The sequence below is a fragment of the Belliella baltica DSM 15883 genome, from assembly GCF_000265405.1.
GTDB lineage: Bacteria > Bacteroidota > Bacteroidia > Cytophagales > Cyclobacteriaceae > Belliella > Belliella baltica.
The window spans coordinates 2,182,683-2,298,025 of record NC_018010.1 but is presented as its reverse complement, the minus strand read 5'-3'; the positions used below and the strand labels follow the sequence as shown (position 1 = coordinate 2,298,025).

97 protein-coding genes, 1 tRNA gene and 2 pseudogenes (2 of these 100 cut by a window edge) are annotated in these 115,343 nt (G+C 35.4%); 49 read left to right on the top strand and 51 right to left on the bottom strand.

Features of this window, described 5'->3' with window-relative positions; translation table 11 throughout:
- The 3 genes from BELBA_RS10600 to BELBA_RS10590 form a co-directional block, all read right to left on the bottom strand.
- On the bottom strand, window positions 1–827 hold the 5' end (the start) of the coding sequence (locus BELBA_RS10600) for a RagB/SusD family nutrient uptake outer membrane protein (protein ID WP_014772688.1). 1,087 nt of this gene lie to the left of the window's left edge; 827 of the gene's 1,914 nt are visible here — the first part of the coding sequence; the start codon lies at window positions 825–827; the stop codon falls past the left edge of the window.
- Window positions 828–838: 11 nt separating this feature from the next.
- The gene (locus tag BELBA_RS10595; protein WP_014772687.1) at window positions 839–4,258 is read right to left on the bottom strand and encodes a SusC/RagA family TonB-linked outer membrane protein; all 3,420 of its coding nucleotides are present in this window, start codon (window positions 4,256–4,258) and stop codon (window positions 839–841) included.
- A 1,217-nt stretch (window positions 4,259–5,475) separates the two neighbouring features.
- A complete protein-coding gene (locus BELBA_RS10590) occupies window positions 5,476–7,428 on the bottom strand; it encodes a sialate O-acetylesterase (RefSeq protein WP_014772686.1) in 1,953 nt (650 codons plus the stop codon).
- Between the two features lie 546 nt (window positions 7,429–7,974).
- On the opposite strand from BELBA_RS10590, the gene BELBA_RS10585 reads away from it, so the two are divergent.
- The 12 genes from BELBA_RS10585 to BELBA_RS10530 all read left to right on the top strand — a co-directional run bounded on the left by BELBA_RS10585 (window position 7,975) and on the right by BELBA_RS10530 (window position 18,152).
- A complete protein-coding gene (locus BELBA_RS10585) occupies window positions 7,975–8,982 on the top strand; it encodes a glycoside hydrolase family 43 protein (protein ID WP_014772685.1) in 1,008 nt (335 codons plus the stop codon).
- A 103-nt stretch (window positions 8,983–9,085) separates the two neighbouring features.
- The gene (locus BELBA_RS10580; protein ID WP_014772684.1) at window positions 9,086–9,664 is read left to right on the top strand and encodes a YdeI/OmpD-associated family protein; all 579 of its coding nucleotides are present in this window, start codon (window positions 9,086–9,088) and stop codon (window positions 9,662–9,664) included.
- A 373-nt stretch (window positions 9,665–10,037) separates the two neighbouring features.
- Window positions 10,038–11,351: a site-specific integrase gene (locus tag BELBA_RS10575; protein ID WP_014772683.1), complete on the top strand. Its 1,314-nt coding sequence runs from the start codon at window positions 10,038–10,040 to the stop codon at window positions 11,349–11,351.
- Window positions 11,352–11,366: 15 nt separating this feature from the next.
- Complete coding sequence (locus BELBA_RS10570; RefSeq protein ID WP_014772682.1) at window positions 11,367–12,314, top strand: hypothetical protein; 948 nt, start codon at window positions 11,367–11,369, stop codon at window positions 12,312–12,314.
- A gap of 118 nt (window positions 12,315–12,432) precedes the next feature.
- Window positions 12,433–12,708 carry a helix-turn-helix domain-containing protein gene (locus BELBA_RS10565; protein WP_014772681.1) on the top strand — a complete coding sequence of 92 codons (276 nt, stop codon included), beginning with the start codon at window positions 12,433–12,435 and terminating at the stop codon, window positions 12,706–12,708.
- A 103-nt stretch (window positions 12,709–12,811) separates the two neighbouring features.
- Window positions 12,812–14,170, top strand: coding sequence for a DUF3987 domain-containing protein (locus BELBA_RS10560; RefSeq protein ID WP_014772680.1), 1,359 nt, complete (start codon window positions 12,812–12,814; stop codon window positions 14,168–14,170).
- A gap of 322 nt (window positions 14,171–14,492) precedes the next feature.
- The gene (locus BELBA_RS10555) at window positions 14,493–15,044 is read left to right on the top strand and encodes a hypothetical protein (protein ID WP_014772679.1); all 552 of its coding nucleotides are present in this window, start codon (window positions 14,493–14,495) and stop codon (window positions 15,042–15,044) included.
- Window positions 15,041–15,898 (top strand): DUF5712 family protein, encoded by an 858-nt coding sequence (locus BELBA_RS10550; protein ID WP_014772678.1) that lies wholly within the window; start codon window positions 15,041–15,043, stop codon window positions 15,896–15,898. The genes BELBA_RS10555 and BELBA_RS10550 overlap by 4 nt, the downstream gene beginning before the upstream one ends.
- Before the next feature lie 31 nt (window positions 15,899–15,929).
- Window positions 15,930–16,529: a hypothetical protein gene (locus tag BELBA_RS10545; protein WP_014772677.1), complete on the top strand. Its 600-nt coding sequence runs from the start codon at window positions 15,930–15,932 to the stop codon at window positions 16,527–16,529.
- Window positions 16,530–16,558: 29 nt separating this feature from the next.
- Window positions 16,559–16,852: a transposase gene (locus tag BELBA_RS10540; protein ID WP_014770860.1), complete on the top strand. Its 294-nt coding sequence runs from the start codon at window positions 16,559–16,561 to the stop codon at window positions 16,850–16,852.
- Window positions 16,849–17,685 (top strand): IS3 family transposase, encoded by an 837-nt coding sequence (locus BELBA_RS10535; protein ID WP_014771031.1) that lies wholly within the window; start codon window positions 16,849–16,851, stop codon window positions 17,683–17,685. The genes BELBA_RS10540 and BELBA_RS10535 overlap by 4 nt, the downstream gene beginning before the upstream one ends.
- A 149-nt stretch (window positions 17,686–17,834) precedes the next feature.
- Window positions 17,835–18,152: a hypothetical protein gene (locus BELBA_RS10530; RefSeq protein WP_041779320.1), complete on the top strand. Its 318-nt coding sequence runs from the start codon at window positions 17,835–17,837 to the stop codon at window positions 18,150–18,152.
- 183 nt (window positions 18,153–18,335) lie between these two features.
- On the opposite strand, the gene tnpC is transcribed toward BELBA_RS10530, so the two are convergent.
- The 3 genes from tnpC to BELBA_RS10515 form a co-directional block, all read right to left on the bottom strand.
- On the bottom strand, window positions 18,336–19,778 hold the full coding sequence (gene tnpC, locus BELBA_RS10525) for an IS66 family transposase (protein ID WP_245531052.1): 1,443 nt from the start codon (window positions 19,776–19,778) through the stop codon (window positions 18,336–18,338).
- Between the two features lie 246 nt (window positions 19,779–20,024).
- Complete coding sequence (locus BELBA_RS10520) at window positions 20,025–20,942, bottom strand: IS1595-like element ISBeba2 family transposase (protein WP_014771594.1); 918 nt, start codon at window positions 20,940–20,942, stop codon at window positions 20,025–20,027.
- A 115-nt stretch (window positions 20,943–21,057) separates the two neighbouring features.
- Complete coding sequence (locus BELBA_RS10515; protein ID WP_014772674.1) at window positions 21,058–21,303, bottom strand: hypothetical protein; 246 nt, start codon at window positions 21,301–21,303, stop codon at window positions 21,058–21,060.
- A gap of 446 nt (window positions 21,304–21,749) precedes the next feature.
- On the opposite strand from BELBA_RS10515, the gene BELBA_RS10510 reads away from it, so the two are divergent.
- The 8 genes from BELBA_RS10510 (at window position 21,750) to BELBA_RS10480 (ending at window position 32,708) form a co-directional block, all read left to right on the top strand.
- A complete protein-coding gene (locus BELBA_RS10510; protein ID WP_014772673.1) occupies window positions 21,750–23,312 on the top strand; it encodes a type I restriction-modification system subunit M in 1,563 nt (520 codons plus the stop codon).
- Window positions 23,296–24,444 (top strand): restriction endonuclease subunit S, encoded by a 1,149-nt coding sequence (locus tag BELBA_RS19320; RefSeq protein ID WP_014772672.1) that lies wholly within the window; start codon window positions 23,296–23,298, stop codon window positions 24,442–24,444. Before BELBA_RS10510 ends, BELBA_RS19320 begins: the two co-directional genes overlap by 17 nt.
- Before the next feature lie 14 nt (window positions 24,445–24,458).
- Window positions 24,459–24,587: a hypothetical protein gene (locus BELBA_RS20345; RefSeq protein ID WP_014772671.1), complete on the top strand. Its 129-nt coding sequence runs from the start codon at window positions 24,459–24,461 to the stop codon at window positions 24,585–24,587.
- A complete protein-coding gene (locus BELBA_RS10500; RefSeq protein ID WP_014772670.1) occupies window positions 24,584–25,756 on the top strand; it encodes an SIR2 family protein in 1,173 nt (390 codons plus the stop codon). Before BELBA_RS20345 ends, BELBA_RS10500 begins: the two co-directional genes overlap by 4 nt.
- Entirely contained in the window at window positions 25,746–27,674 is a 1,929-nt protein-coding gene (locus tag BELBA_RS10495; protein WP_014772669.1) for an ATP-binding protein, read from the top strand. The genes BELBA_RS10500 and BELBA_RS10495 overlap by 11 nt, the downstream gene beginning before the upstream one ends.
- 110 nt (window positions 27,675–27,784) lie before the next feature.
- Window positions 27,785–28,510 (top strand): type IV toxin-antitoxin system AbiEi family antitoxin domain-containing protein, encoded by a 726-nt coding sequence (locus BELBA_RS10490; protein WP_041779318.1) that lies wholly within the window; start codon window positions 27,785–27,787, stop codon window positions 28,508–28,510.
- Entirely contained in the window at window positions 28,507–29,496 is a 990-nt protein-coding gene (locus tag BELBA_RS10485) for a nucleotidyl transferase AbiEii/AbiGii toxin family protein (RefSeq protein ID WP_014772667.1), read from the top strand. The genes BELBA_RS10490 and BELBA_RS10485 overlap by 4 nt, the downstream gene beginning before the upstream one ends.
- Window positions 29,493–32,708, top strand: a complete 3,216-nt coding sequence (locus BELBA_RS10480; protein ID WP_014772666.1) for a type I restriction endonuclease subunit R — start codon at window positions 29,493–29,495, stop codon at window positions 32,706–32,708. The genes BELBA_RS10485 and BELBA_RS10480 overlap by 4 nt, the downstream gene beginning before the upstream one ends.
- A 394-nt stretch (window positions 32,709–33,102) precedes the next feature.
- Here the strand turns inward: BELBA_RS10480 and BELBA_RS10475 are convergent, their stop codons facing one another.
- Both BELBA_RS10475 and BELBA_RS10470 read right to left on the bottom strand, forming a co-directional pair.
- On the bottom strand, window positions 33,103–33,816 hold the full coding sequence (locus BELBA_RS10475) for a hypothetical protein (RefSeq protein WP_014772665.1): 714 nt from the start codon (window positions 33,814–33,816) through the stop codon (window positions 33,103–33,105).
- A 112-nt stretch (window positions 33,817–33,928) separates the two neighbouring features.
- Window positions 33,929–34,276: a hypothetical protein gene (locus BELBA_RS10470; protein ID WP_014772664.1), complete on the bottom strand. Its 348-nt coding sequence runs from the start codon at window positions 34,274–34,276 to the stop codon at window positions 33,929–33,931.
- Window positions 34,277–34,760: 484 nt separating this feature from the next.
- Here BELBA_RS10470 and BELBA_RS10465 point away from each other — a divergent pair, with 484 nt between their 5' ends.
- Window positions 34,761–37,925 carry an SIR2 family protein gene (locus BELBA_RS10465; RefSeq protein ID WP_014772663.1) on the top strand — a complete coding sequence of 1,055 codons (3,165 nt, stop codon included), beginning with the start codon at window positions 34,761–34,763 and terminating at the stop codon, window positions 37,923–37,925.
- Window positions 37,926–38,217: 292 nt separating this feature from the next.
- On the opposite strand, the gene BELBA_RS10460 is transcribed toward BELBA_RS10465, so the two are convergent.
- From BELBA_RS10460 to BELBA_RS10450, 3 genes are all read right to left on the bottom strand, one after another.
- A tRNA-Ser gene (locus BELBA_RS10460) sits at window positions 38,218–38,302 on the bottom strand.
- A 229-nt stretch (window positions 38,303–38,531) separates the two neighbouring features.
- The gene (locus BELBA_RS10455; protein ID WP_014772662.1) at window positions 38,532–38,744 is read right to left on the bottom strand and encodes a hypothetical protein; all 213 of its coding nucleotides are present in this window, start codon (window positions 38,742–38,744) and stop codon (window positions 38,532–38,534) included.
- Window positions 38,745–39,146: 402 nt separating this feature from the next.
- A complete protein-coding gene (locus BELBA_RS10450) occupies window positions 39,147–40,037 on the bottom strand; it encodes an ATP-grasp domain-containing protein (protein ID WP_014772661.1) in 891 nt (296 codons plus the stop codon).
- Window positions 40,038–40,139: 102 nt separating this feature from the next.
- Between BELBA_RS10450 and BELBA_RS10445 the strand changes: the two genes are divergently transcribed.
- The gene (locus BELBA_RS10445) at window positions 40,140–40,886 is read left to right on the top strand and encodes a polyprenol monophosphomannose synthase (protein ID WP_014772660.1); all 747 of its coding nucleotides are present in this window, start codon (window positions 40,140–40,142) and stop codon (window positions 40,884–40,886) included.
- Here the strand turns inward: BELBA_RS10445 and BELBA_RS10440 are convergent.
- Window positions 40,873–42,090: an ABC transporter permease gene (locus BELBA_RS10440; protein ID WP_014772659.1), complete on the bottom strand. Its 1,218-nt coding sequence runs from the start codon at window positions 42,088–42,090 to the stop codon at window positions 40,873–40,875. The two genes, BELBA_RS10445 and BELBA_RS10440, sit on opposite strands and share 14 nt — an antisense overlap.
- Window positions 42,091–42,130: 40 nt before the next feature.
- Between BELBA_RS10440 and BELBA_RS10435 the strand changes: the two genes are divergently transcribed.
- The 5 genes from BELBA_RS10435 (at window position 42,131) to BELBA_RS10415 (ending at window position 47,297) form a co-directional block, all read left to right on the top strand.
- Window positions 42,131–43,330 (top strand): exo-beta-N-acetylmuramidase NamZ family protein, encoded by a 1,200-nt coding sequence (locus BELBA_RS10435; RefSeq protein ID WP_041779317.1) that lies wholly within the window; start codon window positions 42,131–42,133, stop codon window positions 43,328–43,330.
- Window positions 43,331–43,513: 183 nt separating this feature from the next.
- Window positions 43,514–43,843, top strand: coding sequence for a helix-turn-helix domain-containing protein (locus BELBA_RS10430; RefSeq protein ID WP_014772657.1), 330 nt, complete (start codon window positions 43,514–43,516; stop codon window positions 43,841–43,843).
- A 3-nt stretch (window positions 43,844–43,846) separates the two neighbouring features.
- Window positions 43,847–45,199 (top strand): DNA cytosine methyltransferase, encoded by a 1,353-nt coding sequence (locus BELBA_RS10425; RefSeq protein ID WP_014772656.1) that lies wholly within the window; start codon window positions 43,847–43,849, stop codon window positions 45,197–45,199.
- Window positions 45,199–46,263 (top strand): hypothetical protein, encoded by a 1,065-nt coding sequence (locus tag BELBA_RS10420; RefSeq protein ID WP_014772655.1) that lies wholly within the window; start codon window positions 45,199–45,201, stop codon window positions 46,261–46,263. Before BELBA_RS10425 ends, BELBA_RS10420 begins: the two co-directional genes overlap by 1 nt.
- Before the next feature lie 299 nt (window positions 46,264–46,562).
- Window positions 46,563–47,297 (top strand): PA3715 family protein, encoded by a 735-nt coding sequence (locus BELBA_RS10415; protein ID WP_157466081.1) that lies wholly within the window; start codon window positions 46,563–46,565, stop codon window positions 47,295–47,297.
- 64 nt (window positions 47,298–47,361) lie between these two features.
- On the opposite strand, the gene BELBA_RS10410 is transcribed toward BELBA_RS10415, so the two are convergent.
- Window positions 47,362–49,626, bottom strand: coding sequence for an efflux RND transporter permease subunit (locus BELBA_RS10410; RefSeq protein WP_014772653.1), 2,265 nt, complete (start codon window positions 49,624–49,626; stop codon window positions 47,362–47,364).
- A 104-nt stretch (window positions 49,627–49,730) separates the two neighbouring features.
- On the opposite strand from BELBA_RS10410, the gene BELBA_RS10405 reads away from it, so the two are divergent.
- Window positions 49,731–50,525, top strand: a complete 795-nt coding sequence (locus BELBA_RS10405) for a thymidylate synthase (protein WP_014772652.1) — start codon at window positions 49,731–49,733, stop codon at window positions 50,523–50,525.
- A 151-nt stretch (window positions 50,526–50,676) separates the two neighbouring features.
- On the opposite strand, the gene BELBA_RS10400 is transcribed toward BELBA_RS10405, so the two are convergent.
- Window positions 50,677–51,507: an aminotransferase class IV gene (locus tag BELBA_RS10400; protein WP_041779611.1), complete on the bottom strand. Its 831-nt coding sequence runs from the start codon at window positions 51,505–51,507 to the stop codon at window positions 50,677–50,679.
- Between the two features lie 166 nt (window positions 51,508–51,673).
- On the opposite strand from BELBA_RS10400, the gene sdaAB reads away from it, so the two are divergent.
- From sdaAB to BELBA_RS19075, 4 genes are all read left to right on the top strand, one after another.
- Window positions 51,674–52,351 carry an L-serine ammonia-lyase, iron-sulfur-dependent subunit beta gene (sdaAB, locus tag BELBA_RS10395; protein WP_014772650.1) on the top strand — a complete coding sequence of 226 codons (678 nt, stop codon included), beginning with the start codon at window positions 51,674–51,676 and terminating at the stop codon, window positions 52,349–52,351.
- 4 nt (window positions 52,352–52,355) lie between these two features.
- Window positions 52,356–53,705: a TolC family protein gene (locus BELBA_RS10390; protein ID WP_014772649.1), complete on the top strand. Its 1,350-nt coding sequence runs from the start codon at window positions 52,356–52,358 to the stop codon at window positions 53,703–53,705.
- A gap of 8 nt (window positions 53,706–53,713) precedes the next feature.
- Entirely contained in the window at window positions 53,714–55,009 is a 1,296-nt protein-coding gene (locus tag BELBA_RS10385; RefSeq protein WP_014772648.1) for an efflux RND transporter periplasmic adaptor subunit, read from the top strand.
- A gap of 115 nt (window positions 55,010–55,124) precedes the next feature.
- Window positions 55,125–55,868: an energy transducer TonB gene (locus tag BELBA_RS19075; protein WP_014772647.1), complete on the top strand. Its 744-nt coding sequence runs from the start codon at window positions 55,125–55,127 to the stop codon at window positions 55,866–55,868.
- Here BELBA_RS19075 and BELBA_RS10375 read toward each other — a convergent pair.
- From BELBA_RS10375 to accC, 3 genes are read right to left on the bottom strand one after another with little or no spacing between them, the layout of a single operon-like run.
- Window positions 55,845–56,447, bottom strand: a complete 603-nt coding sequence (locus tag BELBA_RS10375; protein WP_014772646.1) for a Maf family nucleotide pyrophosphatase — start codon at window positions 56,445–56,447, stop codon at window positions 55,845–55,847. The two genes, BELBA_RS19075 and BELBA_RS10375, sit on opposite strands and share 24 nt — an antisense overlap.
- The gene (locus BELBA_RS10370) at window positions 56,444–57,745 is read right to left on the bottom strand and encodes a DUF1015 domain-containing protein (RefSeq protein ID WP_014772645.1); all 1,302 of its coding nucleotides are present in this window, start codon (window positions 57,743–57,745) and stop codon (window positions 56,444–56,446) included. Before BELBA_RS10370 ends, BELBA_RS10375 begins: the two co-directional genes overlap by 4 nt.
- A complete protein-coding gene (gene accC / locus BELBA_RS10365; RefSeq protein ID WP_014772644.1) occupies window positions 57,745–59,247 on the bottom strand; it encodes an acetyl-CoA carboxylase biotin carboxylase subunit in 1,503 nt (500 codons plus the stop codon). Before accC ends, BELBA_RS10370 begins: the two co-directional genes overlap by 1 nt.
- Before the next feature lie 183 nt (window positions 59,248–59,430).
- On the opposite strand from accC, the gene BELBA_RS10360 reads away from it, so the two are divergent.
- Together BELBA_RS10360 and BELBA_RS10355 are read left to right on the top strand one after the other, a co-directional pair.
- Entirely contained in the window at window positions 59,431–60,681 is a 1,251-nt protein-coding gene (locus tag BELBA_RS10360; protein WP_014772643.1) for an aminotransferase class I/II-fold pyridoxal phosphate-dependent enzyme, read from the top strand.
- A 104-nt stretch (window positions 60,682–60,785) separates the two neighbouring features.
- Window positions 60,786–60,962: a histone H1 gene (locus BELBA_RS10355; RefSeq protein WP_014772642.1), complete on the top strand. Its 177-nt coding sequence runs from the start codon at window positions 60,786–60,788 to the stop codon at window positions 60,960–60,962.
- Window positions 60,963–61,099: 137 nt separating this feature from the next.
- Here the strand turns inward: BELBA_RS10355 and BELBA_RS10350 are convergent, their stop codons facing one another.
- Window positions 61,100–62,962, bottom strand: coding sequence for a M1 family metallopeptidase (locus BELBA_RS10350; protein ID WP_014772641.1), 1,863 nt, complete (start codon window positions 62,960–62,962; stop codon window positions 61,100–61,102).
- A 257-nt stretch (window positions 62,963–63,219) separates the two neighbouring features.
- Here BELBA_RS10350 and BELBA_RS10345 point away from each other — a divergent pair, with 257 nt between their 5' ends.
- Window positions 63,220–66,402, top strand: coding sequence for a VPS10 domain-containing protein (locus BELBA_RS10345; protein WP_014772640.1), 3,183 nt, complete (start codon window positions 63,220–63,222; stop codon window positions 66,400–66,402).
- A 364-nt stretch (window positions 66,403–66,766) separates the two neighbouring features.
- On the opposite strand, the gene rfbB is transcribed toward BELBA_RS10345, so the two are convergent.
- From rfbB to BELBA_RS10325, 4 genes are all read right to left on the bottom strand, one after another.
- Window positions 66,767–67,819 (bottom strand): dTDP-glucose 4,6-dehydratase, encoded by a 1,053-nt coding sequence (gene rfbB, locus BELBA_RS10340; protein ID WP_014772639.1) that lies wholly within the window; start codon window positions 67,817–67,819, stop codon window positions 66,767–66,769.
- A 46-nt stretch (window positions 67,820–67,865) separates the two neighbouring features.
- The gene (locus BELBA_RS10335; RefSeq protein ID WP_014772638.1) at window positions 67,866–68,918 is read right to left on the bottom strand and encodes an NAD-dependent epimerase; all 1,053 of its coding nucleotides are present in this window, start codon (window positions 68,916–68,918) and stop codon (window positions 67,866–67,868) included.
- A 68-nt stretch (window positions 68,919–68,986) separates the two neighbouring features.
- The gene (locus BELBA_RS10330) at window positions 68,987–70,141 is read right to left on the bottom strand and encodes a glycosyltransferase family 4 protein (protein ID WP_014772637.1); all 1,155 of its coding nucleotides are present in this window, start codon (window positions 70,139–70,141) and stop codon (window positions 68,987–68,989) included.
- Window positions 70,142–70,351: 210 nt separating this feature from the next.
- Complete coding sequence (locus BELBA_RS10325; RefSeq protein ID WP_014772636.1) at window positions 70,352–72,040, bottom strand: potassium channel family protein; 1,689 nt, start codon at window positions 72,038–72,040, stop codon at window positions 70,352–70,354.
- A gap of 1,061 nt (window positions 72,041–73,101) precedes the next feature.
- On the opposite strand from BELBA_RS10325, the gene BELBA_RS10315 reads away from it, so the two are divergent.
- Window positions 73,102–73,515 carry a VOC family protein gene (locus BELBA_RS10315; RefSeq protein ID WP_014772634.1) on the top strand — a complete coding sequence of 138 codons (414 nt, stop codon included), beginning with the start codon at window positions 73,102–73,104 and terminating at the stop codon, window positions 73,513–73,515.
- A 70-nt stretch (window positions 73,516–73,585) separates the two neighbouring features.
- On the opposite strand, the pseudogene BELBA_RS19675 reads toward BELBA_RS10315, so the two are convergent.
- Window positions 73,586–73,729, bottom strand: a pseudogene (locus tag BELBA_RS19675) (glycoside hydrolase family 16 protein); the annotation flags it as partial.
- A gap of 3 nt (window positions 73,730–73,732) precedes the next feature.
- Between BELBA_RS19675 and BELBA_RS10310 the strand changes: the two are divergent.
- Window positions 73,733–75,682 carry a helix-turn-helix and ligand-binding sensor domain-containing protein gene (locus BELBA_RS10310; protein ID WP_014772633.1) on the top strand — a complete coding sequence of 650 codons (1,950 nt, stop codon included), beginning with the start codon at window positions 73,733–73,735 and terminating at the stop codon, window positions 75,680–75,682.
- A gap of 191 nt (window positions 75,683–75,873) precedes the next feature.
- Entirely contained in the window at window positions 75,874–76,725 is an 852-nt protein-coding gene (locus tag BELBA_RS10305; RefSeq protein WP_014772632.1) for an OmpA/MotB family protein, read from the top strand.
- Window positions 76,726–76,830: 105 nt separating this feature from the next.
- Here the strand turns inward: BELBA_RS10305 and BELBA_RS10300 are convergent, their stop codons facing one another.
- A complete protein-coding gene (locus BELBA_RS10300; RefSeq protein WP_014772631.1) occupies window positions 76,831–79,527 on the bottom strand; it encodes a M14 family metallopeptidase in 2,697 nt (898 codons plus the stop codon).
- 218 nt (window positions 79,528–79,745) lie between these two features.
- Window positions 79,746–80,324 (bottom strand): outer membrane beta-barrel protein, encoded by a 579-nt coding sequence (locus BELBA_RS10295; RefSeq protein ID WP_014772630.1) that lies wholly within the window; start codon window positions 80,322–80,324, stop codon window positions 79,746–79,748.
- A gap of 269 nt (window positions 80,325–80,593) precedes the next feature.
- On the opposite strand from BELBA_RS10295, the gene msrA reads away from it, so the two are divergent.
- On the top strand, window positions 80,594–81,682 hold the full coding sequence (msrA, locus tag BELBA_RS10290; protein ID WP_014772629.1) for a peptide-methionine (S)-S-oxide reductase MsrA: 1,089 nt from the start codon (window positions 80,594–80,596) through the stop codon (window positions 81,680–81,682).
- A gap of 54 nt (window positions 81,683–81,736) precedes the next feature.
- Window positions 81,737–82,348, top strand: coding sequence for an alpha-ketoglutarate-dependent dioxygenase AlkB family protein (locus BELBA_RS10285; protein ID WP_014772628.1), 612 nt, complete (start codon window positions 81,737–81,739; stop codon window positions 82,346–82,348).
- A gap of 16 nt (window positions 82,349–82,364) precedes the next feature.
- Here the strand turns inward: BELBA_RS10285 and BELBA_RS10280 are convergent, their stop codons facing one another.
- The 8 genes from BELBA_RS10280 to BELBA_RS10245 form a co-directional block, all read right to left on the bottom strand.
- A complete protein-coding gene (locus BELBA_RS10280) occupies window positions 82,365–82,766 on the bottom strand; it encodes a hypothetical protein (protein WP_014772627.1) in 402 nt (133 codons plus the stop codon).
- 104 nt (window positions 82,767–82,870) lie between these two features.
- Complete coding sequence (locus BELBA_RS10275) at window positions 82,871–84,781, bottom strand: polysaccharide biosynthesis protein (protein WP_014772626.1); 1,911 nt, start codon at window positions 84,779–84,781, stop codon at window positions 82,871–82,873.
- A gap of 126 nt (window positions 84,782–84,907) precedes the next feature.
- Window positions 84,908–85,504: a NeuD/PglB/VioB family sugar acetyltransferase gene (locus BELBA_RS10270; protein WP_014772625.1), complete on the bottom strand. Its 597-nt coding sequence runs from the start codon at window positions 85,502–85,504 to the stop codon at window positions 84,908–84,910.
- A 9-nt stretch (window positions 85,505–85,513) separates the two neighbouring features.
- The gene (locus BELBA_RS10265) at window positions 85,514–86,131 is read right to left on the bottom strand and encodes a sugar transferase (protein WP_014772624.1); all 618 of its coding nucleotides are present in this window, start codon (window positions 86,129–86,131) and stop codon (window positions 85,514–85,516) included.
- Window position 86,132: 1 nt separating this feature from the next.
- Window positions 86,133–87,272 (bottom strand): DegT/DnrJ/EryC1/StrS family aminotransferase, encoded by a 1,140-nt coding sequence (locus BELBA_RS10260; protein ID WP_014772623.1) that lies wholly within the window; start codon window positions 87,270–87,272, stop codon window positions 86,133–86,135.
- Window positions 87,273–87,388: 116 nt separating this feature from the next.
- Complete coding sequence (locus BELBA_RS10255; protein WP_342626350.1) at window positions 87,389–88,462, bottom strand: MraY family glycosyltransferase; 1,074 nt, start codon at window positions 88,460–88,462, stop codon at window positions 87,389–87,391.
- A gap of 300 nt (window positions 88,463–88,762) precedes the next feature.
- The gene (gene rfbA, locus BELBA_RS10250; protein ID WP_014772621.1) at window positions 88,763–89,656 is read right to left on the bottom strand and encodes a glucose-1-phosphate thymidylyltransferase RfbA; all 894 of its coding nucleotides are present in this window, start codon (window positions 89,654–89,656) and stop codon (window positions 88,763–88,765) included.
- Between the two features lie 786 nt (window positions 89,657–90,442).
- Window positions 90,443–93,163 (bottom strand): putative LPS assembly protein LptD, encoded by a 2,721-nt coding sequence (locus tag BELBA_RS10245; protein WP_245531051.1) that lies wholly within the window; start codon window positions 93,161–93,163, stop codon window positions 90,443–90,445.
- Between the two features lie 116 nt (window positions 93,164–93,279).
- Between BELBA_RS10245 and BELBA_RS10240 the strand changes: the two genes are divergently transcribed.
- From BELBA_RS10240 to BELBA_RS10230, 3 genes are all read left to right on the top strand, one after another.
- Window positions 93,280–94,080: an N-acetylmuramoyl-L-alanine amidase family protein gene (locus BELBA_RS10240; protein WP_041779314.1), complete on the top strand. Its 801-nt coding sequence runs from the start codon at window positions 93,280–93,282 to the stop codon at window positions 94,078–94,080.
- 158 nt (window positions 94,081–94,238) lie between these two features.
- Window positions 94,239–95,867 (top strand): acyl-CoA carboxylase subunit beta, encoded by a 1,629-nt coding sequence (locus BELBA_RS10235; protein WP_014772618.1) that lies wholly within the window; start codon window positions 94,239–94,241, stop codon window positions 95,865–95,867.
- 182 nt (window positions 95,868–96,049) lie between these two features.
- Window positions 96,050–96,892, top strand: a complete 843-nt coding sequence (locus BELBA_RS10230; RefSeq protein ID WP_014772617.1) for a transglutaminase-like domain-containing protein — start codon at window positions 96,050–96,052, stop codon at window positions 96,890–96,892.
- A 23-nt stretch (window positions 96,893–96,915) separates the two neighbouring features.
- Here the strand turns inward: BELBA_RS10230 and BELBA_RS10225 are convergent, their stop codons facing one another.
- Window positions 96,916–97,500, bottom strand: a complete 585-nt coding sequence (locus BELBA_RS10225; RefSeq protein ID WP_014772616.1) for a thioredoxin-like domain-containing protein — start codon at window positions 97,498–97,500, stop codon at window positions 96,916–96,918.
- A 46-nt stretch (window positions 97,501–97,546) separates the two neighbouring features.
- Entirely contained in the window at window positions 97,547–98,176 is a 630-nt protein-coding gene (locus tag BELBA_RS10220; protein ID WP_014772615.1) for a 4'-phosphopantetheinyl transferase family protein, read from the bottom strand.
- A 38-nt stretch (window positions 98,177–98,214) separates the two neighbouring features.
- Here BELBA_RS10220 and BELBA_RS10215 point away from each other — a divergent pair, with 38 nt between their 5' ends.
- From BELBA_RS10215 to BELBA_RS10195, 5 genes are read left to right on the top strand one after another with little or no spacing between them, the layout of a single operon-like run.
- Complete coding sequence (locus BELBA_RS10215; RefSeq protein WP_014772614.1) at window positions 98,215–99,123, top strand: WD40 repeat domain-containing protein; 909 nt, start codon at window positions 98,215–98,217, stop codon at window positions 99,121–99,123.
- 7 nt (window positions 99,124–99,130) lie between these two features.
- Window positions 99,131–99,988: a DivIVA domain-containing protein gene (locus BELBA_RS10210; RefSeq protein WP_014772613.1), complete on the top strand. Its 858-nt coding sequence runs from the start codon at window positions 99,131–99,133 to the stop codon at window positions 99,986–99,988.
- Entirely contained in the window at window positions 99,988–100,353 is a 366-nt protein-coding gene (folB, locus tag BELBA_RS10205) for a dihydroneopterin aldolase (protein WP_014772612.1), read from the top strand. Before BELBA_RS10210 ends, folB begins: the two co-directional genes overlap by 1 nt.
- Window positions 100,346–101,209: a ChaN family lipoprotein gene (locus tag BELBA_RS10200; RefSeq protein WP_014772611.1), complete on the top strand. Its 864-nt coding sequence runs from the start codon at window positions 100,346–100,348 to the stop codon at window positions 101,207–101,209. The genes folB and BELBA_RS10200 overlap by 8 nt, the downstream gene beginning before the upstream one ends.
- A 3-nt stretch (window positions 101,210–101,212) precedes the next feature.
- Window positions 101,213–101,671 carry a DUF4268 domain-containing protein gene (locus BELBA_RS10195; protein ID WP_014772610.1) on the top strand — a complete coding sequence of 153 codons (459 nt, stop codon included), beginning with the start codon at window positions 101,213–101,215 and terminating at the stop codon, window positions 101,669–101,671.
- Window positions 101,672–101,810: 139 nt separating this feature from the next.
- Here the strand turns inward: BELBA_RS10195 and BELBA_RS10190 are convergent, their stop codons facing one another.
- The 5 genes from BELBA_RS10190 to BELBA_RS10170 form a co-directional block, all read right to left on the bottom strand.
- Window positions 101,811–102,539 carry a DUF6503 family protein gene (locus BELBA_RS10190; protein ID WP_014772609.1) on the bottom strand — a complete coding sequence of 243 codons (729 nt, stop codon included), beginning with the start codon at window positions 102,537–102,539 and terminating at the stop codon, window positions 101,811–101,813.
- Between the two features lie 37 nt (window positions 102,540–102,576).
- The gene (locus tag BELBA_RS10185) at window positions 102,577–103,290 is read right to left on the bottom strand and encodes a hypothetical protein (protein ID WP_014772608.1); all 714 of its coding nucleotides are present in this window, start codon (window positions 103,288–103,290) and stop codon (window positions 102,577–102,579) included.
- Between the two features lie 230 nt (window positions 103,291–103,520).
- Window positions 103,521–104,297: an IS3 family transposase gene (locus BELBA_RS10180; protein WP_041779522.1), complete on the bottom strand. Its 777-nt coding sequence runs from the start codon at window positions 104,295–104,297 to the stop codon at window positions 103,521–103,523.
- 32 nt (window positions 104,298–104,329) lie between these two features.
- On the bottom strand, window positions 104,330–104,596 hold the full coding sequence (locus BELBA_RS10175; protein ID WP_014771625.1) for a transposase: 267 nt from the start codon (window positions 104,594–104,596) through the stop codon (window positions 104,330–104,332).
- 151 nt (window positions 104,597–104,747) lie between these two features.
- The gene (locus BELBA_RS10170) at window positions 104,748–106,058 is read right to left on the bottom strand and encodes an MptA/MptB family glycosyltransferase (protein WP_211208388.1); all 1,311 of its coding nucleotides are present in this window, start codon (window positions 106,056–106,058) and stop codon (window positions 104,748–104,750) included.
- Window positions 106,059–106,272: 214 nt separating this feature from the next.
- Here BELBA_RS10170 and BELBA_RS10165 point away from each other — a divergent pair, with 214 nt between their 5' ends.
- Window positions 106,273–107,478, top strand: a complete 1,206-nt coding sequence (locus BELBA_RS10165) for an IS256 family transposase (protein ID WP_014771736.1) — start codon at window positions 106,273–106,275, stop codon at window positions 107,476–107,478.
- Window positions 107,479–107,800: 322 nt separating this feature from the next.
- Here the strand turns inward: BELBA_RS10165 and BELBA_RS10160 are convergent, their stop codons facing one another.
- From BELBA_RS10160 to BELBA_RS10120, 11 genes and pseudogenes are all read right to left on the bottom strand, one after another.
- Window positions 107,801–108,694, bottom strand: coding sequence for a hypothetical protein (locus BELBA_RS10160; RefSeq protein ID WP_014772606.1), 894 nt, complete (start codon window positions 108,692–108,694; stop codon window positions 107,801–107,803).
- A 61-nt stretch (window positions 108,695–108,755) separates the two neighbouring features.
- Window positions 108,756–109,757 (bottom strand): nucleotidyl transferase AbiEii/AbiGii toxin family protein, encoded by a 1,002-nt coding sequence (locus BELBA_RS10155; RefSeq protein ID WP_014772605.1) that lies wholly within the window; start codon window positions 109,755–109,757, stop codon window positions 108,756–108,758.
- 13 nt (window positions 109,758–109,770) lie between these two features.
- On the bottom strand, window positions 109,771–110,379 hold the full coding sequence (locus BELBA_RS10150) for a DUF6088 family protein (RefSeq protein ID WP_014772604.1): 609 nt from the start codon (window positions 110,377–110,379) through the stop codon (window positions 109,771–109,773).
- Window positions 110,380–110,635: 256 nt separating this feature from the next.
- Window positions 110,636–111,361 carry a DUF6088 family protein gene (locus tag BELBA_RS10145; RefSeq protein WP_014772603.1) on the bottom strand — a complete coding sequence of 242 codons (726 nt, stop codon included), beginning with the start codon at window positions 111,359–111,361 and terminating at the stop codon, window positions 110,636–110,638.
- A gap of 351 nt (window positions 111,362–111,712) precedes the next feature.
- Entirely contained in the window at window positions 111,713–112,351 is a 639-nt protein-coding gene (locus BELBA_RS10140) for a hypothetical protein (RefSeq protein WP_014772602.1), read from the bottom strand.
- A 205-nt stretch (window positions 112,352–112,556) separates the two neighbouring features.
- Window positions 112,557–112,706 (bottom strand): annotated as a pseudogene (locus BELBA_RS20155) (glycosyltransferase family 2 protein); the annotation flags it as partial.
- A gap of 182 nt (window positions 112,707–112,888) precedes the next feature.
- Window positions 112,889–113,362 (bottom strand): ORF6N domain-containing protein, encoded by a 474-nt coding sequence (locus BELBA_RS10135; protein WP_052307624.1) that lies wholly within the window; start codon window positions 113,360–113,362, stop codon window positions 112,889–112,891.
- On the bottom strand, window positions 113,317–113,502 hold the full coding sequence (locus BELBA_RS20485; RefSeq protein WP_083833698.1) for an ORF6N domain-containing protein: 186 nt from the start codon (window positions 113,500–113,502) through the stop codon (window positions 113,317–113,319). The genes BELBA_RS10135 and BELBA_RS20485 overlap by 46 nt, the downstream gene beginning before the upstream one ends.
- Before the next feature lie 301 nt (window positions 113,503–113,803).
- Window positions 113,804–114,211, bottom strand: a complete 408-nt coding sequence (locus BELBA_RS10130; RefSeq protein ID WP_014772601.1) for a putative toxin-antitoxin system toxin component, PIN family — start codon at window positions 114,209–114,211, stop codon at window positions 113,804–113,806.
- Complete coding sequence (locus BELBA_RS10125) at window positions 114,201–114,416, bottom strand: hypothetical protein (protein ID WP_014772600.1); 216 nt, start codon at window positions 114,414–114,416, stop codon at window positions 114,201–114,203. The genes BELBA_RS10130 and BELBA_RS10125 overlap by 11 nt, the downstream gene beginning before the upstream one ends.
- A gap of 194 nt (window positions 114,417–114,610) precedes the next feature.
- Window positions 114,611–115,343, bottom strand: partial view of a hypothetical protein gene (locus BELBA_RS10120; RefSeq protein WP_014772599.1) — the 3' portion only. Its footprint extends 59 nt past the window's final position; 733 of the gene's 792 nt are visible here — the last part of the coding sequence; its start codon lies off the right edge, out of view; the stop codon is at window positions 114,611–114,613.

Sequence of the window (115,343 nt, the reverse complement as noted above, 5' to 3'; positions counted from 1 at the left end):
TATGTTCTGCTTCCAGTTGACTCCAGATTCATCAGAGGACTTCCTGCAAAAAGTAGGTTCTTCCCAAGATATCCTAGTGCCATGATCTTATTTATTCTTAGCTCATTTCTACCCGCTGTTCTTCTACCAGCTACAGTATTATCCCAGTTTACTGGCAAAAGATCAGCTGCTCTCCTTAGATCAGCTGCTGCCTTTTCAGCACTTTCATGATAAGAAAGTCTAGGTTCTCTAAGTACTTGATCTCCTGGAAGGACTCTATCTATGTAAGGTAAACCACCCACATACTGAATCAACATAAAATGAAACCATCCTCTAAAGAAAAGCAATTGACCTTCAATCAAGGCTCTTTCTTCATTTGTTGCCTCAGTCATTCTATCAAGATTTGCTAATCCTAAGTTAGCTTTACGAATTCCATACCATGCCAGTGGCCATAGACCTTTGGTGCGTGGGTTGTCATCGGTATTGGCAGACCACTTATCCATCCAGCTAACTTGTCCACCATATCCAGCATGCTCTACTTGCCATGCCCAGAAGTTACCTCTGTCAAAGGCAAATGTCACGTGAAAATTACCCGCGGCAGAGACCATCTCATCTTCACCCCAGTTCCAAGATGCAGTCCAATAACTTGTAGTAAAGTTTGGATAAGCCTGGTATAACTCTTCAGTGAATCCCTGGAAATTTTCAAAATTCAAAAAAGCTATTTCTTCAGAGACTACAGATTCTGGTGTCCTTTCCAAATAATCTTCACATGATGAGCCTATTACAAAAACCAAACAGATTGATAAAATCCGAGCAAGTTTTATTATTTTTTGATTATACTTTTTCATTTTAGGTAAATTTAAAATGTCATTGTTAGTCCTAAGTTAATACGTCTTACCATTGGGTATCCACCTTCAAAAGAAGCTCCTACACCAAAGTTTGACTCTCTGTCATCTGGCATTTTACTCCATACCAAAAGGTTGTTTCCATTAAGAAAGACTCTCATACCACCTAAGCCTATTTTGTTTGCTTGCTCAGGCTTTAGGGTATATGCCAATTCAGCATTTTTGATTCTGAGATATGACCCATCATACAAGTACCTCGTTCCATAGTAATATGATACTGGCGTCAACCAAACAGGTAAAGGAGTACCTGCTTCAGGATTGTCCTTGGACCAATAAGTACCTTCTTCATAGACGAGATTTCTCTGGCCATCAAGGTTAGTGAATGGAACATCTCTGGTTACATTATTCACTCCGTAGAGCTGCACAAAGAATGATACTCCCTTCCACTCCATACCAATATTGGCATTGTAGGTATTTTGAGGAACACCAGAAAAACCGTATGGTGCGCTATCAAATGCATCAATAATCCCATCTCCATTGAAATCTGCAATAAGATACCCTCCAGGCAACTTGCTAGCATTATTCGTATTGTATGGAGTACTTGCATACAATTCATCCCAAGAGTTATAATATCCCATATCTAAAAGAGATCTATATTGACCTAATTGATAACCTGCTTGCTTTTGATAATCAACCAAAAACTCAGGATCATCTCTATTGATCACTACATCGATTGCTCTTGTTACGGCAAGATCTGCCCAAACTCTTATTCCATTTCTTAAAACTCTATTGAATCCTAGCTCAACTTCGTAACCAGTGGTAGTTACTCTTCCTAGGTTAGCAGCTGGTGCATTGGCGCCAAAATAACTTGGAATTGATCGATCTCCGGCCATTAGAATGTCAACTCGATCATCTTTGAATATATCAAAACTACCATCTAGCATACCGTCAAAAAGACTGAACTCAGTTTTCAAATTGTATTTATAAACTGTTTCCCATCTTACACTTGGGTTTCCAATTACTTGCTCTCTATACCAAGTATATGGACTGTACCCATCTCTCCATCCGATCGTATTGAGTCGAGAGTTGCCTCCAAATGCCCATTGATTCATATATAAGAATCTACTTCCTATATTATCATCACCTACTTGACCATATGATGCAGCTACTTTCAAGAAATCTATCGCTGAGATTTGCTTCATGAAGTTTTCTTCTGAAACAACCCATCCTAAACCCCCGGACGAGAAAAATGCAAATCTGTAATCAACACCAAATTTTTCAGAGCCGTTGTAAGCACCATTATATTCTACAAGATACTTTCTCTTGTAATCATATACTGTTCTGAACACCCAATCCTCCCTGTAGCTAGGGATTATGTTACCAATAGCATCCTCTTGTCTACTGAACAAGCCCATCAAATTGATATTGTGGTCATCATTGATTGTTTTGACATAATTCAATTGACCTTGATAGAACATTCTTCTTTGAGCACCTTGAACATTTCCTCCTTGCGTTGTCCATGCTATAGGCTGAAAAAAGTCAAAATTGCTGTTATCAAAATTATTTTTGAAATTTTGTCTTCCAGTTACAGGGTCTATCCACATTTGTTCGGTATCATTAAAAAGGTCATTTACACCTCTTCCCACTTCTGTGAATGTATTATCCACTGCCATAGTCGCTCTGAAAGTCAAGCCTTCAGTGATCATTTTCAGATCCTGCTCAAGCACCAAATTAGTAGATAAACTGGTTGTAGTGATATTTTCTACCCCACCAATTGCTAACACTCTTGCTGAGTTGATCGCTCCATAATCATCTAATGGATAATATCCCCATAGACCATTGGAATATCTTGGAACAAATGCATCAGGTGGATTTCTGTAGGCTGCTCGCCAAAAATTAGCATCATTTCCTCCTTGCCATGGTGTCTTTCTAACACCATAGATACCACCCAAATTAATTTTGAGTTGTGTAGTTGAGGTTAATTGGAAATCTAAGTTATTTCTAAAATTTAGTCTGTTGTAATTATATCCAGGTTGGTAACCTCTATCATTTTCAATTTGCTTAAACAAATCACCTTCATTTTGAAAATCAAAAGAGGCAAAATATTTTGTGAGCTTCGTACCTCCGCTTATAGATACATTGGCATTATAAGCCATTGCATAATCTTTGAAGAGATAATCTTGCCAATCGATATTTGGATATCTTTCTGCTTCTGCGAGATTTGCTGGATTTCTGTATTTTTCTCTGATTCCTTGTGGTATCATTTGAGACCATGCTTGCGGACTAACAGAAAGTTCTCTTTCGATCGCTTGATTTCTAATTCCAATAGCATCATAAGCATCCATTTTTCCTGGCAATTTTGAAGGAGCTTTCACAGTAGCATTCACTCTTGCTACAATTTCTGCTTTACCTTCTTTACCTCTTTTGGTGGTTACTATGATTACTCCATTGGCTCCTCTAGAACCAAATACTGCTGTAGCCGAGGCATCTTTCAAGACTGAAATTGACTCCACTGACCCAATATCCATTTGATTGAAAAATTCTGGTCTTTCTACACCATCCACAAGAATAAATGGAGAATTACCATTCCAGCTGTTTTGCCCTCTAATGAAAATCTGTGGCGTTTCGTCTCCTGGCATACCCGAACTTGCGGTTGTAATCAATCCAGGCAAGTTACCAGTCAATGCAGCTCCTAAACTAGAAACCCCACCAGTTCTTTGTAATGTAGCACTATTGGTTTGTGAAACTGCTCCAATAAGCGTCTCTTTTCGCTGCTCACCATATCCAATGATGACAACTTCTTCTAAAGAAGTCTGATCTTCATTGAGTACGACGTTATAAACAGTTTTATTTTCACTGACTAAAACCTCTGAAGATTTGAATCCAATGAAGCTAAAAATCAAAACTTCACCAGGCTGAACATCTAAAGAATATTTACCATCTAAATCTGTAGCTACGCCTCTTGTGGTTCCTTTGACCAGTACTGTTACTCCAGGAATGGGTAACCCATCTCTTCCATCCGTCACTACACCTGTAATTTGAGCTAGTGATGCTTCGGAACTTACATTACTATTGGAATCAGATGAAAGGTTTTTACTTCCATTTTTGTTAAATAAAAACTTATTCTCCTCAGCTAATTCCTCAATTATTGATTGAGAACCTGAGACAGCTTTAACAGATGATTTCTCAAGCTTTTCATTTGAGATTTTTGAATCACTTTTTTCTTGAGTGACTTCTAACTTAGCTTCTTGTCTAAGTTCACCATGCACATAGTTCGAGCCTGTTGAAGATGAATCTAAGAATTCATCAGCGCCCATTCCTTTTGAATCTCTAGCATGTAATGGTAAGACAGAGCTAAATATCAGCTGAGCTACCAGAACATACGTCACGCTTCTTAATAAGAAAAAGAATCGCCTTAGTAAATGTATATCCATATAAAATTTTGATAAATAATATTTTAAGGTTTGAAAGATTGATTGTTGACGATTCATTAGCAAAATGAATATTCGCCAAATCAGAAGAAATTCTTCCGAAACTTATTACTAACTAGTATTTGATTTTTTAGTCATCATTGCTTTAGGTTTTGGGTTATGTATATATTATATAATTGCTATTATCAAATTCCCTTTTTAGATGTAAATTTGAGGTCAATGTCTGATCTTTTATCTTTCCGAAACTCTAAAAGAAAAGATCAAATTCTACTTCATCCTATCAGGAACCTAAGGGAGAGTAATTTTTATTAAAGAGCAAATGTGGATGAAACAAACAAAAGCTTTCCAACAATTCGATTCCAAATCTGGAAGAAAAACCTGTTGAAAAAGGTGCTTTACAAAAGAAGGATGAAATAAATTGAACTGGCATTTTACTTTGGGTTTTTTATGAAATTAACTTAATCAAATATATAAAGTGAGAATGATAAAAAGAATTTTTTAAAAAATATTTAAAATACTGATTTTCAATTACTTAAAATATTCATTGCGTTTTACAAAACCGCAAAAATTGACCAAAAAGGTTCCTGAGGCTGAATCAGTTAGGATTTTGAATATTTACTAAAAAAAATAGCATTTCGCTTAAGTCAACATATTGACTTTCAGTTATTTACGATACAAAAACAAGGAAATAAATTTTTAAAAATTCTATAATATTTGATAATATCAAATCAATTAAGATATAGAAGATCGATTATTGAAAATATTCTTGAATAGAATTAACTAAATTCCAGAATTACCTACTGTTTATGATAAATTCAGATTCAAAAAAGAAAATAATTAGATGAAAATTGCTTTTGAAACATCCTTTTTAATCTGATTTTAATGATCATTTTTTTAAAGTAAATAGAAAATAAAACAGATTCATATTTGATGTTTATAGATTTTTCAGCTTCAAGTATTTTCATACCCGATTTTATACCTGTAGTCACTTAAACAAACTAAACCTTAAATTTTTACTGCTGTTGAAATTTGTGTGCCGTAGCATAGTTGATGACAATTATCCGCAAAATCAATTGTAGTAAAAACACATTTTAGGCTTATTGCAGACAATCATTTTCAAGTGTCTGGAAATCATCAGTTTGAACTCACCTTAGGCTAAAAAAAATCAATTGAAAAGCTAAAAAGCAGTTACCAAATAAAAAGTCATTTTTCTGTTAGGATCAAAATAATTCAACTTCAAAAGGCGAAGCGGGTAATCCACTTGAATTGATCAAATTGGCCCATTCTGGGTTATTTGCCCAAGCATACCTTATCTTGAACGGTACAGTATATTCTTGAATATCTAAAATTATAGAGTGATCTAAAATTTCTGCATTCACCCAATTAAAATTGCCATTTTCATCAGAAATGGCAAATCCTGATAAAGATTCTCCATCTGAGGTTGACAAACCTTGACCAGTTTCTTTAAAAATCAATTTGACCTTTCCCTTTCTAATTTTTGCTTTTTCAAACAACGGTCCAGAAAACGGCCCCATTTTTTCATCATAAGCCAATTTTAATGCTTGCAATGCCAATCGGTCTCCAACACTTTTCTTATCTAAGGGATGAATATCATTTGCTTCTCCTACATCTATAGTAATCGCCATACCAGTTTGAGGTATTTTTAATGATTTTCTTTGTATTTCACGCATATCTGCCCAACCACTCTCTTGAGTTTCCGATGTAACCTCCATAAAATTAGATAATTGAACATACAGGAAAGGAAGATTAGGTGTATTCCACTCCTCTCTCCAACCTTTGATCAAGGATGAAAATTGTTTTTCATAAATTTCGGCAGCACCTACATTTGACTCTCCTTGATACCAAAGTATTCCTTTAATCTTGAATTTTTGCAGAGGAGAAATCATAGCATTATAAAGCCCCATTGGCTTGAAACGAATGGTTGTCTGACTTGGTGCTTGTGGCATTTTAGCACCCAACTTATATTCCCAGTTTTTACTGATATCAAAAATCTGATTACCAATTTGTAGTTGATATGGCTTCTCTGAAACAAATCCTCCTCGACCTCTTTCACTTACAATCCTTACTGTAAGAACATTTTCCCCTTTTTTCAAAACTCCCGTTGGGACTGAGTATCTTCTTGGAGGATATCTGTAGCCAGTGCTGCCAACAGATACTCCATTGATAAAAGCTTCGTCACTATCCACAAGCGTTCCCAAAAGTAACTTTGCAGCTCCCTGATCGACCGGATCAAAATCTAAATAAATTTCTTTTCTAAGCCAGTAAACTCCATTTATCGGTTGATCTTTTTCCGTTGGGAAAAAATCGAGATCTTTCATCTCGTCCCAATTTTCTGATTGATAATTATTTGAAAACCATGGAATTTCAGGGTTGGCAAGTCCAATATCCTTTGATCTTAATTCCTGTCTCCAATCATTAATTTTTTTTTGATCAGATTTTTCAATTTCTTCAATAAAACCCGGTTTTTGAAAATACAATGCTTCTTGATAATCCTTTGGAAACTGCTTCAAATCTTCCTCCCGAAGCCAAGATTGAATTGGTGAACCTCCTACACTTGCATTGATCATTCCGATAGGAACATCATATTTTTCATTGATGTTTTTTGCAAAAAAATAAGGAACAGCAGCATATGACCTGATAGTCTCTTCATTCAATTCAAGCCACTTTCCTCCTTTCAAATCCGATTTTACTTCTGTAAATGAATAATCATCAAGCACATCGAAATACCTGATTTTTGGATTTTTCACATTAACAAACTCTTTTGGAAACATCGGTTCTACTCGCTCCATGGTAGTTTCCATGTTTGATTGACCAGAACAAAGCCAAACATCTCCTATCCAAATATCATTAATTACTAAAAAATCTTCCGCACTAGAGATTTTCATTACAAAAGGACCGCCCCCATTCATGGAAGGTAAAGACAATTCCCAGGATCCATCTGATTTAATCTTTTGGGCTACACTAATTCCATTAAATTCTATTTTGATCAATTCATTTGCATCACCCCATCCCCAAATAGAAAGAGGAATATCTCTTTGCAATACCATGCCATCACTAATCAAGACGGGGAGTTTTATTCCACCAAAACATTCTTTTCCTAGCCCTAATGCTAGGATAAAAATAGTTAGAAAGAAATGACGAAATATGATCATTTTGGGTCATTTAGAATAGGCTACTAACTGAAAGATTTAATCTAACTTTTGATCTTTCAGGAAACAGTGCGATAAACTTGGTGAAAATAAATTAAAAATGCAACCGATTTCATTTTATTTTAAATCAATTGGTCTCAATTTCAATATAAGATAAATATTTTTGTAAGTAAGGGAAGAATAATTGATTCCAAAAGAAGAGGTTAAATTTAAGATTATACGGACAATTTTTTTGTTAAACCATATAACAGTTCAAATCCTTGAGCTAGATAGCCTGAAATCTCTTAAATTAAAACTTTGTAAACACATTACTGAAATCGGTTTCATTCATGAAGCGAATCCAAAATAAAAGCAAAAATTCACTCACTGATTTCTCAAAAATTTTCCCCTGTGATTTTATTTGATTCAGTATTAAAAAAAGCAACTTTAAATCAAGTTGAATAGCTTCACGTCAGTAAATTTTTCCATGCCATTTTTTAAATGTCAAAAATACACTAATTTTATCCAGTCACATTTAAAAACATTCCCTAATATCAAAGAAACATTACAATGAAAAACCTTATTCACTTTAGTCTAGTAACTCTATTGATCATTGGATTAAATATTCAAGCATTTTCTCAAGAATATACTTTTGACAACCCTATCGCAGAACAACGAGCAGATCCTTGGGTATATAAAGATTCGGATGGCACATATTACTTGATAGCAACAGTGCCAGAATATGACAAAATTGTAATTCGAAAAGCCCAAACCATCAATGGACTGAAGGAAGCTGAAGAAAAAGTAATCTGGGTAAAGCACGAAAAAGGAGTAATGGGTCATCACATTTGGGCTCCAGAGCTTCACAAATTCGATGGCAAATGGTATATATATTTTGCAGCAGGTGAAGCCGAAGACATCTGGAACATTAGAATGTGGGCTTTATCGAGCTCATCAGATGATCCTACACAAGCAAACTGGAAAGAAGAAGGTCAAATAAAATCTAAGATTGATTCATTTTCATTAGACGCAACTGCCTTCGAACACAATGGTAAACGGTATATGATATGGGCACAAAATGTCAAAGGCGGAGAACATGGAACTGCACTTGTCATGTCTGAAATGAAAAACCCTACTACACTAACAGGACCAGAAATAGTGCTTACAGAGCCTGAATTTGGATGGGAAAGAGTAAAATATAATGTAAATGAAGGCCCCGCAGTAATCAAGCGAAACGGAAAAATTTTTGTAACATATTCTGCAAGTGCAACAAATGAAAACTACTGTTTAGGTTTACTTTGGATAGATGAAAACAGTGATATTATGAATATATCGAATTGGAATAAATCACCTGGTCCTGTATTTTATACAAATGAAGAATTGGAAAGATACGGCCCAGGTCATAACTCTTTCACTTTAGCCGAAGATAATGAAACTGTTATCATGATTTATCACGCAAGAGATTATAAGGAAATTCAAGGTCATGAACTCTCAGATCCAAATCGTGCCACAAGAGCCAGGTCAATAAAATGGACTCCTAGCGGTTTTCCTGATTTTCGTCAAAAAGAAAGAGATTAATTTAAGCCAAATACTGAAACAAAATTTCGAATGGAGTTAAACAGTGCTGCCTTTAAGGATGTTTGATAACTGTTAAGTTAGAAAAATTGAAATAATTCCCTGAATGATCGAAACAGAAAATTTTGCTAAAGTAGAGGTAAAATCCAGTCTTGAATTGAGAGCCTGGTTGGAAAATCACCATTCACAAGAGGAAAGTGTTTGGTTGGTTACTTACAAGAAAGTTGAACAAGATAAATACCTCTCTACCTCTGCTGTATTAGATGAATTAATTTGCTTTGGGTGGATAGATGGTATACGAAGAAAATTAGATGATATCAAAACAATGCAGTTGATCTCACCTCGTAAAGTAACACATTGGGCAAAGACTTATAAAGATCGTGCAAGTAAGTTAATTAAGGAAGGAAAAATGCATCAAGCTGGATTTCAATCTATAGCCCTTTCTAAGCAGACTGGCTTATGGGATTTTATGGAGGATGTTGACAATTTGGTCATTCCAGAAGACCTGCAAAAAGCATTGGAGAAATATGAAGGAGCCTCTGAGTTTTTTTATAACATAAATGATTCCAGTAAAAGGTTTGTATTGAGATATATTAAACTTGCAAAAACTGAGAAAACTAGAATATCAAGAATCGAACAAATTGCAAAGCTGTCGGCAAAAAGAGAAAAACTGAAAGGGAGTTAGTACTTGTTATAATTGGAACGACCCGTTTCAAAGCCACTTTTGACAGAATGTTGGATATTCCAAAGAATGCTGCCCCCGTTCCAGACATATTGACCTCTCTAAAATAGTATTTGTTCCGTAATGACCCTAAACGAAAAAAACCCTAACGTCCTGTTTTACAGTCTGTTAGGGTTTTGTTTTGCAGAGGAGGAGGGAATGTAACCTATTGGTCAAATTAGAGTAAAACTGCAATTAAAATACATTCAATACGCTTTTTAAATGATGCTATTATTCATTTTTGTACAGTAATAATCAATATTGCTCAACTTTTTCACCCCTCTATTAGTCCCTTTAATTTATAATTATTATGTTTGAAAATTAAACAAAAGAAAAAATGCAGGCGACATTGAGTTTTATGCTCCGTAAGGATCTGATTAACAAAAAGGGGGAACAACCTTTAGTTCTAATTATTCATTTAAGGGGACAGAAAGTCAAGGTTTCTACTGGCATAAAACTGATTCCAGAACTTTGGTCACATGATAAACAAGAAATCATAGACCTTACAATTAAACAGAAAGCGATACTAGAAAAAAAATTTGGAGACCTAATTCCCAGAAAAATAACCTTGATCATGTATCAAGACATTCTGAATGAACTGAAATCAAAAATCAGACAAATAGAAATTGATTTTAGGGCAAAAGCTATAGTATATGATCTAGAGATGCTTGTTTCCAAAGTTAAAGAATCCAAAAAAGAGGTTACAAAAAAAGTTGAGCCTACTACTCTTGTATATGATTTCATAGATCAATACATAACTGAAAATGCACCTTCAAGAGTGAAAGGAAGTATGGTTGTATATAAATCACTCAAAAAACACCTCAAGAACTTCCAAGATTTTCGAAGAACGCCCATTAGATTCCAGGAAATGAATTATCAATTTTTTCAAGATTTTCAGAATTATTTAATTCAATGGGAAAAGAAGAACCCCAAAACAGGCCATGTTACCTTTTTAAATAATATCTCTATCGCCAAACAGCTGAGCACATTAAAAACATTCATAAACTATGCTAAAAGAAAAGGAATAGAAGTCAATGACGGATTCAAGGAATTCACCATAAAAAAAGAAAAGCTTGAGGTGATAGCGCTTACAGCAAAAGAATTCGAAAAACTGATTACTCACGATTTATCAAATAATAAAAGGCTAGACCAGATTAGGGACATATTCGTCTTCAGCTGTGCAACTGGCTATAGATATTCAGATCTAGAACAGCTGCAAAGACATCATATTAAAGAGGATGAAATTAAACTTGTTATAACAAAAACAAAGGAACCCTCAATAGTGCCTTTAAACCAATATTCTCGAGCAATTCTTGAAAAGTATGCAGAACATTTGAATCCACTTCCAATGATCTCCAATCAGAAATTTAACAAATATATCAAAGAGCTATGCAAATTAGCTGAGATCAACGATCCTGTAGAAATCATTCGCTTTCGGGGAGCAAAAAGAGAAGTGAAAATAGTCCCAAAACACGAAATGATCAGTGCTCATACAGGTAGAAAAACTTTTGTCACCTTATCCCTAGCATTTGGCATGGCCGCAGAGGTAGTAATGAAGGTTACAGGTCACTCAGACTATAAGTCTTTTAAGAGGTACATCGAAGTAGATGAAGACAGAAAGAAAAATGAAATGAATAAAGCTTGGAATTAATTACCCCTAAAAACTATGAAAAATATTAATCCTAACATGTCGACTTTTAGATTCCAACTATTGGAGTGGTTTAAATACTTTGACAATTCTAACAGAAACGATAGAATATCAGGTTACAGACTTGGACTTCATATATATAATAGGAACGGAAAAAAATTAAATGATTTAGAGCGTTTTTACATCTTAAAGGAAAAAATAATCTACTCAATCTTTTACGCTATTTTAGCTTTAGCATTCTTATATTTTATCATTAATATTTATCTAAATCCTGATCCTTTAAATCTTATTGCAATACTTACAGCATCAGCATTATTTACAGTGGGACTTATTTTTCTGTATGGCAAAGATCAATTAGATAATTTAAGAGATACTCAATTATTCTTTGATTTCATATCTTCTCCTGATAATTACAAAGCCTTCATAAACCTAGATTTAGTCGATGAAGAAAAAACCAAAAACTTTTCTAATCATTTTATTGATAGGACTTTGTTTCCAACTTCAATTAGTGATCTTGAAGAGGAGCAATCCATCAATAATAATTCAGACTTATTAAGTTTGACGAAAGAAGAAAAAAAAGAGCTCAGTTCAATAAAACAAAGTTCTGATACTGTATTCAAGCTCCTTTTTACTTTTGAAACTCTTTTTCGGAGTAGTATCCTTACGGACTCAATTACCAATAAAAAAATAGATAGCTTACAGAAATTTTTAGATCTAAAAATAACTACTGGTGACGATCAAATAAAATTTCTTGGCGGTGCCCTTGGAAAAGACCCATCAACAATTAGAGAATCATTAAAAAGAATTAATAACATTGATACAGAATTACATCGTAACGGTTTTTGGCATCAACAAAAAAAATTTATTATTCCAATATCTCAGGCCTCAGAAAATCTTTTAACATCAAAACTACTGGACCAGATTAAAGAAAAGAGAATAAATGAAATTGTGGATAAAGATTATTAAGATACCAAAAATGCCAAAATAAGGCAAATTAGTTACTTTTTGAATTTTTAGGGTCACCCTAAGGGTCCCTTTTTTGTGCATATACGTGACATTTGAGCATCATCAAAATAAAACACGTATGAACAATTTAATTTTCAGCCCAATCGAAAAGGGGCAACTCATCGAAGAGCTTGCTGCAGCTGTAGCTGATAAAATCCGTAAGGAGAATCAGAAAAATTACCCTTCTCTCGAAGATGAATATCTCACTGTAAAAGAAGTAATGATACTCCTTAAGAGATCTAGAAACACCATTTCCAATTGGACTCGCGAGGGTATTCTTCAAGAGCACGAGTTCAACAACTCCAAGTATTATTTAAAATCCGAAATTCTTGCCGCTGGCAGGAGAAAAAAATAAGGCGAACCTGCCAGTTCGCTCTTATATCTAATCAGTTGAAAATCTTGTATTTAAACCTTAAACAAATATAAGGTTTTCTATTTTAACTAAAAAAAATAGAATCATGAAAAATCAAAAAAATAATTTGCCGAAAATTTCAGAAAACCTAAAAAACATTATTTCAATAGGTCAGAGGGAGAGTACATTCCCATTAAATGTGTTCCCGAAGGAACTCCAGAGAATTACAGAAAAAATTTCCCAAGGAAGGGGTATACATGAAGATTATTTAGGGGCATCCATCTTATTTTCTTTTGGTTACGCAATTGGAAATAACATGTCCGTTTCGATCTTAGAAAACACGACTAAATTAAAACCAATATTGTATCTAGCCCTTATTGGAAACCCGGGATCAAATAAAAGTTCTGCATTGAAATTAACCATGAAATATTTCTACGAACTAGATAAACTTGAATTTGAAAAGTATCAAAAAGCCAAGAATGATTATGAAAGATGGCTGGAGCTATCACCCGAAGAAAAAGAAGAAAATCCAATGGATCCTCCTACTCGAAAACAAAGCATTCTCAAAGATTCGACTTTAGAGGCAGTGGGCAACTCCCTAGCGAAAAACCCAAGAGGAGTCGCTCAAATAAGAGACGAGATTGCAGGATTCTTTCGGGATTTAAATAAGTATAGATCAGGGTCAGATTTAGAAAACTATCTCGAACTCTGGTCACAAGATCCAGTAATATTAAATCGAGCTTCTAAAATAGAAATACCTCCTGTACTTGATCCATTTCTGATGCTAGCAGGGACAACTCAACCAAAAATATTAGAAAAAACACTAGCTTCAATCTTGGCTGATGGGTCCGGATTTTTTGATAGATTCCTCTACATATGGCCTAATTTTACTGAAAAGGCCATTTACAAAAAAATCAATCTAAAATTACCGATAGCCTCTTTTGAGGATAAAATCCAAAAGGTCTTTGATTACAGTGAGACTTTAAATGAGACTGAGAATTTTTCATTTTCCCCTAAAGCTCAAAAACTAGTTTTGGAATGGCTCAATGTATTTAACAAAAACTTGGTTGATTCTTCAGATGAAGCGATTGCTTCTATCTACTCCAAGTTTGACATCCATCTTCAACGGATATGCCTTATTCTTCATATAATAGACTGGGCATTTGGAAAGGAAAAGCTAGACTCAATTTCCTACAGCACAGCCGTAAGAGCAATAATGCTAACAGAATACTTTCGAGGACAATCGGAAAAAGCGCTTGATTTTCTAATAAACACAGATCCTGCTACAAAGCTGCGGCCACATCACCTTGAGCTTTACAACAAACTTCCAGAGCAATTTTCTTCATCCGAAGGAATAAAAATTGCTAGCAGATTAGGTTTTTCGGTTAGGAGCTTCTATTACTTTCTAGCCAATAACCCTAACCTTTTCACCCTAAATCGTCCCGGTTTATATTCCAAAGCCTAGAAAAAGTTGCAGACTTTGCACTTTATTCACAAACCCCGAAATCAGCCTATTAAAGCTGATTTCGGGTAATATCAAGTGCAAAAATTATGCAATAAGTGCAAAAATCAAATGCACTTAAACATAGGATAAGATGAGTAATAATGAATATAAATTTCCAAAAAAATATAGCCATCTCACACGGCTGAGAAAACGCTAGAATGAGGAAAAATATAATAGCGAGAGGGAATGGGGCAAGCCCCATTCTTTGTATGATTCACAATTCAATATTTTTCCAAGAAAACACTATAAAATATATTATTAACAGCCATAAAATAAAGACAAAATGGAAACGCAAATCAAAAACAAATCAATCTTAATTGACCCTGAACAACACCAAAAAGTTAAGGTCTTAGCTGATCAATTTAAAGTGTCAGTAAAGCAACTTGTAGAAGATATGATCAATTATTCGCACAAGACAGGATTTAACCCTACGGTGATGACTAGAGACAGAGTCATGGAAAAATTGAATCAGATTCAAAAAACAGTTGAAAACAATGGTAATTCTAATGATGAAAATAAAATAGAAAAATATTCTCAGGCTCTTATTTCAATTCAGAGCGACATGTCAAAATTCTTTAAGCATATGGATATTTCTATTAATACTAAAATGCAAGACTTAGAAAGTAAAAAGTCAGAGTACTTTGAGTTTATAAGGACCCTATATGCAAGCCAGTATAAACTTTATAAAAATGTAAATAATGAATATCCTAACATTTTAAATGGGGTTGCCCCTGGACAATCAAGAGAGTTTACTTCTTCACTTATTGATTTCGTGAAGTCCACCAAAGAAATCATCAACATAAAGAATAAGCTCTTTCCCTCTAAAAAGTCATGATTATCACATTTGGTTCAAAAAAATATCCGAATGGAGCCTCTAACAAAGGCTCCTGCAGGAAACTTGCCATTTACCTAGAAAAGGAAAATGAAGGCCAACCGGAAAGTTTTAAAAGACATTTCTTTTCATTCGATAAGGATTCTGTTAAAGTGGAAGAAGTAATTGGAAATATTGATAAAAACATCAAAAAATTAGGCAAAGATGATTCGAAGTACTATTTGATGAACATCTGTCCGTCTCAAAAAGAACTATTATCAAAACCGAATTCTCAGTCAATGGACGAATTTCTGATGAATTACACTAGAAATATGATGGATCTTTATGCCAAAAATTTCAATAAAGGCCTCTCTGGCAAGGATATCATGTATTACGCAAAAATTGAGGATTATAGATATGATGAGGAAACAGGGAAAAAAAAGTATGGTTTGAATCATCATGTTCATGTCATTATTTCACGAAAAGATATTAGTCAAAAACTAAAACTCTCACCTCGTACGAATCATAGAAATTCCCAAACTGGCGTAATTAGAGGTGGTTTTGATAGGTGCATTTTCTTCAAGAATGCTGAACGAATGTTTGATTCTATGACTAGAATGGATAGGACAGTTGAAGAAACATTTGAATTTAGAAATGCAAAAAAGAAAGAACGTAATCAAATAGCTCGAGAAGCTAGAATGGTAGAAAATCCTAAGGTAGAAAGCGAAACAAGGGTCCTTAAAGGACTTGAATCCAAATACTCAAATATCGATTGGTCTCTTTTGTTTCCCCCAGAAGCCAATACAGCGATGTATGAATTTGAGGAAGAGGAAATGATTAGAAAAAAGAAAAAAAGAGATCAAGGAATGTCTATGTAAACAAATTTAAACTACTAAAACATAAATTAAAATGAAAAACGAAAATATTGATTTCCAGCAAGATGAACCAAACTTAATGCACAACCTGATACAATTGAATGAAGTTATTGTTAGAATATATATTAGTCTTGGAAAGCTAAAAAATGTAAAAATAGAAAAAGAAGGCTTCTTCATTAAAAAATTTGACGTTGAAGACAACTTGCTTGTGGTCGATTATGATATTATGGAAATAATTCATTATCTAAGATCAAATTATTATCCATTAAGTGGGACGTTGGAATTTGACTTCCATATGGTAAAATCAGATCAAATTTACTTTCCACATACTATTCTTAGTTACTTAGGTTTTTTAAAAAGGCTTGAAAAAAATCTTCCGAAAGAGCATGCTTTTGTATTAAGTGAAATTTTTCCAGATCAAATTTATAAGGTGAAATTCATTGAATACAAGATGTACGGGATGTTTCAGAGTATCTATCCTGATGTAACAGTCGATAAAGAATTTAAACTAAATATCAATAGAGATGCTGCATTCATTAAAAAAACTGATCCAATTATAGAGAAAATCACAAAAGCATCAAATAAAAAATTTGCTCAATATATAATACTCCCCAAAATTGAGACCAGAGGTTAAGTTAAAAAAAACCGTTTAAATTTAACCTTATGAACAAGCAAACAAGACGAAAGTTTTCTCCTGAGTTCAAGGCAAAAGTGGCCCTTGAAGCAATCAAGAATCAGTTTACATTGGCTGAATTGTCCAAGAAGTTCGATGTTAGCCCTGTGATTATCTCCAAGTGGAAGGGTGAGTTTTTGGATAATATGTCAGCTGTATTTGAAAAGGATCATTCAAAGAAAAAGGAAGAAGGCCCTGCCCTTGAGCAGCTCTATGCCCAGATCGGAGAGCTAAAAGTAGAGAATGACTTTTTAAAAAAAAGCTGCAAGAAACTGGGGATATGAAAGACCGGGCGACATTGGTTTGTTCCGATTATAAGGGGCTTTCTATAAGGAAACAGTGTGAAGTATTGGAGGTTCCCCGAAGCAGTCTATATTACAAACCAAAAGGGGAAAACGAGATCAATCTGAAACTGATGGGAATCATGGACAGGCATCTTACCGATCACCCTACTGAAGGCGTTGTGTCGATGGTCTATCTGTTGACAGGACTGGGCTTCGTTGTCGGCCCAAAGCGCATCAGGAGGCTTTTCAGGCTGATGGGCAGGGAAACCCTTTACAGGAGGAAGAACCTTACCAAATCCGGTTTGCGTGAATATATCAGGCCTTATCTTCTCAGGAACTTAAAGATTGAAAGGCCCAACCAAGTGTGGGTAACCGATATCACCTACATTCCGATGCAGAAGGGGTTTATGTTCCTGACCGCAGTCATGGATGTTTACAGCAGAAGGATACTGTCATGGGGTATATCCAACAGTCAGGACGCCAAATGGTGTAAGCAGGTAATCGAAGAGGCCATCAGAGAAAATGGTAAGCCAGAGATAGTCAATTCCGATCAGGGAAGCCAGTACACATCAGCCTTATGGATCAATTACCTTGAAGGGCTGGATATCAAAGTATCAATGGACGGAAAGGGAAGGGCTTTGGACAATGTATATATTGAAAGGTTCTGGAAGTCGATCAAGTATGATTACATCTATCTGAACCCAAGCGAGGACGGTTATGACCTGCTCAAAGGTGTCAAATGGTATATTGAATATTACAACCAAAAGGTTCATCATACCACTAGGGAGAAGCCTGGGGAAAGATATTATGGGCCAACCCGAAAAGCAGCATAAAGTAAAAGTTAGTTGTCCTATTTCCCAAGGGTACCCTTGGGAAATAGGACAACTAAAGAAGTATTAACAAATAAATAAATTAACTTAGCAACTGATACTTTTGGTCCAACAAATGGGGAGTGTTATAATACTTTTCATCTTATTATCCTTTGGATATTGAGAAATACAGAAAGATTTCATCATTAATAGTTGCTAATAACAAAACTGAATTAAGTTTTTGTTTAGATTCCATTGCGCTTACCAATATAAAAATCCTCAGTTTAATGTTTGAATCTATTCTTGATCCTCATTTCATTGACATTGGTGATATAGAAGGGACTTTCTTTCCCCCAGCAGCATTAAAAGAATTTCAATTTAAGACACAAGAGGAGATAAAATTGATTCTTTTAAAATTTTATGACATACTCTTAACAAGGTCTGAAGATGATGATTTTGAACCATTGGACTTACTAAAAAAAGTAGTCTAAGATTGAGCTAAAGGGGAAGGAAACTTCCCCAATTTTTTTAACCAAGACTCAATTTCAACTCACTTTTTTAGCAAAAAAAATAATGTAATTATTAAAAAATACAATCTTCTCTTTTTATTATAAAATATTGATTATCAAACGATTTAATTTACACATATTTACTTTTTATAAAATGTATTGTAACTACTCAGGTTGTAAATTAGCTATATGATTTAGATTTTCTAAGATATTTCCCGAACGTTTGATCAGGGTATCCACGACGGATCTTATAACACAGAAGTTTTCAGCTCCATTGTTGGATTTGAACTGTCCTGATATTTTTTGTTTCACCTTGATGTTGCGTATGGCTCTTTCAGAGGCATTGTTATCCGGTGGTACTTTTTGGTGATAGAGAAAAGTAAAAAGTGACTTTCTGTATTTCAGGAGTCTTTTTTGTAGGGATACTGCTTCTTTATGTTTTGACTCTACAGGTTGGGCGAGTAGGTTATCCATCTTCTCTTCAATGGAAGCAATACTCCTGCTATTCTCTGTATCCGGTAGTTTTTTGAGTTTTCTCTTTAGTGAGATAGCTTCCCTGAACAGGGCCCTAAGGCTGTCAGCCCATTTAGATTTATAGCGTTCAACAATGTAGTTGAGCTCCCTAAGCAGATGTGCACAACAAAGCTGGTGCAGATTTTCCGAATAGTTGAAGTACGCCCTCCATGCATCGTGGCACAATACTGCCTTTCCGAACCCATCGGGAAAATGTGTATTCATCGCCTTAAGTCCACGTGATTCAGATATAGCTAACAGGGTGAGTTCCTCGGTCTGATAAGTCCAGACCCACTGTTTGTTTCCATCCACTTTAGCCCCAGTCTCGTCAGCTCCTATCACAGGACTTTTAGAGACTGCCGTCTTTATCTTTGCATATATTGGTGCAGACTTGCGGGCAAACCTACCGATAATGTTATCGATACTCCCCTCGCTGAGATTAATACCGAAGCAGTCCCTGAGAAGTTCTTTCATCCTTCTATAGGGAACATACTGTCTGGCATGCAGATAACCGACAATGGTTTCAACACCGCTCCCGTACTGTATGGGGGCATTGATATTGTCAGGGAATGACCCACTGATCTTTTCTCCACAGGAACAGTTTTTGGAAAAGATTCTATGCTCGGTACATACCACTTTAATCACAGGAAGATCCAGGACCTGTCTTTTGGAGGACAGTTCTGCTGGAACCGCCGACAGATCACCACCACAGCAGGTACAGAATAAAGGGATGTGGTTTTCTATTATGTCCGGGGAGGATGTCATTTCAAGGGTATGGCCTTTGTGTCCAGGCTGACCGCCGGTTTTGCGCCCTGTATCCTGACGGAGACTCTGATTTTTTTTGGGGCGGTTCTCGTCTTTTGAAGGGGGAACCGAGCTGTTGCGGCTGTTTTTTGGATTACGGTAACGGGCAAGCTCATTTTCCAAATCGGATACCCTAGATTTTAAAGACTTGACCTCCTCCATAAGCTGGAGGTTCATCTTGATCAGTTCCTGAATAAGCGTATCTCTGTGGTCCAATATCCTATAGAAATGTTTCCTGAATATCAGCACATAATCCCATGAATACCAATAATCCACGCTGTTTTTCCCCACAAAAAAATGTGGATAAACCAACTTTAAAGCTGATTTTCGTACATTCACATACAAATACGCATCAATACACCACAGAGGGCAACAAGACTCCAAATACTTGAATATTGGTCAGTAAATAATGTACCTGAGTAGTTACAATGTATTTTTACAAATTTTAAATTTATATTTTTTAAATTATCATGGTAATTTACTTTACGTTGATTTATTATAAATTACTAAATTAATTTATTTTTATGTGTATCCGCATCACTGCACGTAAGGATGAACAGCTGCAATAATCAATTGGTCAAATAGTCTTTCTCCAAAATATCTTCGGTTAAGCTTATAGACGAATTCATTGAGGTAGTTCTGTAAATATTTATATGTGATCATGTGATGTATTCCCAATAGATTTCTTTTCAGGTTACTGATTCCTTTATGTACCCATTTCAGGGTTTCATTGACACTTACTTTGTCTGAAACAACCATATAATGTGTGTCAACAATATCTACAATATCAACATAGGCTGTGTTTTTATCGGTAAACAGGACGACATCTCCAGCTATATTCTTCTTAATGAATTTGTTGACATGATCTGAATCTACTTTTCCTAGTACTTCCATTTTATAAAATCCACATGCTCTGTCTTTCTTTCCTGTTCTGGGATTTTCAAGTGGGGTAGATTCGGCAGCCACTGCTACTTTTGCCTGTCTTTGGCTCCCTTTTCCTCGTTTGAGGTTTTGCTTTACCTGTTTTTTGGTTGCAACTTCTACAAAGCATTCATCAAACTCAATCATGTCATTTAAGATATACAGCGAATCCCTTTTACCCATCATGGCACGAATCTTATGCATCAGTCTGAAAGCAGTATCATATCTTGACAAGCTAACCTGCCTTTGGAATTCAAGACACGAAAAGCCTTTCTTAGTAGCTGACATGAAGATAAAAGCCAACATCCAGGTATGAAGAGATATCTTGCTGCTCTCCATTACAGTTCCACTTTTTAAGGAGCTCCTCCTTCTGCATTGACTACATTCAAAGAATTTTCCACCACTGAACCAGTAATGCTTAGTATTGGATTTACAGGTTTTACAGCATATTCCTGCCTTTTCTCTGCTCTCTTTGATATAAACTTCACAGCTTTCTTCATCTGGAAAGTATTGTAGAAATTGAAGTATTGTCATAATGTTTCCTATTTTTATACAAGGAACAACAACGAATCTCAACCTACAACTAATTGACACGTATTGTCAAATTTTGTCACGTGCATTCAAGCGGATACACATATTTATTTTTTTACTATTTACTCTCAGGTAAGATCATCAATCCTTCAATTTCCAAATCCCTTAATTTCATTCCTGCAAGGATAAATTCATCTGCCTGAATATGCTTCTTGAATTCGTAGATCAGTTTAAGTAACAGCTTTGCCTTATGTATTCTATCACCAGGGAAAGGGTTTAAATTAGCCTCTATGATCTTTTTGAGCTTGATTTCAATTTGCTCCTCTCTCCTATCCAGTTCCGTTAAAATTTCAAAAACATCCATTGTTGATATTATTAACATTTACAAGTTAATAATATCATCAAAATATTTTCTTTTGCAAAACTTCATTTTGATTGATTTGGGTCAAATTACTTTTCCATGAATCTAATTACAGCTTACATGGAGCTTAAAAAGAATTTAGCTTAAGAATGATAAACTGAGCATTATTATGAAAAAACACCTTCTTTCCCCAAAAGTTTTTAGCTTTAAGGACAAGAAAATATCTCTTTTCTGATCAATAATCGTCAATTTTGATTAAAAATACCCTGTTATTGGTATGTTTTATGAAATTATAATTTAATAATTTTAAGAAATTAATTGAATATACCTCAGGAATAGAATGTTGTGATTGAAGTAAAAAAGCAACAGTACTATTGACACTTTTGGTTTTTGCAAATGCTCAGATAAATGAACTAAATTTGAAAACTAAATAACAGATAAAAGCATAAATGGCGAAGCAGAAGAAAGAAGTAAAAGAAAAACCAATAGAAGTAACTCTTTGGGAAGCGGCAAATAAACTGAGAGGTAGCGTAGAGCCTGCCGAATACAAACATGTAGTTTTAAGTTTGATTTTTTTGAAGTTTGCTAGCGATAAGTTTGAAGCGCATAGAGCAAAATTGATTGCTGAGGGCAAAGAAAAGTACATTGAAATGCCAGCCTTCTACAATCAGAACAATGTGTTCTTTTTAGAAGAATCCAGTCGATGGAATTTTCTTATTAAAAAATCCAAGCAAAATGATATTGCGCTACTCATCGATACAGCCCTACATACCATTGAAAAAAACAACAAATCATTAAAAGGAGCATTGCCAGACAATTACTTTTCTCGTTTGGGATTAGACGTGACCAAATTGGCTTCTTTGCTTGATACCATCAACGACATTGATACCAACAAAGACCCCAAACAAGACTTGGTGGGTAAAGTGTATGAATATTTCCTCTCCAAGTTTGCTTTGGCAGAGGGGAAAGGAAAGGGTGAATTTTACACACCTAAGAGTATTGTCAACCTAATAGCAGAAATGATAGAACCCTATAAAGGAATTATCTATGATCCTGCTTGCGGTTCAGGTGGTATGTTTGTGCAGAGTATCAAGTTTATTGAAGCACACCACGGCAACAAAAAAGAAATTTCCATTTACGGACAAGAATACACCAACACCACCTATAAACTCGCAAAGATGAACCTTGCCATCCGGGGCATCAGTGGCAACTTAGGCGAAAAAGCAGCAGATACCTTTGGTGACGATCAACACAAAGACCTGAAAGCCGATTTCATCATGGCCAACCCACCTTTTAACCAAAAGGATTGGCGAGCATCAAACGAACTCACGGACGACCCACGATGGATGGGCTATGATGTCCCACCCAAAAGCAACGCCAATTACGGTTGGATTTTGAATATGGTTTCTAAGCTTTCAGACAATGGGATAGCAGGTTTTATATTAGCAAACGGTGCTTTGAGTGGCGGTGGCGAAGAATACAAAATACGCAGAAAGCTGATTGAAAATAACTTGGTGGAAGCCATTTTGGTGTTGCCAAGAAACTTGTTTTACACCACCGACATCAGTGTTACGCTGTGGATTTTGAACAAGAACAAAAAAGACCAGACCCGAAAGATTGGTGATGAAACCCGCAATTACCGTGACCGTGAAAACGAAATCCTTTTTATGGACTTGCGACAAATGGGCGAACCCTTTGAAAAGAAATACACGCAGTTTTCTGATGATGACATTCAAAAAGTAGTGAATACCTACCACCAATGGCAGGTGGAGGAGATAGAAAATGTACCAGAGTTCTGTTATGCTGCTACTTTGGAAGAAGTGGAGAAAAAAGATTTTTCACTTGTGCCCAGTAAATACATTGAGTTTGTCAACAGAGACGAAAACATTGACTTTGATGATAAAATGAATGCTTTAAAAACTGAGTTTACTGAATTGCTCAAAGCAGAAGCCCAAAGCAAAAATGATTTACTAACCGTATTCAAAGAGTTGGGATATGAGATTAAATTTTAAACGTTTAGGCGACTACATACAACCTGTTGAAGGACGAAATTCAGATTTGAGCAATATTCCTTTAATGGGGTTAAGCATTCAGAAAAAATTTATTCCTTCTATTGCCAATACCGTTGGAACAAATATGACGACTTATCGAATTATCAAACGTAATCAATTTGGCTATGGTCCCGTAACTTCCAGAAATGGTGAAAAAATTACCATAGCATTATTTGATGATTATGATGAAGCAATGATTTCTCAGGCATATATTCCATTTGAAGTATCAGATACCGAAAAACTATTGCCTCAATACTTAATGATGTGGTTTCGCAGACCAGAGTTTGACCGTTATGCACGGTTTAAAAGCCACGGAAGTGCCAGAGAAATTTTTTCTTGGGACGAAATGCAAGAAGTAATGCTCCCCATCCCCGACATAGACAAACAACGAGAAATCGTAAAAGAATACAACACCATCCAAAACCGCATCCAACTCAACGAGCAACTCATCCAAAAACTCGAAGAAACGGCACAGGCGATTTATAGGGAGTGGTTTGTGGAGTTTGAATTTCCTGATAAATACGGAAAACCTTACAAGAGCAATGGTGGTGAGATGGTTTGGAATGAGGAATTGGAGAAAGAGATTCCGAAGGGATGGAAACTTGGCACACTTGAAGATTTATATAAGTTTCAATATGGCAAAGGCAACACGAATCCTAATAATGGTGGTCTTTATCCCATATATGGGGCGGGTGGAGTAATTGGAGGTTTTGATGAATATAATTCTGAAGACGCACCTGTAATTGGTCATATGGGTGAATATTGTGGTAAGGTTGTATTTGCATTTGGTAAACACTTTGTTACCTATAATGGGGTTATGTGTTTAGCAAAATTTGAAAATTTAAAATGGTTCTCATACTTGACATTATTATCAAAAGATTTGATGTCCAATACAAGAGGAAGTTCACAGCCATTTGTTTCATACGATATGCTTTATGAAACTGAAGCAATTCTTCCTAATGATGAAGTTGCTTTGAGGTTTAATGGATTAGCACAAAATATTTTTAGGCAAACGAAATTAAGTCAATCAGAAAACCAAAAGCTAACGGAATTGAAAGCGTTGTTGCTTTCTAAGTTGGCGACAGTGGAGTAAAATAGAATACAATTATGGCAAAGAAGATTTCAAGAGTTACAAAAGAGAGCAAACTGGACAAGAGAACCACATCTGGTAGAGCTGCAGCTGGAAAGGATGCGACTAATAAAAACATAAGTAAAAAAATGTTAAAAGGAAAATGAAATACGAAGACATAAAAAAAGTCATTGAAAGCTGCCACCTGAATTTCCTAATTGGTTCAGGTGCATCAAAACCATTTTTAAACACTTTAACAGATATAGAAAAAGCACTTGATAATTTACAGAAGAAAGTTGGGTTAAATGAGGAACAGGATGATGAATCAGTTTTAAAATTGATAGAGGTTTCTATAAAGTATTACTATTTTAAAAACTGCATTCAAAGAAATATTGAATTGCTAGCGATTAATGATAAGTCGAATGAAACCCTAAATACCTACTTAGATTTACTTCAATCTATCCAAACCATTTTGGTGAAACGCTCCACCAATATCATTTCAAAGCAAGTGAATTTATTTACTACCAATATGGATGTCTTTTTGGATGTAGCGCTTGAAAAATTGGGATATTCTATAAATGATGGCTTTTCTGGTAGAATGAACCCTAAATTTGGAACAGAAAATTTTCATAACATAATTAATAAAGTTTCATCCCATTACGAATACCAATCAACAGTTCCGTTGTTCAATTTATTTAAGCTACACGGTAGTTTAAATTGGATACTAAATAAGAAAAATGAAACTATCTATTTTGACGGAGCACTAAGTGTAACTAAAAACTTAACCGATATTCAATTTAATGAGGGCGAACTGATAGAGTGTTTTGATGACGAGGGGAAATATATTGGTTTATCAGAAGCATATATAAAAGTTACTGAAAAAGAGAATTCAGCAGGATTAAAAGATAAATTAAATTTGTTCCTTTCGACTTATGACGAGCTAATAATGGTTAACCCTAATAAAGATAAATTTGAAGAAACTACTCTGAAATATTCATATTACGAATTGTTGCGAATGTATTCGAACAACCTTGAAAGAGAAAATTCAATATTGTTAGTTAGCGGATTCTCTTTTGCAGATGAACATATTTGTAAAATCACAACAAGGGTAGCCAAAGCCAATCCCACTTTACTGATATTAATATTTGCATATGATGACAATGCAGAACAAGAAATCACAGCAAGATTAGGAACAGCTGCAAACATTATTTATTTACCAAGAGAAAATGGCGACTTCTTTTTGAGAACAGTTAACGAGTTTTATATAGGGAAATTAGCAAAAGAACTTATCTCTCCTTCTAAAGAAAAGGCAGAAAAGAAAGCAGATGGACATTAATTCAGCCTTACATATTGGAAAAGTAGAATCCGTAAGAGGTAGGATTATTGAAATAAAAGTTCATAAATCCAAAAATGCTTCACACCTATTGTTCAATGGACAAATAATAAAAGGTATTTCAGTAGGTAGCTATATAAAAGTATGTAAGGGGTTTGAGGAGTTAATTGGAAAGATTGATGAAGAATTTATTACTGAGGATAAACTCATCAGTCAAAAAAATTATAAGCAAGAAAAGGAAAGAATTAAAAGGGTTTTAAGGGTAAGTTTAATTGGTTATTTTGAGAAATCGGTTTTTAAACAAGGTGTTAAAGAACTGCCATTGCTTGACAATGAGGCATTTTTACTAACTGCTGACGAGTTTAGTAGAGTTCACAATTTCATCAAAGACATTAATGGTGAACCTGATATTGAATTAAATATTGGTGTTTTATCCAATGAAACAGGGAATTCGATAGGTATTGGAATAAATAGTTTGTTTGCAAGTCATATTGGGATATTTGGAAATACTGGTAGTGGCAAATCCTATACACTTGCCAGTTTATATCACAAACTTTTTAAGGTCTATGCCAATAATTCAGGTTTTAAAAAGAATGCAAAGTTTCTGCTGATTGATTTTAATGGGGAGTACTCCAAAGGAAATGCAATCGTAGCAAGCAAAAAAATCTATCGTTTAAATACTAGATTGGAATTTGATGAAATTCCAAATGAAGATAAATTACCATTAGGAAGAGAAATTTTATTTAATGTAGAGCTATTGTCAATTCTCGCAGATGCAACAGAAAAGACTCAAAAGCCATTTTTGAAAAGAACAGTTAATTTGTATAAAAAAGTGTTTGATAAAGAAAATCCAGTTGAGTATTTCCGTGGGGTTTTAAAAAATCAAACGAATAAAACACTCCTAATGGCTGACAAGGACAAAGCCTTTGAGGTTTTGGACTATCTATTTCATCTAATTGATACAGAGTTTGAAAATGATTCTAAAAGAGTGTTTTTTGATGAACTTGAATGGCAAAATACATTACACTATTTCCGCCTTTTAGGTACTAATAGACAAATTAATACAGATGAAATTCAAAATACAAGTCTTTATAGGTCAATTGTCAGCTACGATTTTCCTGCTAATGACTTAGATATTATAATTCATTTTTTATATGTACAAATCATTGATGATCTATTAGTAAATAAAGCGAAAAATGATCATATAAGTCCAGCTATAAACAAATTAAAAAGCAAAACAAAAGACTTGCAAAAGGTTATTGATTTTGATTCTGATCGATCAATTTTCGCAGGAAATAATTTTGCTATTATTGATTTAAACAATGCTAACCTTTCTGTAAAAAAGACAATTCCAATGCTTGTTGCAAGCAAAGAGTATTTAGAACAAAAAATTCGGTATGAAAATGAAAATGGAAGCTTTTTTAATTTAATTATTGATGAGGCGCATAATATTCTATCTTATGACTCAAAAAGAGAAAGTGATACTTGGAAAGATTATCGATTAGAAACCTTTGAAGAAATAATAAAAGAAGGGCGAAAATTTGGCGTATTTTTAACCATCGCAAGTCAAAGACCATCTGATATTTCAGATACAATCATTTCTCAATTGCATAATTACTTTTTGCATCGACTAATCAACAACAGAGATATTCAGGCTGTTGAGAGGACTATTTCATATTTGGATAAAATATCGTTTGATGCGTTGCCTATTCTACCCACAGGCTCTTGCGTTCTGGCTGGCTTGAGTGCTCAAGTTCCAATAATTATAAATATTGACCCTATCCCCAAAGAAAATGAACCATATAATAAAACAATCAGACCTACTGATTTTTGGGATAATGAAGTATCAACAGAAGAAGAGGAAGTAGAACAAGTTGAAGAGGAAAATAGTGAAACAGAGGATGATGATTTTCCATTTTGACCCACATCGAATGTCAAGTTTTCCGCACCATAAACTTGACAATTTAAAAATGTCCAGTTTTTTTTCTAATAAACTGGACAAATAAACTATCTTTGTATTACAATAAAAAGATGAAAACCACTGAATACATAGCATTTAACATAGATAGGCTACCCAAGGGTTATGTATTCACCTATGCCGACTTTACTACAGAGGTGAAACAAAAAGAAGCGGTCATAAAAGCCCTGAATCGTATGGTAGCTTCGGGCAAAATCGCTAAACTATCAAAAGGAAAATACTATAAACCCGAAAATACGCCCTTTGGCAACCTTCAACCCAATCAGGCACAAGTAGTAAAAGATTTATTGGAAGAAAATGGAAAAATAACGGGTTATCTCACAGGTTACAGCATCTATAACCAATTGGGCTTAACCACACAGGTAAGCAATACCATACAAATCGGAAAAAATCAGATCCGCCCCAATTTTAAAAGAGAACGCTATACGATTGCTTTTGTAAAACAAAAAAACACCATCACCAAAGAGAATATTCCATTATTGCAGTTATTGGATGCCATTCGCTACATTAAAAAAATACCTGATGCGAATATAGAAGCATCCTGCAAACGGTTTTTAGCTATTATCAAAAACTTTACTGATAAAGATATCAATACCTTGGTTCGCTTGGCATTAAAATACCCGCCTGCTACAAGGGCTTTATTGGGTGCTTTGTTAGATCAATTGCAAAAAGGGAAAGCAGCTGAACCACTTTTCAAATCATTGAACCCAATTACTAAGTATAAGCTATCAGGTGCTACGAAAGCTTTATCCACCACCGAAAAATGGAATATTGTATGAAGTTGCACGAAAACAAAACGTTATTCAGACAAGCGATTCAGTTTACGGCTGACCAAATGAAAATCCCTGCCATTTATGTAGAAAAAGATTACTGGGTTACCTACGCCCTATTTACGATTTTCAACAACGAAATTGGCAAAGACACAATTTTTAAAGGCGGAACAGCTCTATCCAAGTGTTACAATATGATAGAACGCTTTTCAGAAGATATTGACTTAGTAGTACTGAGACGTGAAGGAGAAACAGACAGTAAGTTAAAATCTAAATTAAAAGCAGTAAGCACGATTGTAGAAACCATAATGCCAGAAGTTCCCATCGAAGGCATTACTCATAAAATGGGAATGAATCGTAAAACAGCTCACGCCTATGATAAAAAATTTAAAGGCAATTATGGACAAGTAAGAGATGTCATCATTTTGGAATCAACTTGGTTAGGATACTACGAACCATACACCACCAAAAGCATCGTTTCATTTGTTGGTCAAATGATGCTGGATAATAAACAGTCTGATATTGCTAATAAAAACGGACTACTTCCTTTTGACTTGCTGGCATTAAAACCTGATAGAACCATTTGCGAAAAAATAATGAGCTTAGTTCGTTTTTCTTATGGCGAAAATCCAATAGATGATTTAAAGAAAAAGATAAGACACACTTACGATTTGCATCAGCTACTAAAGCAAGATGAATTTTCAGCATTTTTCCATTCAACGGCTTTTAATGAAATGGTTTTGAAGGTAGCAAATGATGATGTTGCAAGTTTTAGAAATAATAATAAGTGGTTAATTCATCATCCTAATGAAGCACTAATTTTCAAAGACTTGGAAAATGTTTGGACCGAGTTGAAAACGATTTACAACGGTGACTTTAAAAATTTGGTGTATGGAGAATTACCCAAACAAGAAGCTATTTTGGAAACATTAAGAATGATTCAAGAAAGATTAAAAACAATTTCTTGGACAATAAAAATTGAACCCAAGGAATGAAATTTACAGAAGCAAGTTTAGAAAAGGCATTTTCCGAGTTGTTGGGGCAAGAAGGCTTCCCACACCACTTGGGCATTAGCATTGTCCGTAAGTCAGACGAAGTGCTGATAGAAGAAGATTTAAGCAATTTTCTTTTCAGCCAATATGCAGAGCAAGGCATCACTATCAATGAAGTCAATTCTATCATCCTCCAACTCAAATCACTTCCTTCTTCCGATTTATACGAAAGCAACAAAACTTTTTTACGAATGCTTTCAGACGGTTTTATTCTAAAACGAGAAGACCGAAGCCAAAAAGACATATACATACAGCTGATCAATTTCGCAGGACTAGATAAACACAGACTACCAGAAAAAGAAACACTGCTTTCTGTTTTTGCAGATGAACAAGCAGCCTATGAAAATGATAATAATATTTACAAATTCGTCAATCAGTTAGAAATTATAGGTACAGAAAAACGTATTCCTGACGGAATTGTATACATCAATGGCTTGCCTTTAGTTGTATTTGAATTCAAAAGTGCCATTCGGGAAGAAGCCTCCATTTTTGATGCATTCAAACAATTAACGGTACGGTACCGCAGAGATATTCCTGAACTTTTCAAATACAATGCCTTTTGCGTAATCAGTGATGGCGTTAACAACAGAGCAGGTTCGTTCTTTGCTCCTTATGAGTTTTTCTATACCTGGAGAAGAGTGTCAGGTTTGACAAAAGAAGTTGACGGCATAGACAGTATGTTTACACTCATTCAGGGAATGTTTCACAAAAACAGATTGCGTGACATTATTCGCAACTTCATTTACATTCCTGATAGCTCAAAGAAAAATGAAAAAATCGTTTGTCGCTACCCCCAATATTATGCGGCAAGAGCTTTGTACGATAATATTAAGTTAGCTCAAAAACCCAAAGGAAACGGAAAAGGCGGAACTTACTTTGGTGCCACAGGTTGCGGAAAGAGTTTTACTATGCTTTATCTCACAAGGTTGTTGATGAAAAGTGAATTTTTTGAGAGCCCCACCATTGTGCTTATTACGGACCGGATCGATTTAGATGATCAGCTTTCCGGGCAATTTACGAATGCTAAAAACTTCATAGGTGATAATACAGTGGTAAGCGTTGAAAGCAGGGCTGATTTAAGAGAATTAATCCAAGGCAGACAAAGTGGGGGTGTATTCCTAACTACCATTCATAAGTTTACAGAAGACACCGAATTGCTCACTGATAGAACCAATGTCATATGTATTTCTGATGAAGCTCATAGAAGCCAAGTCAATTTAGACCAAAAAGTAAAAATAACCGAAAATGGAGTTACGAAAACGTATGGCTTTGCCAAGTATTTGCACGATTCGTTACCCAATGCCACATTTGTCGGTTTTACAGGAACACCAATAGATGCAACGCTTGATGTGTTTGGTAAAGTGGTGGATGCTTACACGATGACTGAATCTGTGAAAGATGAAATTACCGTTCGCATTGTATATGAAGGTAGGGCAGCAAAGGTAGCTTTGAAGAATAGTGAATTGGAAAAAATAGAGCGCTATTATGCAGATGCAGCTGAATTGGGAACCAATGAATACCAAATAGAAAAAAGCAAAGAACAAACTGCGAACATGTATGCCATTTTAGGTGATCCAGATCGTCTGCAAGCAGTCGCAGAGGATTTTGTAAATCACTATGAAAAAAGAGTTTCCGAGGGTGCGACTGTGAAAGGTAAAGCAATATTTGTAAGCAGTAGCAGAGAAATTGCTTACGAACTTTACAAGAATATAATCGAACTCCGGCCTGAGTGGGCTGAAATTAGAACAGCTGAGGAAGGGGTTGAACTGACCGAAAATGATAAACGAGAACTGAAGCCAATTGAGCGTGTCAAAATGATAATGACACGTAATCAGGATGATAATGAGGTTTTATGGAAGCTGCTAGGCACAAAAGAACACCGCAAAGAGCTTGACCGTCAATTTAAAAACCCAAAATCAAATTTTAAAATCGCAATTGTGGTCGATATGTGGCTGACAGGTTTTGATGTTCCTTTCTTGGACAGCATTTACATTGACAAACCCATTCAGCGACATAACTTAATACAAACTATTTCACGAGTAAACCGCAAGTTTAAAGGCAAAAACAAAGGTTTGGTTGTGGATTATATTGGTATCAAAACACAAATGAATTTGGCTTTGAAGCAATACAGCGAAGGCGACAAAGACAATTTTGAAGACATTGATGAATCCATTATCATAGTAAGAAATCATTTAGACCTTTTAGCTAAACTGTTTCATACTTTCGACAATTCAAAATATTTCAATGGTACAACCCTTCAGCAATTAAACACTTTAAATTTAGCTGCCGAATATGTGCAACAGTCCAAAGAATTTGAAACCCGATTTATGGGTTTGGTTAAGAGACTAAAGGCCGCTTATGATATTTGTGCAGGAAGTGAACAACTATCACAATTAGAAAGAGACTATACGCACTTCTATTTGGCAGTTCGTTCCATTGTTTTCAAATTAAACAAAGGGAATGCACCCGATACAGCACAGATGAATGCTAAAGTTAGGGATATGATTAAAGAAGCGTTACAAAGTGATGGAGTAGAAGAAATATTCAAACTGGGCGACGAATCGGAAACCGAACAAGATATTTTTGATGAAGATTATTTGGCGAAGATTGAAAAAATCAAACTGCCAAATACGAAAATCAAATTGCTTCAACAGCTACTTGCAAAGGTTATTGCGGAAATCAAGAAAGTAAACCGAGTGAAAGGAATTGACTTTACCAAAAAAATGCAAGCCTTGGTTGAACGCTATAATGACCGTGATGCAAACGACATTTTGAGAAGTGAAGTATATGAAGAAATGGCATCTGCCTTGACAGATTTGATTTGGGAAGTCCATAAAGAGTTTAATGCAGGAGACGAACTCGGAATTAATTTTGAAGAAAAGGCCTTTTATGATATTTTGAAAGAGCTTTGTAAGAAATATGACTTCAAATACCCAGAGGAAAAGTTGATTATTTTAGCCAAAGCTGTTAAAGAATTGGTCGACGGTCAAGCAAAATTTCCAGATTGGAATAAACGTGATGATATCAAATCAGCCTTAAAAGTTGGGCTTATTCTGTTGCTTGACGAGTTTGGCTATCCACCTGTTGAAAGAGATGAAGTATATGTTGAGATTTTTGAGCAAGCAGAAAACTTCAAAAAAAATCAGAATGATTAACAAAGAATAGGTGCTTGCATTCATTGATATTACCCAAGGGGTTAAAATAATAGGGTACAGAAGCCAAAACAATAGAATTAACCAGAATATATTTGCACACATTGCACAAAATTTGCAGTAAAAGAACGTCAAAATCATCGATTCTAAGCATTCTAGGTATATAGTGCAAGAAATGCAAAGATTGCAAAAAAATAAGATTGTCATTTTTCTTCCCCAGACGCTTTTGCTTTTAGGAGAAATAATTAATTTGAGTTAAACCTAATTTAAAAAGAAGAAGGAGCCCTATTTCTATAATTTCACATTCAGTCACAAGTAACGAGTCCCTTAATCCGAAATATGATGTTTACTAAGAGAGTAGGATCACAGGTTACTCTCAACAGGCAATCTTATTATGCTATTGAATATCTGTCACATTGGAAACAATTAATACTGCTGAATAATAGACACGTTTATCTCCATTAACATGATATGAATCATAAGCTAAATCCTTATGAATAATCCAAAGAGCAGACCAATTTGCTGAAGTTTCTAATTCATCATGATAAAAATTCTGTATTTCAAGTAGCCTCTCTGTATTTTCTATACTTGAAGGTTCATTTTCAAAATAAATACCTTCATAAATAGGGATTACTTGAACTGGAAGTACCATAATTCCATCTGAATCCTCCATTCTTAACAAGCTTTTAGAACAATTTTGAGTTTGATCTTTAGCCTTTGCCCATAAATCCATTGTTTCTTTGGTAATAACTCCACTATTATATGATCCATAACTATGTTTCAATTCTAAATAGAAATCCACTTTTCTATATCTTGCCCAAAAATCTACCCATCCATATGATTCTGTTTTAGCGGCTTTATTTTTTCTAATAGCTGGAATTTCCGTTAAGAAGGCATCAGTAAAGTCTGCCATAGCAGGGCCAAATAATGAATTCAATTGTCTTTCCCTATATGCAAATGGTGATTCATTTACAATCTCCATATAATTTCCCGAGTACTTAATAAACCCGTTTACTAATTTTTCTAAAAAATCGGCAGTTTTAAAAGATCCTTTCCCTTGCGGGATATTATTGATGATATTTAGTTTCCCTCTAGATTTGATTGTTCTCATTGTTTAAATATAGAGTCCAATTTAATAAATACAATTATTTTAGGTGAAGAAAACACATGCTCTTCCACAATTTACGTGTATTTTATCTAGACTTCAGACACAAAAATAATTCTCAATTTGATTTTGAATCAAAATAAAAGAACCAAGGCACAGAAAGTATCACTATAAAATTGTAATCAATGGCAGATGGAATCAAAATTGATCCAAAGTGGAACATCGCAATAACCATCATAAAATAAAGAAAATACCTTCCGAAATTTTTACCTAGTCCCTGGATCATAAATTTCCCTGCCAATAGAAAGGATAATATTTTAATTACAATAATTACAATCTGGATTAAAAGAGCACCTACCCCCCTAGCCTCTCCCCGGAAAAACATAAAATCATAATTCAATAGAGCAATCAGATAAGCCCAGCCTATCAAATATGGGTTTAAAAGTACCTTTTGAAATCGTGACATATCATGTGCTTTGAGTTGAATAAAGTTCTAAAACCTTGCGTTTAATAATCAAAGAAACTATTAATAATATCGAATATGAAATACTATTACAGTTAGATAGATATTCTTAAAACTGAGAAAAGAAAGAAAGATTGATAGAAGGTGTTTAAAGCTAATTTAAGAGTACTAAGCAGAGTTCTAGACATGTATTGACCTTGCACCATTTAAGGCTGTGAAAAGCTTAAAACAGTACGGGAAAGAGCATAATGCAAGAATGCAAGAGCTGCAAGAATTCTATTTAGAGATCATTTTACTTCCCCTGAAGTTTAAGCCTTTGGGGAAGAAAAATCGATTTTTTGTACAAAAAGTGTCAAATTTGATCAAATATACCCTGTTATAGGTATATGTTTTGAGTGGAGAAGGTTGTAGTTTTAAGAATCTATAATTGAGTTGATGAAAGTAAATAAAAATCCCGCTGAAAAGCCAAGAACTTATATAACATTAAATGGAACACATACTTGACATTGAAAAACAAGAAGAAGATCTAAATGCTATCTTCTTAAATATAAAACAATCTAATACAATTCTATTTCTAGGTGCAGGTGCGTCAGTTGGAGAAAAAAGATATTTGAGTAAAGAAATAATCGAGTTTTATGAATCTCATATTGGCAAAGAATTGAATGAACCAAACATTACAAAATGGCTTGATATCCTTTCAGCAGACGATAGTTTCAGAAGAACTCATTTTGATAATTTTGTTCAAGATCTTCTTCAAAAACTAACTGTATCAGAAGCACACAAGGTAATGGCAAGTATTCCGTGGCGTGAAATCATAACCACTAATTATGACTTATTAATAGAAAGGGCGTTTGATGCTATAATGGATTCATCACAGAAAATTTACGACTTAAAGCCAGTAAAAAATCAGAAGCAATATAACTATCGTGAATCTAATACTGAAGTCCGCTATATAAAATTGAACGGATGTATTTCAGATAAGAGTTTATATCCGCTAGCTTTTTCAACTGATGATTTTAGAAAGCTGAGCAGTTTTTATAAATTAGTTTTGAACGACTTGAAAAATATCAGTCATGATATTCAGTTTTTAAGTATGGGATACTCTTTTACTGATGATTTTGGAAAGGAATTACTAGATAAATTTGATTCTTATAATTTCCGTGATAAAAGGTGGATATTTAACGTTGACCCATTTCCGAATGAAAACACACTTGCCTATTATAAAAAAAATAAGATTTGCATCGTAAAATGCTCATTTCAGGATTTCTTTTTAAAATATAAAGAATGGGAAACAAAGAACGCTGACATTGTCGTCAAGAAAAAAGGGTTGTCACTTTTAAGCAGTAAAGATTCGCATATTTCTGCACCGCCTCAATTGCTTCTAAGTCTGGATGGAATTGTAAAACAACTTAATACACATACTAGAGAACGCTTTATTAAAGAAGAAGAATATTACAAGGGAGATGAACCTAATTTTGGAGTAATTACGAGAGGTTTAGATGTAACCAAGACTAATTTCACTCAATCATTTACTGATGAAATTCTAAAAGTTGTAAATGATAAGAAAGGTACGTTTGTACCAATATTTTTCATCAGTGGAGACTTTGGAATAGGGAAGTCTACATTTACTTTGCGTCTAATATACGAACTTGAAAAGCAGACTGATTTAGATTTAGTATCATTTGAGATTGTTGATTTTAATAGGGCAAGAAAAGAACATCTAATTGAACTTATAAAAACAATGAAAGCTAAAAACTTCATTTTCTTTTGTGATGAAATAGAAGTTGAAAGTTATTTTAAATCCCTAATTGAAATTCAAAGAGACATTAGTATTGAGCAGTTTCAAGACTGCAATATTTTCTTCATTGCACCAATACGCGTAAACATATTAGAAAAGTTTAGACTTAATAGAACTGTTCCTAATTCATATGAACTGAGAATATCAGGAGAATTTACGACAGAGGAAATTGAAGACTTACTAGAGAAACTAAAAAAGACCAATCTTATTGATTTTAGAGATGCTTCTGAAAAAAAAAGGTTAGTTTCAAAAATAATGAAAGAATACAATTCAGATTCGTTCGTAGCATTGATGGCATCAATAACATCAGGGCGACATGAGAACGATTTAATTGATTGTTATAATCAACTATCAAAAGAAGCACAGCAAGCATTTTTATATACTGCATTATTGCATAAGCACAAACTATTAATGCCGGCGAGTTGGTTAAAGCAAAACATTAAAATGGATTGGGATGAATTCATTACAAGAATAGTTAAGGCAGAGGGTAAAGGAATACTTATCCAAGAATACGTTTCAGCACATGGAACACAACCAGATTTGTATTTCAAAACTAAACATCCCCTTATAGCAGAAAGACTTGTCAACCGTTTTATTCCAAACAAAGACAAGCAATTTCAATTTTATGAACAAATGTTAAAGCAAATTGAGAATGGACAAACAAACTCTTATTTAGCTAATAATTTGTTAAAAGCTTTAGGAAAAAATAGCGATTATAACAACACGCAAATTGATAAACTTTATGATGCTGGATATACTAAATTATCAGACGACCCCTATTTTCTTTTAAACTATGCTATTAATCTTCAAAATAGGAGAACAAAAACTACCGTTAAAAAAGCAATCGGATTTATCCTCTATGCTGAAGGGCTATTAGATTATAGAAACCATAGGTTTATTCACAGACGCGCTGTTTTAAATTTTGAACTAGCTAAACTTTACTTTAGCGAAGAAACTCAATTAATTTATACAAACATATATATAAAAGAAGCTCAAGATTTATTCGTCTTAAAACAGCTTCTTGACCCATTTTCCGCATTCAGTTATGTTGACTACATCAAATTAATTATTTGGCAATTAGAAAACATAGATTACGAAATTGAAGATGTAATGCAAAAAAAGATTCTAATTGAGGATTTATTTGATTTAGCAAACAGGACAGTAACTGATAATCTGGATAGAATTGATAGTTTACAAACTCTTTATGCTAATTATTTAAATCATAACAATGATAATAAAGATTATAAGCAATATTTAGATGAGTTATACGAAAATGTAAGGTTAAGACCTTATGCTTGTATTTTATTGCATAATTACCATTTAAGCAAGGAAGAATTCGAAAAATGTGACTTTTATGTGTCAGAAATGGAATTTATGCAAGAAAACTTTGAAGTAGTAAAGTTCTTATTTAAAATTTATGGTAGATATTTACATGAAGCGAACACAAGGGTAAAGTTATTGCGTATGGCAAGGGAAAATATAAATTTGGAAAAAGAATTTCCACTTCGCTTTTACTTTTTCAAATTCATAGCAGAAACATATAACTTTAATTACAATGATGGTAAAAACTACTTAAGGAACATTAAGCATAGATATCATAATTTACATCCCGAATTCCACTATGAATGGAAAGACCCTGATGGAGAAATTATGTTATTTGATGCAATTGTAGTTAAAAAATCTGCGGAGAGATTTAAAGCTATTAAAATATCAAACATTCAATTAACAGCAAAATTGATAAAAGGGAACTATGATAAGTTTTCAGTTGGCTCAAAAGTAAAAGTAAAATTACATTTTTACTTATATGGTTTAATGGCAGAAATAGTTCAAACTACAGATAATAATTCAGAATAGCATAAAAGTGCATAGGACGGTCTAAATGCCCTCAATCAATAATAAAAAAGAAGACTGAGAGTAAATACAATTTAGAAATTAAAAAAATGTTGAGCAAAGACTAAAACAGAGAATATCAACTTCCTGAAATATAAAAGTGAAAATAATCAGCATGCTTAATAAAAGAAGTTCTATACTTCTCAAAAAGTTTTTTCTCGATAAAGAATTAATTAAATCCGTCCCTTGTCTCGTCCCTCAATCAAAATAAAAAACCCTAACATCCTGTTTTACAGTTTGTTAGGGTTTTGTTTTGCAGAGGAGGAGGGATTCGAACCCCCGGTACCTCACGGTACAACGGTTTTCAAGACCGCCGCGATCGACCACTCTGCCACTCCTCTATTATTTTAGAAAAACTTTGTAAATGCAATCACAATTATTTTTTCTAAACTCAAAACAATTCCTTGTCTTAAGGCTTGCAAAGGTAACTTGAATACTTAATATTCCAAATAGTAGAGATCGAAAAAAATGATTCATTTCTTAAATCCCTGATTTTCTGATAGAAAATTTAATAAAAAAAATGCCTAGCAAACTCTGCTAGACACTTTATATTATTACCTGATTTTAAACCTAAGCAATGTTTCTCTCTTCTGCTGATCTTAATGACATCCAGTATAAATAAATAAATCCTACTTGTGGAATCAAAAGGAATAAAGCCTTTACCAATAATGAAGTAGTCGCACTTCCAAAGTCAATCCCAAATGTATTTCCTAGGGTAAGGAATACCACTACTGCAAGTAATGCGAATACATTTGCTAAAATCAATTTTTTTGTGTTTTTCATGATATTTAATGTTAGTTTTTAACTCACTTTTTTTCAATAAAAATTGATAATAAGCATATCAAATCATCAATTCATACACCAATATTGCACATATTTTTTAAATTACAAACATGCTAAAGGACTGTACTACAATACAAAAAGGGCTTAAAAACTAAACAAATAGACATAAAAAATTTACACAAAAAAGTAAATGATTATCACTCGAAGTATTTTGTATTTCACACCAATTTACCCTCCTCTCTGAGACCGGAAAAAAATTAAAAAAACTTTACTTTTTTTTAAAATATTTTTTCAACTACCTTCTTTTCAATCAAAAATGACTCATAACCCCAAAATTCTGAATCAAGAAAATGGGCAAATTAACTCCATCTTGAGAGATAGGTTTTTAAAGATTTTAATGAATCAAACCTGTAACGAAAATCTGCTTTTGAGTGCTTGGGTATAATTAAGCTTAGCGGCTTCCGAAGTGAATAAAAAAAGATAAGGCTCGATCAATTCCAATTCCATCAACAAGAACTCCCCTCCTCTCCATACGCCATCAACTCTCGCATAAAGCGTATCCTTGGTAAAGGCTTTTACTAAGGACTCAAGATATACTAATTCAGAGCTACTTAGTTGAATTTTGGTAATTTCTCCTCCGAAGAAATGTTGAACACGAAAATCTCCTGATTTAGCACTTTTGAGTACAGCATGAGAAAATTTACCATCGAAGAAAATATAGGAATACTCCCCTACTGAGACAATCTCCTCCATAAAAGGCTGAACCAAAAACTCCTCAGACTTCAATAACTCATCAATCTTTTCTTTCATTGATTTAAAATTACCCATACTGACTTTTAGAGTATGCTTAGCACCTCCGCTAACCGCCGGCTTGACAATCAATTCTTGTACTCCAAAAAGCGTATAACAAGCATATACATCTGATGCATTTTTTCCTTTTTCTAAAAATTGAGTTTTAACAATCGAAAAACCAGCATTTTCAATTTCCTTCAAATATTTCTTATCTGAATTCCAAATAACCGTTTCCAAATCATTGTAAACCGGAATCCCTAATTCCTGAACATGCTTACACCATTCTAAATACTCTTCATACCTATCAAAATAATCCCATGGGGATTTGAGCAACAAACAAGCATATTGACTCCAATCAACCGTCTTATCTGACCAAATCTCAAATTTGTAGTCAACGTCAATTTCATCTAATATAGAGGCTAAAACCTGATCTTCATCTGCCACATTACTCGCTGCATAGGAACCTTTTGCTTCATAGGTGATTATTGCTATTCGACTCATTACTCTTACTTGATTGGGTTTATTTTAGTGTCGAAATTATATCATTTTAACTGTTTTTCATTATTTATATGCTGATTTAATCCTATTTTTGAGACTTGTCTTATGAAAAAAGAAAAATTAGTAATCATTCCTACTTATAATGAACTGGAAAACATCCAGGAAATGATTCATGCCGTCATGAATCTTGATGGTGAATTTGATTTATTAATTATAGATGACAACTCCCCAGACGGAACCGCAGAAGAGGTCATCAAACACCAAAATGATTTTACCGGCCGTCTTCATTTAATTCAAAGAAAAGGCAAATTAGGACTTGGTACAGCCTATATCACAGGATTCAAATTTGCCTTGGAAAAAGGCTATTCCTATATTTTTGAAATGGATGCGGATTTTTCACATAATCCTGATGACCTAATTAAACTTCATCGTGCTTGCTCAAACCATGGTTATGATATGGCTATCGGCTCACGATACATCACGGGTGTAAATGTAGTAAATTGGCCTATGGGAAGGGTTTTGATGTCATTTTTTGCCAGCAAATATGTTCAGTTCGTAACAGGAATTCCAATCAAGGACACTACAGCTGGTTTTAAATGCTACACAGCAAAAGTACTCAAAGCCATGGATCTCAACAAAATCAAGTTTGTTGGTTATGCTTTTCAAATAGAGATGAAGTTCACTGCTTGGAAACTAGGATTTAAAATCATAGAGGTACCAATAATTTTCACAGACCGAACGAAAGGAACATCTAAGATGAGCTCAGGAATTTTCAAAGAGGCAGTAATGGGAGTGATTTACATGAAGTTCAAAAGCTTTTTCAAAACTTACAAGCCAATCAATCAAACCTGATTGCTTTGATAGGCTTGATATTGCTTATCAGCATTGCTGGAATGAATAAAACCAATGTAGTAACTAGCAACACTGTCAAATTCAAGAAGAAAAAGACAGGCCAATTCCAATCAATAGGAACAAAACTCATATAGTAATTTTCTGAATCCAAAGGAATAATCCGAAATTGATCTTGAAGCAATCCGAATCCTAAACCAATCGCGTTTCCAATCAGCAATCCCCGACTTATAATCCTCACACCATTCCAAACAAAAATTCTTCTGATCTGTGCATTTTTTGCTCCTATCGCTTTCAGGACACCGATCATTTGGGTTCTTTCCATAATCAGAATAAACAGGATAGAAACCATATTAAATGCTGCAACAAACAGTATCAGCGTAAGAAAAACATAGACATTATTATTGAGCAAAAGCAGCCAATCAAAAATCTCCATATACTTTTCTGTCACCTTAACTAGCTTCAAATCGAAATCCAAAAAGTCATACAAAGGCTCCGCATAGCTTTCCAACTGGCTCGGATCATTGACAAAAATCTCAAACCCTCCTACCTGATCCGGTGTCCAGGCATTGAGATTTCTAATGGTCTGAATATCTCCCAATAGGATTTTATCATCAAAATTCTCCAAGAAGGTCTCATAAATCCCCACTATTTCCAATCGTCTAAATCTCGGTGGCTCCTGCACAAAATACATCGTCACCCGATCTCCTACATCCAAAAGCAATTTATTGGCTATCTTTTTGCTCAAAACGATTTCATTGCTCGCAGCAGAATCTGAAAACTGGATAAATCGACCTTTGATAATAGATGGCTTGAAACTCAAGGAGTCAAAATCCGGCCCAACACCTTTCATCAAGACGCCCTCGACTTCTTCATCACCCTTCAGCAACCCTGGCTTGTGCGCAAAAACTTGAACATGCTTAATAAAATCTAAATTTTGATAATTTTGGAAAAAATTAGCATTCGTAGAAATGGGAGATTCTTCAAAAGCATTGCCTGAAACGAACTTCATGCTTTGAAAATGTCCTGTAAAAGAAAATACCTTGTTGGAAATTTCATTTTGAAAACCACCAAGAATCATAAAAGAAATCATCGTAATCGCTAAGCCTATCGCCACACTGGCAACTGCTATTCTATGGATCGTTCCTGTGAAACCACCGGTTCTCTTAAAACTGATTCTTTTGGCAATGAAATAGGAAAGGTTCAACGAAGTTTTATAATTTGGTGGAAATCTAGCGCAAAATAACATGAAGCAAATGAAAATCGCATTCCTTCTTACTTTTTTACTTCAAAGCTTGGCATTTTGTCAAAGCCCTCAATCAAAAACTGGGCTAGCCTTTCAAAAGGAAACCCTACAAATCTTACCTGCTGCAGATAGATTAGAGGAATATTTAGAACAACTTCAAGGTAAAAAAATAGGACTTGTTGTCAATCAAACCAGCATTCTAAGTACCAAAAATAACATCCACTTAGTTGACTTTCTAATGATGGAAGGAATCGATGTTGTAAAAGTATTCGTTCCCGAGCATGGCTTTCGGGGTGATGCTGATGCTGGAGAAGCCGTAAACAATGAAATTGATTCCAGATCAGGACTTCCGATTGTCTCTCTTTATGGAAATAATAAAAAGCCCTCGCCCGAATCTCTTCAAGGGCTAGATTTGATCATATATGATTTGCAGGATGTGGGTTTGCGCTTTTACACCTACATCAGTACCATGCATTATGTGATGGAAAGTGCTGCTGAAAATAAGGTCCCCATGCTGATTTTGGATAGACCAAATCCAAATGGAGACTATATCGATGGACCTGTTTTGAAAAAGGGATTTGAAAGTTTTGTCGGTATGCATCCTATTCCTGTTGTCCATGGACTTACAGTTGGGGAACTTGCACAAATGATCAATGGAGAAGGTTGGTTAAGAAACAAGGTGAAAACAGAGTTGGAAATCATCAAAGTTGAAAATTGGTCAAGAGAAATGGCTTACAGTTTACCAGTGAAGCCATCACCCAATTTACCGAATGATCTTTCTATTAGACTTTATCCTTCACTCTGCTTTTTCGAAGGAACTGATATTTCTGTTGGCAGAGGCACTTATTTTCCTTTTCAAGTGTATGGTTTTCCGGATGCTAAATATGGGGAGTTTTCCTTCAAACCTGTCAGCATAGAAGGCATGTCAAAAAATCCTCCACACCAAAATCAACTTTGCTTCGGGAGAGATTTGAGAAATGAACCCTTGACACATCGATTTACCTTGGAGTATTTGCTAGAAGCCTATCAGACCTCTGGCAAAAAGGAAAAATTCTTCAACAATTTCTTCGACAAACTAGCCGGTACCGACCAACTCCGAAAAGACATCCTAGCCGGCAAAACCGAACCAGAAATCCGAGCCACCTGGCAAGCTGATTTGGAAAAGTTTAAAGAGCAGAGTAAGGCGTATTTGCTGTATTGATTGTTTTGCTTGAGTGATAAAAAAGGATTAGTTTTAGTGAAGTAAATATATCAAAATTGTGCATCAGCCTTAAAAACTTTATTAATGAACAGGGAAGCTTTTCAATAACGAAAATCAATTCATTTCATAACTTATAAATTACTACTTGCATAATTAAATTTGACATTTTAAATTTGACTAATAATGTCAAGACAAAAAATTCATATGGAACCCATAGGACAAACAATAAGAGCGAAAAGAGAAAGTATGGGACTACTTCTCAGGCAAGTTGCATCCTATCTCGACATTGATCAGGCTATTTTAAGTAAAATAGAACGCAATGAACGAAAACCGAATAAAGATATAATAATTAAATTGGCTGAAATTTTAGAATTTGATAAAGAAGACTTGTTGGTTCAGTTCATCAGTGAGAGAATCGCTTATGAAATCGTTGATGAAGATTGTGCAAGTAAAGTTTTGAAAGCTGCGGAGCAGAAAGTAAATTATCTAAGATCTAGTCTTGTAAAAAATTGAACTATGCGATCTGAAAGTGTTGAAACTGAAATAAGCGTAGTTGAAGAACCACAGTTGGATATTTTATACAATCCAAAAACTTCAAAGGAGAGAGAAAAGAAAACATTAAATGTACTTTCTCTTTTTTCAGGTTGTGGAGGAATGGATCTGGGATTTGAAGGTGGATTTTCTGTCCTAAAGAATTCAATAAACGAAATCATTACACCACATTTTATTGAGAAAGACTTAAATAATGGTTTTGTTGAATTAAAAAAGACAAGGTTTAAGACTGTTTTTGCCAACGATATTTTGAATGACGCAAGAAATGCTTGGGTCAATTATTTCACAAAACGGGGACACAATGCTCAAGATTTTTATAAGGAAAGCATTGTTGACCTTGTCAAAATGTATAAAAATGGTGTCAACGTTTTCCCTGAAGAAGTTGACATTGTCACAGGGGGGTTTCCTTGCCAGGATTTCAGCCTTGCAGGAAAAAGAAACGGATTCAATTCCAATAAAAATCATAAAGGGGAATTGATAATGGATAAATCTGCCTCTATTGAAACCCGTGGGCAGTTATACATGTGGATGAAAGAAGTGATTGAGATAACTCAACCGAAGATATTCATAGCTGAAAATGTAAAAGGACTTGTGAATCTAGGAGACGTAAAATCAATTATTCAAAGTGACTTTTCTTCCGCAAATGGAAATGGTTACATTGTGCTTGAACCTAAAGTATTGCATTCTGCAGACTTTGGTGTTCCGCAATCAAGAGAAAGGGTGATATTTGTTGGAATAAAAAAATCTGCTTTAAACAAAAATGCACTTAAGGAAATTGAGAAGGTCGCCATTTCAGATATTTACAACCCTTATCCAAGTCCTACTCACTCGTATACTGTAGAGGGTGAAAATTTAAAAGACTTTGTTCAACTTAAGGAATTGTTTCAGCATTTAGAAGAACCAGATACGACAAAAGATTTATCCCAACGATTTTATTCAAAAGCAAAATTTATGGGTAAGCATTGTCAAGGACAAACTGAAATTAAACTTTCAGGCATATCACCAACTATCCGTTCCGAACATCACGGAAATATAGAGTTCAGGAGGCTTTCCAAGGAAAATGGTGGTCAAATTACAAGTGAATTAACCGAAGGCCTTAAGGAACGAAGATTGACAGTTCGGGAATGTGCTTTAATACAAACGTTTCCACCTGACTATAACTTTGTAATTGAAAACAAAAACGGTAGAAAGGGTTCATTTTTAGTTAGTCCATCTCAAGCATATAAAATTATCGGAAATGCTGTTCCACCACTTTTAGCATTCAATTTAGCGAAGAGGTTAGAAGATGTTTGGGATTTATATTTTGAAAAACAATAATGATAGTTTCAGTTAATCCCGACCCAAATAGGAACGAATTTGATTTGTTGCTTAGTTCGACAATTTCAGAACTAAATATACACGCTCAAAAATCTTCAAAAAAAGTCGCAACACTTTTGGGTCGACAATTAGAGCCATATGTAAAGGATATAATGGCCGAAAAAGCACTGGGGACACAATTTGAAGATTCTATTGAATTAATTGGTGGTCAGAAATTCCCTGATATTATTGCAAAAAAATACTATGGTATTGAAGTTAAAACTACTACTCAAAATCATTGGAAAACAACAGGAAATAGCGTTTTAGAAGGTACTAGAGTAGAGAATATTGAGCGAATATTTATGCTATTTGCTAAATTAGCTAGCCCAATTGAGTTTCGTTGCAGACCATACGAAGATGTTTTATCGGAAGTTGTGGTTACTCACTCACCTCGGTATTTGATTGATATGAATTTAGAAGAAGGCAATACAATTTTTGATAAAATCAATATGCCTTACGACACTTTAAGAAAAAAGGAAAACCCCATTAGACCAATAGTTGAATATTATAAAAGTAAACTAAAACCAGGGGAAGAACTTTGGTGGATGGATGCTGACGACAACAGTAAATCAAGTAATATAGTAATTAGGATCTGGAATAATCTATCAATTAGAGAAAAGCATGAGCTGAAAAATAGGGCTATGGTTTATTTTCCTGAACTTTTTGGAAATAGTAATGATAAATTTGGTCGACTTGCTATATGGCTTGTAACACGCGAAGCCGTTGTTTGCCCAAATGTAAGGGACTTATTTACAGCAGGTGGAAAAAAGGACTGCATAATTGGTGAAAAGATTTATAAAAAGGTACCAAGGATTTTTTTGAACTTATTTAAAAATGTTCCTGCTATTATTGAAATAATTTTGCAAACCTCTGCAAGTGAACTTTCAGAATATTGGGAAATCAAAACAACGGATAAAACCAAGATATTTGATTGGATTGATTTAGTTGCTGAACACTCAAAGAAAATACATGACGCAAGACATCTAAATATTAAAGAGATATTGAAAGAAATAGCAATAGAATAGGCAGTTTAAAGCATTGCTAATATTTAATAATAATAAAGCATACTTAAAAAAATTGAAGAGCAAAGGCAAGGGAGCTAGCTGCACAGCAAATTAAAAAATGAAATATAAACTGACACCAATAAATATAATTTATGTTTGAGATTTCTCCCGATGGTCGAAATGACCTATAGGAAGATTGAACCACCAAGCATGGCTTAAAATTTTTAAGTTTGTAGAATTAGAGGACTTAATTTAATATGCAGCTAAACTTGATAAGTTTGATCCAAAAAACTCAAACCTGTTTTACAAGGCAAAACGATATGAAACACCTTCTGATTATATTTTTTTTGACTTTATCCTTCAATTGTCTAGGACAAAAGGAATCTCGAGAATTGGTTGAAGTAACTGCTCAAAAAGTTGGAATTAAAAACTCAGCTATATTTTTTCAACTGGCAGTTTCACAAGAATTTGAGAATGATATATTGATTGTAATTCCTGAAATCGCCGAAGAAGGGGAAGGATACATGATTTTAACTAGTAATATCATTCTTACCAACAAAAAATCTGGTACAATTAAGGCAAAATTCAGAGGTGAAAAAGAATGGTTCAGCGATGCTGTAAGAATTGATCAGATCGAAATCGAACCATCGATTTATAAATTGAATGAAACAAATGTGGCTTTCGGACTCAAGGTATTTTATGCAAATCAAAGTCGACCAAACCCATCATCGATTACTGAATTATCCCTTTATGCCTTCGATGGAGAAAAACTGAATGTGGTTTTAAAAGAATTCCCAATCTCACATTACGTTGGAAAAACAGACACAACATGTATAGGGACATTTGAGGTACACACAAAAGAACTGAAAATTTCAAATACCTACACCAATCAACATGCTGATCTTGAATTTGTCAATTCGATAGAACTTTATGAACAGAATGAAAATTGTGAAAAAATTATAAAGGACGCCAAAAAAGAAGTTGAAATCCTTAAATATGAGAGCGGTAGATATAAAAAGTTTGAGATTTCTCCCGATGGTCGAAATGACCAATAGCAAGATCAATTCGAATTAGCGTAAAATTTAAACACCCACTTTTTCATCCCTCTACCCTCCTACTTCATCCTTTTCTTTTTTCCTTCCAGACCTTTTGCATTGACAAAAGCAACACAGGGAGAAGCATCAGGTCGGCTAGAACTGCAAAGACTAAAGCCAAGCTGATCAATAAACCGGAATAAAAAGTTACTCCGAAGTCACTGAGCGTAAGAATTGCAAATCCTGAAACTAGGATAATTGTCGTAAGGATAATCGCTTTTCCTGTTTCAAAATAGGTTCTTTTGATTGCATAAAGCATGCTTTTCCCGAGCTTGAGTTCTGATTGAAGTTTGGTCATAAAGTGAATGCTATCATCTACAGCAATCCCGAAAGCCACTGTGAAAATCACAGCAGTGGTCAATTTTAAATCTATATCCAAGAGCCACATCACGCCACACATCCATAAGAGTGGAATAAGATTGGGTAGCAAAATCATAAAGGAAATCCTCCACGAACGAAATAGAAATCCAGCTATCAAGCCAACCAAAATAATCGCCACACCTAATCCCTTGGCCATTTGCTGTGAGATAGTTCTATGGCTTTTATCAATCAAATTGGAAGTTCCTGTCAGTCTGACTTCGAGAAAATCTGGATTGATCTCAGTTTCTATAAATTCAAAAAACTCTTTGTTGATCGCATCACTCTTCAAACTCCCAATATCTGCTGTTCGGGAAGACATCCGTCCTTGTTTGCGATCAGAAGAAATCAATTGATAATCCGGTTGCTCCAAAGCTTGATTGATATACGGTTGCATTCTTTGAAATTGACCTTGAGAAGGAAATGCAAATGCTTTGATATTTCCGGCATTCTGAGCCTGATTGAGGATTTTCACCAAAGATAATGGCGAAATCACCGCCCCTGCCTGATATTTTTCTTGGACGAATTGCTCGAGTTTGTCCAACTCTCTCAACACGTCCAATTCCAATAAACTCTCTGCTGAATCGCCTGCTTGAATGAAAATCTCCAATGGCTTGGAACCTCCAAATTCCTGATCAAAAAACTCAAACTCTTGCACCAATTCATGCTCTCTCGGAAGATTATCTAAGAGGTATCCATTGATTTTCAAATCTGTCGCTGCAATGATGGAAAGTATAGAAATGACACCAAACCCTGCTACAATTAAAGCTTTATGACTTAAAGTCCAAAGCAAAGAACCTCTCAATGCCCTTTGCCAAAATTCTTTGAATCCTTTGCTTTCAACCACCCTAAGTGGACTGAACAAATAGAGCAAACCTGGGGTGATCAAAATAACAGCTAAGAACATGATCATCACTCCTAGAGCCGTATAAATCCCAAACAACTTCAAGCTAACCGCACTGGTGAAATACAAAGTTGAAAAACCCAATGCGGTAGTCAAACAGGTTAAGAAAACTGCTAAAAATAAACTTTTGAAAGTTTTTTGAATAGCTTCATTTTTAGAAAGTCCTTGTCGAAGCTTTTGCAGATAAAGTGTCAGGTAATGAACCATCGCACTCAAGCCAATGACCAACAAGATCGTCGGCTGCATCACAGACATAACATCGAGCGCCTTTCCTGTCAATAAAATAATGGCAATCGTCCATCCAATCCCAAAAAGCAAAACCACAAGAGGCAAAACTACTCCCCACCAAGTTCTAAAAATCAAATACAACAAAACCAAAATCAAGACAATGGAAATAGAAAGAAAAAAGGCGAACTCTTCTTGAAGCAAATCCACAAACTCTCCTTGTGCTTTGATTTTTCCAGCAGTGTAGTATTCAGAAATATTAGACTTCGAAAGAATATTTTTCACTTCCTGATTGAGCTGATCCCCATCTTCTTTGGAGATCATTTGCTGATTTTTCAACATCAGCAGAAGAAATTTATGATCTTTACTGATCAGGTTTTCTGAATATTGTGGGTGGTCGTTCAGCTTTTCTTTGGATCTGGCCAATTTATCTTCACTGTCCCAATTCAAAATTCGGGTGTAGCGAATTCCAAACGCATTGATGATTGGCTCTTCCAAAGTCAATAGGGAAACAATTTCTTCGCTAAACTCAAGTTCTTCAAACTGATTTTGTACAGTCATTGCTTCAGCTAAAAATGCAGAATCAAAAACACCCTCTTCCCTACCCAAAGCGATCAGAAGGTAGTCATTGTCATTTTCGAATGTTTCTCTGAAATTCTGATAAAAAATCAAATCCTCGTCATTCTGAGGAAAAAACTGCTCGAAATCATAATCAAAGACAACTTTCGGTTGGAGAAAAATCAAGATCAAACTGATCAATCCTGCAAGTCCAAACCCATATAAGGAAGATTTTTTATCAAACATATTTTTAAATAAATATCGGGTTCAAAGATATAAACCATAAATTGACCTTTCTGATTATTTATAATCTTTTTATCTTGCTGATCTATTAAAATTGAAGACTGAAAATGAAGCAATACCACGATTTGATGAAGCATATTTTGGAGCACGGCGTCCAAAAAGGAGACAGAACTGGCACGGGAACAATCAGCGTATTTGGTTATCAAATGCGATTCAACCTCAAAGATGGTTTTCCTTTGGTCACGACTAAGAAATGTCACCTTCGCTCCATCATCATCGAATTGCTTTGGTTTCTCAATGGCGACTCCAACATCAAATACTTGAATGACAACAAAGTGAGTATTTGGGACGAATGGGCTGATGAAAATGGAGATTTGGGGCCTGTTTATGGTTACCAATGGAGACATTGGCCAGATGGCAAAGGTGGAGAAATCGATCAGATCAAAAACCTAATTCATCAAATCAAGACCAAACCGGATAGCAGAAGACACATCGTAAGTGCATGGAATGTAGCCGATGTGGACAACATGGCATTACCTCCTTGCCACACAATCTTTCAATTTTATGTGGCTGATGGCAAGCTTTCTTGTCAGCTTTATCAGCGAAGTGCGGATGTATTTTTGGGTGTTCCTTTCAATATAGCTTCCTATGCCCTATTTACGATGATGGTCGCCCAAGTCTGCGATCTTGAAGTGGGGGATTTCATCCATACTTTTGGTGATGCGCATTTATACAGCAACCATTTGGAGCAGACAGAACTTCAATTGTCTAGAGAATGCAGACCACTTCCAACTATGAAAATCAATCCGGAAGTGAAAGATATTTTCTCCTTTAAGTATGAAGATTTTGAATTGATCGGCTATGACCCGCATCCGCATATTAAAGCGGCAGTAGCGGTATAGAGTATCTGATATTTTGAATTGATTTGAGAGTTAAAAATTGATTTAATTTAGATACTGATATTGGTGGATACTTGATACTGATTGATATTGTGTGAATTCAGACCTCCTGAGATAATATTTAAAACCATCCGATCCACTGATAACTAATCGCCTAATAAATATTATCAAACTCAAATAGCTGTTCTATCATTACAAATCTTTCTTGACCTAAGGTTTTGCCTTCTAGCGTAAGCAAATAACTTATACCAGTGACATTGCTTATAAATACAGAAGAAGCTTCGTACATATCATCTAATCTAAAATACCCTTCCTGAATTTCAATTCCTTTGCTTTTCAACAAGTCAATAATCACTGATCGTCCTATCCCTTCGATGCAACCTGTCCCGAGTGATGGAGTATAAAAAACTCCAGATTTGACCCAAAATAAATTTGCAGCTCCAGCTTCAGAGACAAAACTTCCCTGACCTAACAAAATCACTTCTTCCATTCCCAATTTGACGCGGTCACGATTGGCAATGACATAAGGAAGTGCATTTAAAGTTTTACAGCTACTCCAAGGTGAACTACTCAAATATATTTCAGGATGAACAAATGCTGATTGCTTGGTTAAAGGAGCAGCATGAAAATCCTCGATTTGCAAGGATTCCTCGATTTCATCTGTTAATGGGGTATATTTCCCTTTTCCTGACCTATAAATAGTCCATCGAACTCGAAGCACTTTATCCTCCCCAAATCCCAACTTTAGCGCCCTTTCAATTTCTTCAATCGGACTCAATTGTTCAGTGTTCATCCCTAAAACTTGACAACCTGTAAGTAATCTCTCCAAATGTAGATTAGCAAAACGGATCTTTCCATTTTGAAAAACCATTGTTTCAAATAATCCATCCCCAAATAAGAAAGCCCTGTTGACATCTTGCTCTTTTTGCTCTATCCAATTCGAGAGATTTACTTTCTTCCAAAAAATTGTATCGTTTCCGTTCATTTTTTCGTGCATTTTCGGACAGTTTTTGTTTTTGAAAAATGTATGGCTGTTAAAATTAATTAAATATTTGTTTATTCTAGTCTATTTCAAAGCGCTAAACTTACTTTGTACAAAGTACTAGAATTAAAGTATTATTTTAGCACAATAATTGAAAAATCGGTAAGTCATGAGTGGAAAAAGTAGTGTTTTTGATATGATTGGTCCTGTGATGATTGGCCCTTCTTCTTCCCATACAGCTGGAGTAGTGAGAATCGCCCGAGCTGCTATTAGAATCCTAGGTGAAAAACCTGAGCATGCTGATATTACATTTTACAATTCCTTTGCAAGAACTTATGAAGGACATGGAAGTGACAAAGCAATCCTGGGAGGCTTGATGGATTTCAAAACAGACGACCCAAAAATCAAGCAAGCTTTTGAATTAGCGGAGGCATCTGGTCTTTCTTACAAATTCAAATCAATCGGAAATGCTTCTGTTTATCACCCTAATACTATTAAACTGAATTTGATAAAAGGTGAACAAAAAGTAGAAGTGATCGGCGAGAGTCTCGGTGGAGGCTTGATTAATATTGCATTTGTAGATGGGTTTACTGCGGACTTTACCGCTCAAATGCACACCTTAATTATTAAAGCCAATGATGTCTCTGGAGCTATTGCATTTATTTCAAGTGTAATCGCTCAGGAAAAGGCTAACATTGCTACGATGTCTGTCTCTAGAAAGGGAAAAAATGATCAAGCTTGTCATGTAATTGAAATGGATTCTGGGCTACAACCCATCACCATCGAATACTTGAAAAGCCTGCCTTGGATAAAAGAAATTATATATATACCTGATATTGATTTATAAAAGAATGAAACACAATTACATTTTAGGCTTATTACTTCTCGTATTTTTTTCCACTTCGGAAATCAAAGCGCAGAGTAGCGAAAGTCTTACTTTAGACCTCGAGTCCTGTATTGAAATTGCCTTAGAAAATAATCTAACGCTGAAAAGGAGCCAAGTTAATCAAGCATTAAGCGAGGCTACACTTTTGCAAAGTCAAGGACAAAGACTTCCCTCCTTTTCAGCAGGTGCAAGCTCAGGTTACAGATGGGGTCGTTCGATCAACCCTGTAACTAACCTTTTCGAAACTAACCGAATTGGAAATGTGAATGTGTCTGCAAATTCCAATTTGACTATTTTTGCAGGTCAACAAATCACCAATAGCATTAGACAAGCAAAAACTGATATCGAAATCAGTCAGCTCAATGTAAAAACTACTGAAAACAACATCACATTGAATGTCATCAATCTATTTATCAATGTGATTTTTGCGGAGGAACAATTGAAGATCTCAAAAAACCAAATGGCTTCCACCAAAGAGCAACTTGGCAATACTACCAAACTTGTAGATGCCGGTTCTTTGCCTATTGCGAATAAACTTGATTTGCAAGCACAAAATGCAACCAATGAATTGGAAGTGTTGAATGCTGAAAACAATTTGAGAGGTGCAAAATTGAATCTCTTGCAAGCGATGCAATTGCCATTCGATCCATACTTTCAAGTGATTGCTCCTGACCTTTCGGTTGATGAAATTTTCATTTCTGGTCAAAGTGTGGATGAAATATACAACTACTCTAGTGAAATCCTTCCTCAAATCAAAGCTGCAGAACTTGGCATCGAAAGTGCTGAATATGGAGTGAAAGCGGCAAAAGGAGCATTCTATCCGACTTTGGGAATTGGAGGAAATATTTTTTCCAACTATGTTGACAGAACAATACCAGGAGTAGATAGACCTACTTTTATCACTCAAATTGAAAATAACCTTTCACAAGCAGCTAATGTCAGTTTGAGTATTCCGGTTTTTTCTAATTTCAGAAATAAATCAGCAGTGCAAAGAGCAAGACTTCAAAAAAACCTGAGTGAAATCAACTCTTTTGAAGTTAAAAACCAATTAAGGCAAGATATCGAATTGGCCTTCACAAACGCCATTGCTTCGGATCAATCTTACAGATCGTCCCTCATTAGAGTAGCAGCTTTGGAAGAGTCATTCAGAATTGCTCAACAGCGTTTCGATGCAGGAGCTATTAATTTTGCAGACTTTCAACTGGCACAAAATAACCTCTTTAATGCACAGGCAGACCTTATCACAGCAAAATACACTTACATCTTTAGAGTAAAAGTTTTAGATTTTTATCTCGGTAACCCGCTTAATATTTAATCAAAATCATGGCAAAGAAAAAGTCAAACAAAGTCCTTTACATCTTACTAGCAATAGTTGGAGCTATCATCTTGTTCGCAATCATTGGTAAATCAGCCGGCTGGATAGGTGGAGAAAAGGAAGTAGCAGTAGAAACTACCAAAGCTAAAAAAGTTAGTATCATTGAGAAAGTTTCCGCATCTGGAGTAATCCAGCCTGAAATAGAAGTTAAGTTAAGCCCTGATGTAGCAGGTGAAATTATAGAACTGAATGTCATGGAAGGTGATTCAGTAAATATTGGTGACCTTTTGGTGAAAATAAGACCTGATAACTTCGTGTCTGCATTGGATCGTGCAAGAGCAAATCTAAATCAGCAAATGGCTAATCTTGCTCAAGCAAAAGCAAATTTGCAACGTTCTGAAGCACAGTTTAACCGGGCAAAATTGGACTATGAAAGAAACGAAAAATTGTATGCTGACAAAGTTATCTCAGATTCTGATTGGGAATTGGCACAATCTAATTATCTGACTGCCAAAAATGATTTAGAAGCCGCAAAGCAATCTGTACTTGGAGCGGAATTTATTATAAAGAGCTCTCAAGCTACTGTGGATGAAGCTGCTGAAAATCTCAGATTGACCAATGTGTACTCTCCTGTAAATGGAACAGTTTCTCAACTTTTAGTAGAAAAAGGAGAACGTGTAGTAGGAACTCAACAGATGGCAGGAACAGAAATGTTGCGTTTGGCAGATTTGAGAAAGATGGAAGTGAGGGTTAATGTGAATGAAAATGATATCGTCAGAATCAGTTTGGGAGATACTACATTAATAGATGTTGACTCCTATGCATCAGTAGGAAAAAGATTCAAAGGCGTAGTGACTTCCATTGCAAATTCAGCAAACACCAAAGCAAGCATTGATGCGGTAACTGAGTTTGAAGTAAAAATCCGTATTCTTAATGAATCTTACTCAGAATTAGTAACTCAGAAAAATAGATTTCCTTTCAGACCAGGAATGACAGCTAGTGTCGATATCATCACTCAGAAAAAAGACAATGTCTTGTCTGTCCCTTTGGCAGCTGTGACAACGAGAGAAGATCAAACAAATGAAAATTCTGATGGAACCACAAAGTTGAAAGAATTGATCTACGTTGTAGAAAATGGCAAAGCTGTTCAGAAAGAAATTAAAACAGGAATCTCTGACTTTGATAATATCGAGATAGTTGAAGGTGTCAATGAAGGAGCCGAAATCGTATCAGGTCCTTACTTTATTGTGAGCAAGCAGCTGAAAGATGGAGATTTATTGAATATTACTAAGAAGACAGAGTAAGTAATATTTACTAAATATTAAAAAGAGGTTCAATAAAAAATTGAACCTCTTTTTTTTATTCAAGATTTTGATTTTTTATTAAATAAAGATAGATTACAAACTTAAACACTAAGTTATGAAAAGAGTATTTTCCACATTCATTCTTTCAATTATTTGTAACTTCATTTTTGGTCAAGAAATCAAGATGTATGACGAAAATTTCTTTCTTCTTGAAAAGAAGAAAAAAAGCAACCCTGTATATTTTGTAAAAAATGAAATTTCAGAAAAAAGTTTGAAGGAAAAATTCTACACTTTAAAAGATTCTTTGTTGGTAAAAGAAATCAACACGAAAAAAAATGAAGATGGTGAAATTTTAACTCAGGTTATTTTAAAATATCGACCTGATGGAGAAATATTTCAGGAACTAATTAAAGATAATAATTCCGGAAGTTTTGTGTTCAAAAACTATGATACAAAAGGTCAACTCTTCTATATTTCTGAATATTCAAGACATTCGAAAATGAAGTCAAAATATTTTGATGAGGAAAATAAAGAGATCTTAATTTCATCGGAGCAATTGCCAGAACCAAAAGATGGAATTATGGGATGGCAAAAATATCTTTCTAAAAATTTAAATTATCCACCACAAGCAAGAAATAAAAGATTGGAAGGAGAAGCACTAATTTCTTTTACAATTTCTGAAAAGGGGGATATAGAAAACATTGAAATACTTAATCCTGTAGAAATCCATCCTTCTATTGTAAAGGAAGCTTATAGAATCGCAAATGAATACCCTTATAATTGGTCACCTTATATTCTAAATGACCAAGCTAGAGTAAGTGTAATGGTTTTACCACTAAGATTCAAATTGGGAAGTTAAAAGAGTTATTTTTTTTAACTCTTCATACACAAGATGGACCGGCAAACCCATCACAGTATAAAATGACCCTTCTATGCTGTTGACGGCGATATATCCTATCCATTCTTGAATACCATAAGCCCCTGCTTTGTCGAAGGGCTGAAACTTCTCGATATAATAATTGATTTCCTCAGTTGTAAGGGCTTTGAAGTGAACTTTCACTGAATCTTGCAAAGTGATATGCCTTGAGACAGATCCAATCGTAATCCCAGTAACTACATGATGGACTTTGCCTGAAAGCGAAGCGATCATTTCAAAAGCCTCTTTTTTGTCAGAAGGTTTATTGAGTATTGCTCCATCCAAAATTACGACAGTATCAGCAGTTATAAGAATTTCATCTTTTGCCAGTTCGGGAAAAAATGCATCTGCTTTTTTCTTGGATAGAAATCCCGCCACTTCAAATGGATCCATGTCAATGGGGAAACTTTCATCCGTATCCTTGGTCCTGACAGTAAAATCTACACCCAAGCCTTTTAATAATTCATTACGCCTTGGTGATTTGGATGCGAGGACTAGCTTATAATTATCGAGTGAAATCATGATTGGAACATCTGATACGGAAATGCAAAATCAGCCTCATCTATAGAAGCAAAGAGTAAACCTGAAAGAGTCTTTGGGTAAAAATAAGTTGATTTTTGAGGCATTGTATGTCCTGATTTACAAACCTCAAGAACTTGGTTCATAGAAATATCTTTGGTAATTACACTAAAAGAAGCCTTACCAGAAATCGTCCTACTGATGCATCTTCTCAGGTTTCTTTCATATTCAATCTGATCAGAAAACCGCTGATCTTCCAAAGGAATTCCTAAAACTCGATCCACCAAAAAATAATGCAATACCATCAAATCAAGGTTTTTGACTACATCAGGAATGTCAGCTGGCATTTGATCCAACATTTCAGGATACAAGCGGATTTTGTAGGGATGATCTCCAATCACTAATCCAAATGCCCATTTTTTCTGTAAGATAAGCTCTTCGATTTCCTCCACGTCATTCAGCTTTTTGACAAAAAAGAATTCACTGATTTTTTCCAATAAAACTTCTTCTTCTATCTGAAATCCAGAAAAAATCCGATGTGTAGGAAGTATCCGGAGATTCTTTGACAAGGCATTTGTGAAATACATCATGTGAAAATTGTATGCCTCATTTCCAGAATGATCAGGATTTGCATCGCGCATCGTTTTTCTATATTCGATTGCTCCTTCATAACGATGATGTCCATCAGCCAAAATAATCTGCTTTTCCTGAATCAATTTCACAAATTCCTTGATGATTTTCGCATCTTGAATGACAGCCATTACTTCTCTGACCCCCTGATAATCCTCCAAATCATAAATTGGATCTTCTATCGCCTTGTCCATAAATGGTTCTAGCAAATGAAGTGAATCTTCATACAGCCCGTGCGTAGCACTCGATTGAAATTTGGTTTCTCTCAACAAATCAACCCGATCATTGACGGCTTTGGCGATAGTATTTTCGTGTCGGAGGATTACATTTTCATCCCAATCATACGCTTTGATTTGCGCAACAAATCCCTTTCTGCAAGACTCCTCATCTTGTCCAGGAAGTCGGAAATATTGATAGTAAACATAAATCCCGGGAATGATATCCTGCTGAAGGATTTGCTCCTCTTTCCATTTTTTCAAAGTCTCAGCAGCATTTAGACTTGGCGCATCTCCCAAAGGGACAGAAAGATGAATACTATTTAGAGGGTTGGCATAAAGAACCTCCCTCTGTTTGGAGGAAACTACATCAAAAAGCGGAGAGGTCAAATCTTCAATTTGACCTCTTAGTTTTTCATGGTATCTCCATGCTTTTATAGGTAGAATTTCCGCCATTAGTGTAATCTATTTTTCCAATTTGTTCTAGGTAAAGCTCCATTTTGTATGGATTTTACTTTTCTAAGATTTTTCTTTTCTTTCTCTATCAATTCAACAGACGCAGCAGCTAACAATTTCAATTCCTCTTCGGTCCACTGAATATCCAACTTGTCAGGCGTGAAATATTTCTCCACAAACTTGGTGTCGAAATTCCCTGATCTGAAGGCGTCATGCTCCATCACAAACTTACAAAAACCCAATGTCGTCTCGATTCCTGTGATGTAATACTCCTCAATCGCTCTAATCATCCTATCTATTGCCAACTCTCTGGTATCAGCATGTGTGATCAATTTGGCAATCATTGGGTCATAGTAAATTGGAATATCCATTCCTTGCTCAAAACCATCATCTACACGAACCCCAGCACCCTGAGGTCTGATGTAAGTTTGTAAATTTCCGATGTCAGGAAGGAAATTATTTCTTGGATCTTCCGCATAAACTCTCACTTCTACTGCATGTCCATTGATTGTAAGGTCTTCTTGTGCAAAACTCAATGGATGACCTTCTGCAATCAATATCTGCTCTTTCACAAGATCTTTACCTGTAATCATTTCAGTTACCGGATGCTCCACTTGAAGTCTGGTATTCATCTCCAAGAAGTAGAAATCAAGATTCTCATCTACAATAAACTCAACTGTACCTGCTCCATAATAATCACAGGCTTTTGCTACTTTTACTGCAGCTTCTCCCATTGCATTCCGCATCTTTTCAGATACAACCGCTGAAGGTGCTTCTTCTATAACTTTTTGATGTCTTCGCTGTACTGAGCATTCGCGTTCAAACAAATGAACCACATTTCCATGGGTATCTCCTAAAACTTGAATTTCGATATGTCTCGGCGAAGTAATGTATTTCTCTATAAAAACAGCACCATCTCCAAATGCAGATTGCGCCTCGGAGATTGCTCTATTCATTTGCTCTTCAAATTCAGCCTCATTTTCAACTATCCTCATCCCTTTACCTCCACCACCAGCACTCGCTTTTATCAAAATCGGATAACCAATTTCTTTCGCTTTCACTTTGGCTTTAGGAATATCAGAAATAGCATCTTCTGTACCTGGAACCATCGGGATATCATACTTAGAAACTGCATGTTTTGCAGCTAATTTGGACCCCATTACCTCAATAGCCGCTGGAGATGGACCGACAAAAATGATCCCCGCTTTTTTTACTTTTTCTGCAAAAGTGGCATTTTCAGAAAGAAAGCCATAACCAGGATGAATTGCATCAACATTTAAATTTTTAGAAACTTCGATAATCTTATCCATCAAAAGGTAAGATTGATTCGATGGAGGTGGTCCAAGACACACTGCTTCATCTGCGAATTTAACATGAGGTGCATTCCTATCTACCTCACTATAAACAGCTACCGTACTGATGCCCATCTCTTTGGCAGTCCTCATAATTCGGAGACTAATCTCTCCCCTATTGGCTACCAAAAGTTTTTGAATTTTTTTCATATTTGGGTTATTTCATTATCACAAAAAGCTTAACCCACGAAGTAAATAAAATAAAACGAGGAAGTGAAAGATTATTTGAATTGAGGGTTAAATTTTGCAAGGGTGGGCAAAAAGTATTACTTTTGGCTGGTTTAGTGGTTTGTTCTACTATCAAAAAAATGTAAAACTTAAACGTTTTAAACTTTGGATTTATTCGAAAAATTAAATACAAATCTTGGCCCATTGGGCAAGCATTCTGAGTTATCGGAAGGATATTTCACTTTCCCTAAATTAGAAGGGGAAATAGCTCCAAGAATGAAATTTAAAGGAAAAGATGTCTTGACTTGGAGTTTAAACAACTACTTAGGTTTGGCAAATCATCCTGACATTAGAAAAGCTGATGCTGATGCAGCGGCAAAGTGGGGAGCAGCTTATCCTATGGGCGCTAGAATGATGTCTGGTCAGACAGACCTTCACGAGCAGTTAGAAAGAGAGTTGGCAGAATTTGTTGGAAAACAAAGTGCATATCTTTTGAATTATGGCTATCAGGGCATCATGTCAGTGATCGATTCTATATTAGATAGAAAAGACGTAGTCGTCTATGATAGTGAATGTCATGCTTGTATTATAGATGCACTTCGCATGCACTTAGGCAAAAGGTATGTGTTCCCTCATAATGACATCGAAAACTGTGAAACGCAATTGAAGAGAGCTACTAAGTTAGCCGCGGAAACAGGTGGTGGTATTTTAGTGATTACTGAAGGCGTATTCGGAATGACAGGAGACCAAGGTCATCTTGCAGAGATTGTCAAGTTAAAAGAAAAATATGAGTTCAGGCTTTTAGTAGATGACGCCCATGGCTTTGGTACGATGGGGAAAACCGGAGCTGGAACAGGTGAAGAGCAAGGAGTACAGGATCAGATCGATTTATACTTCTCCACTTTTGCAAAATCAATGGCTTCTATTGGAGCATTTATAGCTGGAGATACAAATGTGATTCACTTTCTAAAATACAATATGCGTTCTCAAATCTATGCAAAGTCACTTCCAATGTTATTGGTAGAAGGTGCATTGAAGAGGTTAGAAATGTTGAGGACAATGCCTGAATTGAAAGAAAATCTCTGGAAAATTGTAAATGCATTGAAGTCTGGACTGATAGAAAAAGGATTTAGTATCGGAAAATCAAATTCTCCTGTTACACCTGTAGTTTTGAATGGTACAGTCGGAGAAGCTGCAACATTAAGCAAAGACTTGAGAGAAAATTACAGCATCTTCTGTTCTGTAGTAATCTACCCTGTAGTGCCTAAAGACATGATTATCTTAAGGTTAATCCCTACAGCAGTACATACACTTGAAGATGTAGCAGAGACAATTGCTGCTTTTGAGGCAGTAAAAGAGAAGCTTACAAATGGGTTTTATAAAAGCTCCGCCTTAGCTGTTTCCTTTGGGGAATAAAAAAAAAAACCTCAAAAAATAGCTTTAGGCTGTTGTTTTATAAACATTTTGCATATATTGAACAAAAAATAAACTTATCATCAACCTTAAAATTAACTTTTACTATGAGCAGATTTAGCGAAATTAGAGATCTTGTAATGGGTCTAGAAGGTGACTTCGAAAAATTCTATGACAAAGGCAACCAAGCCGCTGGAACTAGAGTAAGAAAAGGAATGCAAGATCTTAAAAATTTGGCACAGGACATCCGTAAGGAAGTTCAGGACAAAAAGAACGCAGGCTGATCATTAACTTGGTATAGCTATAGAAGAGGGCAAGATAATCTTGCCCTCTTTTTTTGTCAAAAATTCACCTTTCATGAGCATAAAAAAACACCGATTGCTTCCGCATCGGTGTTTTAAAATCTTGAATTTAATTTCCTTTATTTTTTCTCCATTTCTACAGAAACTTCCAATTTGTTATTTTCTCGATTCACGTCTGCCATTCTCATACTTGGATCTATTTCTACACTTTTGATCTCAGAAAGTGGCCTAGCAACTTTTACCTCTGTTGTATAATTAGTCCAAGGCCATTTTTGAGTAGCAACACGCTTAGGCATTCCAGCTTCTTCAGGCTTACTTCCTCTTTGGATCACCAATGGCATGTAAATCAACTCTTGGCTTCCATCTTGGTAAGTAACTACAACATCAAGAGGCATTGGCATCATCCCAACTCTTTCAAGAGTGATTTTGGTGCTACTTCCATCAGCCTCTACTGTTTTCACTCCATAATCAATTGTTTTAGTAGATGCAATAAAATAGTCATAATACCAATCTAACTCCAAACCACTTACATTTTCAAAAACTCTCACTACATCATTTCCATTTGGATGCTTATATTGAAAATCATTCCAAAGTCTTAGCAATGCTTTATCAAAATTCTCTTTCCCAATAACGTAGGACATTTGCTCTACAAATACAGCGCCTTTGTTATAGGTAGCAGGGCCGTAAGCAGAATTCAAATTATAATGATCTCCGTGAGTGGTCAAAGGCTCTTCATAACCCGCACCTGCAAGTCTGAAATATGATCTATAGCTTCCGTTATGTGTAAAGTTTGGATCTTTTTCAAATACAGCATCCATGACAACACTAGTTCCCCATGTTGTAAAGCCTTCATCTAGCCAAGGTTCAGATGATTCATTGAAGCCTAAAACTCCATAGTACCAGCTATGAATTAATTCATGTACTGTCACTCCTACCAAACTCCTTAAATTTCTATGACCTGTGATCAAAGTGGCCATTGGATATTCCATACCACCATCACCACCTTGGATAACTGAATATTGTTCATAAGGATACTTTCCGAAATTCTCGCTACAATACTCAATCGCATCAATGGTATACTGCATCAACTTACTCCAATTCTCCTCGGTCTTTTCATTTTTCACATAAAGTAAATGAACCATAGGTCCATTTGGCATTTGTTTTTTCTCCAAGATATAATTTGGATCAGCGGCCCACATAAAATCATGCACATTTGGCGCAGTGAAATGCCAAGTTAAAGTCTTTCCTGACGTATTTGGAACCTTCACGCCAGCATCTTCATAGCCTTTTCCAATTTGGTTGGCATTTTGCAAATAGCCTGTACCTCCTAATAGATAATCTTTATCAATTGTGATTTTCACATCGAAATCACCAAAATTTCCATAAAACTCTCTTCCGATATATGGATTAGCATGCCAACCTCTTACATCATAAGCAGCCATTTTAGGATACCATTGTGACATTGAATAGCGAATTCCTTCTGCATTATCTCTACCAGCCCGTCTTACTTGAAGCGGAACTTGTCCAAAAAACTCCATGTCAAAAACCACTGTTTCTCCTGGAGCAATCGGTTCAGAAAGATCCACTTCCAAAATCGTCTCCTCGTGTACAAAGTCAACTGCTTTTCCATTCATTTTTAGAGATTTTACTTCAAGAATCCCAATCTCATCTGCCTGAAGGTTCAAAATTCTATCTCTAACTCTTCTATCCGGATCTGCGATCGTTCTTGACCTAACATCCATCATGCTGTTGGGTTGAAAAGCATTGTAATAGAGATGATAAAACGCCCTATTGAGCGTGTCAGGTGAGTTATTTGTGTAGTGAAGTTTTTGTGTTCCAGTATATTGGTTGGTAACCACATCCATCTTCACATCCATTTCATATTTCACTTTTTGCTGAAAGCGATCTTTTTGTGCTTGTGCTGAAATAGAAACACCCAAAAGTGTGAATACTCCTAAAGCAAACCATAATCTTTGAATCATATTATTGAGTTTTTTTTTTTGCTAAAATAACCTATAATCATATCAGCTTACAAGCCGTTGGTAAAATTAATGTGCTCACTTTTTAATTCTTTCAATAAAACTTATCCTTTTTTCCGAATTCCAGTTCATTATAAATTTCACTCCTGAAAGCAATTTTCAAGACCTTTCATCAAACCTAATTTCCCTCCATATCAAATTAGTATTATCCTTGTTAATTATCTGTTTTATTGAATTAAAATCATCAACTCAAATACTAAATGAAAAACTATACTAAAAAGCTTCATCAATTTAAGCTTCTAGGATTGTCCCTTGTATTCGCCCTAATCATTCCTGATTTTGCTACTGCGCAACAAGTGGACATGGACATGTTTAAGTCTATGAAAGCACGGAATGTTGGCCCTGCGGCTATGAGTGGGAGAATCACAGCAATTGATGCCATTCATGATGATCCAAATACAATCTATGCTGGTGCAGCATCCGGTGGTGTTTGGAAATCTACTTCAGGAGGAATCACTTGGGAACCTATATTCGATGAAGAAAAAGTTCACTCCATCGGAGCCATCGCAATCAACCAGAAAAACCCAGATGTGGTTTGGGTAGGAACAGGAGAAGGAAATCCTAGAAATTCACTGAATCTAGGTTATGGAATTTACAGAACTTTGGATGCAGGGAAAACTTGGGAATTGATGGGTCTTGAGAAAACAAGAGCTATTCACAGAATTATCATTCATCCTGACGATCCAAACACCATTTATGTGGGTGCTATAGGTTCTCCTTGGGGAGAACAAGAAGATAGAGGGGTCTACAAAACTACAGATGGTGGAAAGACTTGGAATAAAATCCTTTACATAGACACCAAAACTGGGGTAGGTGAAATGGTCATGGATCCCAACAACCCAAATAAAATATTTGTCAACATGTGGGAGCATAGAAGGTATCCTTGGTTCTTCAGTTCAGGAGGTTCCTCTTCGGGACTTTATGTAACACATGATGGTGGGGACAACTGGAAAAAATTAGACGATAAAAATGGGCTTCCTAAAGGGCCTTATGGTAGAATGGGACTTGCTATTTCCAAAGCCAATAGTCAAAAAATCTATGCATTAGTAGAATCCAGTAAGAATGGTCTTTATGTATCAGAAAACGGCGGGGTAGATTTCAGACTTGTCAATAACAAAGGCGAAATTGGTGATAGACCATTCTACTATTACGAAATTTATGCTGATCCTAAAAATGCTGATCGCATATACACTTTATATTCAAGAGTTGGGATGAGTGAAGATGGAGGTAAGTCATTTACTCAAATCTTACAATACGCAGGTGTTCACCCTGATCATCACGCTTGGTACATCAATCCAAATGATCCAAGGTTGATCATAGATGGCAATGATGGCGGTTTGAATATTACAAGAGATGGAGGTAAAACATGGTATTTTGCCGAGAACATTCCTGTTGGACAATGGTATCACATCAATGTTGACAATGAAATTCCTTACAATATCTATGGAGGTCTACAGGATAACGGAAGCTGGGTTGGTCCGGCTTATGTTTGGAGAAGGGATGGTATTAGAAATACTTATTGGCAAGAATTACAATTTGGAGATGGCTTTGATGCAGTTTCTGACCCTGAAGACTCCAGATATGGTTATTCCATGTCTCAAGGAGGAAATGTTACTCGTTTTGATAAAGAAACAGGACACAAAAGAACAATTAAACCAACTCATCCAGATAAAGATGTTTTCTTAAGATTCAACTGGAATGCTGCTTTGGCACAAGCCCCACATGATGCCGCTACAATTTACTTTGGTAGCCAGTTTTTACACAAGAGTACAGACAGAGGTGAAACATGGGAGATCATTTCCCCAGATTTGACAACCAATGATCCTGAAAAACAAAAGCAACAAGAAACAGGTGGTTTGACTTTTGACATTACAGGAGCTGAAAACCATACGACGATCATCACAATCGCTCCTAGCCCAATCGACAAAAATGTAATTTGGGTAGGTACCGATGATGGAAATGTTCAGGTAACTAAAGATGGAGGAAAAACTTGGACAAATACGGCAGCGAAGTTAACAGGTCTTCCAAAAGCGAGCTGGATTCCACAGATTCAAGCTTCTCGTTATGATGCAGGCGAAGCATGGATAGTAGCTAATAATTATAGAAACAATGATTTTAGCGCTTATGCTTACAGAACAAAGAACTATGGCGGAAGCTACGAAAGAATAGCTGATGACAATAAAGTTTGGGGTTATGCACTTTCTATCGTCCAAGATCCAGTGGAACCTAATTTGGTCTTCTTGGGTACCGAATATGGATTGTATGCATCTTTTGATAATGCAAAAACTTGGAACCAATGGAGACATGGCTATCCAAATGCTGTTTCGACCTACGATATGGTTATTCAGGAAAGAGAAGCTGATTTGGTAATCGGAACTTTCGGAAGATCTTTATTTGTGTTGGATGACATTCGACCATTGAGAGTTTATGCTAAAAATCAAGGGAAAGCTCCAGCTGCAAAAATCACGGCAGTAGAACCTTCAGATGCTTATCAAGCGGAAATTCATCAGCCACATGGTGAACGATTCCCGGCAGATGGTAAGTATGCAGGTGAAAACAGGACTTTTGGAGGCAGGTTAAATTTCATTTTGAATGATCCTGGAAAAGAAAAATTAGACACAGTTACAGTTGCTATTTTCAATGAATCTGGTGAGCAAATCAGAACACTGAAAACGGTACCTTCTCAAGGAGTAAATCAATTGATTTGGGGTCTTGACAGAAAATCATCAGTAGAAAATCCAGGTGGATTTGGTCGTGGTGGCAGAGGTGGAAATAGATTCTACGAACCAAGTGGTGGAGATGCACTTCCAGGAAAGTATAAATTGGTCTTCACTTATGGGGAAGAAAGTTCTGAAACTTCCATCAACGTATATTCTGACCCAAGAATTAACACCAACTTGGCTGATTTGAGAGCGAGAGAAGAATTTATCAAGAAAACAGAGGTTCTTGGTGCTGAAATGGGCAAAGCCATCAGACAGATTCAAGAAGCAAGAGGAACTATAGAAAAAATCTCTAATTACATCAAAGATGTAGATACTGAGGAATCAAAAGCATTAGCTAAAGAAGTTACTGCAATCAAGAAAAAACTTGACACTGTCAACGAAGCATTCTATGGTCCATCTAGAGAAGGACAAGGTATCGTAAGAAACCTCTTCCCTACCAACATGAGTCGTCAAGGTGCCCCAAGAAGTTATGCAAACTCATCTTACGGAGCTCCTGGAGAAACAGAAGAGCGCTTGTTGAATCATGCTAAAGAAAGTGCTGAAGATGCGCTGAAAGTATGGAAAGAGTTCTTTGAAGGAGATTGGAAAGCATTCGAAGAAAAGGTGAAAAGCACAAAAATCGATATTTTCAAGGAAATTGAAAGTGTTGAGATTAAATAATTGAAATAGATTTATTTATTCAACCATTAAAAAAGCTATCCGAAAGGGTGGCTTTTTTAATCTTTAAGTTTTTAAACCTATTATTTTTTATTTTCCTGAACAGGCTAAAAAGATTCTGATTTTATTAACCTACTACATTCAACCCCTTGCGGGATTGTGAATTTTGTTGATCTTTTTATTATCCAAGATCCAAGGATTAAAACCCTTGGAAATTGATTCTACAATCAGCATTCGAAGAAAATTTTCTATTCAATAATACCTGTAGCTCCACACTTCAGTGGACACAGAATTGAGATAATTCAACAACTCATCTTATGTCTCAATCTCACTTCTCCTCCGCCGAGTCGGATAAGTCATCTCTTCCCTACCTTTCCTGATAATGCTCCTCGTAGTATTTCTGGTAGTTTCCAGAGGTGACATTGTTGAGCCAAGTTTCATTTCCCAAATACCAATCAATCGTTTTTGAAATCCCTTCTTCGAACTGAAGACTCGGCTTCCAGCCCAATTCATTTTTGATCTTGTTGGCATCAATCGCATAGCGCAAGTCATGTCCAGCCCGATCTTTGACATAAGTAATGAGTTTCTCTGAGGTACCTGAAGGTCTATTAAGCTTTTGATCCATCTTCTTACAAAGAAGCTTCACAATATCAATGTTTTTCCATTCGTTGAAACCGCCAATATTATAAGTCTCACCTACTTTTCCTTCGTGAAACACAAGGTCAATTGCTCTCGCATGATCGACTACAAAGAGCCAATCTCTGATATTTTCACCCTTTCCATACACTGGAAGGGGCTTATTGTTTCTGATATTATGAATACATAATGGAATCAATTTCTCAGGAAACTGATTAGGCCCATAATTATTAGAACAGTTAGTAATCACCGTTCTTAACCCGTAAGTATTCGTGTAAGCCCTTACAAAATGATCTGATGCTGCTTTGGAAGCAGAATAGGGGGATTGTGGGTCATAGGGAGTTTCTTCCGTAAAAAATCCACCATCATCCAACGAACCATAAACTTCATCGGTAGAAACATGATAAAATAAATGTTTATCCAAATCAGTCCATTTGGACTTTGCTACATTGAGAAGGTTGACTGTGCCGATTACATTGGTATTGACGAATGCAAGTGGATCAGAAATCGATCTATCTACATGAGATTCCGCTGCCAGATGAATGACATCTGTGATGTTGTGTTTGTCGAATACCCGTTCCAATTCAGCAACATTTAAAAGATTAACTTTTTCGAAAAAATAGTTGGATGCACCCTCTACCGCCTTTAGGTTCTCTAGATTTCCAGCATAAGTCAAACAGTCAAGGTTGACAATTTTGTACGATTTGTACTTTTCTACGAAAAGTTGAACCAAATGACTGCCAATAAAGCCAGCTCCTCCTGTGATCAATAGATTTTTAGACATTTTCAGAAAATTTTAAGATAGAATAAATAGACTTAACTCCCAGTCATTATTTTTGATAAAAAGCTTTATACCACTCCACAAACTTGGCAACACCCTCTACAACAGGAGTCTGTGGCTGATAACCTGTATCACGTTTCAAGTCACTTACATCAGCAAATGTGGCGGGAACATCTCCTGCTTGTAGTGGTAGCATTTCTTTTTCTGCCTCTTTACCCAAAGCTTTTTCCAATGCCTTGATATAATCCATCAATTCTACTGGATTACTGTTTCCAATATTGTAAACTTTGTAAGGTGCTTTGGAGCTTCCTGGATCGGGTTGATTTCCTTCCCAAGCTGTATTTGGACTTGCGGGTTTATCGGAGACTCTGATGATTCCTTCTACGATATCAGCAACATAAGTAAAATCTCTTTTCATTTTACCATGATTGAATACCTTGATTGGTTCATTTTTACTCATCGCATCTGCAAAAAGAAACAATGCCATATCAGGTCTTCCCCAAGGTCCATAAACTGTAAAAAACCGAAGTCCTGTAGTAGGAATATTGAACAAATGGCTATAAGTATGCGCCATCAATTCATTGGATTTTTTGGTTGCAGCATATAAGCTTACAGGATGATCAACATTGTCTGAAGTTGAAAAAGGCATTTTGGTATTGGAGCCATAGACAGAACTGGAAGATGCATACACCAAGTGTTTCACTGGGTAATTTCTGCAAGCTTCCAAAATATTCATAAACCCTTGAATGTTGGCCTGAAGATAGGCATCAGGGTTTTCCAAAGAATACCTCACTCCTGCTTGAGCAGCCAAATTCACCACTACATCTATTTTTTCTTCTTTGAAGATCTCAAAAATCTTGGCTTTGTCTGCAATATCCAATTGCATAAAAGTATAGCCTTTCAATGTTTGTGATTTTACAGCTTTTCCGAAAGCTACATCATCTCGCTTGATTCCAGCAGCTTCAAGACGGGCATATTTCAGATTTACATCATAATAATCGTTGATATTATCCACCCCATAAACCTCATCGCCTCTTTCGATAAGCGCATTAGTGAGGTGAAATCCGATAAAGCCTGCTGTTCCTGTTATAAAATATTTCATAATCAAATCATATAAAATGTATGATGAAAATTCTCCTAAGTAGTCATTTCACCTAAATTAAAGTCTAATCAATTCTCTGACAAGAGCTTATTGTAATTTTCTAAAATTAGTGCATGCATTACTTTTCTATCATATTTGGTCACGATCTCCTGATGAAGATTTCCCGCCAATTGCTGCATATATTCTCTTTTGACATAGGCAAATTCGAGTGCATCTTTCAAGACATCTACTTTTTTAACTGGAAACATCAATCCGGTTTTTCTATCAGTGACTACGTCTTTGTTTCCAATAATATTGGAACAAATGATTGGTAATTGCATCGCTCCTGCTTCCAAAAGCACGTTTGGAAAACCTTCTCTGTGTGAAGCATGAACCAGAATATCTGAAATCGCCATGTAGTGAGAAACATGATCTGTCCACTCAATCTGTACGATTCTTGGATGATCTTGAATTTGTCTTAGAATTTGATCATCTATTGGGTTGAGTTCTTGTTCAAAAGACCCCAATAACACTAATTTAGCTCGATTGACAATTTTAGAATCTAAGAAGGCTTTTACTAACTCCTCTATTCCTTTGTCCTTGACCAACCTCCCGACTGCCAATATGATAAATTCATTTTCTCCAGGCATCACTCGCATTGTAGCTGCTACTAAGTGATTTTCTTTGAGGGAGGACCTATTGTAAATATCAAGATCTACTCCATTGCTTGAACCTGACCCAAGTACTTCTACTTTACTTTCTCCTATCAATTTTTCAGTAAGAATAAAATCCTTTAATGATTCGGAATTTGGCCAAATATGAGTTGCATACTTGTATGTCCACTTTTCTGCTTTAATCAGGAGACTCTTTTTGTTTTTTTCAGCAGCCATGTAGGGTAAACCTGCAACTGTATGAATCCGCACCTTTACACCTGCAAATTTTGCTGCAATCATTCCTAACAATCCTGCCTTAGGAGTATGGGTATGGACAACATCTGGCTTCTCTTTTCTAAAAAGCCTAAACAACAACCACAAACAATATAAATCCCAAAAAGGAGTAATTTGCCTCGTAAAAGGAATAATGTGATGCGAGGATTTTTCTCTTTTGACTACCTCGTTGATTTCTCTTCCATCAGCACTTACCATGAGCACTTCCCAGCCGGAATCTTTCATAAACTTCATCTGTCCAGAAAGTAAAAGTTTGAGCGAAAGCGGAACAGTCGTGATTCGAATTAATTTTGGCATTCAAGAATTTGGTTAAAAGATCAAAGATAGGATAATATTCCTATAGCTTGAGAATTTTGAAGTGTGAATTTAGAATGATTTTTATTCCAAAAAACAACTTTTCACATTCTATCCCAACATAACAATTATCAAGCCTTTCTACTTTTCATCTTTTTTAATCTATTGTTTTTAATTGCAAAGTAGTCAGATTATGAGGCAAATCTATGAAATCTATTTCCCATAGATTTCAAAAAATCTATTTTCAGATTCTACTGTGCCGATCAATATGATTTCTGAATTTTTCGCCAAAAGAGTATGCGGATCAGGATTGATGTTCACTTCTTCATTTGCTCTAATTGCAATCACTGTACAACCTGTTTCCTTTCTTATGGAAGACTCCATAATTGATCTACCTTCCAGTTTTTGTGGAACCTTCACTTTGATTAAATCCAGTCCCTCAGCTACCATCAAAATGTCTGATCTCTGCAAGAGATTTAAAATTGTATTTGCCCCCATTGAGGCATAGGACATCACAAAGTCTGCTCCAGCACGATGCATTGTCCCAAGGTTGCGCTCCAATGAAGACCTTGTAATCACTTGAATGTCTGACCGAAGCATTCTGCAATAAATCGTCAAATAAACATTCACATCATCATCATGGGTCGTGATAATGACACAAGGAGAATCTTTGATACCGGCTATTTGGAGAATTTCCAATTCTGCCGCATCTCCAAAAATTGTCTTCTCTCTATCGTAAATCCGAGTGACATCCTTTTCAATGATTCTGTAATCAATTTGTCTATTAGCTAAAGCTCTTGCAGTTGCCCGACCTACTCTGCCTTCACCTATGATGATTACAGGTGAATTGATGTCAGATTTTACTCCATGTTTATTATTGTATTGGTCTATTTGAACTTGTGATCCTGCCAAAACCAAGACCGTGGTTTCTGAAATCAGTGTTTCAGGTTGTGGAGATTTGAACTTTCCTCTTTCCCATAAACCTACTACACTCACACCTATTTCTTGACGAAGGTTTGTTTCTTTGAGCATTTTTCCTATCAAAGAGGACCCAGTGACCATTGCCTCTGCAATTTGCAATTCATCAAATTTTCCAATCACATGTGCTCTAGCATCACCTCCATTCGCCCTACGAGAAAGAAATACACCCAAAATCTCGCCTAATTGCAAGACTTGATTACTCCCCGCTAACTTGAGAATGTCAACCGAATGTTCTGAACTACATGTTGCTATAATTGGGACATTTTTCGAAACACCTCTAACAGTAAATGCCACATTAGTATTCAAAACATCTGACTCTGTAGTTGCTACCAATGCGGCATTTTCTACTCTAGCTGCCATGTAAGCTTCTGGATCTACCAAATTCCCTAGCATCACTTTGACACCAAGCTCTCTTAGACGCAAACCCTCTTGAAAATCAGAAACAAGCACTACATAATTGTAATTGAAACGATCAAGTTTTTTAATTAAAGCCTCTGTTATCGTCCCATATCTAGTCAAGATAACATGCCCACTTGTATTTTTCGGTAATTCACTTGGTACTTTGGTTTGCTCTTGGGCTTTCATCCAAGGGGAATAAAAAAAGTTGATAAATGTAAATGGGAATAATACCAATAGAAAAAGCATCCCTGATAATAAGACGACAATTGAAAATAAGCGACCTGCGTCACTATGAAAAGTGATATCACCAAAACCTAGGGTAGACATAACTGTCAAAGTCCAGTAAAAGCCAGTTACGTAAGAAAAATTTTGCCCCTCGCGCATCATTAAAAAATGAAACATAATTGAGAAAACAGTAATCATCACGAGTAAAATCATAATAAACCTAAACAGAATCTTAAGATTTCGTCTATCAGATCTGTTGTTTAAAAGAAGTGTGATTTGGGCAGATAGAAATTTCATTTTAAAAACTATTTAAAAGTTTCAGAAGACTATGAATGAAATATAATGATTAACTGCCTAAACAGAAAATAGAATATGAGTATCTGCAATGATATCAGTATACATATTTATCACAAATTATCAGATGGATAATTGTCCTTCATTAATAGTTAAACGTTCAACACAGCTCTAAATTTAGTTTTTATGACAAACTAGTTCCATAAAAAAATCAATGGGGTAAGCTCCGAGGTGAAGCAGTTCGGCAAAAAGGTGAACTAGATCAGCAAAATGCTCCAACAGTTAAGCTCCGAGGCGAACTAGATTAGCAAAAAGGTCAGTAAGTTCACCTAAAAGGTGAAGCAGTTTGGCAAAAAGGTGAACTAGATCAGCAAATTGCTCCAACAGTTAAGCTCTAAGACGAACTAGATCAGCAAAAAGGTCAATAAGTTCGCCTAAAAGGTGAAGCAGTTTGGCAAAAAGGCAAACTAGATCAGCAAAAAGGTCAGTAAGTTCATCTCTGAGCCGAACTCGAACACCTCCGAAGTGGGTGGGGGTACTTAGGAAGTACCCCCCTCCACTTATGAAGTACCCTTTAGGAGATAGGAAATGTTTGACCACGTTCGGGGTCGATGGGGATAGTGGAATTATTTCGTGTTCCACGGGTTTCACCCGCGGTTATTGAGAGGTTTGACACCTATCGGCGTCGGTAATTTACCAAAATATGGAAGTTGCATTCCGATCCTAAAAGGATCAAACTTTTCAATAGCACTAGGTGAAACCTGGGGAAAAAGATGAATAATAATGAGTGGCAACAACCCCGTGAGGGGTTGAACTTTTACGTACAAAAGTTTGACTCCCTCTGCGGTCTTTGAGGATGGTAGTTTCGTTTCGAAATCCACGGGTTTCACCCACGGTTATGCCTGGACGCACAAGTATTGAGAGATGTGATCCGCTTTGAGATCGATAAATTTCTTGCAAACGAACATAAATCATGTATCTCAAAATCATTTTAACAGAAATATTAAGTCCTTTGATTACACAAAAACATTAACTTGCCCAGCCAAATCGTTAAAAAGGAATTTATGAAAAAGGTGACAGGAATTGGAGGGATTTTCTTCAAATGCAAGAATCCTATTGAAATAAAAAATTGGTATAAAACACATCTAGGTTTTGATACAGATGCTTATGGGACGAATTTTGAATGGAGACAAGCTGATCATCCTGAGCAAAAAGGCTTCTCTCAATGGAGTCCTGCTACAGAGCAAAGTGAAATTTTTAAAGATTCAAAAAGAGATTTTATCATCAACTACAGAGTGGAAAATCTCGAAAAATTAGTTGATCAGTTAGCCAAGGAAGGCGTTGAGATTTTGGACGAAATTGCCGCATTTGAATACGGGAAATTTGTTCATATTCTTGATATGGAAGGGAATAAGGTAGAATTATGGGAGGCCAATGACCTTGAATACGATAAGATTGTAGAAGGTAGGACGAAATAAAAAATGGCTGTGAAATATCCGCCACAACCATTTTTGTTACTCTGAATACCTTCAGATTTACATAGGTTTATTAATTTTTCTCAAATACTCTCACATAATCCACTGCCATTTGCTGAGGAAATACAGTAGAGTCATCAGGACTTCCCGGCCAGTTTCCACCAACAGCTAGATTGATCAAAAGGAAGAATGGTTTTCTGAATTCATCCATTGCCGCTGAATGGTACAACTTGGTCTTCCATTTAGAAAAATCAATCAGTTTTCAGGTTTAACGGGCACAGGATATAGTGCTTACTTCAACAATGACAAACTTTATTTTGGCACCAACAATGGTGTTTATTTTCAAGAGCAAAATCAAGGTACTTGGTCAGCAATAAGGATGATCCCAAATTCAACTGGTCAAGTGTATCAAATTAAATCGATTCACAATGAAATATTAATAGCTCATAACGATGGCGCATTTATCCTAAAAAATAATCGCGCCGAGAAAATTGAAGGGCCAACAGGAATTTGGAATTTTCAAAACCTAAAAGGAAGTTCGAGCTTGATTCTTGTCGGAAGCTATACTGGCTTGCATCTTTATGAAAAAAAACCATCAGGAATCGAATATCTTAGAGAAATTAAAGGTTTCAACGAGTCAAGCAGAATTATAGAACAAGATGACAGAGGCTATATCTGGGTAGCTCATGGATATAAGGGGCTATACCGACTAGAATTAGACAGCCAAAAAGAAAACGTAAACGTAGAGTATTTTGGCCCTGAATCAGGACTTCCAACTAGTGTACTCAACAATGTCTGGAAAATCAATAACAGGCTTGTTTTCACTACCCAGGCTGGAATTTTTAAATTCAATGAAGAAACTTCTAGATTTGAAAGAGATGATTTTTTTCAACCCTATTTTGACAATGGTTTTTTAGCTCACTTTTTAAAAGAGGATCAAGTGGGGAATATTCATTTTATTGGAGAAACTGAAATTGGTGTTTTAGAAAAAAGAGTAGATGGAAGTTTTAAAAAAATCTATCAAGTATTTAATCAACTTCTTCCGCTCCTAAATGATGATCTCCAAAATATTTCAAGTATTCAGGGGAATCAAATATTATTTGGGGCAAATGAAGGATTTATTACATTCAACTTAAATGAAAACAATTACCAAGCCTCCAATTTCCCAACATTAATAAGAGCGGTTTACCTTACTGGGCCATCAGATTCTCTGCTTTTTCATGGAAGCTCTCTTACAGAAAACAACTTGCGGCACTTCCAATCATCGGATCAAATACCAAGAATAGCCTACAACAAAGCTAATATTCGCTTTGAAAGTAGCAATCCAATACCAAATAATGAGAAAGAATTAAGATTTCAATATTGGCTTGAAGGCCTAGAGGAAAATTATGGAGATTGGGTTGACAAAAGCGAGAAGGCATATACCAACTTGAGAGAAGGAGAATATACATTTCATGTAAAAACTAGAAATCTATATGGTGAAATCAGTCCTGCAGCAAGCTATTCATTCAAAATTTCACCTCCTTGGTATAGAAGTGCACTTGCGTACTTTATATATTTTCTCTTAGTAGTTGTTGGGATATTTTTGATTTACAGGTTGATTGAAAAAAGGTATCAACAGAAAGCTCAACGTCTAAAAACAGCTTCAAGGAAAGTCATTGAAGAAAAAGAATCTGAATTGAAAATCACGCAAGCTGAAATAGAAAAGTTGAGAACTGAAAAGCTCAAACAAGAAATTTCTATAAAAGACAAAGAGTTGGCAACTGCGACAATGCATCTTATTACAAAAAATGGATTTATAGATCACATGCAAAATAATCTCAACAGTATAACCAAGAAAAGTAAAAATCAGGAGGTTAAAAATGAGATTCAGAAGGTAATCAAAAATATAGAGAAAAATATCGCCCGGGATCAAGATTGGGAACAATTTGAAATTCATTTTGACCAAGTACATGGAGATTTTATGTCCAGATTCAAAAAAGAATATGCAAGCCTTAGTCCACAGGAAATTAAATTGAGCGCTTATTTGAGGATGAATCTGAGTACCAAAGAAATTGCATATTTGATGAACATTTCAGTTCGTGGAGTGGAAATCGCAAGATATAGATTAAGAAAAAAACTGAATTTAGAAAGAGCAGAAAACCTTCAAGAGTATATTTTGAAATTTTAGTTTTGACTAAGACAATAATTCAATATAAGCGAGCTACTTAGAAAAAAATCTTCACTATTTGATACACTTAATAACCATAATTTTACAACTAAATACTCTAGTTTTTTGACAATTATAGGTCTGAAACAACAGCATAATTTACACTGGCTTTGTTTTTGAATTTGCTCTCGAAATTAAAACAAAACCAACTTATGAAAAGAATTATTTTAATAACCATTGTATCGAGTGCATTGATGGCCTCCTGTGTTTCTAAAAAGAAATATGTAGCATTAGAAAATGATTTAAACACCACCTCCTTCCATCTTGCTGAGACTACCGCTGAAAAAGAGAAATTGGAAGAGGAAAAAAGAATTCTTGAAGAAAGATTTTCCAGAATAGAAAAAAGAGTCGAAGAGTACAATGCAAAAATCAATTCGCTTCGAGAAACCAACGACGCAAAATTCAGTATAGACGGAGCAGTTCCAATGTCGAATAACAGCAGAGAAAGCTTACAAGCCACTCTTGCCAATGTAGATCCAGAAGATCTCAGAAATGCTAAAACAATGGAAGACTCAGTAAATCTTGCTATTTCTTATAATTTGAAAAAATCAATTTCAGATGGTTCAGCAGAGGAAAATGAAGATATCCAAATAGATATCGACAAAACTGTAGTGATGATTTCGGTATCTGACAGACTACTTTTCAATACCGGAAGCTATGTTGTAAGTAAAAAAGCTGACGGTTTGCTCAAAAAATTGTCAGAAGTAATCAATTCCGAACCAAGTATGGAAGTGATGATCGAAGGACATACAGACCCGAGAAGTATCAATACTGCGGTATTGCAAGACAACTGGGACTTAAGCGTGAAGCGTGCGACTTCCATTGTGAGAGCATTAGAAACTAAATATAATGTGGCTCCTGAAAAATTAATCGCCGCAGGAAGAAGCAGTTACATGCCTCTAGTTGAAAATGATAGTCCTGAAAATATGGCTAAAAATAGAAGAACACGCATTGTGATTATCCCTGATTTGGATAAGTTCTTTGCTTTAATGGAATCAGAGTAAGGAGAATTCTAAATCTGAGATTTTAGATTTTAGATTAAACTAAAAAGAGCTTTTTCTTTACTGAAAAGCTCTTTTTAGTTTTAGTTTTGAAATAATTATTTCCTCTTATTTAGTCTGGTATAAGTTGTTGAAGAGCATTTTGAAAGTACCATGTGATTGAGCACGGAAGGTAATCTCAGGACCGAAGGCGTAAAGCTTTCCTTTCCCAACAGGAGCTTCAAAGGCTACCACGCCATTTTTCAAATAGTCTTCTCCCCATGCCCATCCACTGACAAGCGGAGAAGTTTCATCAAACCATGCCAGAGCTTTGACACCTTTTGCAAATGCTTCATCTGTCAATTTGAAAACAGGCGAATTATTAAATACCATATTCGCTTTGGATGGCATCCCTAAATTAACTGGGTTTTGTTGATCTATATTTGCTTTAAGAATGCTACCAGGAATATAATACTTATCTCCAGTTAGATTTCTCTCTTTACCATCAGCAGTGGTCTCTACTAGTGCATTTTTCACTGGTAAATCCAAATGATATGCTAAAGTAGTGGCAGCTCCAACCGCAACAACTTTCCCTCCATTTTCCATAAAATTCTTTATTGCTGGAATGGAAGTATCTGTAGATAGTGTTCCCAAAAGTGGATGGTATTTTGGATCTATTTCATCAGGATCGGCTTGATTACGAGAGGATGAATTTCCTAAACTTGGAATTCCACCACCAATGAACAAGATCACATCATATTTATCATTTAGATTTCCCTTATCTATTTCTTGTGGATAAACTACTTGGAATGGAAAATTATATTGCTCCAACATCCATCTTACCCAGCCAGATGGCATTGAACCGCCGTAGTAATCAAACAAAGCAATTCTTGAAGGAGTCACTTTACTAGTTCCACTTGGTTTCGATGCCGCTTTTGGATCTATGCCATATTCTTTGGCTGCTTTGTGCAAAATAGTCCTTCCTTTGGAAGGCACAAAGAATGATCCTGCTGGCATACCATCAACTTCACCTGTTGTTCTATGAACAGTTATTCCAGCTTTTAGTAAGTCATTGGCTGCAATAAATGAGTTATTCACTCTGGCATCTAATAGGTAACCAGATCCAGCCTCCAAAATCTGAGCAGGCATAGGTTGGATTTCACCATAAGCTAATTTCTGAAAGGGACCATCAAAGCCATCTAAAATCCTATCGAATTCTACACCCATTGAAAATGCTAAAGTCCAACCTGCAGCATCATAAGGTCTTACTGGGGGACCTCCTGGAAACTGGAAATCATTTGGATGATCCTGCTGTTCAAACATATCTAAGACGTGTGGTCTAAAAGCCTGTGCGGTTTTTACTATGTAAGATCCTTGCGGATATGACTTTCCATTTACTGTAAAATCTGCTGTAGCCTTGTGCACAGCAACACCGGATTTTATAAGGGCATTGATAAATTTGACTGCTGTAGGAAAATCCGTTTGATCAGCAGAAAGTATAAATCCTCTTGGATCTCTTAAATTGGAATCTTTAAAAACTTTGTCAAAATATTCGGTTGGAATTCGTCCTCTTCTTCCCTGACTTCCCTCATTTTCCATATCTGCATTGTAAGCTTCAGTGATAGCAGCAGATCTTTTGGGATACTTGGTCCAAGTATCTGTATTACCTTTATCGATAGCATTCTTACCCATCTTATAGATATTGAAGAGCAAGGCATCTGCATTTCTTCTAGCATAATCTAAGACAGCATAATTCATCGAAACCGAATAATCAATAGACTTTTTAAAATTCCAAGCTTGCGGCTCTACTGGAAAGGGGGTAGCATGTGTTGGAATCAACCTTTCAGGCACTAAAGGAATCTCTGATGGTGTTGGACTCCCAGTAGTCTCTGTCAAAATGCCAATAATGTTATGAAAATATGGTGTAGTTCTTAATCCTCCATTCCACCAAGATGAAAATACAGAACCACTTAAACGGGTATAACCCGGCTTATCTTCAGCATTCAATCTATTGATCATAGCAGCTCCCACTCCATCCAAACTTGTCATAATCAAAGGATCAAAAACATGATTGAAAGGATCTCTATAAGGAGGCCCTGCTACTACTGTTCCCGCAGGTGAAGTTTGATGATGGTTGTAAATGATTTGAGGGATCCACTCTACATACTGCTGAAGAGAAATATTCGTTGATTCCTTCATGTTATTCATGAAAAAATCTCTGTTATTATCGTGTCCTACATATTTTTGATACATGTATGGTCCACGCATATTTCTTTTTTCAGGATCTTCCTGCCCCATGTACCAATTGGTTACAATTTCTTGTCCATCTGGATTCACTTGCACCAATAGAATAATCAAATCATCTAATAACTGAAGTGTTTCTTCATCATTTCTAGATACCAATTGATAATATGTCTCTATTAATTGATGAGAAGCAACAGTCTCTGTCGAGTGCAGCCCACCATCAATCCAGACAACTGGCTTTCCTTCAATAGATAATTTTTTTGCTTCTGCTTCTGAAATTTCAGCTCTACCAAGTTTTTGCGAGATTTCCTTATATCGATCAAGCATTTTATGATTTTCAGGAGAAGTCACAATCATCATTGGCATTTGCCTGCCTTCTTCTGTTGGACCTATCTCTACAAATTTGACTCTATCAGAAAGCTCAGCTACCTTTCTAAAATAATCATCTGTGGCTTCATAAGTCGCCAATTTATAATCATCCCCAATATTAAAACCAAAATGTTCTTTTGGAGAAGGGATTTGCTGTGCTATACTGACTGTAAAAGTCATCAATATAAGCAGCGATAAGTATATTTTTTTCATAGTGATTAGATGTTTTAGCTAATCTAAAAATACAGGCTGCAAAGTCCTCATCAAAACATCACTCTATAATCGGAATTAAATAGGTTTGATTGGTCAACATAAAAGGTAAAATCAATTGAAATGACTAAAAAAAAATGCACTAAATAAAAAAAGAGATTGAAATCGTTAGTTTCTAACCTCTTTTTAAGTGATTTTGAGATATCAATTATTATATACTCTTAAAACTTAATACTCATATTAAGGGTGATTTGTTGATATTTAAAATCACCGTCCCCGGTAAAAACATTATCAATGTTGATATTTTGATCGTTAAGTTCTCTCTCATATCTAAGATCAAGTCCAAGACTATTAAAATTTAAGCCAATCCCAAACTGATAACCCAGGTTGTATTTTTCATATCCGAAAGATTTCAAATCATCCTCAATAGTATAATGCAAGGCTGGTCCTGCAAATACAGAAACCACTGGTCCAAGAACGTTTAACCCGACTAAAACAGGGATATCTAATCTTTCAGTTCTAAACTGAACATTATTGATATCAGAATTCAATTGGGTATACACCAATTCAGGCCTTACAAATAGAGGACCTGCTTCAAATTTCCCGAAAAGTCCAAGATTATATCCCCAATTGTTTAAAGGATCACTTAAGACGAATTCTGCATCTCTAAAGTATTTTCCGTTTGAGTTGTAATTCAGACCTCCTTTGATCCCCCAACCAGAGTTGGATTGTGCAAAAGAAGAAACAGAAATTGTAAAAAATATCAGGGCAATAAAGGTGATTTTGCTAAGTCTGTTCATAAGGGGTGAGTTTAAGGAAACATAAGCTTTAATAATAGGCTTCTTCTTGATCTTTAATGAATGTTAATTTTAAATAAAATTGTGAATTTACTTTTTCAGCTATAAACTCAAATCATTTTGTCCTCGTATGTGTTCACATCATTATGATTCACATGATAAAAACAATCTTAGATTATAACGGTTTTGAAATCATAGTCATTTACAATTGAGAGTTGCAATATCGAAAATCATGCCTTTTTTCAATTGTCTATAAAACAACGAAGTAATTTATGAAAAATACATATCAAATCATCCTTATCTTCTTGATACAAGCATTAAGCTTGAGTTTAATTTCATGCTCTGAAGCAAAAAATGAAGAAAAAATACATTTAGAAGAAACTTACACAGGTCCAGTTGAGCTAGCCACTTTTGCAGGAGGCTGTTTTTGGTGTATTGAGGCTCCATTTGAAGGAATTGATGGGATAGTTTCAGTAATCTCTGGGTATTCTGGAGGAAAAGAAAAAAACCCTACGTATTCTGATGTCAGTTCCGGAAAAACAAGTCATAAAGAAGCTGTTCAAATTAAATTCAACCCTGAGGTAATCAGCTATTCTGAAATTATAGATATTTTTTGGAAACAATTTGACCCAACGGATGCTGGAGGTTCATTCTATGACAGAGGTAGCCAGTACGAGTCCGCCATATTTTTCCATGATAATACCCAAAAGCAAGTCGCTGAATCATCTAAAAAAAGACTAGATAAATCAGGGAAATTCGATAAGCCAATTGTTACACCAATAATCAAGTATGATGAATTTTATCCTGCAGAAGATTATCATCAAGATTATTATAAAAAGAATCCTGAAGAATACTACGCATACAGAAAAGGTTCAGGTAGGGATGCATTTATTGCAGAACATTGGCAAGTGAACCAAGAAGAAAAATTCGTAAAACCTTCTGACTCTGTTTTAAAGAAGAAATTAAGTGACTTACAATATGAAGTCACGATGAATAATGCTACAGAAATTGCCTTTTCGAACACTTACAACGAAAATAAAGAAAAGGGAATTTACGTATGTATCGTATCTGGAGCACCATTATTTAGTTCAAAAGACAAATACGAGTCTTATTCAGGTTGGCCAAGTTTCACAAAACCTATAGATGCGAAGCTAATAGATAAGCCGATAGATAATGAATATGGAATGCTAAGGGTAGAAGTAAGGAGCAAACTTGGAAATTCCCACCTTGGTCATGTTTTCTATGATGGTCCTAAACCAACTCAACTTAGATATTGTATGAATTCTGCGGCTATGCGCTTTGTAGCCAAGGAAGATATGGAAAAAGAAGGGTATGGAGAATACATTTGGCTCGTAGATTAAGATTTTCAAAAAAGATTAGAATTATCGACAAAAGATAGAAGCTTAAAATCTCTGATGCAAAGTCCTTTGTTTCCTTTAGAAAAACCGACACAAATTATCCAATCTAATGGTGATGTGATTTATTATCCCTCTATTTTTTCAGAAGAGGAAAGTAATGAACTTATGTTAAGTTTGATACATAATATTGAATGGAAGCAAGAGCCAATATGGTTGTTTGGAAAAAAAATAATGCAACCCAGACTGACAGCACTCTATGGAGATCAGGATGTGAATTATGGATATTCTGGCATAACTATGAGGCCAAATCCTTGGAATGAAACTTTGATTTTTATCAAATCAAAAATAGAAAATCTATTAAAATCAGAGTTTACGCATGTTCTTATGAACTTTTACAGAGATGGACAAGATAGTATGGGTTGGCATAGAGACAATGAAAAAAACCTTGGCTTAAATCCGATAATTGCTTCAGTAAGTTTTGGGACAAGTAGAGAATTCCAGCTTAGAAGATATGAAAGCAAACTAGAAAAAAAGTCAGTTATGCTAAACCATGGGTCTCTCCTATTGATGCAAGGTGAAACTCAGCATTATTGGGAGCATCAGATTCCCAAAAGAAAAAAAGTAAATGACCCAAGAATCAACCTTACTTTCAGGAAAATTCTTGGGTAATGTATCAGACATTATGTTATTGAAATGGAGTGTCTCCATCCCCATTTTTAGAATCGCTCACATCTAACACTTCTATGACGACATAGCTGCTAGCTCCTCGCCAAGGTACAGGATTAAGATATTCTTTATAACGAAGTTCTACAAATCTCCCACTTGCTCTTTCAAGCTTTTGAGCGACTTCATCTCCTTCAGCACTGAATCTAAACTCATTGCTTTGCAAAGCTCCAGCACTTGGACTTTGAAAACCTTCTTGGACGAGTCTTCCCTCCCAAGTCTTGAACAAAAATCCTTTCTTTTCAAAATAGTTAAGATTACCCGCTTTCACTCCTTCACTAAATACAAAAAAGTATCTCCAATACCCTACAGCTGTCAGGATGATTATCAATAGAATTATTCCAATTTTGACGTATTTATTCATTTGATGGACATATTTATTTAGGACATAAAATTAGATAAATATTTAGTAGCGTTATACTTGAGTTTATATATTTTTGGCCCAAAAAGTCTATTACAGTTCAATATTTAGTTAAGCCGATCAAGAATTTCAAATCGAGATGAATTACTAATAAACTCTGGGACTATTGACTTTAAATGTGTAACAATATCATTTTCAGAGTTATTCTCAATTAACTTATAAAACATTGATACCTGACCTTCTATTTTTGAGAAATTTGAAGGGTGTACTTTTGCAATTAAAATCTTAGGATGATGTGTGATTTTGACAGTTTCAGAATCATTCAACAATTCTTCAAAGAGTTTTTCCCCTTCTCTCAAACCTGTAAATACAATTTTTATTTCTTCATTAACTTTTTTGCCACTCAACTGGATCATTTTCTTTGCTAAATCTAGGATTTTCAAAGGCTGCCCCATATCAAACACAAAGATTTCTCCTCCATTTCCCATTGCTCCAGCTTCAAGAACTAGTTGACAAGCTTCGGGAATTGTCATAAAGTATCTGGTGATTTCTGGATGCGTCACTGTGACAGGTCCTCCTTTCAAAATTTGATTTTTAAAGAGAGGAATTACAGACCCACTTGAGCCCAAAACATTACCAAATCGAGTTGTAATAAATTTTGTGTAATCTTGTTTGTGATTTTTTTCTAAAAACAAATTTAAAGACTGAACGTAGATCTCTGCGGCTCTTTTTGTCGCCCCCATTACATTGGTAGGATTTACCGCTTTATCTGTACTTACAAGAACAAATTTTTCTACTTTGGTCATCACAGCGAGATCAGCAAGTATTTGTGTTCCCAAAATATTACACTTTACAGACTCTTCAGGATAATTCTCCATCATCGGTACATGCTTATAAGCTGCTGCATGAAAAATGACTTGAGGTCTATATTTTCTTAAAATCATATTCATTTTTCTCCTATCCCTGATATCCGACAGGATTATTTTATAAGTACAAAGTATTCCTAGATCTTTCAACTCATGATCAAGTTCATACAAGGGAGATTCTGCTTGATCTAATAAAATTAAAAGCTTTGGATTATAGTGGGCAATCTGACGACTAAGTTCACTCCCTATGGTTCCCGCTGCTCCTGTGACTAAAACTGTTTTTCCTTTAATTTCTTCATTAATGTTGCACTTATCTAATGAAATTTGATCTCTACCCAACAAATCTTCAATCTTCACATCTCTAATTGCCTGAGCTTCTAGACCTCCATTAACCCATTGATTTATTGGAGGCACTATACTTACATGAAGGTTTAGCCTCAGGCACTCATCCGTAATTTCTCTTTTTCTTTGAATTGATAAGTTCTGTATAGCGATTACCAATTCTGTAATTCCGTGCTTTTCTACTAATTCTGTAAGCCTTTCCAAGCCTTTGTATACAACTTTTCCATCAATCTGCTTCCCTTCTTTTTTTGGATCATCATCAAGAAAGCCAAAAATAATTAAGTTTGTTTTACTATCTCTTTTTATAACCTCGTGAGTTATCGTACCAGCTTCACCTGCTCCGAAAATCATCCCGATTCGAAAATTCTTATCTAAAGTTCTTGACTTTGCATAAATAAGAAGCTCTTTGACCAAAAATCTATAAATCACCAAAAAAACCATTGAGATCAAAGAAGAAATAATCAAAACAGATATTGGAATGATCATTTTCAGATTCAAAAAATTTACAGCTATCAAAATCACTAAACCAACAAGTAACGTAGCTATAATTATTGTTTTGAATAATATTACAACGTCCTTTAATCCAGCAAGTCTAACTATTCCGTCGTAGCTTTTTGTTATAAGCATTACAATTAATCCACCTATTAAAAAAAATAACATCCCGGAAAAATTCTTCTGAAAATCTAAAAATGTAAACTCAAAGTTGAATTTAATAAGATAACCTAAGAAGGCTGAAATGAAAAGAATACTTAAATCAATCGCCGCAATCACTCCTTTAGGCATGATTCTTAGATTTTTTAAAAACTCCATCATTTCATTAATTTAATTATGCTTTTGTTTACAACCTTTGAATTTAAAAAGCTTTTTGGAAATATATACTAGAAGTTCATTTAATTTTAATTTGTTGATTCTAAAAGTCTCAAAATAAAATTTTTCTTAGCTATTATTAACTTTTAATGTTTTTCCAATCCATGTTTGACCATCTGCTACCGAATGATACACAACACTACCTGCAGCAATTTTACACCACTTCCCAATTTTAATATTTGGTAAAATAACTGATCCTGCACCAATAAGTGTTCCTTCTCCCACAAATACACCTCCACATAAAGTAGCTCCAGGTGCGATATGGACAAAATCCTCTATTATACAATCATGATCAATACTAGCTTTAGTATTCAAAATCACATGATTACCAATAATAGAATCTACTTTTATGATTGCAGCTTCCATGATGACATTCCCAACACCAATTTTGATAGACTTTGACATAATGCTTGATGAATGTATGATGTTGAGGAAGTCATGTTTATCTAAAAAATTTTGTGCTATTTTTTTCCTTACTGAATTTTGGCCTATTGCTATGATATAGGGAGAATCATTTGGAAGAACTGCAGGAACTGGTGAAATCACCTCAAAACCCTTTAACGATTTGACATGAATGTCATCATCAAAAACCCCTTTGACAATCTCAAGATCTTCTATAAGATCTAGAATGGCTTTTGCATGACCTGAAGCACCAATGATATACATATTTGATGTTTATGTTTTAAGAGCTTGATTTCCAACAAAAGGTCCTACAGTAACATGTCCTTGTTGAGAAACTCCCTTGCCCTGAATCACATTAAAAAATGTCAATATCAATATTTTTATATCAAGGAATAAATTAAAATTATTAACATACCAGGTATCTAATTCAAATTTCCTTTCCCAGTTTATCGAATTTCTACCATTGATTTGAGCCCAGCCTGTAATTCCTGGTTTGACATCATGTCTTTTTGATTGAGATTCATCATAAAGTAGAAGATAATCCACCAACAAGGGCCTTGGCCCTACCATACTCATATCACCACGAAGAACATTTAGAAGCTGTGGCAATTCATCAAATGAAGTTTTTCTAATTATTGCTCCTACTTTTGTGATTCTTAGTGCATCTGAAAGTGGTTTACCTTCCCTATCAAAAGCATCTTTCATGGTTTTGAATTTAATAATTCTAAAAATTTCACCGTTTAAACCCGGTCTATCTTGAAAATAAAAAGCATAACCTTTATTATTAACCATCAATATAACCCATATCAAAAGGAATATTGGGGAAAACACTAGAAAGAGTGCTGACGCAATTAATATATCTAATATTCTTTTCCCTAAAACCTTATACATTTCAATCTGATACTTTTTGATATTGATTAGCTATTGTAAGCACTACTTGTTTTTGTTCTTCTTCCGAAATATGGCTACTACTTGGTAAACATAAGCCTTTTCCATAAATCTGCAAAGCCACATTTCCTCCATAATAGGGTGAATCTTTAAAGGCAACTTGTAAATGTAGTGGTTTCCAAAGATACCTGCTTTCAATATTTTCTTTTTCTAGTGCGGATCTTAAATCCTCTTTATCAAAACCAGTTATCTGTGGATCTATAAGTACGGTAGTAAGCCAGCGATTGGATTTGAATCCTTCGGGTTCTTCTAAGAAGAATATTCCTTCAAACTCGGATAGCAATACCTTATATCTATCATATACTGCTCTGCGCTGCTCTACTTTCTGATCCAATGTTTCCAGTTGGGCTTTACCTATGGCAGCGGCTACATTCCCCATTCTATAATTATAACCTACTGTATGATGTTCAAAATAGTGAACTTTCTCTCTTGCTTGTGAAGCTAAGAATCTTGCCTTTTCTAAAATAAGTGGATTATCAGAAATCAATCCACCTCCTGTTCCGGTGGTTATTATCTTGTTTCCATTGAAAGAAAAAATCCCGATTTCTCCTAAAGACCCACAAACCTGCCCCTTGTATAAGGAGCCCAAAGATTCAGCAGCATCTTCAAGAATCGGAATGCCATAATGCTGAGATATTGCAAACAACTCGTCATACTTCGCTGGCATTCCAAAAAGATCAACAACAATTATAGCTTTTGGCTTTTTACCTTTAGCAAGTCGATCTTTAATTGCTATTTCAAGTGCTTCAGGGCAGATATTCCAAGTATCTTCTTCACTATCTACAAAAACTGGTAAAGCTCCGAGATAAACTATTGGGTTAGCAGAAGCACAAAATGTGAAAGATTGACAAATGACTTCATCACCAGCCTCCACTCCAAGCAGCATCAATGCGATATGAATTGCTGAAGTACCTGAGTTAAGTGCTACTAAATTATGTGGGAAAAGCCTCACCGAAAAGCCCTTTTCAAACTCGTCTAAAAAAGTACCTCCAGCAGCTATATATGGGGATTTAAGTACATTTTCCACATACTTTTGTTCATTCCCTTCAAATAATGGCGAAGACAATAAAATCGAGTTCGGCATTTATCAATAAAATTTTATCCAACTCTAAAGTACTAGAATCCTAAGTAATTACAATAATTTTGATATGAAAATTAATTCAAAATGCGAAAATGTAAGAAATCTAGAAAAGAGAAAAATTAGTTTTCAGTCATGTTTACTTTCTTCAAAATTTTCTGGTTAACTGAAGGTTTGTTCATTGACTTTTTCTTTTGTCTTAAAGAAAGAATAGGTGGAGTTTGACTTTGAATCACTTTTACTCTTCTCAAAGTAATTACATCTAATCTCAGACCTAGAAAAACAGCAGTGATCGCAACAAGAGGTATTAATATATGATCATTTAATCCTGCTCCTAAAAATATTAGACCAATAAAAACAAGTTTTATAACAACCAATGAAAGGGTAACTTGGTCATGCCTTAAACCCATTCTCATCATAAAATGATGGATATGACTTTTATCCGCGGCAAATGGAGATTTTCCTTTAAGCGTTCTTTTGGTAAAAATCCTACAAGTGTCATAAATAGGAATAATTAAAAGCGCTAATCCTGAGGCTATTGGAGCATTAAATTTCCAACCTTCATAAGCGTTCATTGTTCCATTTGTATTTACGAAAAGTATTGTCATAACGGATAATGCAAAGCCCAAACTGAGTGAACCTGTGTCACCCATAAAAATTTTTGCTGGATGCCAATTAAATACTAAGAATGATAAGACTCCACCTACTAAAATAAACGCAAACATCGAATAGCTTGACATATCAACTTGCATAAACCACCAACCTAAAAATGTAAACGTAACGATGCTGATAGAACCTGCCAAACCATCTAATCCATCTATTAAGTTAAATGAATTCGTCAATGCAATAATTGTAAAAATTGTAATGCTATAACTGACTAGCTCTGGAATATCGTAGATCCCAAAAAAACCATATAAACTTGTAAAACGAATGTCTCCAAAAACAACAACAATGTAAGAAGCTACAAATTGACCAAGAAGCTTTTGCCAAGCTGTCAGATCTACTAGATCATCTCTCAAGCCCAACGTAAAAATTAAACCAAATGCAGTCAAAAAGAATCTGACTTCAATCATTTGCTTCAATGAAAACCAAGTTAATACTGCTATAAAAGAGGCAACTACGAATGATAGCCCCCCCATGGAAGGAATAAAACCATTATGGATTTTTCTACCTCCTGGAGTGTCTATTAACTTCATTTTCTTGAGAATTAATATCAAAATAGGTGTCAAAAGAAACCCAATCAAGAAAGATGTGCATACTGCTAGAAAAGTGACCATAAAAAACTAATTTGTACAAATGTAAAGAGTTAGCTTTTCATATTCAAAAATTCAATAACAAAATATTCTCTCTAAGGTTTTTATACACTTAAAATATTACAGTAAAATCTGTTAATATTCGTAAATAAATAAGTTAAAATGTATTTCAAACTTGAAATAGTAAATATCATCCCAATCAATTTTTTTTTCAAAAAATGAAAAATATTTCTGTTACTAACTCTATAAAATCATTTGTTTCTTTTGATTTACTTTTTTAATCAAATACTGACCATATTCATTTTTCTTTAAAGGCTCAGCTAATTTCAACAAACTCTCACCACTAATGTACCCCATATCAAAGGCGATCTCTTCTAAACAAGCTACTTTTAACCCTTGTCTTTTCTCTATAGTATGAATGAAATTAGAAGCTTCTAACATCGATTCGTGGGTTCCTGTATCCAACCAAGCATAGCCTCTACCCATCAATTCTACTTTGAGTTGTCCTTGCTCCAGGTATGCTTGATTTACTGTTGTGATTTCTAACTCTCCTCTATGACTTGGTTTTATTTCCTTCGCAATCTTTACAATAGAATTGGGATAAAAGTACAATCCCACGACAGCATAATTACTTTTTGGAAACTGAGGCTTTTCTTCTATGCTTAATACTTTTCCTGACTTTTCAAATTCAACCACACCGTATCTATTAGGATCTTGAACATAATACCCAAAAACTGTTGCTTTCTTTTCATTTTTTAAAGTCTCTACTGCACTGTTGAGCATTTGAGTAAGACCATGACCATAAAAGATATTATCACCTAAAACTAGGCAAACATCATCATCACCAATGAACTCCTCGCCTAAAATAAAAGCTTGGGCTAGTCCATCTGGACTTGGCTGCTCAACATATGAAAATGACATGCCGATCTCTGAACCATCTCCCAAAAGATTGACAAAATTGGGTAAATCATGAGGTGTTGAGATGATTAAAACCTCTCTTATGCCAGCAAGCATCAATACTGACAAGGGATAATAGATCATCGGTTTATCATAAATAGCCAAAAGTTGTTTTGATACACCTTTTGTAATGGGATAAAGTCGAGTTCCTGAACCACCAGCTAAAATAATTCCTTTCATATTACTAAGGTATCAAATATTTAGAGTTTTGCTCACATCTTGATCTATGAAGATATTTTGAATAATGATAATTGATTATGACTTCAACAATCAAAATTATCACAAAAAATCTTGTGGATTAACTATTTAGCCTCTAGCAGATTGGTTGGTAGTACCTTTATTAGTCAAATAAATAATATTTTGTTTGACTACTGATGTTCTTGAGGGAAAGCCTCACTTGAATTTCAAAATTACCGAGTTTATCAATATTTTGCTTTAGATCAAATTTCATAATAAATATCTACCTATGTGTCAAAACCGAACAAATTTAAACTATTCAAATAAACTATTGCACAAATAAAGCATAAAAATACCCACTACTGGGTATTTTTTACTGTTGGCTAACTTTGTAAGTTTGTTATGGGTGATTTAAGCAATTTTTCTGCTCTCTTTTTTCATTCTATATAGGAAGATATTTTACTGATTATTTGAGTCCTATAGAATTTATAAGGTGTTGGACTGATTATCCAACACCTTATTATTTTTTGCAAAATCTTCATTTAAAAATGCCAAAAAAAATCTTGTTTCACCAAAACAAGAAATTTTGTGTAAAAACCATAAAAAATACCAACAACAGGGTATTTTTTCTCAATTCTCCTAGCTGTAGTTTTACATCGGTGATTTTAACAACTTTTACTTTTAAAGTAAAAGGAAATATATAGGAAATAGTTTAACTCCCTTTTTGGATCCTATTCTATTTTTTTCAGGGATGATGAAATTTACGGTTTTCGTCATCCCTTTAATTTTTTATCTGTCGAAGAAAGACCTTCTTCTACTTACTTTAAGATCTTGTAGAATAGCAGATTTAACTCTGATGTCAACGCTATAAGATGTAAAAGTTCCGAAGGGAATCCAGGAAACGTTCATCTGCCAACAATGTAAATCTCTTGCTATAGAAATCATCGTCTGAGTAATCTTTGCAGTAGAAAAATCATACCCAGTATTAAAATTCACTTTCCATTTTTCAGTCAAACTCACATCACCATTGATATTTAAGGCTTGAGTAATATTAGTATTTCCATTGGTCTGCCTATTGTAGCTGACATTATATCCAAACCCGAGGTTCCAAGGAATACTCCAATCAATGTATTGACTTGGATCATTTACAATTCTTGTGATTTCATTTTCTACAAATTCATTCATTTGACCACCTTGTTGCAAAAAGTTATTAGTAACCTCATCTCTTACCTCACCTGGAGATTTTTCAGTTTTACTAGGATTTAGACTTCCTGTTATATTGACATTCGCATTTCTAATCCTACCGATTCCTTGGCCTCTACTCCATGCAAAGTTGTTCAACCTTCTTGTCACCTCTCGACCCTGAGCGTTTCTACTTACACCTTCAGCATAAGGATCCATTGTTGCTGATAAATTGACCGAAAGTTTATTATCAAAAAATGATGTTCTGGTATTGAAGTTTATAGGGGCAAGTTGAAATGAATCAGCGGCGAAATTGTAATTTGTAGTTACATTTAGCGTTTGTAGCAATGGGATTTTTTTAGTCTTTACTTCTGCAGTATCGCTTTCTGTTTTGATTTTTGCTTCCAAAACATTTCTTATTGAGATACTCAATGACCTAGACTCACCAAGTGGTGCTCCTTGAAAAATAAAACCTTGATATCTAGAGAATAATTGTCTTCTACCAGTACTATCGACTTGTACATTTTGATAAAAACCATAAGATGGATCTGAGAAATCAGGAGTATAGTTGAATCCAAAGGAAGGTTGCATATGATGCCTAATGGCTTCTACTTTTTTGCTGTTTTTGAAAGTATAAAAGCCATACACGTTGGTATTTAAATTAAATGATGAAGTATAGAATCCAACTCTATTGAAGCCATTTTCTGAAATTCGATCTACTCTATTTTCCACATCATTATAGTAGTAATTAATTTTTTCTAAGTACCACAATTCAGTATAATTCATGGAAGCAGTTCCTGTAAAATATTTGAATAAGGTAAAATTTGATGAAATAGGAATAGTGCTTCTAGCGCCATTATTGGCATCTCTCAAAAGCTGAGGAAGGTTTGCAAGATTAAAATCTCTAATAGCTGGCGATTGTTGCTGCTGATCAAACTCTCCAAAATCCTGTTGAAATGAAAGGTTTTGAACTCCTAATGCTGGTGTAATCCTATTTGTAATAGAGTTTTGAAGATTAAAATTCCAGGCAATATTGAGTGTTTTTAAAGGTTCAAATCGAACATTTTGAAAAGGACTTTGCCTATTCATGTTTAAAGCTATATCCGGCAATGTAAGGTTCACTTCATTTGTTTGGATGTTTTGAGAATGCCTCAAATTAGCAGACATACTGAAAGGTGTGCCTGCAAAAGTTTTGCTGTATGCTACATTTGAAGTAAAATCAGACCGAACGTTATTTGCAAAATTATTTGGGTTGATAACTAAGTTATTATAATTCTGAGTTCCTGCATTTACGGATACTGAAAATCTAGAATTTCCTCTCGACTCAGGTGTGTGCTGCCAACTCACCCAAACGGAGGTGAAATCAAGTGGATTTTCTTGCGTTTCTGGGCTCTTGAAGCTTTGGTAATCTATATTGAAGCTACCATTAAACTTGTATCTCTTTTTATAGATTGTAGCAGCTTTTGCTCCCCAGCCACCATTGGAATAGATATCCCCTGTTACCCTTGAATGAATGTAATCATTGAAAGCAAAGTAATATCCAAAATCTCTTAAGAAAAGACCTCTTCTTTGTTCTTGTCCATAAGATGGAAAGACTATTCCCGAAGCTTTTTCTTCAGGCGTATCTGGAATAATACCAAATGGTAAACCTATAGGTGTTGGAACATCATTAAAATAAAGATTGAAAGGACCAGTTACGACTTGTTTCCCTCGAATAGATTTAATTTTTGCCGCACTGATATGCCAATGGGGCTCTGCGAGATTACAAGTTGTATAATAACCATGATCCATGTAGACACTACCATCAGCAGTCTTCTTGATGGTCTCTCCGCGCAATAGACCATCCTGTTGCTCAGTTACGACATCTTTGATTATAGCTTTTTGAGATTTGAAATTATATCGCATCTCTTTGCGAATTTCATAAGATGTTCCTCCTTCTTTAAAAATAGGATTACCTGTAATATTTCCTAAGGAATCCGTAACTCCAGATGCAAAAAGCTCACTTTTATCCCAATCTATTATAATCAAATCTGCATCCAACCTAATATTTCCATATTCAAACCAAGCTTGTTTATGCAGATATATTTTATTTTGCTTAAAATCCGTTATTATACTATCCTCACCATAATAATTGATAAGTGTTTCAATTTCACCTTTAGGCACTACCTTTGTGGAGTCCGAAGTAGGAACCGTATCTGATAGAGATCTTTCTAAGGTATCTAACCTGAGGTCTGTCCTTGGTGGGGTATTCAAGATGGAATCAGGAGCGCCGATGGGATTTTCAACTCGTCTTTCATTCCTCCTTTGAGCAAATATAAATTGGGGCAAAACCCAGAATAATAGGAGAATAAATAAATGGAGCCTGTAATTCCGCACCGATTGATTCAAATTTGTTTAAAAATTTATAAATTTCGAACGAGCAAAGTTAATGGTATTTAATGCTTATGAAACGCCTTCAAGTTAAAAATATTCTTCTAATTTCATTATTAACATTTTCATTCCTTTTTACAGGCTTTCTTCCGACGGGTTCAAGGGCTCCTGAATACAAATTAAGAAGGGTGGTAATTGATGCTGGTCACGGCGGAAGAGATCCAGGCGCCATAGGTTCCTATTCAAAAGAAAAAGACTTGACGCTCTCTGTGGCGCTTCAAGTAGGAAGTTATATAGAGGAACTTTTACCGGATGTAGAGGTCATTTACACACGTAAAACTGACGTTGCAGTAGATTTAAAAGAAAGACCAAATATTGCCAATAGGAATCGAGCTGACTTATTCATTTCAATTCATTGTAACGCAGCTGCTAATAAGTCAGCTTACGGTACGGAAACTTTCGTGATGGGAACCAAAAACTTTGAAGCTAATTTTGATATTGTAAAAAGGGAGAACTCCGTAATTATCTTGGAGGAAAATTATGAAGAAAATTATGAAGGTTTTGACCCAACCTCTCCCGAATCGTACATGATGTTCAATTTGACTCAAAAAGCTTTCCTTTCTAACAGTCTTTCTCTAGCATCAAAAGTAGAAGAAGATTTTACCTCAAGAGTTCAAAGACACAGTAGAGGAGTCAAACAAGCCCCTCTTTACGTTCTCTGGACAACGAGTATGCCTTCGGTATTGATTGAGTTGGGTTTTATTTCTAATACTTCTGAAGAGCGTTTTCTAAATAGCAAGCAAGGACAAACTTATTTGGCTTCGGCCATTTATAGATCTGTCAAAGCTTACAAAGAAGAACTAGAGTCACTTTAAATTCCAACTTCACTTTATCACAAGGTCTTCAAAACTAACCGCTTTTGAAGACCTTTTTTTATTTCAGAATAAAGTCAAATTACCGAAACAGCAATTCTATTTGATTGTTACCAACATATTCAGTTATTTTAGATCAGAAAACAAACCCAATTAACTTTATGGATTTAGAATTCAATAAAAACGAAGATCTCAACAAGCAATTAATTTTTCATCTCAACAAAAAATTACAAAAAGTTCATCTTGGAGGCGGGGAGGCAAGAATTGAAAAAGAACATGCCAAGGGCAAGCTAACCGCAAGGGAGAGAATCTCCTATTTGACAGATGATGACTCTGAATTTCTGGAAGTTGGTGCACTGACGGCTGATGGCATGTATGCAGAAGAAGGTGGTTGCCCATCTGCTGGGGTTGTCACAGGAATTGGTTATGTCAAAGGCAGAATGTGCATGATAGTTGCCAATGACGCCACTGTGAAAGCAGGTGCTTGGTTCCCGATGACTGCCAAGAAAAATCTTCGTGCGCAGGAAATCGCCATGGAAAATCATATTCCAATTATTTATTTGGTAGATAGTGCGGGAGTATTTTTACCAATGCAGAATGAAATTTTCCCAGACAAAGAACACTTTGGAAGACAATTTCGAAACAATGCTAAAATGTCATCAATGGGAATCGTCCAAGTTGCCGCCATCATGGGAAGTTGTGTGGCAGGTGGCGCTTACCTTCCTATCATGTCAGACGAGGCGATGATTGTTGACAAAACTGGATCGATTTTTTTAGCCGGATCCTATTTGGTAAAAGCTGCCATAGGAGAAAATGTGGATAATGAAACACTTGGTGGAGCAACTACTCACTGTGAAATCTCAGGAGTCACTGATAACAAATATGATTCGGATCAGGACTGTCTAGATGCAATCAGAAATATTTTTGATAAAATTGGAGCCGCCGAAAAGGCAGGTTTCGATCGAGCAGAGCCAAGCAAACCTTCTAAGGATGAAAAAGAAATCTATGGAACCTTCCCTGCTGACCGAGTGAAGCCTTACGAAATGAGAGAAATAATTGAACGCTTGGTGGATAATTCTAAATTTGACGAATACAAACAAGATTACGGAAAAACACTTCTCTGTGGCACAGCTAGGATTGATGGTTGGGCAGTGGGTATCGTAGCCAATCAACGCAAAATCGTCAAAAATAAAAAAGGCGAAATGCAGATGGGTGGTGTAATATATTCTGATTCAGCAGATAAAGCCGCCCGATTTATCATGAATTGTAATCAGCGCAAGATTCCTTTGGTCTTTATTCAGGATGTATCAGGATTTATGGTAGGAAGCAAAGCAGAGCATGGAGGAATTATCAAAGATGGCGCAAAAATGGTTAATGCCATGTCCAATTCTGTAGTCCCAAAATTTACCATCATTATAGGGAACTCTTATGGAGCAGGAAATTATGCTATGTGTGGCAAAGCTTATGATCCAAGATTAATCTATTCTTGGCCAACAGCACAAATGGCCGTTATGTCTGGAGCCTCCGCAGCAAAAACTTTATTACAAATCAAAGTGGCTTCATTGAAAAAAGCAGGTAAAGAAATCACTCCTGAAGATGAAAAAACACTCCTAGATGAAATCAAAGCTAAGTACGAAGAAGAATTGAGTCCCTATTATGCAGCTTCAAGACTTTGGGTTGATGGTGTAATTGACCCATTAGAAACTAGAAAAGTGATCAGCATGGGAATAGAAGCGGCCAATCATGCTCCAATAACTGAGAGATTTAATGTAGGCGTGATTCAGACTTAAAATTTAAGATTTAAGAGTTTAGATTTTAGATTTAAGAACTTGAGTTAATTGACATAAGCCTGACTTCCAAAAAAAGTCAGGCTTATAAATTTTTATAGGAATAACAGATAATTTCTTGATGACTTTTTAACTCTTCCAAATCAAAAAACCGTAATTTAGAAAGAGTAATACAGATAGTTCTTATGGAAGAATTGACAGAAAAGGAATTACATGCTTTAGTGTCACTTTTAGATGATGAAGACAAAGAGGTAAAATCGCACGTTCAGGATCGGATATTTTCTTTAGGACATGGAATTATTCCATTTTTAGAAAAAAAATGGGAGGACAGCTTCAATCCCGAAGTCCAAAAGGAAATTGAAGACATGGTTCACAAGCTGCAGTTTTCACAGCTAAAAGAGAGGCTTTATGATTGGGCCAATACGCCCGATCAAGATTTGTTGACTGGACTTTGGATCATCAATACTTACCAATATCCAGATTTAGATTTTGATAAATTGAATACTGACATGCATCAGATTTATTTTGAGGTTTGGACCGCTTTCAAAAACAACTTACTTCCACACGAACAAATAAAAATCATCAACAATATTTTATTCAATTCCCTGAGATTTTCTGCAAACACTAAAAATTTTCATTCGCCTGGAAACAGCATGCTAAGCAATGTTTTGGATACAAAAAAAGGAAATCCAATTAGCCTTTGTGCAATTTACCTTTTGGTAGCCAAAAAGCTAGGTCTCCCGATTTATGGAGTCAACCTACCAAATCTCTTTGTTTTGACTTATAAGTCAAAAGATGTGAATTTTTATATCAATGCATTTAACAAAGGTCTAGTATTCAACAAGCAGGATATCTACAACTATCTCAACCATCTTAAAATAGAACCCTTAGATGTTTTTTTTGATCCATGTACCAACAAAGATATTATAGTACGTATGCTTCGGAATCTGGTAGTTGCTTTTGAAAAATTGGGGGAAACTGAAAAAGTTCAAGAGGTCAAAGAAATGCTTTCGATCGTTTCAGAATAAAATGTTAGAGAAATTGAGCTTTTTCAATTGATCAAGCGAATATTACATCCCACTGGCCTACTTGAACTCGGACTTGGATTCTTCTTGTTTTGGATACTTTCCAGCGCATTTTCAAGATATTTCATATTTGAACTTTCCGGAACTTGTGGATTATTATCAATCGCGCCACGATAGGCAATGGAAAAGCCAGTTTGACTTGGGGTAATGACAATCACCTCAGGTAATTTTGTTACTTGAAGTTGTTTTGTCAAAGCTTGTTGACCATCATTAAGAATTGGGAAATTGGAAATTCTCTCAGCAAACCTTTTCTCAATGGCTTCTTTATTTTCATCTTCATCATTACCAAAATGTGGATTTACCATAGCAAAAACCATATTGTCATTCGAAAATTTATTTTTCAGGTCAATAATCCTATTTTCATATAATTTTGAAAATGGACATGACAAATTTGTAAAAACCAAAATAACAGCCTTGGCTTCGGCATAATTTTTCAGTTCAAAATTTTGCCCGGTAAGAATGTCTACCGAATTAAAATTTTCTACGAGTTGTGCTTTTGCCGAAAAGGTAAAGCTCAAAATAAAGGCTATTAAAATGGCTGTGGTTTTCATAATTTGGATGATTTTTGAAACTATAGTAAATATACCTACAAACAAGCTACCAAATTGTATAAGTAAGTACCATTTCTTTTTCTACTTCGGCTTTTACTTGATAAAAATGATCAGAATGATCAGTCTGATGAATTTTCCCAGATATCAAATCATCTTGAATTGAGAATGGCTTTAAAAGGATATTTTCTTTCAAACTAATCCCCTTTCTTCCTTGACATTTATAAATAGACTCTTTGGCAGACCATGCGATTGTATAGAGCAGAGGGTCATTATTCAAAAATTCAAGTTCACTAGGATCTAGAAACTTGGGGCCAAGACGGACTATCTTTTCCCTAACATAATCCAAATCAATTCCAACCGGCATGTCTTTGTGAAAAATAGCCGCTGCCAATCCTTTTGTATGCGTCAATGACACAAATCCAAAACCATCCATAGCATGGGACTTCCCGTGTTCGTCTTTGTAAAACCCCGGATAGGGAAGAGAAATAGTATCAAGTGCATATTTGATAGCTAATCTCGCTGCCTTCCATTCATTCTTTTTATCAGGATGTGAGATGTTAGATAAGGAGAGTTTTTCTCTAAAACTCAAAAAAGTCACTTCATTTTCGGAGACTTCTTCAATATTATTGACCGCCAAGGCCGATAAAGCACTTATTTTTTCTATTTTTGTTTGCATTGCCCTCTTTGGGTTTTGAATTGCTTACTCTGCAATATATGTCAAAAATTCAAGTTAATAAACTCCACACGCTTACAGGCCACAATGATTGTATTTATGCACTCGCTGAGGGATCAGACCCGAGATTTTTTTATACCGGGTCAGGAGATGGAATGGTCGTAGAATGGGATTTAGATAATCCGAAAGATGGAAAACTTATAGCAAAATTACCTCATTCCGTCTATGCAATCACCGTTGATAAAGAAAGAAACTTATTATTCATCGGACATAACTTTGAAGGAATTCATGTTATTGACTTGAATAAAAATAAAGAAGTATGGTCTTTGAAAATTACAGATCAATCGATTTTTGATCTCAAAATTGTAGGAAGAATTCTTTTTGTAGCGACTGGAGATGGTGTACTGACAGTGATAGATATTGAAGAAAAATCACTTGTCAAACATATCAAGCTTAGTTCAAAAAGTGCAAGAGTGATGGCGGTAGATAACGACCAAAAAAATATCGCTATTGGATTTAGCGATCACTCAATCAAAGTAATTGATACAGCTGATTTCAAACCTTCTCAACTTTTAGAAGGTCACACCAATTCGGTTTTTGCCTTGGCTTATTCTCCGCTACATGATACACTAGTCAGCGGCGGACGTGATGCATCACTCAAATTTTGGAACACCAAAACTTACAAGCAAACAAATAATGTGATCGCACACATGTTTGCAATTAATTATCTTTCGTTTAGAGAAGATGGAAAGTATTTTATCACTTGCAGTATGGATAAGTCCATCAAAATCTGGGATTCTGAGGATCATAAATTACTCAAAGTCATAGATAAGGCCAGGCATGCAGGACATGGAACTTCCATCAATAAAGTACTTTGGAGCACATATAATCAATCAATCATTTCAGTCAGCGATGACAGAAGCATTTCAATTTGGGAAGTAGATATATAAAATCACTATGAAAATAACAGCCTTAGAAATTCGTAAAAAATCCTTTGAGAAAAATTTTAGAGGGTATGACAAAGATGAAGTTGATGTATTTTTAAAAGAACTTTCCGAAGAATGGGAAAAACTAGTTGTTGAAAACGAAGAACTTCAAAAAAAATTAGAACAGAGCAACAAAGAAGCAAATAAACTAAAAGAAGTTGAGGCTTCGCTTTTTAGAACTCTAAAAACGGCTGAAGATACAGGAGCAAGCATCATCGAAGAAGCCAATGATGCAGCTGACCACATAGTAAGGGAAGCACAACAAAATGCTCAAGCTATGCTCAATGACGCCCAAACTCAATCGCAAAGTCTTATAGAATCTGCAGAGCAAAAAGGAAAGCAAATCATGGCAGAATTGAAAGCTGATGTTTCAGACTTAGTAAGTGGCTACGAAACCTTGGTTTATCAAAGAGAATTGATCCTAAAAAATCTCAAAAAACTTGCCGAAGATATTGAAGATAATATCACTGTCTCTAATAATGACATTAAGAAAGTTAACATCAAGGCTCATTTAGAAATGGTAGAAACTTTGAATAAATCCAATTCATTTACCATAGCTAATATCAGCAGCTTGGAAGAAGAGAAAATGGAGATTCATACGATTGAAGAGTCTGAGCTTGAAAAACATGATTCAGAAGAAGTAGAAATGCTCGATGAAGAAATCACTGCAGATGGTAATGATCAAGAAGAAGTTATTGAAAAAGAAGTGCCTACTCAAGCTTCAATGGAAGAAAAAGTGAGTATCAATCAAGATCCTGAACTTCAAAAACCTGAAGAAGAGAAGAACAAAGAAAAAAAAGGGAATTCATTTTTTGATGATATTGACTAATGGGAAAAGTTTCACTTGAAGGAATAGAATTTCATGCATATCACGGTGTCTTTTCAGAAGAAACAAAGCTAGGAAATCGATTCACAGTTGATATTCATGTAGAAACCGATTTTAGAAATGCCATGCTCCATGATCAACTCAAAGACACTGTGGATTATGCTAAAATCTACCAAATAGCAAAATCTCATATGCTCGAACCTGTAAAATTATTAGAGCATTTGGCACATTTAATTATTACCGATATTTTGAAGATCTATCCAGCATCAAAGCAAGTTTGCATTACCATCAAAAAACATAACCCTGCCATAGGTGGTGTGGTCAACTATTCTGTTGTGACTGTAAATTATCCTGAAGACTATGATTAAAAAATTACTCATTTGCACTTTTATTTCCTTATTGAGCATAAATGTAAATGCTCAGGGTAAAATCTATCAAATCTATTCTAGTAATGGTGAATTGCTTGATGAAAAGCAGCTGTTTGAATCCATCAATCAAGCCGAAGTTACATTTTTCGGTGAGTTACATAATAACAGTGTAGCGCATTGGCTACAACTTCAAATCCTCAAAAACCTTAAAGAAAACCAAAAAGATATCATTTTGGGAGGTGAGTTTTTTGAAAGAGATGATCAATTGAATATCGATGAATGGCTTGAAGGAAAAATCACCGATAAAAACTTTGAGGCTGAAGCTAAACTTTGGAATAATTACATTCCAGATTACAAGCCTTTGATGCTATTTGCCAAACAAAATCAAATTCCTTTTGTCGCCACAAATATCCCTAGAAAATACGCATCTGTAGTCAGTCGTGAAGGTTTGGGAAGTCTTGAGACTTTCTCAAAAGAAGCAAAAAAATCCATTGCTCCCCTGCCAATCGAAGTAGATATGACATTGCCAGGATATGAGGGAATGAAAGGGATGATGCATGGTTCTGGAATGAATGCAGACTTTATGGTCGAAGCCCAAGCCATCAAAGATGCTACTATGGCCTATTCACTTTTTGAATTTATCAATAAAAAGAAAAGCATCTTTCACGTCAATGGTTCTTACCATTCCAACAACTATGAAGGAATCGTATGGTACTTGAGAAAAGAATATCCTAAGATAAAAATCTTAACCATTGCCACTGTCGAACAGGGTGATACCACTTCCCTACTCGAAGCTTCCAAAGGAATTGCTGACTTTATAATCGTCCTTCCTACAGATAGCCCAAAAAGTTATTGATTGATGTACAGTAAGGCAGAAAAATCTAAAATCAGGAAAGATTTTTGGACGGCATTTGGTCAATATATGAAGCCTGTACCCTCAGAAACGGGGGTTCGCGTCAATTGGTCCAATTATAAAACTGGCATCAAACATATTTTTTTCAGAATGGAAGCGGAAAATGATTTCGCCTCTATTGGTATTGAAATCAATCACCCAGATATTGAATTACAACAGTTATTTTTTGAGCAGTTTGTCGAATTCAAAAACCTCCTTCAATCTGAAATTGGAGAAAAATGGAACTGGGAGTTACATCACGAAGATGAATTTGGAAAGATCAGCTCTAAAATCTACATCATCCTACTTGACGCAAATGTGATGGATGGGAATGATTGGTCAAAAATCATTTCCTTCCTCAAGCCACGAATTATTGCCCTCGATGCTTTTTGGGCAAATATGAAACCTGCTTTTGAGGAGCTCTGAGGATTAGTTATTGGGTGATCAGGAACTAGGAATTAGAGATTGGTTAACAGGGAATTAGGGATTGGTTATTGAGGGAATAAGGATTTGTTATTGTGATAATTTGTGAATTAAGTTTCTGGTTAAAATCTCCAATCTTCCCCTACTCCACCACTACGTTCTCTAACAAGATTTCAGAGAGTAATTCCAATTCACCTGCTTTATACAATGCTTCCATTTCTTCGACGGGAACAGTTTCATCAGCTGGCTTGTAGTTTTCGTAATCTTGAAGAATCAGGCCGCCGATTTCATGTTTTTTGATTGCTTTGCGGAAGCGAACTCCTCCACCATCTGTATGGTAGGAATAAGCCAAATAATCCACCAAAAAGGTTTCCTGATTGATCCAATATAAAAATTCATCATCGAAATCTTCGCCTCCACCCTCTTCAGAGAAAGTCACTTTGATCACATGGTATTTGTTACCATCCATTTCTGTTTCCCCCACAAGATTTTTGAAAACAGCAGGATCATTTAAGCCATAGGGCAAGTAAGCAAAGTAGGCTACAGAATTGACAGAATTAGTAAAAGCTTTCTCTCTTTTTTCTTCCAACTCAACTTTCTCCTCGTTTACAAACCGTGTAAATCCTGAGTTATTCAACACATCTTTCACTTGGCCTGTACTATCCGAAAATGACCTGATATATTCATAAGCAGATGGTGATTTGAATATTTGATAAGATCGATCTCGGAAGTCAAAACTGATTCTGGAAGACTCAAACTTGGTCCCCCCATGTGCGGCAATCGATTGATCAATGATTTTTTCAGCTTCCGATTTTGGATCACAGGAGAAGAGCAAAAATGCTCCCAGTAAATAAATTAAAGCGTATTTCATTTCAAGGGTAGATTAAGGTTTTTCGAAATTTAAGGAATCAATTTGTTAATTGATAGGTAATGATTGATTTAAGATAAAGATGATTCCCAAGACTATCAGAAGCAAAGACCTCTTTTTTTGCAGGAAAACTCATCCCTTTATAGTCCTGCATTTCAACATTATTTACAACCTCAAATTCATCTCTTATCTTTTGTTTATAAGCAATAAGTTGATAGGTTTCCGGTAGAAAATAGAGGTCTAGGTTTTTACCATCTTTCAACTCTACCGCAACAGTTTCAGCTACTCTATTATCTGAGAGATTGATTTTATTTTGATATAGTAGGCTTTTTGACATTGAAGAAAGTGTCATCGGCATAACCAAATCCAGATAGGCTAATTCCAATTCAGCTTTATTGCTTTTGAGAAATCCTGGATTCAGCACCTCATTTTCCCCCATCATATAGTTTACGTTTAAGCCATCAAAGGTCACTTTGTGAGTGATGCTATCTTTTTCCCAAGTATGCTTTGCTTCGAAATAAGGCTTGAGTCGGAACTCTTGAGAAAATATGATTTCGCTTGTTTCAAGACCTTCTGAATCATAATTGATCTGCTGCTTTTCTACAACAATACGCTCCAAATTTCCCCAATTGGATTTGGGGTCGTGATAGGAAATAGATGAGGCAATGATCTCTTTAGCCTGTTTTTCTGGTGATGGAGAGCAGGAAGAAGCATATACAAAAATAAATAAAACTACATAAATGACTTTATTCATCAGACTTAAATTATTTGAAGGTAAAGGGTAAGTGGTTGCTTTTTTCGACAGTTTGTAAATATAGTTGATTAAATTGAAATTTGAACTGTTCAATTGAAACGGAAATGAGCTCTGCTGGGGAGCAACTCATCAGGGATAAATTGACCGACGAAAATGAAAGGGAGGCGTTCGATTGTTGGACGTCTTTCTTTTTACCCATTTTCCGAGTGCTATGCCTTCAAAAACCCACATCATGCCGCGTATTCATTTGGTGTACAATAGTTCAGGGACTCGTGGGGTCTTTCTTGGTTGTAATCTTCTTTCCAGGGTTGAGTTACTTCATAGACATGATCCAATGAAAAGAATAAGTTAGCATCAAGAATGTCTTCGCGGTAAGTCCTGTTAAATCGCTCAACGATAGCGTTCTGTTGTGGCTTCCCTTTCTGGATTTTTATCCACTCTATATCGTTTTTGTCTAGCCAGATTTGAAATAAACACGATGTAAACTCTGGTCCATTGTCGGTTCTAATTCCTAAAGGTTTTCCGTGCTCAATAATGGTTCTTTCTAAGATTTCAATCACTTTTCTTGATGGAAGTGAGTAGTTTATGCCTATTTCTAGGCATTTTCGATTGTATTGATCGACAATATTGAGTGTTCTGAACTTTTTACCACTTGCCAGTGAATCAGACATGAAATCCATTGCCCATTCTACATTTGCAGCTAATGGTACTTCAATCGGATTTGCAGGATTATCAATGCGTCTTTTCTTCATTCGCTTATACAGTGAAAAACCTTCCTTTTCGTAAACACGTCTGATTTTTGCTGCTCCAATACCCGGATACTTCTTTTGCACTTTTACAATTACTTTTCTTCGCCCTAATCGACTCGTACCAATCACACTTGAAATAGCCTCTTTAACCACGACATCCTTCTCAGGCATTACTTTTTTGTAATACTTATTTGTTCTTGAGCAACTAACCAACTTACACGTCTTAGCATAACTTAACTTAGGAAAAACTTCTTGCACAAAAGTTAAGCATTGCTCCTTTTGATAAGACGTTACCACTTTTTTGAGTTAATCTCTTTAAGCACTTGGTTGTCTAAAGATAAATCTGCAACTAACCGCTTTAAGCGTGCATTTTCAGCCTCCAGCTCTTTAACGCGCTGTAGCTCAGACAATGTCATTCCGCCATATCGGCTCTTCCAATTGTAAAATGTTGGCTCTGAAATACCGAACTCGCGGCAGATCTCACTTACCTTTTTTCCCTCCTCTTGGGTTTTTAGCACTTTCAAGATCTGTGCTTCTGTAAACTTTGACTTTTTCATACTCTTTTTTGCTATTTATAAAGTTAAAACTCTATTTTTAACTTGTCGCAAAAAAGCAGCCCTTTACCACACGAGGATAAGAATTAGCCGAAATAAGAACCAAATTTTAGAATCAATTTTTAATAACATTTCAAAAATATAACTTCCTATACTACTTTAAGATCTTGTTTTTTTCAAGGATTACTACGAGATAAAGTATAGTATAGACTAGCAAAAGAATCGGCCATCTTTCATCTACACCAAAATCATCATAAGCATGATAAGACAAAAAGACAACGCAGGTCCAAATCAAGAACACTCTATCTTTGACCAAAATCCCCAATCCAAAACCCGGAATCAAATACCAAGGATGTACTGTCGTCTGAAAAAGTAAATAGATCAAATAAATCCACACGATGCGCAGTATCAAATCTGCTAAATTATCCTTTTTGACATGATAACTCACCCACAAAATCAAAAAGAGAGATACCATATTCAATAATGGCCCGAGGGTTTGAATTGGGTTGTAATCCAAGTAAAATCCAGAAATCCATCTGAGAAAATAGTAAATAGAGGCATTGAATTCAAAACTGCTTTGATACAACCTGAAGCTTTGCCAAAAATTCAAATAGGCTCCCTCAAAGAATAATGGGATAAATAACAGCACAATAACGAGCGCAGAAAGGAAAAGAAAAACCAGCCTATTTTTTCCACCAAGAAACTTCAGCAAGATAGGACCCAGCATTAAAGGGCTTAACTTCACTCCTACCGCCCATGTCCAAAATATTGAAGCCTTAGCTATTTTCAATTTACCCATGAAATATACCATTCCCAACAATCCGAATAACACCATTCCTTCAAAATGAAGATTACCCGTCAACTCCAAAATCACAAGTGGATTAAAAGCATACAAGAGGACTTTAGCCTTTGGAAGATTCCATTGCATTAGGATTTTAAGCAACAAAAGACAATTCAGGATTTCAAAAAGTAAGATAGCAAGTCGAAGAATCAGGATATTCATGCTCAAATCCTCTCCTCCCAATGCTGCTAACCAGAAAAATAGCTGATGCAAAGGAGGATAAACTGAATAATACCCACTTGAATTCATATGAGTCAATAGCTGATTCCAATACTCTGAATCACCGAATTTTAACAAATCAAATGCTTCTTGTGGAAGATAGAGATAGGGATTGATTCCATTTTTGATCAATTGTCCATCAAAAATAAATCTGTAAAAATCGTCTGATAAAACTGGTTCAGAAAACAAAAGTACAGCTCTCAAAAAAAAAGCAAAGATCAATCCTGTCTTTAAAGACAATTTCCAGCGATCAGCATTTTTCCAAATAAGAAGGTAAATGCCAAAACACAAAGCATAAAATCCCAGCTGAATAAAAAAGTCACTTCGATCAAAACAATAGCCAAAAAAAAATAGCGCTATTGAATAGATCAAAATGACCATGTAGAACTGTATGCTGTTTTTCAAAAAGAAGCTTTTAAAGTGTTTTGAATTATTTTTTATAGGGGACTATGACAAAAACTGTGTAAGTTGGTTTAGCTACTTACGAAGTTAAAGTTATACCTCGAAATTCTCTGTGTGATTTAGAAGAAATCGCACAGAGAATTTGAGGAACCCGCGGTAGGCGAATACCCGATCTGTGTGTGGACAATTTCTTACCTTTAACACACAGATTGCAAAAATGAAAAAAGAAGATCTATTAAATGATGATTTCCTCAAGCAGTTCAAGACTGCAGGGGAGCTCAATTCCTTTCTTCAACAGCTTCAGAAAAGAGCTGTCGAGAAAATGCTTGAAGGCGAGTTAGATGCCCATCTTGGTTATGAAAAGCATCAGAACTCCGATAATTCCAATTCAAGAAATGGCCATTCCAGCAAAACCATAAAGAACTCCTTTGGAGAAGCTGAAATCAAAGTCCCAAGAGACCGGGACGGCAGCTTTGAGCCTGCCCTTGTGCCCAAACGCAAAAGGATGGCAGAGGGCGTTGAAAACGTGATCATATCCATGTATGCTAAGGGAATGTCAAACCAGGACATCGAAGAGCAGATCCGGGAGCTTTATGACATCAATGTATCCACTTCCACCATCTCAAGGGTTACCAGTGCCGTAGCGGAGGATATTGTTGCATGGAGAAACAGGCCACTTGACCCTGTATACCTGATCGTTTGGATGGATGGTATATCCTTCAAAGTCAGGGAGAACTCCAAAGTAGTTAATAAGACCGTTTATATTGCTGTTGGCCTCAGAACTAATGGCCTCAAAGAGATACTCGGCCTTTGGCTTGGTAAGAATGAATCTTCCGCTTTTTGGATGGGGGTACTCACTGACCTGAAAGCCAGAGGGGTTGAAGATATTCTCATAACAGCAACTGATAACCTGAACGGGTTTACTGATACAATAAAGGCCTCTTTCCCTCAGTCCGTCACCCAGATATGTGTTGTCCATCAGATCAGAAATGCATGTAGATATGTCGTATGGAAAGACCGTAAGGCCTTTACAAGGGATATGAAGGAAATTTATACTGCCCCTACCAAGGAGGCTGCATGGGCTGCTCTTAACGATTTTGCCAAAAAATGGGACTCAAAATACTCCTATGCCATCAAAAGCTGGAGGGACAACTGGGACGAACTCACCGCCTTCTTCGATTACCCCGCTGAAATCCGTAAAATCATCTATACCACCAACCTGATTGAAAACCTGAATGGAAAGATCAGAAAATACACCAAAAACAAGCTCTCTTTTCCAACAGATGATGCTGTTATGAAGTCTGTTTTCCTCGCTGCAAGAGAAGCATCGAAAAAATGGACTATGCCCATTCGGGACTGGGGCACTATTCTTAACAGTTTCCTGCTTATATTTGGTGATAGGGTCAGGCTTCTTGAAACCTGACCATAAAATCATAATTTAAAGTTTACACACTTATCGGGATAGTGTCTTTTATAGTTGGCTTCAATGATCTTAATTGCTAACTAGATCTCGTCCTTAAGAATAGTTGACAATTTTTAGTTGATTTTTTTTAGCTATTCAATTGCCCCTTCAGGGCATTGATTCTCGACTCTTACTTCGTCCCTCCTTCATCTTCACCCCTCATCCTTTGTCTAATGTCTTGCGTCTTGCGTCTTGTGTCTTACATCTCACTTCTCGCATCTCACTTCTCGCATCTCGCATCTCGTCTCTCGCTTCTCGAATCTCACTTCTCACATCTCCTCAATCATTCCTTCAATTTCAACTCTTCCCTCAAAAATTCATCCTCCACCTCATTTCTCGTCCAATAATCAAGCACCTTCACTGCTTTTCTCCGAGCTTTGGTGACTTCTTTCTGACCATTGGATTTGGTTTGGCTTTCTTCCCAAGCCATGATTTCATGAGGGAATTCTTTCTCGAAATCAATTTTCAAGACACGAGCCCCAGAACTATAAGTGAGCTCAAGCTGTTTGCGATCATTGCTGATATCTTGCACTCTGATAAATGCCTCTTCTGCCGCCAATTCCTGATGGGAAAAGCGCTGATAAAATAAAGATGGAAACATCATGACACTCCCAATAGGAATTTCATTTGGTGAAATTCGGATCAAATTCCATAAATCATCCTCCGCCAAACCTGTCAAACTGATAGATTGATCTCCTTCTTTTTCGAAATAAGAGAATAACTTTCCTGAATAGGAATCTTCACCATTCAGATTAAGCTGGGTGAAACTCTGTCCACACCACTCCTGAACTGATGACGTAAATTTCAGTCCTTGCGATTTTTCTTTGATAGGGGTAAAAGCAGACAGCATCATATGATAGGGATAGATCCCCGTAACAAAATCTCTAGTCTGATTCATCTTCAACACAGAAATCTTATCTTTTCCTGCTTCCTCAGGATTGTCTAGCTTCACTTGCTTTTTTCTGGAAAAATCTTCCGTCACAAATATCAATACCGCCTCTCCTTCTCTCGCTTCACCATATCGATATTGCTCTAAATCAAAACTGCTGATTTCAGCTTTCCCCTGAAACCAATACTTCCCCCACTCTTCAAAATTAATATTTTCACGCTGAGGCGCTTTTGAACAAGAAAAGCTGATGGTGGCAATCAAAAAAAGAATAGTGAGTGATTTTTTCATAACATATAGTTTTTATTCGCACTCTAATTTATGATTAATAATTATATGATTATACTTCTTTTCAATTCAAACTATTTATACGCTTTTGTAACTCTGCCATTCTCTTCAAGAGCATTTCAAACTTCAAAGCCTCTCCATAAATCATAAACTTGGTCATTTCTGAATAGTCATTTTCATACTCTTTTAATACAGTGTCGGGTGGTATAATTTTGATTTTATCGGGAGTATGGTTGCCATAATCGAGTCCACGAAGTGTATTGAATTTCTTCCTGTGTAGAGCGATATTCTTGTAAAGTTCTTTGTCTTGAAGTGCTGATATACCGTGTTGAGTATCCATTAATCTCTCTAAATCATACAAATGCCTCGAAAGTCTGTCTATTCGAATTTTTTCAGACTCTTGCGAAAATTCTTCATGAAGTAAAAATATCTTTTCAAGGAAAGTTCGTTGGGGTAGAACTGCAGAAATTGTAAAAGCATCTGTTACAAAATTTAACTTTGGAAAATTTACACTTAGAATAGAATTGATTTCACGTTTCTCTGTCGGCTCCATCAATGATCGAGAGCTTATTTCAATCAAAACTCTTTGTGGCAAGTATTCCGAAGTATCAGTTATTGAATTGTAATGAATTTCAATTACCTGTGGGTCTTTGTCTGAATCTGTTACAGGCTGAGCAAAGAGCTTACATTCTGTTATTGCTCCCCATTCCGTCAAAATCCGAGTTAAATCTTTCAGAAAATCTATTGAAATGAATTCACAAGATTTTTTCCTAAGTTTTCTTATTTGTGTTTTACTAATGTCTCCTTCAAATCCGAAAAATTTACGGTCAATTGCCAAGTCAATATCTTCTGAAAATCGCTCTATCAAATCCCATCCCTTACTCAAAGAAGTTCCACCTTTGAATACAATATTTTTGCTGTAAGGTAAAGAAAATGAAGCATTCAAACATAATGAAACCCACCAATCTTTCTCAATGGCAATGGCTGGCAAACCTGTTAATTCTGTTGCCTGATTGAGAATTTCAATCCTTCTTTCCTTTGATAGTGTTAGCCAATTTGTATTCATTATTATAAGTTCCTCAATGCAATTCAATTACTTGCATTAATATTTTGTTGATCCAGGCAGGGGATAGTTTCGCATCGTTTATGATGTTCTCTTTCTTTTCTTTCCTTAAAATGGCTTGGATTTTTTCTATTGTTTTTTCATCTACCGTATTTTGACCAATGGTTTTGAGTGCCTGAATAGCCAAACCGCTTATTTCTCCTTTTACTAAAAGATTCTTCGGGCTTGTTTTTTTAAATGTAATAGTTCGCTTGCCAACTTTAACGGTTCTTGCAGCCCCATCAGATAAGTAAACCACTTTCATTGGAACTTGAGTAGATAAACCCAATTTATTCAACGCTTGAACACCTGTAGGGACAATTCTAGCTTTATCCCGTCTTGCAATTGCTTTAGCTATTTCTTCGGTAGATGGAAAGAGAACACCAAGTTCTTTGTCAAATTTTGGATATAGATAAATACCATGAGCCAATCGGACAAGAATTTCCTTTTCCTTCAATCGTAATAAAGCTTTCTTAACGCTTTCAGGATTACCATAATCTAAGAAATCGTCCACAAAGAGAACGCTACCCTTTGTGAAGGTTTTCAATAATTCTGCTATTCTATTTTCTACTTGTGGTCTTTCCATTGATTCAATTTCGTCCCAAATTTAGTAAATATATGGGACAAAAATGGTAGTAAACTATAATAAGTTGAGATGTTTAATTTGAGGTAAGTATTGTTCTAATTAAATACAAAGGCATTGGTTGAAAAGTAAATTGCATTAATCTTCTTCTATTAACAATTCATCTGACTTACGGACATCAATGAAGAATGATCCTACTTAATGGCAAATCCTTCTTAGCGCTCGATAATCGGTCTTTCTAAACTTGCTCCCATAAATTTCATTCAATATTCCAGTTTTTGATAGTTGGCAGTTCTGCTTCTTTTATACCCAAATTCACTTTCGTCAACGGGTTGAGGCTAGTTTTTAATTCATCCAGATTGAGTTTCAAATTCAGGTTTTCTACAATAGCTCCAAGCAATGCCCTTACTCTAGCCGGATAAAACAATGCATATTGAATTATTTCTTTTCTCTCTTTTGTGGTTAAATCTTTTATTAAAAAACCCATACGCCTTACTGCCTGTACAACTGAGCAATCGGGAATTCTTTTAATGTCTTTTAAGGCATCCAAATAACCTAACAATTGATAGTTTTGCTCTGTTATATTAACATAACTTTTTACCGAACTTACTTTTAACGCTCCGATATTTATTTTGATTAGATTACCCCTTGTGGCTACTTTTATTTTAAAAGCCATTTGTGTGGTTAATCCCAATCTGTTATATAAAGAAAAGCCTGTTTCATACGCTACACGTTTACCATCTTCAAATAAGTACCTTTTTAATAATTCATTACTATCAGGTCCCAATTCTCCAAATATGGTCTTACGTGGAATATAAAATAGGCCTTTAGATACCTTTTTTATAGTCCCATTCTTTTGTAAACGCTCCAAAGCCTTGGCAGCACTGAAAAAATCATTGGCTTCAATACCCAAATCTGCATAACCAAAAGGTTGACCTTCGGGAATGCGTTCAATGGATTTTCGTATCTGCTCAGCTACTTTCACTCTTCAAAAGTAGTTACTTTAATTTAAATGTCAAGTTTTTAACATTAAAAACTTGACATTATGAATAAATAATTGTTTGTAATTGTGAGTTTTCTTTCGTCGGTGTGAAAGCGGATATTTAAATTGCTATTTCAAATTGCTGGGGAAGCGGTTTGATAATGAAAAATCTGCTTAGATTAAAGGGTTTTCAATTCTTGGTAAATGGTACTTTACGTTTTCGGGCTTTGCGTTCGGGCGGGTTTCGGAGCACAAAACTGTCAACCTGCACTGAACTTGAATAGATGCACAAAGCCCCAAGTTTGCACGTCACCCCGCCTGACGCAAAACCCGTGTTATGTGCTTGTGCCTTTGTCATACTTTTAGTTTCAAAAAATACAAGTCGTTTATATTGTCCCACGAAAAAGCATAATCATTGTTTAATGTAATGTCCTGTCCGTATGGTTTGTCTGTTTTGTATTGTAAGTTAGTTCCTGCTTTATAACTTTTCCCATTTCTGAAGTCAAAGTCTGACGTATCTGGTGAATAATTGTCTTGATTGTAATAGTGTGAATGGTCTGTCGCAAGAATAAAATAACAAATGTCTATGCCGTGTTTCTTGTATAATTCAAGGTTTGAAATGTCTTTGAAAACGTCATATCTGTTATTAGGTTCTCTGTGATTTTCTTTTTTGAAAAACTTCAATTCTATTGCGACTGTGGTTGTGCTATTGTCGTCCTGATATTTAATTAGTAAATCCACTCTTGCTCTGTCCGATTTGCTTTTAATACTTGTTTCGTTAAGCGAAATGTAAGTTTCAAATTCAAGATGAAATTTGTCAGCAAGTCTAAATTCATAGAGTTGGCCTAATGTTTTTAAAATGTGTCCAAACTCTAACTGAAAAGAGCTTTCATTTCGTGCTGTTAGTCCGCCAAAGGCAAGTTTATGAGTTAGCAGTCTGTATGCAGTTTCAATGATTTCTTCTGTCAGCCTTGTTTGGTTTTCTTTCTTCATTTGTCAATGTCTAAATGTAGTTCGTAGCGGTCTTTTGGCATAGCACATAACGGTTTTCTTCACGCAACCATTGCGCTATTTGTTCCATATGGAATGTATTGCACAACTGTTGCGTATATTTTTAAATTATCTAAACATAAAACTACCACTTTCTTCACTCTAAAAAAATACCTACTACTGAGTATATTTGATAAAAAATGACACTTTACCAATACTTATAAATCGTCCAAAGAATTTTATATCCTGCTCCGAATACTCCTTTCACCGTTCCACTTACTTTTGAGACGCCTATGCGCTTTCTGTAATCTACGGGGATTTCTGTGGTTTTGAGGCCTGACTGGGCGGCTTTGTATTCAGATAGGTCAGTATCTACAATATTTACTACCTAAGGCATAAAGTACTGTTAATGTTCATGCCCAACAATTCTTTCGCCTTTAAAAAAGATATCTTGTTTGATAGCAGGTTTACCTTGTTCCAAAGCGGTAAAGATTTTTTCAAAATGTTGGTCGTTCAATTGTAGTTTCGACTCAATGCTCTCTACTCTTTGCAAAAGCCCTGTATGATAGCCAATACTTTTCTCATTTCTACAAAGGCATTCATAATTTGTATACTTACCCTTATGGCTTTTTCGCTTCGCAATACTGCTGAAAGCATGGCAACACCTTGTTCGGTGAAAGCATAGGGTAAATATTTTAAGATTTTCCCTTGTTTAGTTCCAGAAATATTCAAGGTCACAATTTGTGATTTTGAATTTGAAGTCACCAAATGTGATCTCAAGTCTTTAATCTCAACCTCGGTTAATTGAAACCTAAATTTTTCAGGAAAGCGATAAATATTTCTTTTTACTGCTTGATTAAATACGCGCGTTTCAATATCATACATTTCTGCCAAATCACGGTCAAGCATCACTTGAACACCACGAATGGTGAAAATTAAATCCTCAACTTCAATTAAATTGTACTTATTTAACTCTTTATTTGTAAAGTGATAAATTTTTGTGATCGGTCGCAATTTGCGACCAGTTCATTTTTCTCGGTATCCGATAAATAGAATCTGAAATGGGCAGAAAATCTTGTAATACTTCTTTTTACCTGCTCGTTCAATCTTTTTACTTCAACTTCATACAGTTGGGCCAAACCCAGATCTAACATCACTTACAGGCCTTGAAAAGTGAATATTCTGCTTTCTATGATTTGTGTGGTTGCTAATTCTATTCTTTATTAATCAAGTGGAAAACCTAATTCTTTAAAAACTTGTGCTAAATCATTTTTGCTTTCCGTCTTGACTTACAGTAGTTCTGTAAAATCAACTTTTTTAGCAGTCATTTTATCGTCAAATTCTATGTTTTAAAACGTGATTCAGCTTGGAAATGGCGGGCCTGTCTGCCTCCAGGCAGGCTGTATCCAAGGTGATATTGTGGTGATCCCGCTAAAGCGGGACAGGCTGTGATTTTTATTCTTGTGAAATGAATTCAGCCCAAGTAACTATTTTTGTCTTCTCTATCTTCCCTAATACTAATAAGTCAGAATCTCCTGTTACTAAGAAATCTGCTTTACCATCAACCGAAAGACTCAATAAGAAATTATCTTTTGGATCCCTACATTCATTGATTTTTGATTCCACCCTTATTAATTCTCCAAAAGTTTCAATTTGGTTCAGAAGTGCTTTGATATCTGATTTTTTAAAAAATCTTTTGAATTTGGGCCTTTCTGAAACCTCTAAAAACTCTTCAAGCAATTCTTGCGAAAAAATCAGTGTTACTACCCCAGATTCAAGAAGGATATCCAATTCCTTTTGTCTTTTGGAGATCAAAAAACTTATCCACAGATTAGTATCCAGAATTACCCTTCTATTTTTCATACCGGGCTTTGCGGACTGCTTCAACCTCTTTAGTAATTTCTTCTAAACTTGGGGCTTCATCTAACTTACTCCTGAATTTTTTCAATACTTCAGAAAAAGCATTCTCAGATTTGTCTTTCTTAATCCTTATCAAATCCAAATTTGCCAAATCTTTCAAAAGGGCTTTGGCCTTAGGATTCAATATATCAACTCTAATAGTTTCCATATTTTTAATCTTTCTTAAAGATACGAATTTTTTAAATCGGTGGTCATTTTATCATGCACCACAACGTTTTGGCGCTTGGCGCAGTGGCGGATTTCGGAGCACCAAACTGTCAATACACCACAAAAGTTGATGCGAGGTAGAATGTTCAATTAACCACATCACCCGCCATTGAGCCAAACGCCTGTTGTAAAACGTTATTTCTCCCAAAATTCAATTTTATAGAGATAACTTGTTTTAGTAAATTCTGAAAATTCTCCACCTAAACTTATTTTATTTCCACCGAATTTCGCTAGAGTACTTGAATTTATTCCAAAATCATTCTCAACATTAAATTCAATTTCAAAAGTCGAAATATCTCTGTCAATCCTGATGTCTTGCATTTTTCTCCAAGTTTGTTCGGTTAGCAGCCATTTCGATTCAATTTTTTCAATTTTGTGCTTTGGTTTAGGAAAAGAAAAGTGTCCTTTCATTTTTAGTAGGCTGTTTGAATCTCGCTTAAAACTATTCTCAATTTCTGTTTCTGTGGGTCCAGAGTTTTGAGCTAACCCTATGTTGAATTTTATTATTTGACCATTTTGGCGCATTTCAGTCATTGTACATTCCTTGACACCTAAAATTGAACACATATCTATAAAAAAGCTCAATTTAGACTGGTACATATCATTATGAAATGATGATATCGGCACATATCTATTCGGGTCCATTTCTGAAGTCCCATATACATTTCCGTCTATTGGATGTCCCACAGGGAATCCCAAAGTTTTTCGGGCTTCATTGATTTCAATGAATGGAGGAAGATATTCTGAAGGATTGAAAAGTATGTTATAATTATAAACTAAAGAAAAGGGAAAAGAAAAAATAGTAAAAGGATTTGGAAGTACTTTCCTTACATATTTTTCTTTACTACTTATCATTACAATGTTCCTA

Excerpts from the sequence above, each read along its gene's own strand:
- BELBA_RS10595 (WP_014772687.1), bottom strand. The coding sequence starts at position 4,258 with ATGGATATACATTTACTAAGGCGATTCTTTTTCTTATTAAGAAGCGTG.
- BELBA_RS10590 (WP_014772686.1), bottom strand. The coding sequence starts at position 7,428 with ATGATCATATTTCGTCATTTCTTTCTAACTATTTTTATCCTAGCATTA.
- BELBA_RS10585 (WP_014772685.1), top strand. The coding sequence starts at position 7,975 with ATGAAAAACCTTATTCACTTTAGTCTAGTAACTCTATTGATCATTGGA.
- BELBA_RS10580 (WP_014772684.1), top strand. The coding sequence starts at position 9,086 with ATGATCGAAACAGAAAATTTTGCTAAAGTAGAGGTAAAATCCAGTCTT.
- BELBA_RS10575 (WP_014772683.1), top strand. The coding sequence starts at position 10,038 with ATGCAGGCGACATTGAGTTTTATGCTCCGTAAGGATCTGATTAACAAA.
- BELBA_RS10570 (WP_014772682.1), top strand. The coding sequence starts at position 11,367 with ATGAAAAATATTAATCCTAACATGTCGACTTTTAGATTCCAACTATTG.
- BELBA_RS10565 (WP_014772681.1), top strand. The coding sequence starts at position 12,433 with ATGAACAATTTAATTTTCAGCCCAATCGAAAAGGGGCAACTCATCGAA.
- BELBA_RS10560 (WP_014772680.1), top strand. The coding sequence starts at position 12,812 with ATGAAAAATCAAAAAAATAATTTGCCGAAAATTTCAGAAAACCTAAAA.
- BELBA_RS10555 (WP_014772679.1), top strand. The coding sequence starts at position 14,493 with ATGGAAACGCAAATCAAAAACAAATCAATCTTAATTGACCCTGAACAA.
- BELBA_RS10550 (WP_014772678.1), top strand. The coding sequence starts at position 15,041 with ATGATTATCACATTTGGTTCAAAAAAATATCCGAATGGAGCCTCTAAC.
- BELBA_RS10545 (WP_014772677.1), top strand. The coding sequence starts at position 15,930 with ATGAAAAACGAAAATATTGATTTCCAGCAAGATGAACCAAACTTAATG.
- BELBA_RS10540 (WP_014770860.1), top strand. The coding sequence starts at position 16,559 with ATGAACAAGCAAACAAGACGAAAGTTTTCTCCTGAGTTCAAGGCAAAA.
- BELBA_RS10535 (WP_014771031.1), top strand. The coding sequence starts at position 16,849 with ATGAAAGACCGGGCGACATTGGTTTGTTCCGATTATAAGGGGCTTTCT.
- BELBA_RS10520 (WP_014771594.1), bottom strand. The coding sequence starts at position 20,942 with ATGACAATACTTCAATTTCTACAATACTTTCCAGATGAAGAAAGCTGT.
- BELBA_RS10515 (WP_014772674.1), bottom strand. The coding sequence starts at position 21,303 with ATGGATGTTTTTGAAATTTTAACGGAACTGGATAGGAGAGAGGAGCAA.
- BELBA_RS10510 (WP_014772673.1), top strand. The coding sequence starts at position 21,750 with ATGGCGAAGCAGAAGAAAGAAGTAAAAGAAAAACCAATAGAAGTAACT.
- BELBA_RS19320 (WP_014772672.1), top strand. The coding sequence starts at position 23,296 with ATGAGATTAAATTTTAAACGTTTAGGCGACTACATACAACCTGTTGAA.
- BELBA_RS20345 (WP_014772671.1), top strand. The coding sequence starts at position 24,459 with ATGGCAAAGAAGATTTCAAGAGTTACAAAAGAGAGCAAACTGGACAAG.
- BELBA_RS10500 (WP_014772670.1), top strand. The coding sequence starts at position 24,584 with ATGAAATACGAAGACATAAAAAAAGTCATTGAAAGCTGCCACCTGAAT.
- BELBA_RS10495 (WP_014772669.1), top strand. The coding sequence starts at position 25,746 with ATGGACATTAATTCAGCCTTACATATTGGAAAAGTAGAATCCGTAAGA.
- BELBA_RS10490 (WP_041779318.1), top strand. The coding sequence starts at position 27,785 with ATGAAAACCACTGAATACATAGCATTTAACATAGATAGGCTACCCAAG.
- BELBA_RS10485 (WP_014772667.1), top strand. The coding sequence starts at position 28,507 with ATGAAGTTGCACGAAAACAAAACGTTATTCAGACAAGCGATTCAGTTT.
- BELBA_RS10480 (WP_014772666.1), top strand. The coding sequence starts at position 29,493 with ATGAAATTTACAGAAGCAAGTTTAGAAAAGGCATTTTCCGAGTTGTTG.
- BELBA_RS10475 (WP_014772665.1), bottom strand. The coding sequence starts at position 33,816 with ATGAGAACAATCAAATCTAGAGGGAAACTAAATATCATCAATAATATC.
- BELBA_RS10470 (WP_014772664.1), bottom strand. The coding sequence starts at position 34,276 with ATGTCACGATTTCAAAAGGTACTTTTAAACCCATATTTGATAGGCTGG.
- BELBA_RS10465 (WP_014772663.1), top strand. The coding sequence starts at position 34,761 with ATGGAACACATACTTGACATTGAAAAACAAGAAGAAGATCTAAATGCT.
- BELBA_RS10455 (WP_014772662.1), bottom strand. The coding sequence starts at position 38,744 with ATGAAAAACACAAAAAAATTGATTTTAGCAAATGTATTCGCATTACTT.
- BELBA_RS10450 (WP_014772661.1), bottom strand. The coding sequence starts at position 40,037 with ATGAGTCGAATAGCAATAATCACCTATGAAGCAAAAGGTTCCTATGCA.
- BELBA_RS10445 (WP_014772660.1), top strand. The coding sequence starts at position 40,140 with ATGAAAAAAGAAAAATTAGTAATCATTCCTACTTATAATGAACTGGAA.
- BELBA_RS10435 (WP_041779317.1), top strand. The coding sequence starts at position 42,131 with ATGAAGCAAATGAAAATCGCATTCCTTCTTACTTTTTTACTTCAAAGC.
- BELBA_RS10430 (WP_014772657.1), top strand. The coding sequence starts at position 43,514 with ATGTCAAGACAAAAAATTCATATGGAACCCATAGGACAAACAATAAGA.
- BELBA_RS10425 (WP_014772656.1), top strand. The coding sequence starts at position 43,847 with ATGCGATCTGAAAGTGTTGAAACTGAAATAAGCGTAGTTGAAGAACCA.
- BELBA_RS10420 (WP_014772655.1), top strand. The coding sequence starts at position 45,199 with ATGATAGTTTCAGTTAATCCCGACCCAAATAGGAACGAATTTGATTTG.
- BELBA_RS10415 (WP_157466081.1), top strand. The coding sequence starts at position 46,563 with ATGAAACACCTTCTGATTATATTTTTTTTGACTTTATCCTTCAATTGT.
- BELBA_RS10410 (WP_014772653.1), bottom strand. The coding sequence starts at position 49,626 with ATGTTTGATAAAAAATCTTCCTTATATGGGTTTGGACTTGCAGGATTG.
- BELBA_RS10405 (WP_014772652.1), top strand. The coding sequence starts at position 49,731 with ATGAAGCAATACCACGATTTGATGAAGCATATTTTGGAGCACGGCGTC.
- BELBA_RS10400 (WP_041779611.1), bottom strand. The coding sequence starts at position 51,507 with ATGAACGGAAACGATACAATTTTTTGGAAGAAAGTAAATCTCTCGAAT.
- sdaAB (WP_014772650.1), top strand. The coding sequence starts at position 51,674 with ATGAGTGGAAAAAGTAGTGTTTTTGATATGATTGGTCCTGTGATGATT.
- BELBA_RS10390 (WP_014772649.1), top strand. The coding sequence starts at position 52,356 with ATGAAACACAATTACATTTTAGGCTTATTACTTCTCGTATTTTTTTCC.
- BELBA_RS10385 (WP_014772648.1), top strand. The coding sequence starts at position 53,714 with ATGGCAAAGAAAAAGTCAAACAAAGTCCTTTACATCTTACTAGCAATA.
- BELBA_RS19075 (WP_014772647.1), top strand. The coding sequence starts at position 55,125 with ATGAAAAGAGTATTTTCCACATTCATTCTTTCAATTATTTGTAACTTC.
- BELBA_RS10375 (WP_014772646.1), bottom strand. The coding sequence starts at position 56,447 with ATGATTTCACTCGATAATTATAAGCTAGTCCTCGCATCCAAATCACCA.
- BELBA_RS10370 (WP_014772645.1), bottom strand. The coding sequence starts at position 57,745 with ATGGCGGAAATTCTACCTATAAAAGCATGGAGATACCATGAAAAACTA.
- accC (WP_014772644.1), bottom strand. The coding sequence starts at position 59,247 with ATGAAAAAAATTCAAAAACTTTTGGTAGCCAATAGGGGAGAGATTAGT.
- BELBA_RS10355 (WP_014772642.1), top strand. The coding sequence starts at position 60,786 with ATGAGCAGATTTAGCGAAATTAGAGATCTTGTAATGGGTCTAGAAGGT.
- BELBA_RS10350 (WP_014772641.1), bottom strand. The coding sequence starts at position 62,962 with ATGATTCAAAGATTATGGTTTGCTTTAGGAGTATTCACACTTTTGGGT.
- BELBA_RS10345 (WP_014772640.1), top strand. The coding sequence starts at position 63,220 with ATGAAAAACTATACTAAAAAGCTTCATCAATTTAAGCTTCTAGGATTG.
- rfbB (WP_014772639.1), bottom strand. The coding sequence starts at position 67,819 with ATGTCTAAAAATCTATTGATCACAGGAGGAGCTGGCTTTATTGGCAGT.
- BELBA_RS10335 (WP_014772638.1), bottom strand. The coding sequence starts at position 68,918 with ATGAAATATTTTATAACAGGAACAGCAGGCTTTATCGGATTTCACCTC.
- BELBA_RS10330 (WP_014772637.1), bottom strand. The coding sequence starts at position 70,141 with ATGCCAAAATTAATTCGAATCACGACTGTTCCGCTTTCGCTCAAACTT.
- BELBA_RS10325 (WP_014772636.1), bottom strand. The coding sequence starts at position 72,040 with ATGAAATTTCTATCTGCCCAAATCACACTTCTTTTAAACAACAGATCT.
- BELBA_RS10315 (WP_014772634.1), top strand. The coding sequence starts at position 73,102 with ATGAAAAAGGTGACAGGAATTGGAGGGATTTTCTTCAAATGCAAGAAT.
- BELBA_RS10310 (WP_014772633.1), top strand. The coding sequence starts at position 73,733 with ATGGTACAACTTGGTCTTCCATTTAGAAAAATCAATCAGTTTTCAGGT.
- BELBA_RS10305 (WP_014772632.1), top strand. The coding sequence starts at position 75,874 with ATGAAAAGAATTATTTTAATAACCATTGTATCGAGTGCATTGATGGCC.
- BELBA_RS10300 (WP_014772631.1), bottom strand. The coding sequence starts at position 79,527 with ATGAAAAAAATATACTTATCGCTGCTTATATTGATGACTTTTACAGTC.
- BELBA_RS10295 (WP_014772630.1), bottom strand. The coding sequence starts at position 80,324 with ATGAACAGACTTAGCAAAATCACCTTTATTGCCCTGATATTTTTTACA.
- msrA (WP_014772629.1), top strand. The coding sequence starts at position 80,594 with ATGAAAAATACATATCAAATCATCCTTATCTTCTTGATACAAGCATTA.
- BELBA_RS10285 (WP_014772628.1), top strand. The coding sequence starts at position 81,737 with ATGCAAAGTCCTTTGTTTCCTTTAGAAAAACCGACACAAATTATCCAA.
- BELBA_RS10280 (WP_014772627.1), bottom strand. The coding sequence starts at position 82,766 with ATGAATAAATACGTCAAAATTGGAATAATTCTATTGATAATCATCCTG.
- BELBA_RS10275 (WP_014772626.1), bottom strand. The coding sequence starts at position 84,781 with ATGGAGTTTTTAAAAAATCTAAGAATCATGCCTAAAGGAGTGATTGCG.
- BELBA_RS10270 (WP_014772625.1), bottom strand. The coding sequence starts at position 85,504 with ATGTATATCATTGGTGCTTCAGGTCATGCAAAAGCCATTCTAGATCTT.
- BELBA_RS10265 (WP_014772624.1), bottom strand. The coding sequence starts at position 86,131 with ATGTATAAGGTTTTAGGGAAAAGAATATTAGATATATTAATTGCGTCA.
- BELBA_RS10260 (WP_014772623.1), bottom strand. The coding sequence starts at position 87,272 with ATGCCGAACTCGATTTTATTGTCTTCGCCATTATTTGAAGGGAATGAA.
- BELBA_RS10255 (WP_342626350.1), bottom strand. The coding sequence starts at position 88,462 with ATGAAGTTAATAGACACTCCAGGAGGTAGAAAAATCCATAATGGTTTT.
- rfbA (WP_014772621.1), bottom strand. The coding sequence starts at position 89,656 with ATGAAAGGAATTATTTTAGCTGGTGGTTCAGGAACTCGACTTTATCCC.
- BELBA_RS10240 (WP_041779314.1), top strand. The coding sequence starts at position 93,280 with ATGAAACGCCTTCAAGTTAAAAATATTCTTCTAATTTCATTATTAACA.
- BELBA_RS10235 (WP_014772618.1), top strand. The coding sequence starts at position 94,239 with ATGGATTTAGAATTCAATAAAAACGAAGATCTCAACAAGCAATTAATT.
- BELBA_RS10230 (WP_014772617.1), top strand. The coding sequence starts at position 96,050 with ATGGAAGAATTGACAGAAAAGGAATTACATGCTTTAGTGTCACTTTTA.
- BELBA_RS10225 (WP_014772616.1), bottom strand. The coding sequence starts at position 97,500 with ATGAAAACCACAGCCATTTTAATAGCCTTTATTTTGAGCTTTACCTTT.
- BELBA_RS10220 (WP_014772615.1), bottom strand. The coding sequence starts at position 98,176 with ATGCAAACAAAAATAGAAAAAATAAGTGCTTTATCGGCCTTGGCGGTC.
- BELBA_RS10215 (WP_014772614.1), top strand. The coding sequence starts at position 98,215 with ATGTCAAAAATTCAAGTTAATAAACTCCACACGCTTACAGGCCACAAT.
- BELBA_RS10210 (WP_014772613.1), top strand. The coding sequence starts at position 99,131 with ATGAAAATAACAGCCTTAGAAATTCGTAAAAAATCCTTTGAGAAAAAT.
- folB (WP_014772612.1), top strand. The coding sequence starts at position 99,988 with ATGGGAAAAGTTTCACTTGAAGGAATAGAATTTCATGCATATCACGGT.
- BELBA_RS10200 (WP_014772611.1), top strand. The coding sequence starts at position 100,346 with ATGATTAAAAAATTACTCATTTGCACTTTTATTTCCTTATTGAGCATA.
- BELBA_RS10195 (WP_014772610.1), top strand. The coding sequence starts at position 101,213 with ATGTACAGTAAGGCAGAAAAATCTAAAATCAGGAAAGATTTTTGGACG.
- BELBA_RS10190 (WP_014772609.1), bottom strand. The coding sequence starts at position 102,539 with ATGAAATACGCTTTAATTTATTTACTGGGAGCATTTTTGCTCTTCTCC.
- BELBA_RS10185 (WP_014772608.1), bottom strand. The coding sequence starts at position 103,290 with ATGAATAAAGTCATTTATGTAGTTTTATTTATTTTTGTATATGCTTCT.
- BELBA_RS10175 (WP_014771625.1), bottom strand. The coding sequence starts at position 104,596 with ATGAAAAAGTCAAAGTTTACAGAAGCACAGATCTTGAAAGTGCTAAAA.
- BELBA_RS10165 (WP_014771736.1), top strand. The coding sequence starts at position 106,273 with ATGAAAAAAGAAGATCTATTAAATGATGATTTCCTCAAGCAGTTCAAG.
- BELBA_RS10160 (WP_014772606.1), bottom strand. The coding sequence starts at position 108,694 with ATGAAAAAATCACTCACTATTCTTTTTTTGATTGCCACCATCAGCTTT.
- BELBA_RS10155 (WP_014772605.1), bottom strand. The coding sequence starts at position 109,757 with ATGAATACAAATTGGCTAACACTATCAAAGGAAAGAAGGATTGAAATT.
- BELBA_RS10150 (WP_014772604.1), bottom strand. The coding sequence starts at position 110,379 with ATGGAAAGACCACAAGTAGAAAATAGAATAGCAGAATTATTGAAAACC.
- BELBA_RS10140 (WP_014772602.1), bottom strand. The coding sequence starts at position 112,351 with ATGAAGAAAGAAAACCAAACAAGGCTGACAGAAGAAATCATTGAAACT.
- BELBA_RS20485 (WP_083833698.1), bottom strand. The coding sequence starts at position 113,502 with ATGTTAGATCTGGGTTTGGCCCAACTGTATGAAGTTGAAGTAAAAAGA.
- BELBA_RS10130 (WP_014772601.1), bottom strand. The coding sequence starts at position 114,211 with ATGAAAAATAGAAGGGTAATTCTGGATACTAATCTGTGGATAAGTTTT.
- BELBA_RS10125 (WP_014772600.1), bottom strand. The coding sequence starts at position 114,416 with ATGGAAACTATTAGAGTTGATATATTGAATCCTAAGGCCAAAGCCCTT.